At 70.9% G+C, this 113,999-nt stretch carries 98 protein-coding genes and 4 pseudogenes (2 of these 102 cut by a window edge); 43 read left to right on the top strand and 59 right to left on the bottom strand.

The genetic code is table 11. From position 1 onward, the window contains the following. Positions 1-95, bottom strand: the 5' end (the start) of a protein-coding gene (locus tag AC0B9F_RS14570; protein ID WP_472002421.1) for a hypothetical protein. The gene continues 100 nt to the left of window position 1, outside the view; 95 of the gene's 195 nt are visible here — the first part of the coding sequence; it begins with the start codon at positions 93-95; its stop codon lies off the left edge, out of view. Positions 96-251: 156 nt separating this feature from the next. Here AC0B9F_RS14570 and AC0B9F_RS14565 point away from each other — a divergent pair, with 156 nt between their 5' ends. Beyond that, positions 252-2,363: a S9 family peptidase gene (locus tag AC0B9F_RS14565; RefSeq protein WP_472002419.1), complete on the top strand. Its 2,112-nt coding sequence runs from the start codon at positions 252-254 to the stop codon at positions 2,361-2,363. A 130-nt stretch (positions 2,364-2,493) separates the two neighbouring features. On the opposite strand, the gene AC0B9F_RS14560 is transcribed toward AC0B9F_RS14565, so the two are convergent. The 5 genes from AC0B9F_RS14560 to AC0B9F_RS14540 are packed head-to-tail and all read right to left on the bottom strand — an operon-like array spanning position 2,494 to position 8,093. Further along, on the bottom strand, positions 2,494-3,582 hold the full coding sequence (locus AC0B9F_RS14560; protein WP_472002416.1) for an ABC transporter ATP-binding protein: 1,089 nt from the start codon (positions 3,580-3,582) through the stop codon (positions 2,494-2,496). After that, on the bottom strand, positions 3,575-4,549 hold the full coding sequence (locus AC0B9F_RS14555) for an ABC transporter ATP-binding protein (RefSeq protein ID WP_472002414.1): 975 nt from the start codon (positions 4,547-4,549) through the stop codon (positions 3,575-3,577). Before AC0B9F_RS14555 ends, AC0B9F_RS14560 begins: the two co-directional genes overlap by 8 nt. A gap of 6 nt (positions 4,550-4,555) precedes the next feature. Further along, complete coding sequence (locus AC0B9F_RS14550; RefSeq protein WP_472002412.1) at positions 4,556-5,536, bottom strand: ABC transporter permease; 981 nt, start codon at positions 5,534-5,536, stop codon at positions 4,556-4,558. Then, a complete protein-coding gene (locus AC0B9F_RS14545) occupies positions 5,529-6,452 on the bottom strand; it encodes an ABC transporter permease (protein ID WP_472002410.1) in 924 nt (307 codons plus the stop codon). Before AC0B9F_RS14545 ends, AC0B9F_RS14550 begins: the two co-directional genes overlap by 8 nt. Before the next feature lie 6 nt (positions 6,453-6,458). Then, entirely contained in the window at positions 6,459-8,093 is a 1,635-nt protein-coding gene (locus AC0B9F_RS14540; protein ID WP_472002409.1) for a peptide ABC transporter substrate-binding protein, read from the bottom strand. Between the two features lie 475 nt (positions 8,094-8,568). On the opposite strand from AC0B9F_RS14540, the gene AC0B9F_RS14535 reads away from it, so the two are divergent. The 5 genes from AC0B9F_RS14535 to AC0B9F_RS14515 are packed head-to-tail and all read left to right on the top strand — an operon-like array spanning position 8,569 to position 14,342. Then, a complete protein-coding gene (locus AC0B9F_RS14535) occupies positions 8,569-10,419 on the top strand; it encodes an ABC transporter substrate-binding protein (RefSeq protein ID WP_472002407.1) in 1,851 nt (616 codons plus the stop codon). A gap of 2 nt (positions 10,420-10,421) precedes the next feature. After that, positions 10,422-11,456, top strand: a complete 1,035-nt coding sequence (locus AC0B9F_RS14530) for an ABC transporter permease (protein ID WP_472002405.1) — start codon at positions 10,422-10,424, stop codon at positions 11,454-11,456. After that, positions 11,453-12,361 carry an ABC transporter permease gene (locus AC0B9F_RS14525; protein ID WP_472002403.1) on the top strand — a complete coding sequence of 303 codons (909 nt, stop codon included), beginning with the start codon at positions 11,453-11,455 and terminating at the stop codon, positions 12,359-12,361. Before AC0B9F_RS14530 ends, AC0B9F_RS14525 begins: the two co-directional genes overlap by 4 nt. Further along, positions 12,358-13,356: an ABC transporter ATP-binding protein gene (locus AC0B9F_RS14520; RefSeq protein ID WP_472002401.1), complete on the top strand. Its 999-nt coding sequence runs from the start codon at positions 12,358-12,360 to the stop codon at positions 13,354-13,356. The genes AC0B9F_RS14525 and AC0B9F_RS14520 overlap by 4 nt, the downstream gene beginning before the upstream one ends. Further along, positions 13,353-14,342 (top strand): ABC transporter ATP-binding protein, encoded by a 990-nt coding sequence (locus AC0B9F_RS14515; RefSeq protein WP_472002399.1) that lies wholly within the window; start codon positions 13,353-13,355, stop codon positions 14,340-14,342. The genes AC0B9F_RS14520 and AC0B9F_RS14515 overlap by 4 nt, the downstream gene beginning before the upstream one ends. A gap of 122 nt (positions 14,343-14,464) precedes the next feature. Here the strand turns inward: AC0B9F_RS14515 and AC0B9F_RS14510 are convergent, their stop codons facing one another. From AC0B9F_RS14510 to AC0B9F_RS14480, 7 genes are all read right to left on the bottom strand, one after another. Then, positions 14,465-15,610 carry an ABC transporter ATP-binding protein gene (locus tag AC0B9F_RS14510; protein ID WP_472002398.1) on the bottom strand — a complete coding sequence of 382 codons (1,146 nt, stop codon included), beginning with the start codon at positions 15,608-15,610 and terminating at the stop codon, positions 14,465-14,467. Continuing rightward, positions 15,603-16,661 (bottom strand): ABC transporter ATP-binding protein, encoded by a 1,059-nt coding sequence (locus AC0B9F_RS14505; RefSeq protein WP_472002396.1) that lies wholly within the window; start codon positions 16,659-16,661, stop codon positions 15,603-15,605. Before AC0B9F_RS14505 ends, AC0B9F_RS14510 begins: the two co-directional genes overlap by 8 nt. 11 nt (positions 16,662-16,672) lie before the next feature. Further along, a complete protein-coding gene (locus tag AC0B9F_RS14500; RefSeq protein ID WP_472002394.1) occupies positions 16,673-17,608 on the bottom strand; it encodes an ABC transporter permease in 936 nt (311 codons plus the stop codon). Next, complete coding sequence (locus AC0B9F_RS14495; RefSeq protein WP_472002392.1) at positions 17,601-18,533, bottom strand: ABC transporter permease; 933 nt, start codon at positions 18,531-18,533, stop codon at positions 17,601-17,603. The genes AC0B9F_RS14500 and AC0B9F_RS14495 overlap by 8 nt, the downstream gene beginning before the upstream one ends. A gap of 165 nt (positions 18,534-18,698) precedes the next feature. Further along, positions 18,699-20,318, bottom strand: a complete 1,620-nt coding sequence (locus tag AC0B9F_RS14490) for a peptide ABC transporter substrate-binding protein (RefSeq protein ID WP_472002390.1) — start codon at positions 20,316-20,318, stop codon at positions 18,699-18,701. Positions 20,319-20,933: 615 nt separating this feature from the next. Continuing rightward, positions 20,934-22,841, bottom strand: a complete 1,908-nt coding sequence (gene typA / locus AC0B9F_RS14485) for a translational GTPase TypA (protein WP_472002388.1) — start codon at positions 22,839-22,841, stop codon at positions 20,934-20,936. Positions 22,842-24,293: 1,452 nt separating this feature from the next. Continuing rightward, the gene (locus AC0B9F_RS14480; RefSeq protein ID WP_472002386.1) at positions 24,294-26,489 is read right to left on the bottom strand and encodes an ABC transporter family substrate-binding protein; all 2,196 of its coding nucleotides are present in this window, start codon (positions 26,487-26,489) and stop codon (positions 24,294-24,296) included. 302 nt (positions 26,490-26,791) lie between these two features. Here AC0B9F_RS14480 and AC0B9F_RS14475 point away from each other — a divergent pair, with 302 nt between their 5' ends. Genes AC0B9F_RS14475 through AC0B9F_RS14460 form a run of 4 tightly spaced genes read left to right on the top strand, consistent with a single transcriptional unit; the run spans position 26,792 to position 30,651 of the window. After that, the gene (locus AC0B9F_RS14475) at positions 26,792-27,079 is read left to right on the top strand and encodes a hypothetical protein (RefSeq protein WP_472002385.1); all 288 of its coding nucleotides are present in this window, start codon (positions 26,792-26,794) and stop codon (positions 27,077-27,079) included. A gap of 19 nt (positions 27,080-27,098) precedes the next feature. Continuing rightward, positions 27,099-27,923, top strand: coding sequence for a hypothetical protein (locus AC0B9F_RS14470; RefSeq protein WP_472002383.1), 825 nt, complete (start codon positions 27,099-27,101; stop codon positions 27,921-27,923). A 29-nt stretch (positions 27,924-27,952) separates the two neighbouring features. Beyond that, entirely contained in the window at positions 27,953-29,884 is a 1,932-nt protein-coding gene (locus tag AC0B9F_RS14465; protein WP_472002381.1) for a fumarate reductase/succinate dehydrogenase flavoprotein subunit, read from the top strand. Beyond that, a complete protein-coding gene (locus AC0B9F_RS14460) occupies positions 29,881-30,651 on the top strand; it encodes a succinate dehydrogenase/fumarate reductase iron-sulfur subunit (protein ID WP_472002379.1) in 771 nt (256 codons plus the stop codon). The genes AC0B9F_RS14465 and AC0B9F_RS14460 overlap by 4 nt, the downstream gene beginning before the upstream one ends. A 103-nt stretch (positions 30,652-30,754) precedes the next feature. Here the strand turns inward: AC0B9F_RS14460 and AC0B9F_RS14455 are convergent, their stop codons facing one another. Then, positions 30,755-31,846 (bottom strand): hypothetical protein, encoded by a 1,092-nt coding sequence (locus tag AC0B9F_RS14455; protein WP_472002377.1) that lies wholly within the window; start codon positions 31,844-31,846, stop codon positions 30,755-30,757. An 82-nt stretch (positions 31,847-31,928) separates the two neighbouring features. Between AC0B9F_RS14455 and AC0B9F_RS14450 the strand changes: the two genes are divergently transcribed. Continuing rightward, entirely contained in the window at positions 31,929-33,455 is a 1,527-nt protein-coding gene (locus AC0B9F_RS14450) for a hypothetical protein (RefSeq protein WP_472002376.1), read from the top strand. A gap of 2 nt (positions 33,456-33,457) precedes the next feature. On the opposite strand, the gene AC0B9F_RS14445 is transcribed toward AC0B9F_RS14450, so the two are convergent. The 7 genes and pseudogenes from AC0B9F_RS14445 to AC0B9F_RS14415 form a co-directional block, all read right to left on the bottom strand. After that, positions 33,458-36,103, bottom strand: a complete 2,646-nt coding sequence (locus AC0B9F_RS14445) for a SpoIIE family protein phosphatase (protein ID WP_472002374.1) — start codon at positions 36,101-36,103, stop codon at positions 33,458-33,460. Positions 36,104-36,368: 265 nt separating this feature from the next. Beyond that, positions 36,369-36,782: an ATP-binding protein gene (locus AC0B9F_RS14440; RefSeq protein WP_472002372.1), complete on the bottom strand. Its 414-nt coding sequence runs from the start codon at positions 36,780-36,782 to the stop codon at positions 36,369-36,371. A 699-nt stretch (positions 36,783-37,481) separates the two neighbouring features. Further along, complete coding sequence (locus AC0B9F_RS14435; RefSeq protein WP_472002370.1) at positions 37,482-37,892, bottom strand: (deoxy)nucleoside triphosphate pyrophosphohydrolase; 411 nt, start codon at positions 37,890-37,892, stop codon at positions 37,482-37,484. Positions 37,893-38,108: 216 nt separating this feature from the next. Next, positions 38,109-38,309 carry an SPOR domain-containing protein gene (locus AC0B9F_RS14430; RefSeq protein WP_472002368.1) on the bottom strand — a complete coding sequence of 67 codons (201 nt, stop codon included), beginning with the start codon at positions 38,307-38,309 and terminating at the stop codon, positions 38,109-38,111. Positions 38,310-38,678: 369 nt separating this feature from the next. Continuing rightward, positions 38,679-39,431 carry a GntR family transcriptional regulator gene (locus AC0B9F_RS14425; protein WP_472002366.1) on the bottom strand — a complete coding sequence of 251 codons (753 nt, stop codon included), beginning with the start codon at positions 39,429-39,431 and terminating at the stop codon, positions 38,679-38,681. A 183-nt stretch (positions 39,432-39,614) separates the two neighbouring features. Continuing rightward, positions 39,615-40,832 carry a DUF4190 domain-containing protein gene (locus AC0B9F_RS14420; RefSeq protein WP_472002364.1) on the bottom strand — a complete coding sequence of 406 codons (1,218 nt, stop codon included), beginning with the start codon at positions 40,830-40,832 and terminating at the stop codon, positions 39,615-39,617. A 400-nt stretch (positions 40,833-41,232) separates the two neighbouring features. After that, a pseudogene (locus AC0B9F_RS14415) lies at positions 41,233-42,059 on the bottom strand (SDR family NAD(P)-dependent oxidoreductase). 82 nt (positions 42,060-42,141) lie between these two features. Between AC0B9F_RS14415 and AC0B9F_RS14410 the strand changes: the two are divergent. The 5 genes from AC0B9F_RS14410 (at position 42,142) to AC0B9F_RS14390 (ending at position 49,072) form a co-directional block, all read left to right on the top strand. Then, positions 42,142-43,071, top strand: coding sequence for a LysR family transcriptional regulator (locus tag AC0B9F_RS14410; protein WP_472002362.1), 930 nt, complete (start codon positions 42,142-42,144; stop codon positions 43,069-43,071). A 43-nt stretch (positions 43,072-43,114) separates the two neighbouring features. Further along, on the top strand, positions 43,115-43,696 hold the full coding sequence (locus AC0B9F_RS14405) for a Uma2 family endonuclease (protein ID WP_472002360.1): 582 nt from the start codon (positions 43,115-43,117) through the stop codon (positions 43,694-43,696). Positions 43,697-43,961: 265 nt separating this feature from the next. After that, positions 43,962-44,342, top strand: a complete 381-nt coding sequence (locus tag AC0B9F_RS14400) for a CPCC family cysteine-rich protein (RefSeq protein WP_472002358.1) — start codon at positions 43,962-43,964, stop codon at positions 44,340-44,342. A gap of 258 nt (positions 44,343-44,600) precedes the next feature. Continuing rightward, positions 44,601-48,143 carry an ATP-binding protein gene (locus AC0B9F_RS14395; RefSeq protein ID WP_472002356.1) on the top strand — a complete coding sequence of 1,181 codons (3,543 nt, stop codon included), beginning with the start codon at positions 44,601-44,603 and terminating at the stop codon, positions 48,141-48,143. Next, the gene (locus tag AC0B9F_RS14390; RefSeq protein ID WP_215164429.1) at positions 48,140-49,072 is read left to right on the top strand and encodes a hypothetical protein; all 933 of its coding nucleotides are present in this window, start codon (positions 48,140-48,142) and stop codon (positions 49,070-49,072) included. Before AC0B9F_RS14395 ends, AC0B9F_RS14390 begins: the two co-directional genes overlap by 4 nt. Positions 49,073-49,116: 44 nt before the next feature. Here AC0B9F_RS14390 and AC0B9F_RS14385 read toward each other — a convergent pair whose 3' ends face one another. Further along, entirely contained in the window at positions 49,117-49,647 is a 531-nt protein-coding gene (locus AC0B9F_RS14385; protein ID WP_472002354.1) for an NUDIX domain-containing protein, read from the bottom strand. Position 49,648: 1 nt separating this feature from the next. Next, a pseudogene (locus AC0B9F_RS14380) lies at positions 49,649-51,003 on the bottom strand (tetratricopeptide repeat protein). A gap of 223 nt (positions 51,004-51,226) precedes the next feature. Here AC0B9F_RS14380 and AC0B9F_RS14375 point away from each other — a divergent pair. From AC0B9F_RS14375 to AC0B9F_RS14360, 4 genes and pseudogenes are all read left to right on the top strand, one after another. Further along, a complete protein-coding gene (locus tag AC0B9F_RS14375) occupies positions 51,227-51,976 on the top strand; it encodes a hypothetical protein (protein WP_472002352.1) in 750 nt (249 codons plus the stop codon). A gap of 78 nt (positions 51,977-52,054) precedes the next feature. Further along, positions 52,055-52,966, top strand: a complete 912-nt coding sequence (locus tag AC0B9F_RS14370) for a phosphotransferase family protein (RefSeq protein WP_472002350.1) — start codon at positions 52,055-52,057, stop codon at positions 52,964-52,966. Between the two features lies 1 nt (position 52,967). Then, complete coding sequence (locus AC0B9F_RS14365; protein WP_472002348.1) at positions 52,968-53,660, top strand: class I SAM-dependent methyltransferase; 693 nt, start codon at positions 52,968-52,970, stop codon at positions 53,658-53,660. 35 nt (positions 53,661-53,695) lie between these two features. Next, positions 53,696-54,232: pseudogene (locus AC0B9F_RS14360) on the top strand (HAD domain-containing protein); the annotation flags it as partial. Between the two features lie 603 nt (positions 54,233-54,835). On the opposite strand, the gene AC0B9F_RS14355 reads toward AC0B9F_RS14360, so the two are convergent. Then, the gene (locus AC0B9F_RS14355) at positions 54,836-55,375 is read right to left on the bottom strand and encodes a hypothetical protein (protein ID WP_472002346.1); all 540 of its coding nucleotides are present in this window, start codon (positions 55,373-55,375) and stop codon (positions 54,836-54,838) included. A 286-nt stretch (positions 55,376-55,661) separates the two neighbouring features. On the opposite strand from AC0B9F_RS14355, the gene AC0B9F_RS14350 reads away from it, so the two are divergent. Next, positions 55,662-56,252 (top strand): hypothetical protein, encoded by a 591-nt coding sequence (locus tag AC0B9F_RS14350; protein WP_472002344.1) that lies wholly within the window; start codon positions 55,662-55,664, stop codon positions 56,250-56,252. An 85-nt stretch (positions 56,253-56,337) separates the two neighbouring features. Then, positions 56,338-56,871 (top strand): SMI1/KNR4 family protein, encoded by a 534-nt coding sequence (locus AC0B9F_RS14345; RefSeq protein WP_472002342.1) that lies wholly within the window; start codon positions 56,338-56,340, stop codon positions 56,869-56,871. A 51-nt stretch (positions 56,872-56,922) separates the two neighbouring features. Here AC0B9F_RS14345 and AC0B9F_RS14340 read toward each other — a convergent pair. Together AC0B9F_RS14340 and ychF are read right to left on the bottom strand one after the other, a co-directional pair. Beyond that, positions 56,923-57,833 (bottom strand): annotated as a pseudogene (locus tag AC0B9F_RS14340) (relaxase/mobilization nuclease domain-containing protein); the annotation flags it as partial. Positions 57,834-57,987: 154 nt separating this feature from the next. Beyond that, the gene (gene ychF / locus AC0B9F_RS14335; RefSeq protein WP_472002341.1) at positions 57,988-59,076 is read right to left on the bottom strand and encodes a redox-regulated ATPase YchF; all 1,089 of its coding nucleotides are present in this window, start codon (positions 59,074-59,076) and stop codon (positions 57,988-57,990) included. Positions 59,077-59,251: 175 nt separating this feature from the next. Between ychF and AC0B9F_RS14330 the strand changes: the two genes are divergently transcribed. Beyond that, complete coding sequence (locus tag AC0B9F_RS14330; RefSeq protein ID WP_472002340.1) at positions 59,252-59,887, top strand: DUF6542 domain-containing protein; 636 nt, start codon at positions 59,252-59,254, stop codon at positions 59,885-59,887. Positions 59,888-59,899: 12 nt separating this feature from the next. Here AC0B9F_RS14330 and ppgK read toward each other — a convergent pair whose 3' ends face one another. Next, complete coding sequence (ppgK, locus tag AC0B9F_RS14325) at positions 59,900-60,646, bottom strand: polyphosphate--glucose phosphotransferase (RefSeq protein WP_472002338.1); 747 nt, start codon at positions 60,644-60,646, stop codon at positions 59,900-59,902. Positions 60,647-60,721: 75 nt separating this feature from the next. After that, the gene (locus tag AC0B9F_RS14320; RefSeq protein WP_472002336.1) at positions 60,722-61,738 is read right to left on the bottom strand and encodes a 4-hydroxy-3-methylbut-2-enyl diphosphate reductase; all 1,017 of its coding nucleotides are present in this window, start codon (positions 61,736-61,738) and stop codon (positions 60,722-60,724) included. A gap of 65 nt (positions 61,739-61,803) precedes the next feature. Between AC0B9F_RS14320 and AC0B9F_RS14315 the strand changes: the two genes are divergently transcribed. The 4 genes from AC0B9F_RS14315 to AC0B9F_RS14300 all read left to right on the top strand — a co-directional run bounded on the left by AC0B9F_RS14315 (position 61,804) and on the right by AC0B9F_RS14300 (position 65,396). Then, positions 61,804-63,168 carry an APC family permease gene (locus AC0B9F_RS14315; RefSeq protein ID WP_472002334.1) on the top strand — a complete coding sequence of 455 codons (1,365 nt, stop codon included), beginning with the start codon at positions 61,804-61,806 and terminating at the stop codon, positions 63,166-63,168. A gap of 60 nt (positions 63,169-63,228) precedes the next feature. Further along, positions 63,229-64,437 (top strand): exodeoxyribonuclease VII large subunit, encoded by a 1,209-nt coding sequence (gene xseA / locus AC0B9F_RS14310; protein ID WP_472002332.1) that lies wholly within the window; start codon positions 63,229-63,231, stop codon positions 64,435-64,437. 9 nt (positions 64,438-64,446) lie between these two features. Continuing rightward, on the top strand, positions 64,447-64,668 hold the full coding sequence (locus AC0B9F_RS14305) for an exodeoxyribonuclease VII small subunit (RefSeq protein ID WP_472002330.1): 222 nt from the start codon (positions 64,447-64,449) through the stop codon (positions 64,666-64,668). Positions 64,669-64,805: 137 nt separating this feature from the next. Then, positions 64,806-65,396, top strand: coding sequence for a malonic semialdehyde reductase (locus AC0B9F_RS14300; protein ID WP_472002328.1), 591 nt, complete (start codon positions 64,806-64,808; stop codon positions 65,394-65,396). A 98-nt stretch (positions 65,397-65,494) separates the two neighbouring features. Here the strand turns inward: AC0B9F_RS14300 and AC0B9F_RS14295 are convergent, their stop codons facing one another. Further along, a complete protein-coding gene (locus tag AC0B9F_RS14295) occupies positions 65,495-66,025 on the bottom strand; it encodes a DUF4245 domain-containing protein (RefSeq protein WP_472002326.1) in 531 nt (176 codons plus the stop codon). 128 nt (positions 66,026-66,153) lie between these two features. On the opposite strand from AC0B9F_RS14295, the gene glpX reads away from it, so the two are divergent. Beyond that, positions 66,154-67,188 carry a class II fructose-bisphosphatase gene (gene glpX, locus AC0B9F_RS14290; protein ID WP_472002324.1) on the top strand — a complete coding sequence of 345 codons (1,035 nt, stop codon included), beginning with the start codon at positions 66,154-66,156 and terminating at the stop codon, positions 67,186-67,188. An 81-nt stretch (positions 67,189-67,269) separates the two neighbouring features. On the opposite strand, the gene AC0B9F_RS14285 is transcribed toward glpX, so the two are convergent. Both AC0B9F_RS14285 and AC0B9F_RS14280 read right to left on the bottom strand, forming a co-directional pair. Further along, the gene (locus tag AC0B9F_RS14285) at positions 67,270-67,647 is read right to left on the bottom strand and encodes a WhiB family transcriptional regulator (RefSeq protein WP_472002323.1); all 378 of its coding nucleotides are present in this window, start codon (positions 67,645-67,647) and stop codon (positions 67,270-67,272) included. Between the two features lie 123 nt (positions 67,648-67,770). Further along, positions 67,771-68,469 (bottom strand): DUF1707 SHOCT-like domain-containing protein, encoded by a 699-nt coding sequence (locus AC0B9F_RS14280; protein WP_472002321.1) that lies wholly within the window; start codon positions 68,467-68,469, stop codon positions 67,771-67,773. Positions 68,470-68,627: 158 nt separating this feature from the next. On the opposite strand from AC0B9F_RS14280, the gene AC0B9F_RS14275 reads away from it, so the two are divergent. From AC0B9F_RS14275 to AC0B9F_RS14260, 4 genes are all read left to right on the top strand, one after another. After that, positions 68,628-70,298, top strand: coding sequence for a fumarate hydratase (locus AC0B9F_RS14275; protein WP_472002319.1), 1,671 nt, complete (start codon positions 68,628-68,630; stop codon positions 70,296-70,298). A gap of 263 nt (positions 70,299-70,561) precedes the next feature. Then, positions 70,562-71,968, top strand: a complete 1,407-nt coding sequence (locus tag AC0B9F_RS14270; protein WP_472002317.1) for a class II fumarate hydratase — start codon at positions 70,562-70,564, stop codon at positions 71,966-71,968. Positions 71,969-72,040: 72 nt separating this feature from the next. Next, complete coding sequence (fomD, locus tag AC0B9F_RS14265; protein ID WP_472002315.1) at positions 72,041-72,739, top strand: cytidylyl-2-hydroxypropylphosphonate hydrolase; 699 nt, start codon at positions 72,041-72,043, stop codon at positions 72,737-72,739. 227 nt (positions 72,740-72,966) lie between these two features. Beyond that, on the top strand, positions 72,967-75,054 hold the full coding sequence (locus tag AC0B9F_RS14260; RefSeq protein WP_472002313.1) for an ATP-binding SpoIIE family protein phosphatase: 2,088 nt from the start codon (positions 72,967-72,969) through the stop codon (positions 75,052-75,054). Between the two features lie 63 nt (positions 75,055-75,117). On the opposite strand, the gene AC0B9F_RS14255 is transcribed toward AC0B9F_RS14260, so the two are convergent. After that, positions 75,118-77,427, bottom strand: a complete 2,310-nt coding sequence (locus tag AC0B9F_RS14255) for a transglycosylase domain-containing protein (RefSeq protein ID WP_472002311.1) — start codon at positions 77,425-77,427, stop codon at positions 75,118-75,120. A 641-nt stretch (positions 77,428-78,068) separates the two neighbouring features. Between AC0B9F_RS14255 and AC0B9F_RS14250 the strand changes: the two genes are divergently transcribed. The 3 genes from AC0B9F_RS14250 to AC0B9F_RS14240 are packed head-to-tail and all read left to right on the top strand — an operon-like array spanning position 78,069 to position 81,609. Then, positions 78,069-78,596 (top strand): PadR family transcriptional regulator, encoded by a 528-nt coding sequence (locus tag AC0B9F_RS14250; RefSeq protein WP_472002309.1) that lies wholly within the window; start codon positions 78,069-78,071, stop codon positions 78,594-78,596. Next, positions 78,593-79,282 carry an ABC transporter ATP-binding protein gene (locus AC0B9F_RS14245; protein ID WP_472002307.1) on the top strand — a complete coding sequence of 230 codons (690 nt, stop codon included), beginning with the start codon at positions 78,593-78,595 and terminating at the stop codon, positions 79,280-79,282. Before AC0B9F_RS14250 ends, AC0B9F_RS14245 begins: the two co-directional genes overlap by 4 nt. Next, entirely contained in the window at positions 79,279-81,609 is a 2,331-nt protein-coding gene (locus AC0B9F_RS14240; RefSeq protein WP_472002305.1) for an ABC transporter permease, read from the top strand. Before AC0B9F_RS14245 ends, AC0B9F_RS14240 begins: the two co-directional genes overlap by 4 nt. A 265-nt stretch (positions 81,610-81,874) precedes the next feature. Here AC0B9F_RS14240 and AC0B9F_RS14235 read toward each other — a convergent pair whose 3' ends face one another. Further along, complete coding sequence (locus tag AC0B9F_RS14235; RefSeq protein WP_472002303.1) at positions 81,875-82,846, bottom strand: LysR substrate-binding domain-containing protein; 972 nt, start codon at positions 82,844-82,846, stop codon at positions 81,875-81,877. Between the two features lie 133 nt (positions 82,847-82,979). Here AC0B9F_RS14235 and AC0B9F_RS14230 point away from each other — a divergent pair, with 133 nt between their 5' ends. Continuing rightward, positions 82,980-83,534: a peroxiredoxin gene (locus AC0B9F_RS14230; protein ID WP_361634445.1), complete on the top strand. Its 555-nt coding sequence runs from the start codon at positions 82,980-82,982 to the stop codon at positions 83,532-83,534. Between the two features lie 3 nt (positions 83,535-83,537). Continuing rightward, positions 83,538-84,071: an alkyl hydroperoxide reductase gene (locus AC0B9F_RS14225; RefSeq protein WP_469810294.1), complete on the top strand. Its 534-nt coding sequence runs from the start codon at positions 83,538-83,540 to the stop codon at positions 84,069-84,071. Positions 84,072-84,213: 142 nt separating this feature from the next. Here the strand turns inward: AC0B9F_RS14225 and AC0B9F_RS14220 are convergent, their stop codons facing one another. The 5 genes from AC0B9F_RS14220 to AC0B9F_RS14200 form a co-directional block, all read right to left on the bottom strand. Next, on the bottom strand, positions 84,214-85,560 hold the full coding sequence (locus AC0B9F_RS14220) for an AI-2E family transporter (protein ID WP_472002301.1): 1,347 nt from the start codon (positions 85,558-85,560) through the stop codon (positions 84,214-84,216). Between the two features lie 142 nt (positions 85,561-85,702). Continuing rightward, the gene (locus tag AC0B9F_RS14215; protein ID WP_472002299.1) at positions 85,703-86,416 is read right to left on the bottom strand and encodes an aggregation-promoting factor C-terminal-like domain-containing protein; all 714 of its coding nucleotides are present in this window, start codon (positions 86,414-86,416) and stop codon (positions 85,703-85,705) included. 391 nt (positions 86,417-86,807) lie between these two features. Next, a complete protein-coding gene (locus AC0B9F_RS14210; protein WP_472002297.1) occupies positions 86,808-88,133 on the bottom strand; it encodes a PhoH family protein in 1,326 nt (441 codons plus the stop codon). A 367-nt stretch (positions 88,134-88,500) separates the two neighbouring features. Continuing rightward, a complete protein-coding gene (locus AC0B9F_RS14205; protein WP_472002295.1) occupies positions 88,501-89,274 on the bottom strand; it encodes an isoprenyl transferase in 774 nt (257 codons plus the stop codon). A 730-nt stretch (positions 89,275-90,004) separates the two neighbouring features. Further along, complete coding sequence (locus AC0B9F_RS14200) at positions 90,005-90,805, bottom strand: methyltransferase domain-containing protein (RefSeq protein ID WP_472002293.1); 801 nt, start codon at positions 90,803-90,805, stop codon at positions 90,005-90,007. Between the two features lie 51 nt (positions 90,806-90,856). Between AC0B9F_RS14200 and AC0B9F_RS14195 the strand changes: the two genes are divergently transcribed. Then, positions 90,857-91,381, top strand: a complete 525-nt coding sequence (locus tag AC0B9F_RS14195; protein WP_472002291.1) for a DinB family protein — start codon at positions 90,857-90,859, stop codon at positions 91,379-91,381. A 380-nt stretch (positions 91,382-91,761) separates the two neighbouring features. Here the strand turns inward: AC0B9F_RS14195 and AC0B9F_RS14190 are convergent, their stop codons facing one another. Together AC0B9F_RS14190 and AC0B9F_RS14185 are read right to left on the bottom strand one after the other, a co-directional pair. After that, the gene (locus AC0B9F_RS14190; protein WP_472002289.1) at positions 91,762-92,637 is read right to left on the bottom strand and encodes an LLM class flavin-dependent oxidoreductase; all 876 of its coding nucleotides are present in this window, start codon (positions 92,635-92,637) and stop codon (positions 91,762-91,764) included. A gap of 62 nt (positions 92,638-92,699) precedes the next feature. After that, a complete protein-coding gene (locus AC0B9F_RS14185) occupies positions 92,700-92,852 on the bottom strand; it encodes a hypothetical protein (protein ID WP_472003004.1) in 153 nt (50 codons plus the stop codon). 187 nt (positions 92,853-93,039) lie between these two features. On the opposite strand from AC0B9F_RS14185, the gene AC0B9F_RS14180 reads away from it, so the two are divergent. Then, a complete protein-coding gene (locus AC0B9F_RS14180) occupies positions 93,040-93,411 on the top strand; it encodes a DUF192 domain-containing protein (protein WP_472002287.1) in 372 nt (123 codons plus the stop codon). On the opposite strand, the gene AC0B9F_RS14175 is transcribed toward AC0B9F_RS14180, so the two are convergent. The 14 genes from AC0B9F_RS14175 to AC0B9F_RS14110 all read right to left on the bottom strand — a co-directional run bounded on the left by AC0B9F_RS14175 (position 93,386) and on the right by AC0B9F_RS14110 (position 104,344). Continuing rightward, a complete protein-coding gene (locus AC0B9F_RS14175; protein WP_472002285.1) occupies positions 93,386-93,994 on the bottom strand; it encodes an OmpA family protein in 609 nt (202 codons plus the stop codon). The genes AC0B9F_RS14180 and AC0B9F_RS14175 overlap by 26 nt on opposite strands. 10 nt (positions 93,995-94,004) lie before the next feature. Next, positions 94,005-94,568, bottom strand: a complete 564-nt coding sequence (locus tag AC0B9F_RS14170; protein ID WP_472002283.1) for a hypothetical protein — start codon at positions 94,566-94,568, stop codon at positions 94,005-94,007. 30 nt (positions 94,569-94,598) lie between these two features. Further along, positions 94,599-95,198, bottom strand: a complete 600-nt coding sequence (locus AC0B9F_RS14165) for a pilus assembly protein TadG-related protein (RefSeq protein ID WP_472002281.1) — start codon at positions 95,196-95,198, stop codon at positions 94,599-94,601. Next, positions 95,198-95,371, bottom strand: a complete 174-nt coding sequence (locus AC0B9F_RS14160; RefSeq protein ID WP_472002279.1) for a Flp family type IVb pilin — start codon at positions 95,369-95,371, stop codon at positions 95,198-95,200. The genes AC0B9F_RS14165 and AC0B9F_RS14160 overlap by 1 nt, the downstream gene beginning before the upstream one ends. An 87-nt stretch (positions 95,372-95,458) precedes the next feature. Next, complete coding sequence (locus AC0B9F_RS14155; RefSeq protein WP_472002277.1) at positions 95,459-96,208, bottom strand: response regulator; 750 nt, start codon at positions 96,206-96,208, stop codon at positions 95,459-95,461. Then, on the bottom strand, positions 96,208-97,392 hold the full coding sequence (locus AC0B9F_RS14150; protein WP_472002956.1) for a sensor histidine kinase: 1,185 nt from the start codon (positions 97,390-97,392) through the stop codon (positions 96,208-96,210). The genes AC0B9F_RS14155 and AC0B9F_RS14150 overlap by 1 nt, the downstream gene beginning before the upstream one ends. 161 nt (positions 97,393-97,553) lie before the next feature. Beyond that, on the bottom strand, positions 97,554-98,441 hold the full coding sequence (locus AC0B9F_RS14145; RefSeq protein WP_472002275.1) for a DUF5936 domain-containing protein: 888 nt from the start codon (positions 98,439-98,441) through the stop codon (positions 97,554-97,556). 11 nt (positions 98,442-98,452) lie between these two features. Continuing rightward, positions 98,453-99,397 (bottom strand): type II secretion system F family protein, encoded by a 945-nt coding sequence (locus AC0B9F_RS14140; RefSeq protein WP_472002273.1) that lies wholly within the window; start codon positions 99,395-99,397, stop codon positions 98,453-98,455. A gap of 6 nt (positions 99,398-99,403) precedes the next feature. Beyond that, the gene (locus tag AC0B9F_RS14135; protein WP_472002271.1) at positions 99,404-100,741 is read right to left on the bottom strand and encodes a CpaF family protein; all 1,338 of its coding nucleotides are present in this window, start codon (positions 100,739-100,741) and stop codon (positions 99,404-99,406) included. Position 100,742: 1 nt separating this feature from the next. Further along, complete coding sequence (locus AC0B9F_RS14130; protein WP_472002269.1) at positions 100,743-101,117, bottom strand: TadE/TadG family type IV pilus assembly protein; 375 nt, start codon at positions 101,115-101,117, stop codon at positions 100,743-100,745. After that, positions 101,114-101,443: a pilus assembly protein gene (locus tag AC0B9F_RS14125; RefSeq protein ID WP_472002953.1), complete on the bottom strand. Its 330-nt coding sequence runs from the start codon at positions 101,441-101,443 to the stop codon at positions 101,114-101,116. Before AC0B9F_RS14125 ends, AC0B9F_RS14130 begins: the two co-directional genes overlap by 4 nt. A gap of 44 nt (positions 101,444-101,487) precedes the next feature. Beyond that, positions 101,488-102,726 (bottom strand): AAA family ATPase, encoded by a 1,239-nt coding sequence (locus AC0B9F_RS14120; protein ID WP_472002267.1) that lies wholly within the window; start codon positions 102,724-102,726, stop codon positions 101,488-101,490. A 9-nt stretch (positions 102,727-102,735) separates the two neighbouring features. After that, positions 102,736-103,440 (bottom strand): Flp pilus assembly protein CpaB, encoded by a 705-nt coding sequence (gene cpaB, locus AC0B9F_RS14115; RefSeq protein ID WP_472002265.1) that lies wholly within the window; start codon positions 103,438-103,440, stop codon positions 102,736-102,738. Between the two features lie 58 nt (positions 103,441-103,498). Further along, positions 103,499-104,344: a hypothetical protein gene (locus tag AC0B9F_RS14110; protein ID WP_472002263.1), complete on the bottom strand. Its 846-nt coding sequence runs from the start codon at positions 104,342-104,344 to the stop codon at positions 103,499-103,501. A 260-nt stretch (positions 104,345-104,604) separates the two neighbouring features. On the opposite strand from AC0B9F_RS14110, the gene AC0B9F_RS14105 reads away from it, so the two are divergent. Further along, on the top strand, positions 104,605-106,311 hold the full coding sequence (locus AC0B9F_RS14105) for a chitinase (protein WP_472002261.1): 1,707 nt from the start codon (positions 104,605-104,607) through the stop codon (positions 106,309-106,311). Between the two features lie 609 nt (positions 106,312-106,920). On the opposite strand, the gene AC0B9F_RS14100 is transcribed toward AC0B9F_RS14105, so the two are convergent. The 3 genes from AC0B9F_RS14100 to AC0B9F_RS14090 all read right to left on the bottom strand — a co-directional run bounded on the left by AC0B9F_RS14100 (position 106,921) and on the right by AC0B9F_RS14090 (position 109,001). Further along, complete coding sequence (locus AC0B9F_RS14100; RefSeq protein ID WP_472002259.1) at positions 106,921-107,244, bottom strand: hypothetical protein; 324 nt, start codon at positions 107,242-107,244, stop codon at positions 106,921-106,923. Between the two features lie 217 nt (positions 107,245-107,461). Next, positions 107,462-107,938 carry a barstar family protein gene (locus tag AC0B9F_RS14095; RefSeq protein WP_472002258.1) on the bottom strand — a complete coding sequence of 159 codons (477 nt, stop codon included), beginning with the start codon at positions 107,936-107,938 and terminating at the stop codon, positions 107,462-107,464. A gap of 391 nt (positions 107,939-108,329) precedes the next feature. Then, the gene (locus AC0B9F_RS14090; protein ID WP_472002257.1) at positions 108,330-109,001 is read right to left on the bottom strand and encodes a DUF4097 family beta strand repeat-containing protein; all 672 of its coding nucleotides are present in this window, start codon (positions 108,999-109,001) and stop codon (positions 108,330-108,332) included. Positions 109,002-109,223: 222 nt separating this feature from the next. Here AC0B9F_RS14090 and AC0B9F_RS14085 point away from each other — a divergent pair, with 222 nt between their 5' ends. The 3 genes from AC0B9F_RS14085 to AC0B9F_RS14075 all read left to right on the top strand — a co-directional run bounded on the left by AC0B9F_RS14085 (position 109,224) and on the right by AC0B9F_RS14075 (position 111,938). After that, complete coding sequence (locus tag AC0B9F_RS14085; protein WP_472002256.1) at positions 109,224-109,949, top strand: GbsR/MarR family transcriptional regulator; 726 nt, start codon at positions 109,224-109,226, stop codon at positions 109,947-109,949. A 131-nt stretch (positions 109,950-110,080) separates the two neighbouring features. Then, on the top strand, positions 110,081-110,587 hold the full coding sequence (locus tag AC0B9F_RS14080) for a SigE family RNA polymerase sigma factor (RefSeq protein WP_472002255.1): 507 nt from the start codon (positions 110,081-110,083) through the stop codon (positions 110,585-110,587). Between the two features lie 73 nt (positions 110,588-110,660). Continuing rightward, positions 110,661-111,938 (top strand): hypothetical protein, encoded by a 1,278-nt coding sequence (locus AC0B9F_RS14075; protein ID WP_472002253.1) that lies wholly within the window; start codon positions 110,661-110,663, stop codon positions 111,936-111,938. A gap of 46 nt (positions 111,939-111,984) precedes the next feature. Here the strand turns inward: AC0B9F_RS14075 and AC0B9F_RS14070 are convergent, their stop codons facing one another. Continuing rightward, a complete protein-coding gene (locus tag AC0B9F_RS14070; protein ID WP_472002251.1) occupies positions 111,985-112,578 on the bottom strand; it encodes a hypothetical protein in 594 nt (197 codons plus the stop codon). A gap of 75 nt (positions 112,579-112,653) precedes the next feature. Continuing rightward, positions 112,654-113,999, bottom strand: partial view of a GntP family permease gene (locus AC0B9F_RS14065; RefSeq protein ID WP_472002249.1) — the 3' portion only. 133 nt of this gene lie beyond the right edge of the window; 1,346 of the gene's 1,479 nt are visible here — the last part of the coding sequence; the start codon falls outside the window, past its right edge; it ends in the stop codon at positions 112,654-112,656.

Raw genomic sequence — 113,999 nt, 5'->3', positions numbered from 1 at the left:
CAGATGACCGCGTGCCCGCCTTTCAGCCCGGACTTCTTGATCAGCAGGAAGACGATGATCGCCAGCAGCACCACCGCCGAAATCGAGAGTGCCACGGCGGTTCACCTCCAAACAGAGCAGGGCACCTTGTAAAGACATGCGTTCGCCGACAGGTTCATACCCACGCAGCGTTAGTGATCATAGCTATACGTACTCGAGCATGGCTCGGCGCACGGGCGCACAAGGGGGCTCATGGCCAATATGGTCGGGGCATGACGAGCGAGCCTGACTCCTTCCCGCGGCGGCATGCCCGCACCCAGCGCTTCACCCTCGGCGCGCCGCGTTCGTTCACCGTGGCGCCCGACGGCTCCCGTGTGGTGTTCCTGCGGTCGTCCTCCGGTACCGACCGGGCGGGCGCGCTGTGGGTCCTCGACCTGGCCGACGGCACCGAGCGGGTGGCGGCCGACCCGTACGCCCTGCTCGGCGGGGCCCTGGAAGACCTGTCGCCCGAGGAGCGGGCGCGCCGCGAGCGCAGCCGGGAGGGTGGCGCCGGCATCGTCGCCTATGCCACCGACGCGCCCGCGGAGCTGGCCTCTTTCGCCTTGTCGGGGCGGCTTTTCACGGCCGAGCTGCGGGCCGGCACAGCGCGTGAACTGCGCGTTCCGGGACCGGTGATCGACCCGCGCCCCTCCCCCGACGGACGCCATGTCGCCTACGTCGCGGACGGCGCCCTGCGGGTGGTCGGCGCGGAGGGCGACGGGGACCGGGCGCTGGCGGAAGCGGAATCCGAGGGGGTGACCTGGGGGCTGGCCGAGTTCGTCGCGGCCGAGGAGATGTCCCGTTCGCGGGGTTTTTGGTGGTCACCGCAGTCGGACCGGCTGCTGGCGGCACGGGTGGACGACACGCCGGTGGGGCGCTGGTGGATCGCCGACCCCGCCCATCCGGAACGTGAGCCACATCATGTCGGCTATCCGGCGGCCGGGACCGCCAACGCCGAGGTGCGGCTGTTCGTGATCGGGCTCGACGGGACGCGCACGGAGGTGTCCTGGGACCGGGCGCGTTACCCGTATCTGGCGCGAGTGCACTGGTCAGCGGCGGGTGCGCCGCTGCTGCTGGTGCAGGCGCGGGACCAGCGCAGCCAGCTGTATCTGGCGGTGGACCCGGACACCGGGGCGACCCGGATGGTGCACGCCGATGAAGATCCGATTTGGCTGGAACTTTTCGCCGGGGTGCCTAGCTGGTCGCCCTCCGGACAGCTGGTCCGCATCGCGGACGAGGGCGGGGCGCGGGTCCTCGCGGTCGGTGAACGGCCGCTGACCGGGGCGCAGTTGCAGGTGCGGGCGGTGCTCGACGTCGCCGACGAGGACGTGCTCGTCTCCGCGTCCGCGGGCGAGGAGGCGGAGGCTCCGGAGACCGGTGAGGTGCACGTCTACCGGGTGAACGAGCTGGGCTGGGAGCGCGTCTCGCAGGAGCCCGGCGTGCACTCGGCGGTGCGCGCCGCGGGGGTGACCGTCCTGGTCTCGGCGACGCTGGACCGTCCCGGCACGCGGGTGCAGGTGCTGCGCGACGGCAAGCCGGTGGCGACCGTCCCCTCCTACGCCGAAGACCCCGGTCTGTCCCCGCGGGTGACGCTCACCGAGGGGGGCGCACGGCGCATCCCGTGCGCCGTGCTCATGCCTGCGGACCACTCCGGTGACACCCCCCTGCCGGTGCTGCTCGACCCGTACGGTGGCCCGCACGGTCAGCGGGTGGCCGCCGCGCACAACGCGCATCTGACCTCGCAGTGGTTCGCCGACCAGGGCTTCGCCGTCGTCGTCGCGGACGGGCGGGGCACGCCGGGCCGCTCGCCGGCCTGGGAGAAGGCGGTCCACCGCGACTTCACGGTGACCCTGGACGACCAGATCGAGGCGCTGCACGACCTCGCGCGGCGCTACCCGCTGGACCTGTCCCGGGTCGCCATCCGCGGCTGGTCCTACGGCGGTTACCTCTCGGCGCTCGCCGTCCTGCGCCGCCCGGACGTCTTCCGCGCCGGCATCGCGGGCGCCCCGGTCACCGACTGGCGGCTGTACGACACGCACTACACCGAGCGCTACCTCGGCGACCCGGGCGCGGACCCCGCGCCGTACGCGCACAGTTCCCTGGTGGACGACGGCGGGCTGGTCTCCCCCGCCGAGCCGCACCGCCCGCTGATGGTGATCCACGGCCTCGCCGACGACAACGTCGTGGTCGCCCACTCGCTGCGTCTGTCCTCGGCCCTGCTGGCCGCCGGCCGCCCGCACGAGGTGCTCCCCCTGTCCGGGGTGACCCACATGACCCCGCAGGAACAGGTCGCGGAGAACCTGCTCCTGCTCCAGGTGGACTTCCTGCGGCGGGCGCTCGCATAGCCGCACAAACATCCGCGAACTCCGTTAACACACCGGCAACTTCGCGGAATCGGCACCGATATACGGACGCGGGAGGCTGATCAGCGTACGGCCGTGCGGGTGCCGTGAGCGGGCCGGGGTGGCAGCGATGTCACCCCGGCCCGTCCTGCTGCGGCGGGCGCCGCTCGCCGGGCACCTCGGGCGGACGGCCGGCGCGGTCCTCGGCGGGGACGACCTGTTTCTCCTCGGCGAAGTGACAGGCCGAGGGGTGGGCGGTCCGGCCGCCGGGCAGGTGGGGCGGGATCGTGAGGAGCGGGACCTCCAGCGCGCAGCGTTCGCGGGCCTTGAAGCAGCGGGTACGGAAGCGGCAGCCGGAGGGGATGTTCGTCGGGGACGGGACGTCACCGGTGAGGATGATGCGCTCGCGGTGCTCGCGGGCCTCAGGGTCGGGGACCGGGACGGCGGAGAGCAGCGCCTGCGTGTAGGGGTGCGTGGGGTGGTCGTAGATCTGCTCGTCCGTGCCGATCTCGACGATGCGGCCCAGGTACATCACGCCGACGCGGTCCGAGATGTGCCGGACGATCGACAGGTCGTGCGCGATGAAGACGTAGGAGAGGTCGAACTCGCTCTGCAGGCTGTCCATCAGGTTGATGACCTGCGCCTGCACCGACACGTCCAGCGCCGAGACCGGCTCGTCGGCGACGATCACCTCCGGGCGCAGTGCGAGACCGCGGGCGATGCCGATGCGCTGGCGCTGGCCGCCGGAGAACTGGTGCGGGTAGCGGTTGATGTACTCCGGGTTCAGCCCGACGACGTCCAGCAGGTCCTGCACCTTGCGGCGCCGGTCGCCCTTGGGCGCGACCTCGGGGTGGATCTCGTACGGCTCGCCGATGATGTCGCCGACCGTCATACGGGGGTTGAGCGAGGTGTACGGGTCCTGGAACACCATCTGGATGTTGCGGCGGACCGCCTTCATCGCCCGCCCGGACAGCTTGGTGACGTCCTCGCCCTTGTAGCGGATCTGCCCGGCCGTGGGCCGTTCCAGGTTGACCAGCATCTTGGCGACCGTGGACTTGCCGCAGCCGGACTCGCCGACGATGCCGAGGGTCTCGCCCCGGCCGAGGGTGAAGTCGACGCCGTCGACGGCCTTCACCGCGCCGACCTGCTTCTTGAACAGGACGCCCTGGGTGAGCGGGTAGTGCTTGACCAGCCCGCTGACCTCGAGGATCGGCTCAGCCATGCAGGCACTCCCTCCAGAAGTGGCAGGCGCTGCCGCGCTCTTCGGACACCTCGTACAGCGGCGGCACGTCCGTGCGGCACACGTCCCGGGCCATCGGGCAGCGCGGGTGGAAGGCGCAGCCGGGCGGGATGTTCATGAGGTTGGGCGGCAGGCCCTTGATGGCGTACAGCTCCTGGCCCTTCTGGTCCAGCCGCGGGATGGAGTCCAGCAGGCCGCGGGTGTACGGGTGGGCCGGCGCCTTGTAGATGTCGTGCACCGGCGCCGACTCCACGATGCGGCCCGCGTACATCACGGCGATCTTGTCGGCGACGTCGGCGACCACGCCGAGGTCGTGGGTGATGAGGATCAGGCCCATGTTGTACTCGCGCTGGAGGTCGGCCAGCAGCTCCATGACCTGGGCCTGGACGGTCACGTCGAGGGCGGTGGTGGGCTCGTCGGCGATGATGAGCGCGGGTTCCAGGGCCAGCGCCATGGCGATCATGATGCGCTGGCGCATACCGCCGGAGAACTGGTGCGGGTACTGGCGCACCCGCTCCCTGGCGGCGGGGATGCGGACGCGTTCCATCAGCTCGACGGCCTTGGCACGGGCGTCCTTGAGGGACATCCCGCGGTGGACGACGAACATCTCGCCGAGCTGGTCGCCGACCGTCATCACCGGGTTGAGGGAGCTGAGGGCGTCCTGGAAGATCATCGCCATCCCGGCGCCGCGGATCTTGCGCCGCTCGTCCTCCTTCAGCTTCAGCAGGTCCTTGCCCTGGAAGAGGATCTCGCCGCCGGTGACCCGGCCCGGGGGCGTGTCGAGGATGCCCATGACGGTCTGCGCGGTGACCGACTTGCCGGACCCGGACTCGCCGAGCACGGCGAGCGTCTCCCCCGCGTCGACGCCGTAGGTGACGCCGTTGACGGCCTTGGCGACCCCGTCCCGCGTCCGGAACTCCACGTGCAGGTCACGCACTTCGAGCAGCACGGCCGCTCACCTCAGCTTCGGATCGAGGGCGTCGCGGACCGCGTCGCCGAGCATGATGAAGGCCAGGACCGTGACGGCCAGGGCGCCGGAGGGCCACAGCAGGGCGTGCGGGGCGTTGCGGATGTAGGGCGCGGCGGCGGAGATGTCGATGCCCCAGGACACGCTGGGCGGTTTCAGGCCGACGCCGAGGAAGGACAGGGTGGCCTCCAGCGCGATGTACGTGCCGAGCGCGATGGTCGCCACGACGATCACCGGGGCGACCGCGTTGGGCGCGATGTGGCGCAGCAGGATGCGGGAACTGGAGGCGCCGAGCGCGCGGGCGGCCTGCACGTAGTCGTTCTGCTTGGAGGTGATGACCGAGCCGCGCGCGATGCGGGAGAGCTGCGGCCAGCCGAGCAGCACGATGAAGCCGACCACCGGCCAGACCGTGTTGCTGGTGACCACGGACAGCAGCACCAGACCGCCGAGGACGACCGGGATCGCGAAGAAGATGTCGGTGATGCGCGACAGGATCGCGTCCCAGAAGCCGCCGAAGTACCCGGCGAGCCCGCCCAGCACGCTGCCGAGCAGGGCGACGCCGAGCGTGGCGCACACGCCGACCGTCACCGACGTACGGGCGCCGTACACGGTGCGCGTGTACACGTCGCAGCCCTGGCCGTCGTAGCCGAAGGGGTGGCCGGCGGAGGAGCCCTGCTGGGCCTTGGAGAGGTCGCACTTGAGGGGGGAGCCGGAGGTGATGGCCGACGGCCACAGGGAGATGAAGACCAGGAAGAGGATGACGACCGCGGAGATCAGGAACACCGGGTTGCGGCGCAGGTCGCGCCAGGCGTCGGACCACAGGGAGCGGGGCTTGGCCTGGGGCCCGGTGCCCTCGGGACCGCCAGGTGTCTTCTCCAGCGTCGTGGCTTCGCTGGCCGCGAGGTCCATCGCGCCGCCCATGCCGGTGCCGGCGATGGCGCCCTCGGGCTGGTACGGCTGCTCAGGCATAGCGGATCCTCGGGTCGAGTACGGCGTACAGCAGGTCGACGACCAGGTTGGCGACCAGGAAGACCAGTACGAGGACGGTCACGAACCCCACGACGGTCTGGGTGTTCTGCCGCAGGATGCCCTGGTAGAGCTGGTAGCCGACGCCGTGGATGTTGAAGATGCGCTCGGTGACGATCGCGCCGCCCATCAGCGCGCCGATGTCGGTGCCGATGAAGGTGACGACGGGGATGAGGGAGTTGCGCAGCAGGTGCCTCACGACGACCCGGCGTCGCGGCAGCCCCTTGGCGATGGCGGTGCGCACGTAGTCCGAGCGGCGGTTCTCCGCGATGGAGGTGCGGGTGAGCCGGGTGACGTAGGCCAGCGACACCGACGCCAGCACCAGGCCGGGCAGGATCAGTTCGTCGAACGGGGCCTCCGGGGACACCGACGGCCGGATCCAGCCCCACTGCACGCCGAGCAGCAGCTGGAGCAGCAGGCCGGTGACGAAGGTGGGCACGGAGATGACCACGAGGGTCGCGAGCAGCACCCCGGTGTCGACGGGCCGGCCGCGGCGCAGGCCGGTGACGACGCCGAGGGTGATGCCGATGACGATCTCGAAGATGATCGCGACGATGGTGAGCCGGATGGTGACCGGGAACGCGGTGCCCATCAGCTCGGTGACCTTCTGGCCGTTGAACGCCGTCCCGAAGTCGCCGGTGAAGACGTTCCCCATGTAGGTCAGGTACTGCTGCCACACCGGCTTGTCGAGCCCGAACTCCTGCTTCAGCTGGGCGGCGGTGGCCGGGTCGCACTGGCGCTCGCCGCACAGCCCCGCGATGGGGTCGCCCATCACGTTCACCATCAGGAAGATCAGCAGCGTCGCCCCGATGAACACCGGGATCATCTGCAGCAGCCGCCGCAGGACATAGCGCCCCATGACCGGTCAGCTCACCTTGATCTCGTTGTACACGGGCACGCTGAACGGGTTCAGCTTCACGCTGGACAGGCGGTCCGACCAGCCGGCGCTGCCGTTCTGGTACCACAGCGGGATCGCGGCCATGTTGTCCCGGACGACCCCCTCGGCCTGCTGGAACAGACCGACGGCCTTGGCGGTGTCGCTCTCCTGGTTGGCCTTGTCGACGAGCCCGTCGAACTGTTTGTTCGACCAGTGGCCGTCGTTGGAGGAGGCGTCGGTGTAGTACAGCGGCTGGAGGAAGTTCTGGATGAGCGGGTAGTCCATCTGCCAGCCGGCGCGGAAGGGGCCGCTCATCTTCTTCTGCGTGATCTGGTTGCGGAAGTCGGCGAAGGTGCCGATGGGGTTGCCGACGCACGCCTTGGTGTTGCCGAGCGCGTTGTTGATGGAGTTGCACACGGCGTCGACCCACTGCTTGTGGGAGCCGGTGTCGGCGTTGTAGCTGATCTTGACCTGGCCGCCGGGGAGGCCGCCGCCCTGCTGGACGTACTTCTTGGCCTCGGCCGGGTTGTAGTCGCAGAACTTCCCGCACAGGCCCGACTTGTAGCCGCCCGCCGCGCCGAGGACGGGTGAGGTCCAGTCGGTGGCGGGGGTGCGGGTCCCCGCGAAGATCGTGTCGGTGATCTGCTTGCGGTTGATGGCCATCGACAGCCCCTGGCGGAGCTTGTCGGAGTTCGGCTTGTTCCACTTCGCGTCGTAGAAGGGGAACGACAGGGTCTGGATGATGCCGGCCGGGGTGTTGAGGTAGCGGTCGCCGAGGTCGCTCTTGACGTTCTTCAGCTGGGCGGCGGGGACGTCGTCGACCAGGTCGAGGTTGCCGGCCATCAGGTCGGTGTAGGCGGTGTTGTTGTCGGTGTAGACCTTCAGGTCCACGCCGCCGTTCTGTGCCTTGTCCGGGCCCGGGTAGCCGTCCCACTTGCGCAGCGACATCTGTGAGCCCTTGGCGTACGACTGGATGGTGTACGGGCCGTTGCCGATCGGCTTCTTGATCCAGCCGGCGTGGTCGGTGAAGAACGCCCTGGGCAGCGGGGCGAAGGCCGGGTAGCCGAGGGTGTCGGGGAAGGTGGAGAACTTCTGGCTGAGCTTGACGGTGAAGGTCTTGTCGTCGACGACCTTCAGACCGGACAGGGTGTCCGCGGTCTGCTTGCCGGTGTCGGGGTGGACCTTGGCGTAGCCGTCGATGTAGCCGAAGAAGTAGGCGTTCTTCTGGTTGTTCTTCAGGCTCGCGCCGTAGTTCCAGGCGTCGACGAAGGACTTGGCGGTGATCTTCTCGCCGTTGGAGAAGGTCCAGCCGGGTTTGATGGTGATCTTGAAGTTCTGGGAGTCGGAGGTCTGGATCGACTGGGCGAGCATGTCCTCGGCCTTGCCGCTGACCGGGTTGTACCGCTTCAGGCCGCGGACGATCATGTCGAGGACCTTGCCGCCCTGCACCTCGTTGGTGTTGGACGGCTCCAGCGGGTTCTGCGGGTCGCCCCAGGAGGCACTGAGGACGCCGCCGCCGTTACCACCGCCACCGCCGCTGCCTCCCCCGCTTCCGCAGGCCGTCGCCGCGAGGACTACCGCGGCCGCGCAGGCGGCCCAGGTGGCGTGCGTGGCTCCGCGCATGGAGTGCCTCCTCGTCCCGGCGCCCCCCGCCGGGCGACGCGGTGCCGCCGGCGCATGGGCGCTGATCGTTACGGCCACTATCCGCTTGAATGCCACATACCTCACATTCACGCCATCCGTCCGGGGCACGGGTCGCCCGTCCGGCGGCACCGCGTACGGCCCGGCGGGGCACGCGGCGGCACGGCGTACGGTCCGGCGGGGCACGCGGCGGCACGGCGTACGGCCCGGCGGGGCACGCGGCGTTGCCCGGGAGTTCTCCCGAATGACCGTCAGGGCTTCACCTGGGGGGCGTCAGTGGACTGGACCAATGGGGCGAGCCGGAGGCGTGCCGGACGCTGTTTTCGCAGGCAGCACGGGGTTTGACGGACCGTTGACGTGCGCAGACAGCCACTGATAGACACAGCCGTCCCCGAGCGAGCGGCCACTTTTGGACACTGCCGTCTCCCCAGCGAGCGACGACGCGAGGTCACGTTCCATGAAGCGAAACGATCAGCACGGACCCGTAAGAGCGCGCCCCACCACCCGCCTCGCCGCCGCGGCCGGCACCGCCGCGCTGGCCCTGACCGCCGCCCTCGCCACCCCGCTCGCCCCCGCGCCCACCCAGGCCGCGGCGGCGGACGGCGGCCCGAAGACGCTCACCGTGGCGGTCGCGCAGAGCGTCGACTCGCTCAGCCCCTTCCTCGCCACCCGCCTGCTGTCCACCAGCATCAACCGGCTGATGTACGAGTACCTCACCGACTACGACCCCGGCGACGCCCACGCGGTCCCGGGCCTGGCCACCGGGTGGGCGCCCTCGGCCGACAAGCTCACCTGGACCTACACCATCCGCTCCGACGCCACCTGGTCCGACGGGCAGAAGGTCACCGCAGAGGACGCGGCCTGGACGTTCACCAGGATGATGACCGACGAGTCCGCCGCGAGCGCCAACGGCAGCTTCGTCACCAACTTCCGCAAGGTGACCGCCCCGAGCCCCACCCAGCTGGTCATCGAGCTGAAGAAACCGCAGGCCACCATGACGGCGCTCGACGTGCCGATCGTGCCCAAGCACATCTGGGAGAAGGTCGGCGACTTCTCCAAGTTCAACAACGACAAGAAGTTCCCCGTCGTCGGCGACGGACCGTACGTGCTCGCCGACTACAAGCCCGACAGCTACGTACGGCTCAAGGCCAACAAGAGGTTCTGGCGCGGCGCGCCCAAGTTCGACGAGCTGGTCTTCCGGTACTACAAGGACGGTGACGCCGCCGTCGCCGCCCTGCAGAAGGGCGAGGTGTCCTTCGTCGGCAACCTCACCCCCGCGCAGGCCGCCGCCCTGAAGAACCAGCAGCACGTCAAGGTCAACGACGCCCCCGGCCGCCGCTTCTACGCCCTCGCCGTCAACCCTGGCGCCCGCGCCAAGGACGGCACCCGCTTCGGTGACGGCAACCCCTCGCTGCTCGACCAGCGGGTGCGGCAGGCGCTGTTCCTCGCCGTCGACCGCGGGACGCTCATCGACAAGGTCTTCCAGGGCCACGCCGTCGAGGGCGCCGGCTACATCCCGCCGCGCTTCTCCACGTACTTCTGGAAGCCTTCGGGCGAGCAGGAAATGGGCTACGACCCGGCGAAGGCAGCGCACCTCCTCGACCAGGCCGGCTACCGCAGGAACGGCTCCGGGCAGCGTGTCGGCAAGGACGGCAAGCCGCTCACCTACCGGCTGCTGTGCCACGCCACCGACCCCAACGACAAGGCCGTCGGCCAGTACCTCAAGGAGTGGTGGGGCAAGCTCGGCATCGGCGTGCGCCTCGACTGCCTGGACAACGTCAGCGACCCCTGGCTCGCCGGCACCTACGACCTCGCCTTCGACGGCTGGTCGGTCAACCCCGACCCGGACTTCGTGCTGTCCATCCACACCTGCGCCGCCCTGCCCGCCGACCCGAAGAAGACCGGCGCGACCGACAACTTCATCTGCGACAAGCAGTTCGACGACCTGTACGCCCGTCAGCTCGCCGAGTACGACCCGGCCAAACGGGCGGACCTGGTCAAGCAGATGGAGTCGCGGCTGTACGACACCGGGTACATGAACGTCATGGCGTACCCCAACGCGATGGAGGCCTACCGCACCGACCAGATCGCCTCGATCGAGACGATGCCGAAGGCCGCGGGCAACATCTACGGCCAGGACGGCTACTGGAGCTGGTGGTCGGCGACGCCCGCAGCCTCCGACGGCTCCTCGGACTCGGGCAGCTCCACCGGCGTCGTCATCGGGATCGTCGCGGGCGTCGTCGTCCTCGCGGGCGCCGCCGGCTTCCTCGCCCTGCGCCGCCGCTCCACCGCCGAGGACCGCGAGTAGCCATGACCGCCACCACCCTCGCCACGGCGGGCGAGCGCACCCGGCGCCGCCCGTCCCCGGTCCCCTACCTGCGCTACGGCGCGGGCAAGCTGGCCGGCGCCGCCGTCTCGCTGCTGGCCGTGCTCGTCACCGGCTTCTTCCTGTTCCGTCTCATCCCCGGCGACCCGGTCCGCACGATGACCGGCGGACGCCCCATCTCCGCCGGGCAACTCGCGGCCTACCGCCGGGAGTTCGGCCTCGACCTGCCGTTGTGGCAGCAGTTCACCGACTACTGCGGCAAGGCCCTCACCGGCGACCTCGGCACCTCGTACCAGTTCCGCGCCCCGGTCCTCGACAAGATCACCGAGGCGCTGCCCAACACCCTGCTGCTCACCGGCACCGGGTTCGTGCTCTACACCCTGCTCGGCGTCTACCTCGGCACCCGCGCGGCCTGGCGGCGCGGCAGCCTCGGCGACCGCTTCCACACCGGGCTGGCGCTCACCCTGTACTCGGTGCCGTCGTTCTGGCTGGGCCTGCTGCTGATCATCGTGCTGTCGGTCGGCATCGGCCCGCTCCCCGGGCTCTTCCCCACCGGCGGCATGGAGTCCGGCGGCAAGGAGGGCTTCGCCTACGTCCTCGACGTCGCCCACCATCTGATCCTGCCGGTGGTCACCCTGGTCGCCGTCGAGTACGGCCAGACGCTGCTCGTGACCCGTTCGGCGCTGCTGGACGAGATGGGCAGCGACTATCTGACGACCGCGCGGGCCAAGGGGCTGCGCGACGACCAGGTGCGGCGCCGGCACGCGGTGCCCAACGCGCTGCTGCCGACCGTCACGCTCGTCTTCGTCAACCTCGGCCGGACCGTCGCCGGGGTGATCCTGGTCGAGACCGTCTTCTCCTGGCCCGGTCTGGGCGGCCTGTTCTACCAGGCGCTCAGCGTGCCCGACCTGCCGCTGGTGCAGGGCCTGTTCCTCTTCTTCGCCGCGGCGGTGATCGTCATGAACACCCTGGCCGACCTGGTCTATCCGCTGCTCGACCCGAGGGTGGGGCGGACATGAGCACTACTGCGACACCCACCGCGGCGGGACTGGCCCGGCAGCGCCGCCGCCGCGCCGCCGTACGGTTCTGGCGGCAGTACACCACCCACCGCGCCGGGCTGCTCGGCCTCGCCGCGCTCGTGCTGCTCGCCCTGCTCGCGCTGAGCGCGCCGCTGACGGTCGGTTCGGACGTGGCGAGCGTGACCGGCGCGCCCGGGCGGCCGCTGCAGGGCCCGAGCGGCGCATTCTGGCTGGGCACCGACCGCTTCGGCCGCGACCTGCTGGGCCTGCTGGTGTGGGGCTCCCGGGTCTCTCTGCTGGTGGGGCTGCTGGCGGCGGTGCTGTCGGTGGCGATCGGCGCGGTCGTGGGCATCACCGCCGGGCACTTCCGGGGCGCGTACGCGACCGTGCTGATGCGGGTCACGGACTGGTTCCTGGTGATGCCGACGCTGGTCCTGGCCATCGCGCTGGCCACCGTGATGTCCCGCTCGCTCGGCACGGTCGTGCTGGCGATCGGCGTCACCACCTGGCCGACGACGGCGCGGCTGGTGCGGGCGCAGACCCTCGCCGTGGAGTCCCGGCCCTACATCGAACGGGCGAAGGCGCTCGGCGGCGGACACTGGCACATCATGACCCGGCACGTGCTGCCCAATGTGATGCCGCTGGTGCTGGCGCAGACGACACTGATGATCTCCTCCTCCATCCTCGCCGAGGCCACCCTCGCCTTCCTCGGGCTGGGCGATCCGACGGTGGTGTCCTGGGGCGGGATGCTCCAGGAGGCGCGGGAGGCGGGCGCGGTCAGCTCCGGCGACTGGTGGTACCTGGTGCCGCCGGGCATCGCGATCGCGGGCGTGGCCCTGGCGTTCACGCTGTGCGGACGGGCGGTCGAGGCCGTCCTCAATCCCAGGCTGGGGGTGGCGCGATGACGCTGCTGGAGGTGCGGGACCTCGCCGTGACGTACCCGGGCGGAGTGGCCGCCGTACGCGGCGTGGACCTGACGCTCCAGGCCGGGCAGAAACTCGGCGTCGCGGGCGAGTCGGGCTGCGGCAAGTCCACGCTGGCGCTGGCGCTGCTGCGGCTGCTCCCGGCGGGCACGCGGATCACCGGCCGGATCGCGCTGGACGGCGAGGACGTGCTCGGCATGCGCTGGGGACGGCTGCGCGCGGTGCGCTGGGCGGGGGCGTCGATCGTGTTCCAGGGCGCGATGCACTCCCTGAACCCCGTGCACCGGGTCGGCGACCAGATCGCCGAGCCCGTCCTGCTGCACGGCCGGGCGACGGCCGCCGCCGCCCGCACGCGGGCCGGGGAGCTGCTGGAGCACGTGGGGCTGCCCGCCGCGCGCGCCTCGGCCTTCCCGCACGAACTGTCCGGCGGGCAGCGGCAGCGCGTGATGATCGCCATGGCGCTGGCCTGCGAGCCCCGGCTGATCGTCGCGGACGAGCCGACGACCGCGCTGGACGTGATGATCCAGGCGCAGATCCTGCGGCTGATCGAGTCACTGGTCACGGACCAGGACCTCGGCCTGATCATGATCAGCCACGACCTCGCCGTACTGGCCGACACCTGCGACCGGCTCGCGGTGATGTACGCCGGGCGGGTGGTCGAGGAAGGCCCCGCGCGGTCGGTGTACGAGGACGCCCGGCACCCGTACGCGCGGGCGCTGTCGGCGGCGTTCCCGCGCATCGGCGACCCGGCGTCCCGGTTCGCCCCGCAGGGCCTGCCCGGCGACCCACCGGACCCCGCCGCCCTCCCCGCCGGCTGCGCCTTCCACGCCCGCTGCCCGGTGGCCCTGCCGGTGTGCGCGGCCGACGACCAGCCCCTGCGGGACGCGGGTACGGACCGCACGGCGGCCTGCGTGCACGTGTCCGGCGTACCGGAATCCACGGGCGGGCCGTCCGAGAACCTGAGGAGCACGCCATGACGACACCCCCGCTGCTCAGCGCCCAGTGCCTGCACGTGGCCTTCCCCGGCCGGCAGGGGGCCGGACCCGCCCGGGCGGTGGACGGCGTGGAACTCGACATCCGCCCCGGCGAGATCGTCGCCCTCGTCGGCGAGTCCGGCTGCGGCAAGTCGACGCTGGCCCGCGCCCTGCTGGGCCTGGTGAAACCGACGGCGGGCCGGATCTCGTACGACGGACGGGACCTGTCCTACTCCTCCCGCGCCCTGCGCGCCCACCGCCGCCAGGTCCAGCTGGTCCTCCAGGACCCCAGCGGCTCGCTCAACCCGCGGCACACCGTCTACGACGCCGTGGCGGAGGGCCTGCGCATCCACGGGCACGCCGGGGACGAGCGCACGGCGGTCGCCGACGCCCTGTCCCGGGCGGGCCTGCGTCCCCCCGAGCGCTTCTTCCTGCGCTACCCGCACGAACTGTCCGGCGGCCAGCGTCAGCGGGTCGTCATCGCGGGCGCGCTGGTGCTGGAACCGAAACTGCTGGTGGCCGACGAACCGGTGGCGTCCCTGGACGCCTCGGTCCGCGGCGAGATCCTGGCCCTGCTGCTGCGCCTGCGCACGGAACTGGGCCTGGCGGCCCTGGTGGTGACCCACGACCTGGGGCTGGCGTGGAACATCGCCGACCGGGTGGCGGTGATGTACCTGGGCCGGATCGTGGAGACGGGAACGGTGGAGGAGGTGCTGACGGCTCCCCGTCACCCGTACACCCAGGCCCTGCTCTCGGTCCTGCCCGAAGCCCCCGGCACCCCGGTGGTCCTGGCCGGCGAACCCCCGGACCCCTCCCGCATCCCCCGGGGCTGCCGCTTCCACGCCAGATGCCCGATGCTGGCAGGCGGAGAGGCGGAACGGGCGGGGGTGGCAGGGGCGTGCCGCACACAGGACCCCGAGGTGCTGCACGCCGGCAGGAAGGCCCAATCGGCCTGCCACTTGTCGCTGACGGAAGTGAAGCCGGCTTAGGGGCGCGGGGAACTGCGCGACCAGCCACGACCAAGCCGCACCCGAAGAACGACCGGCAAAACCAAAGTTCCCGGCACCCCAAAAACAAGGGGCACCGGGAACAACGGCTGAGCCGCCGCAGGCTACGCGTGGACGACGTCCTTCTCCTCCGCGAAGTGACAAGCCGACTCATGAGCCGCCGGAGTGTCCTCGCCCTTGAACCGCTCGGGGATCGCGAGCAGCGGGACCTCCTGCGCGCACTTGTCCTGCGCCTTCCAGCACCGGGTGCGGAAGCGGCACCCCGACGGCGGGTTGGCCGGCGAGGGCACATCACCGGTGAGGATGATCCGCTCGCGGTGCTCGCGGGCGTCCGGGTCGGGGACCGGGACGGCGGAGAGCAGCGCCTGGGTGTAGGGGTGGGTCGGGTGGTCGTAGATCTGCTCGTCCGTGCCGATCTCGGCGATCTTGCCGAGGTACATCACGCCGACGCGGTCCGAGATGTGCCGGACGATCGACAGGTCGTGCGCGATGAAGATGTAGGACAGGTTGAACTCGTCCTGCAGTCGCTCCATCAGGTTGATGACCTGCGCCTGGACGGACACGTCCAGCGCGGAGACCGGCTCGTCGCAGATGATGATCTCGGGGTTGAGGGCCAGGCCGCGGGCGATGCCGATGCGCTGGCGCTGGCCGCCGGAGAACTGGTGCGGGTAGCGGTTGATGTACTCCGGGTTCAGACCGACGACGTCCAGCAGCTCCTGCACCTTGCGGCGCCGGTCGCCCTTCGGGGCCACCTCGGGGTGGATGTCGAAGGGCTCGCCGATGATGTCGCCGACCGTCATACGCGGGTTGAGCGAGGTGTACGGGTCCTGGAACACCATCTGGATGTTGCGGCGGACCGCCTTCAGCGCGCGCCCGGACAGCTTGGTGATGTCCTGGCCCTTGTAGAAGATCTCGCCGGCCGTCACCCGCTCCAGGTTCATCAGGAGCTTGGCGACGGTGGACTTGCCGCAGCCGGACTCGCCCACGATGCCCAGCGTCTCGCCCTGGTACAGGTCGAAGGAGACACCGTCGACGGCCTTGACCGCGCCGATGTGCTTCTTGAACAGGACGCCCTGGGTCAGCGGGAAGTGCTTCTTCAGGTCACGCACCTGGAGGATCGGCTCACCGCGCGACACGGGCGCCTCGATCGCGGCGACCGCCTCCTCCTCGGAGTGGGCGTCGACGAGGTCCACGTCGGAGACGTTCGGCGTGGCGTCGGGCTGCTCGTCGTTCTTGCTGAGCTCAGCCATGGAGCGTCTCCTTCCAGAAGTGGCAGGCCGAGCCGCGGCCCGGCAGGTCCGTGCCGTCCTGCTCGGTGACCGGCACCAGCGCCGGGACCTGCTCGCGGCAGATGTCCTGGGCCTTGGGGCAGCGCGGGTTGAAGGCGCAACCGGTCGGAATCCGCAGCAGGTTGGGCGGCAGACCCTTGATCGCGTACAGCTCCTGGCCCTTCTGGTCCAGGCGCGGGATGGAGTCCAGCAGACCCCGGGTGTAGGGGTGCGCCGGGCGCTTGTACAGCTCGTGGACCGGGGCGCACTCCACGATCCGGCCCGCGTACATCACCGCGATCTTGTCCGCGACGTCCGCGACGACGCCGAGGTCGTGGGTGATGAGGATCAGGCCCATGTTGTACTCGCGCTGGAGCTCCGCGAGCAGGTCCATGACCTGGGCCTGGACGGTCACGTCGAGGGCCGTGGTCGGCTCGTCGGCGATGATCAGGTCCGGCTCCAGCGCCAGCGCCATGGCGATCATGATGCGCTGGCGCATACCGCCGGAGAACTGGTGCGGGTAGTCGTTGACGCGGGCCGCCGCGGCCGGGATCTTGACCTTGTCCATCAGCTCGATGGACTTGGCCTTGGCGTCCTTCTTCGACAGACCCTGGTGGATGCGGAACATCTCACCGAGCTGGTAGCCGACGGTCAGCACCGGGTTCAGCGAGCTGAGCGCGTCCTGGAAGATCATCGCGATGCGCCGGCCGCGGATCTGCCGGCGGTCCTCGCCGGACATCTTCAGCATGTCCTGGCCGCGGAAGAGGATCTCGCCCTGCGGGATCTTCGCCGGCGGCATGTCGAGGATGCCCATGATGGCCTGCGCGGTGACCGACTTGCCGGAGCCGGACTCGCCGAGCACGGCGAGGGTCTCGCCCGCGGAGACGCTGTAGTTGACGCCGTTGACGGCCTTGACCACGCCCTCGCGGGTGTGGAACTCGACGTGCAGGTCCCGCACTTCGAGCAGCGGGCCGCCGTCGGCCCCTTCGCCGCGCGGCGAGGGCACGGAAGTGGTGTCTTCGATGATGGTCACGTACGCCTCCCTCAGCGCGACTTCGGATCGAGGGCGTTGCGGACGGCCTCACCGAGCATGATGAACGCCAGCACCGTGATGCTGAGCATGATCGACGGGTAGAGCATGATGTACTGCGCGACGCGGATCTGGTTGCCGCCGTCGGAGATGTCGTTGCCCCACGAGACGCCGTTCAGGCCCAGGCCCAGGAACGACAGCGTCGCCTCGGCGCCGATGTAGACACCCAGCGAGATGGTGGCGACGACGATCACCGGCGCCACCGCGTTGGGCAGCACGTGGCGGAACAGGATCCGGGTGGTGGACGCGCCGAGCGCCTTGGCCGCCTGGACGTAGTCCGTCGCCTTGACGGTGATCACCGAGCCGCGCATGACACGCGCCGTCTGCGTCCAGCCCAGGAAGGCCAGGGCGGTGATGACGACGGGGATGTTGCGCTCCGTGAAGGAGTTCAGCATCACCATCGCGCCGAGCAGGAACGGGATGCCGAAGAACATGTCCGTGATCCGGGACAGCACGGCGTCCAGCCAGCCGCCGAAGTAGCCGGCGAGCATGCCGACCAGACCGCCGAAGACGGTGACGACGAGCGTGGTGCCCGCGCCGACGAGCAGCGAGGCGCGGGTGCCGTAGATGGCACGGGCGTACACGCTGCGGCCCTGGGCGTCGTAGCCCAGCCAGTCCTCGGCGAAGACCTTGCCGTAGTGCGGGTGCTGGAGGTAGTGGGTCGCCAGGTCCTTGTTGTTCGGGTCGGCGCCCGTGAACAGGCTGGGCCAGGCCGCCATCACCAGCAGCAGCAGGATGAGCACCGCCGAGACGATGAACACCCAGTTGGTGCGCAGGTCCCGCCAGGCGTCGCCCCACAGGCTGCGCGTCTTCTCCGGCTTGCCCGCCGGGGCGCCGCCGGAGGCGACGGCGACGACGGGCTCGTCTGCGGTCTTGGTCAGCTCAGGCATAACGGATCCTCGGGTCCAGAACCGCGTACAGCAGGTCGACGATCAGGCTGGTCACGAGGTACACGAGGACGAGGATGGTGACCAGGCCGACCAGCGTGGTGCCCTCACGGCGGGTGATCGAGTCGGCGATGGTGCCGCCGACGCCGTGGATGTTGAAGATGGACTCGGTCACGACGGCGCCGCCCATCAGGGCACCGAGGTCGGTGCCGAGGAAGGTGACGACCGGGATGAGCGAGTTGCGCATCAGATGCACACCGACGATACGGCGGCGGGGCAGGCCCTTGGCCACGGCGGTGCGGATGTAGTCCGCGCGCAGGTTCTCCGCGATCGAGGTGCGGGTCAGTCTCGCCACATAGGCCAGTGAGGCGCTGGCGAGCACGATGGCCGGCAGCAGCAGCTGACTGAGGTTCGTGTCGTCGTTGACCGCCGGTTCCAGCCAGCCGAGCTGGAAGGCGAACACCGTCTGGAGGATGTAGCCCAGGACGAAGACGGGGACCGAGATCAGCAGCAGCGTCACGACGAGGATGACGGTGTCGGCCGCCTTGCCGGCACGCATGCCGGAGACGACGCCGAGCACGACGCCGAGGATCGCCTCGATGACGAACGCCAGGCCGGACAGGCGCAGCGTCACGGGGAAGGCCTCACCCAGGATTTCGGTGACCGGACGCCCGCTGGCGATCTGGTTGCCGAAGTCGAAGTGCAGGATGATGCCCTTCATGTAGTCCCAGTACTGCAGCAGGACGGGCTTGTCGAGGCCGTACTCGTGCCGCAGCGCCCGAAGGACCGCTGGGCTCGTGCCCTTGTCACCGAAGAGCCCCCGCACGGGATCGCCGGGCAGGGCGTAGACCATCAGGAAAATCAGCAGGGTTGTCCCGATGAAGACCGGGATCATCTGGAGCAGTCGTCGTGCGACATAGCGCCCCATGGTGCCTCCATGTCAGTCACAGCGGCAGGCCCTTTCCACCGCACACGAACGGCTCCCCCGAGCGTTGTCCGTGCGTGTGCGGTGAAAAGGGCCCCCCGGCCTGTTGTCGGCCGACGCCGTGCCGCACCCCGCCGGGTGCGGCACGGCAACGCTGTTCGCCAGCGGTTACTTCGTGACCTGAACGCCGGTCAGGATCGGGTCACCGTCCTGGGCGTACTTGACGCCGGTGACCTTCTCCGAGTAGCCCGCGTTGACCTTGTAGTACCAGAGCGGGATGCTCGGCATGTACTTCGGCAGAACCTTCTCGATCTGCTGGTAGAGAGCCTGCGACTCCTCCAGCGTCTTCGCCGCGTCGGCCTTGGCGATCAGGTCGTCGATTTCCTTGCTCTTGAAACCGCCCTGGTTGCCGTCGGCCTTGGAGTCGAACAGGTCGCGGATGAAGTTCGAGATGAACGGGTAGTCGAGCACCCAGCCGGAGCGGTACAGCGACTTGACCTGCTTGGCGTCACGCGCGTTGGTGTCCGCCTGGAAGTCCGGCTTGGAGTCGCCGGTGCACTGCACGCCCGTGGCCTTGGTGATGGAGCCGCAGACGGCCTCCACCCACTCCTTGTGACCGCCGTCCGCGTTGAACTGGATGGAGATCTTGTTGCCCGGGACGCCGCCGCCGGCCTTGATGAGCTGCTTGGCCTTGGCGGGGTCGAACTTGGTGATGTCGCCCGCGGCGTTCGGCGTGTAGCCGAGGACGCCCTTGGCGACCCAGCCGGTGGCCGGCTCACGGGTGCCCTGGAGGACGGTCTTGGTGATGGTGTCCCGGTCGATCGCCATCGACAGACCCTGCAGGACGCGCGGGTCGATGTTCTTCCACTGCGGGGAGTAGTACGCCACCGCGATGGTCTGGATGGCGGAGTACGCCTGGTCCACGGCACGGTCGCCGAGGTCCGCCTTGTACACCGGCAGGTCACGCGGGGCGACCTGGCGCATCACGTCGAGGTTGCCGGACTTCAGGTCCTGGTAGGCGGTCTCGAGCTTGGCGTAGTTCTTGAAGAGCACCCCGCCGTTCTTGGCGGCGTTCGGGCCCTTGTAGCCGTCGAACTTGGCGACCTCGATCAGCTTCTTGTGGTCCCACTTGACGAACTTGTAGGGGCCGTTGCCGATCGGGTGCTCGCCGGCGGCCTTCGGGTCCTTGTAGAAGGACTCGGGCAGCGGGTCGAAGACCTCGTAGCCGAGCTTGTACACGAAGTACGGGATCGGCTTGGACAGCGTGATGGTGAAGGTGTTGTCGTCGACGACCTTCAGACCGGACATCTCGGTGGCCTTGGCCTTGCCGCTGTCCGGGGCGACGTCGGCGTAGCCCTGGATGTCGGCGAACCACGCGCTGTTGGTCTGCTTGTTGGCCGGATTGGCCGCCCAGTTCCACGCCTTGACGTAGGACGTGGCGGTCACCGGGGTGCCGTCGTGGAAGGTCCAGCCCGGCTTCAGCTTGACCGTGAAGGTCTTGTTGTCCTTGGTGTCGATCGACTGCGCATTGACATTGACGATCTTGCCGCTGCTGTCGTAGTCGACGAGCCCGGAGAACAGCGACTTGATGACGATGCTGCCGTTGGACTCCATGGTGTTGGCCGGCTGCAGAGGGTTCTGCGGCTCGCCCACCTCGACCGAGAACTTGCCGTTCGGGTCGATGGCGGCCTTGCTGTCGCCCTTGCCGCTGCCACCACCACAGGCGGTCGCGCCCAGCGCCACAACCGCGGCTATCGCGACCCACTTGGCGCTCTTCGCACCGCGCATGGGTTCCTCCTTATGAGTCCTTTGGTTCACCGCATAGGGGGGCACGCGTCACACCACCGTCATCGACGGCGCAGATGGTGAGGTGTCCCCCCGCTCGTGAGTCGGCGCCGCAGCTGGCGTGACCCGGGATCCGAGCTCTACGCGCCTAACTATCTGCCATGGGCCACCGGCCGAACCACACCCACAAGGTCTCGGTTCGATCACACCTGCCGTCTACTTCTTCCAAAATCCGGACAAACAGTTTGCAGATAGATCGCAGCGAAACGGACTTGTTACACATCTATCGGTGATCACTGTCCGGATTCCGGACGCACGGGTGGGAAAAAGCACTTGCGGCTACTGTGGCCGCCGTGCAGGGCACTTCGCGCTGCCCGGAAGAGTGTCGGCCGCCACACGAACGGCGAAGGCCCACCGGGGAATTGAGCGCATGACAGGACGCCTCCACCCGCGCAGCAGACTAGTAGAAATCGGCCACCCCGTGCGGCTTAGGGCCCAGGATGCAGGGTTTTCCCTACCCTCTGGCGGATTCCCCCACCACGCACGGTATGGGCACGGCAACGCAGACGAGCCGGGCCCCCGCTGAACGCGGGGACCCGGCTCGTCGCTGTCGGTGTGTCAGCCGTGCTTGGCGCGGCTCGCGGCGCGGGCGCGCTCGCGGGCGTCCAGGTTCACCTTGCGGATGCGGACGGCCTCCGGGGTCACCTCGACGCACTCGTCGTCGCGGCAGAACTCCAGGGACTGCTCCAGCGACAGCTTGCGCGGCGGCACGATCGCCTCGAACGAGTCGGCCGAGGAGGAGCGCATGTTGGTGAGCTTCTTCTCCTTGGTGATGTTGACGTCCATGTCGTCGGAGCGGGAGTTCTCACCGACGATCATGCCCTCGTACACCTCGGTGCCCGGCTCCACGAACAGCACGCCGCGCTCCTGCAGGTTCGTCATCGCGAAGGCGGTGACGGCACCGGCGCGGTCGGCGACCAGCGAGCCGTTGTTGCGGGTCGTCAGGTTGCCGAACCAGGGCTCGAAGCCCTCGTGGATGGAGTGGCCGATTCCCGTGCCGCGGGTCTGGGTCAGGAACTCGGTACGGAAGCCGATGAGACCGCGGGAGGGGACGACGAACTCCATGCGGACCCAGCCGGAGCCGTGGTTGGACATGTTGTCCATCCGGCCCTTGCGGACGCCCATGAGCTGGGTGACGGCGCCCATGTGCTCCTCGGGCACGTCGATCGTCATGCGCTCGACGGGCTCGTACGTCTTGCCGTCGACCTCCTTGGTGACGACCTGCGGCTTGCCGACGGTCAGCTCGTAGCCCTCGCGGCGCATCTGCTCGACCAGGATGGCGAGCGCCAGCTCACCACGGCCCTGGACCTCCCAGGCGTCCGGGCGCTCGGTGTCCAGCACCCGCAGCGAGACGTTACCGATCAGCTCGCGGTCCAGGCGGTCCTTGACCTGGCGGGCGGTGACCTTGCGGTCCTTCACGGCCGCCTTGGCGTCGGCGCCCTTGCCGGTGCCGCCGCGCCCGACCAGCGGCGAGGTGTTCGTGCCGATCGTCATCGAGATCGCCGGCTCGTCGACCGTGATCAGCGGCAGCGCGACCGGGTTCTCCGGGTCGGCCAGGGTCTCGCCGATCATGATGTCCGGGATACCGGCGACCGCACAGATGTCACCCGGGCCGGCCTTCTCGGCGGGCTTGCGGGTGAGCGCCTCGGTCATCATCAGCTCGCTGATGCGGACGTTGCTGATCGAACCGTCACGCTTGATCCAGGCGACCGTCTGGCCCTTGCGCAGCTCGCCCTGCTCGACGCGGAGCAGCGCGATACGGCCGAGGAAGTTGTCGGCGTCGAGGTTGGTGACGTGGGCCTGGAGCGGCGCGTCCTCGTCGTACGCCGGGGCCGGGATGTGCTCCAGGATGGTGGAGAAGAACGGCTCCAGGCTGTCGCTGTCGGCCGGGACCGTGCCGTTGTCCGGCTTGGTCAGCGAGGCGATGCCGTCACGGCCGCAGGCGTAGACGATCGGGAACTCGATCTGCTCCTCGTCCGCGTCCAGGTCCAGGAAGAGGTCGTAGGTCTCGTTGACGACCTCGTCGATCCGGGAGTCCGGGCGGTCCGTCTTGTTGATGCACAGGATGACGGGCAGGCGCTGCTGGAGCGCCTTGCGCAGCACGAAGCGGGTCTGCGGGAGCGGGCCCTCGGAGGCGTCCACCAGCAGCACGACACCGTCGACCATCGACAGACCGCGCTCGACCTCGCCGCCGAAGTCGGCGTGGCCGGGGGTGTCGATGATGTTGATCGTGATCGGGTCCCCGCCGTCCTTCGGGTGGTACTTCACCGCCGTGTTCTTGGCGAGGATCGTGATGCCCTTCTCACGCTCCAGGTCGTTCGAGTCCATCATGCGGTCGTCGACGCCCTCGAGCTGGTGGGCGGCGAAGGCGCCGGCCTGCTTCAGCATGCCGTCGACGATGGTGGTCTTGCCGTGGTCGACGTGGGCGACGATGGCGACATTGCGGATGTCGTGGCGCGTGGCCATATTGCGGCGATCTCCCGGAGTGTGAGGACGGCCCTGCTGCGCGGGCCCTGCCGGGCTGAACATGCCACGGCCTCACCCCATGGTACGGGGCCAGCGCGGAGGAGGCGCCTTGGCCCACATCCGCCCAGCTCAGCGCTCCGCGGGGGGCTGTTTTGGGGGTCGGCTGGGCCGAGGATGCGGTGGGCTCCGCCCGGGTGAGGTGGGCTCCGCCCGGGGTGCGGTGGGCTCCGCCCGGGTGAGGTGGGCTCCGCCCGGGGTGCGGTGGGCTCCGCCCGGGGTGAGGTGGGCTCCGCCCGGGTGCGGTGGGCTCCGCCCGGGTGCGGTGGGCTCCGCCCGGGTGCGGTGGGCTCCGCCCGGGTGCGGTGGGCTCCGCCCAGGTGCGGTGGGCTCCGCCCGGGTGCGGTCGGAATTGGTGCCGTCTCTCTGGGGCTCCGCCCCAGACCCCGCCAGGGGCTCTGCCCCTGGACCCCGGGGGGTTTCCCACCCACCCGCCCGACTCGCTTGGCCAAGAGCGCCCGCCACGGGGCTCCGCCCCGGACCCCGCCGGGGACGGCACCCCCGGAGACGCTGGGAGGCGGAGACAGGCGCGTCCCGGAGTCGCCGGGGGCCGGTGGCAACTCCCCGGCGCCGGAAGTCGCCGGGGAGCGGTGGCAACTCCGTCCGCCCGGAGTCGTCAGAAGGCCGGTGGCAATCCGTCCCCCGGGACTCACCAGGAGACCGGAGGCCACTCCGCCCGCCAGGAGTCGCCACGCGGCCGGAGGCGATCCGCCCGCCGGGAGTCGTCAGGCGACCGGTGGCCACTCCGGCCCCCGGGACTCACCAGGCGGCCGGAAGTGGCTCCCCGGCGGCGCGGGTCCGTGACGGGCGGCGCGGCCCCGGCGGGAGTACCAGGAGGACGACCAGCCTCACCTTGGCGCCAGGCGGACTCGGCGCACAGCTCCACACACCGAGCCAGGCCGGAGGCCGGACCGCCCCGGCGCGCCACGCCACCCGGCGTGGGATCGAGGGCGCAGCCCAGGACGCCTCGGCAGGCACGGCTCCCGGAATCCGGGCGGAGCCCCCGTGCCCGGTGCGCCACGCCACCTGGCGTTGGGATCGGGGGCCGCAGCCCCAGCACGCCTCGGCAGGCACCGCTCCCGGAATCCGGGCGGAGCCCCCGTGCTGGGTGCGCTACGCCACCGGCGTGGGATCGAGGGCGCAGCCCCACGACACCCCGGCAGGCACCGCTCCCGGAATCCAGGGCCGAGCCCCCATACCCGGTGCGCCACGCCACCCGGCGTGGGATCGGGGGCCGTAGCCGCACGACACCCCCGCAGGCACTACTCCCGGAACCCGGGGCGGAGCCCCCAAACCCGGGCGCCACGCCACCCGGCGTGGGATCGGGGACGCAGCCCCCCGACACCCCGGCAGGCACTGCTTCCCGAGTTCAGGGCGCAGCCCCCTGCCGGCCGCCTACGACGACGGGCTCGCCGAAGGCTTTTCGCCCTTTTTCAGGTAGCCCATGTCCTCGTACACCGGCGTCTGGAAGCCGAAGGCTCCCGTGTTGGCGAGGGATTTCCGGGTGGCGACCAGTTGCGGGCGCTGGAAGAGGGGAATCGATCCTGCAGCGGCCCAGATGCGGGAGTCAGCCTTGCGGATCAGGTCCCGTTCCTCGTCCTGGTCCAGCGTCGCGAGCGCCTGGTCGAAGAGCTGGTCGACCTGGTCCGTGCCGACCCGCGTGTAGTTCTGCTCCACGGTCAGCGAGCCGTCGGCGGCCGGCACCGGCTTCGCGTAGATCGGGCGGGCGTCCGTCGCCGGGAAGGCCGAGGCCGGCCAGGAGTACAGGGCGAGGTCGTACTGACCGGCCGCGATGTGGTCCTTGAAGTAGCTCTCGTCCGGCACCTTCGTGATGTCGGTCCGGATACCGACCTTCGCCAGCATCGCGGAGATCCGGTCCGCCACCTGCCGCAGGGTCTGCGAGCCCGCTCCGGAGGGCAGCACGAAGCGGAGCGTGAGCGGCTTGCCGTCCTTCGCCAGCATCTGCGACCCCGTCCCCGCCGGCGCCGCCGTCCCCTTCGGCGCGTACGCCCCCGGCGCCCCGCCCTGCCGCAGCTGCCACTCGGCGAGCGGCCGGCCGTCCTGCGCGAGGTGCCGTCCGCCGTCCTCGCCGTGCCCGGGCTGCCACCCCGCCTTGTCGTCCTGGCCGACGATGTACGTCCCGTCGTCGCCGCCACCGGAGCCGTCCCCGCCGGACGTGCCGTGGCCCTTCTTCTCCTTCTCCTTCTCCGCGCCGGCCGCCTTCTCCCCCTTCTTCTGCTCGTCCACCGGCCCGCCCGGCACCCACCCCGCGTCCGCGAGCAGCGCCTGCGCCTCCGCGGTGTCCTGGCCGCCGAGCGCCCCGCTGCTGTCGGCGTACGCCGGCTGCCCGGACAGCGCCAGATGGCTGCCCACCGGCACCGCCGGCAGCCCCAGCGGCTTCAGCACCAGCTTGGCCAGCTGCTTCCGGTCCAGCGCCCGCGCCACCGCCCGCCGCACCCGCTCGTCCGCCAGCGGCCCCTCGGAGCCGTTGAGCGCGAGCTGCGTGTACGCCGCCTCGAAGGACTTGCGCACCTCGAAGCCGCGCAGCTCCTCCTTCTCCTTCTGTTCCTTGGCGACCGCCTTGGTCAGCTTCTCCCAGGCCCGCAGCTCCTCGTCGCCGGGCTCGGCGTCGGCGCCGTGCTGCGCCGCCCAGGTGCGCAGCGCCTTGACCGCCGTACGGCCGCCGGGTCCCTGGAGCGGGCCGGCCGCGCCCCCGGTACTGCCGGTGACGCGCTGGGCGTCGGACGGGTCGATCTCCGCCATGTCGAGACTGCCGGCGGCGAGCGCCTGCGCCCGCTTGTCGCGCGGCACGGCCTGCAGCACGATCTCGGTCAGCTTGGCCGGGTGCCCCCACCAGCGCGGGTTGCGGGTGAGGACGACGTCCTTGGCCTTGGTGTCGACCGTCTGCACCTTGAACGGCCCGGCGCTGACCTTCAGCTTGCGCCGCGCCCCGTCGTTGAACGCGTCCGGCGTCCCCATGACGTCCTTCGGGTACAGCGGCGAGAACAGCGACTGCCAGTCGGCGTACGGCTTGGCGAAGGTGACCTTGACCTCGAGGTCGTTCGCACCGCGCTCGATCTTCTCGATGCGGTCGTACCCGGCGTTGCGGGCGGTCCAGTAGGCGGCGTCCTTGCCGGACAGGGCGCGCCACTGCGCGGCGAAGTCGGCGGCGCCGATCTCCCGGCCGTCGCTCCACACGGCCTGCTGGTTCAGCTTGTACAGCACGACCTGCTTGGGTTCGGTCTCGACGACTTTCGCGGACTCCAGGTAGTCGGCGTTGCGCTGCGGCCGTCCCTGCGCGTCCAGCCGGTACATCGACGGCAGCACGGCCTGCGCGACCCGCGTGGTGGTGGCGTCGGCGTCGGACTGGAAGGTGTTCAGCGTCTCGGGCACCGCGTCCACGGCCCAGCGCAGCGTGCCGCCGTCGGAGATCTGGGCGCGGGCGGCCCGGGCGATGTCCTGCCCGGCGAGGGGCTTGCCGGCCTTGTCCTCGGAACTGCAGCCGGTGAGCACGGTCACCGCGAGCGCGCCCGCGGTGAGGAAGGCGACCGAGCGCATGACGGCGCGCGGTCCGACGACGTCGTGGGACATCTTGGGAGTACCTCCGGAAAGCCGCGGGCGTTATGATCACGTTTGGCGGTATATGGAGCTGATCACACGTATGCAGATTTGATGGAGCCACTGAAGAGGAAAGGATCCGGCCACAGCCAGCGACACGACGGCGACGGCCCGCAAGGCCACCCGTACGGGCGCAACGCACCCCGCGATGCACCCGTACGCCTCCGCCAATCGGTGCACGTCCCTTCACAGCGCGTGGTGTGACGCGCAACACTCGCAGGCGCATGAGCGTTGCCACCCAGGGCCTGAAAGACCCGCGGAAGTGAGGGCAAGTCATGTCCGTGCACGACGAACTGACGTCAGTCCAGCGCAGCCTCGACGATCTCTACCGGTCGCTGGGACGCCTGGAGAAGCAGCTCGGCAGCGGCAGTCTGGAGATGCGCCGGGCCCGGATGGACGCCGACCATCTGCGCGAGAGCGTCTCGCTGCTGCGCTCGGCGATCACCCCGGTCCAGGCCGCCCGGCCCGAGGTGGTCACCATCAACGACACTCCCTACGACGGGTCCCTGTGGACCGACTCCGACGACGAGGGTCTGGGCGCCCGCGACCGGCACGCCCCCTGACGGGACGGGAGCCGCAGAGGTGGCCACTGGTACGGAACCCCGTCCGAGCAGCAGCGGCGGCGTCCGGTCGACGACCCGCGCCGCCATTGCCGCCGCGCACCTGCGCACCGACCGTTGGTGGCTGGCGCCCGCCGCCACCGCGGCCGGTCTGCTCGCCTTCGTCGTCTACTCGACCTGGCGGGCCTTCGCCAACGCTCACTACTACGCGGCGCCGTACGTCTCGCCGTTCTACTCGCCGTGCCTGGCGGAGAACTGCCGCACGATGCACGCCGGGCCCAACGCCGACCTCTTCGGGAGCTGGTGGGGCATCTCGCCGGCGATCATCATCCTGATCTTCCCGCTGGGCTTCCGGCTGACCTGCTACTACTACCGCAAGGCGTACTACCGCGGTTTCTGGGCCTCCCCGCCGGCCTGCGCGGTGCCCGAGCCGCACGCGAAGTACACCGGCGAGACCCGCTTCCCGCTCATCCTGCAGAACGTCCACCGCTACTTCTTCTACGCGGCGCTGCTCGTCGCGGGCGTGCTGACGTACGACACCGTGCTGTCCTTCCGCGACGCGCACTACCGCTGGGGACACATGGGGCTCGGCACCCTGGTGTTCCTCGCCAACATCGTGCTGATCTGGGCGTACACCCTCTCCTGCCACTCCTGCCGGCACATCGTCGGCGGGAAGCTCAAGCACTTCTCGAAACACCCCGTGCGCTACCGCATGTGGCGGTGGGTCGGCCGGCTCAACGCCCGGCACATGCAGCTCGCCTGGGCGTCCCTGCTGAGCGTGGCCCTCGCCGACTTCTACGTGTACCTCGTGGCGTCCGGGGTCTTCGACGATCCGCGCTTCTTCTAGTGACTCGTGACTCAAGTGAGGACTGACCGATGTCCGTGGTCGACCGGCAGGAGTGGGACGTCGTCGTGGTCGGGGCCGGCGGCGCCGGACTGCGGGCCGCGATCGAGGCGCGCGAGCGGGGCGCCCGTACGGCGGTGATCTGCAAGTCGCTGTTCGGCAAGGCGCACACCGTGATGGCCGAGGGCGGCATCGCGGCGGCGATGGCCAACGCCAACGAGCACGACAGCTGGCAGGTCCACTTCCGCGACACGATGCGCGGCGGCAAGTTCCTCAACCAGTGGCGGATGGCCGAGCTGCACGCCAAGGAGGCCCCGGACCGGGTCTGGGAGCTGGAGACCTGGGGCGCGCTGTTCGACCGGACGAAGGACGGCCGGATCTCCCAGCGCAACTTCGGCGGCCACGAGTACCCGCGCCTGGCGCACGTCGGCGACCGCACCGGCCTGGAGCTGATCCGCACCCTCCAGCAGAAGATCGTGGCGCTCCAGCAGGCCGACCACCGCGAGAGCGGCGACTACGAGTCGGGCCTGAAGGTGTTCCAGGAGTGCACGGTCACCAGGGTCCTCAAGGACGGGGACCGGGTCAGCGGGGTCTTCGGCTACGACCGCGAGAGCGGGCGCTTCTTCATGCTTCAGGCGCCCGCCGTCGTGATCGCCACCGGCGGCATCGGCAAGTCGTTCAAGGTCACGTCGAACTCGTGGGAGTACACCGGCGACGGGCACGCCCTCGCCCTGCTCGCCGGCGCGCCGCTGCTGAACATGGAGTTCGTGCAGTTCCACCCGACCGGGATGATCTGGCCGCCGTCGGTGAAGGGCCTCCTCGTCACCGAGTCGGTGCGCGGCGACGGCGGGGTCCTGCGCAACGCCGAGGGCAAGCGGTTCATGTTCGACTACATCCCCGACGTCTTCAAGGAGAAGTACGCCGAGACGGAGGAGGAGGCCGACCGCTGGTACGACGACCCGGACCACAACCGGCGTCCTCCCGAGCTGCTGCCCCGCGACGAGGTGGCCCGCGCGATCAACTCCGAGGTGAAGGCGGGCCGGGGCTCCCCGCACGGCGGGGTCTTCCTGGACGTGTCGACGCGGATGCCGGCCGAGGTCGTCAAGCGCCGGCTGCCGTCGATGTACCACCAGTTCAAGGAGCTGGCCGACGTCGACATCACCGCGGAGGCGATGGAGGTCGGGCCGACCTGCCACTACGTGATGGGCGGCATCGCCGTCGACTCCGACACGGCCGCCGCGCGCGGGGTGCCCGGGCTGTACGCGGCCGGTGAGGTCGCCGGCGGCATGCACGGCTCGAACCGGCTCGGCGGCAACTCGCTGTCCGACCTGCTGGTGTTCGGCCGCCGTGCGGGCCTGCACGCCGCCGAGTACGCGGCGGCGCTGGCGTACGAGCGGCCGCCGGTCGACGACGCCCAGGTCAACCTGGCGGCGGCGGAGGCGCTGCGGCCGTTCTCGGCGGAGACGGAGGGCGAGGCGGGGCCGCCGGAGAACCCGTACACCCTCCACCAGGAACTCCAGCAGACCATGAACGACCTGGTCGGCATCATCCGCCGCGAGGGCGAGATGGAGCAGGCGCTGCACAAGCTCGGTGAGCTGCGGGCGCGCGCCCGGCGGGCCGGGGTGGAGGGCCACCGGCAGTTCAACCCGGGCTGGCACCTCGCCCTGGACCTGCGGAACATGCTGCTGGTCAGCGAGTGCGTGGCCCGGGCGGCGCTGGAGCGCACCGAGTCGCGCGGCGGCCACACCCGGGAGGACTTCCCGTCGATGGACCGCACCTGGCGCCGGGTGAACCTGCTGTGCCGGCTCACCGACCCCACCGGCGCCCTCGCGGCGTCGGACCCCGCCCGCGGCCAGATCACCCTGGCCCGTGAGGCCACCGACCCCGTCCGCCCCGACCTGCTCGCGCTGTTCGAGAAGGAGGAGCTGGTCAAGTACCTCGCCGAAGAGGAGCTGTACGAATGAGCGGCTACCCGGCACGGTTCAAGGTGTGGCGGGGGGACGCGGACGGCGGCGGTCTGGAGGACTTCACCGTCGAGGTCAACGAGGGCGAGGTCGTCCTCGACATCATCCACCGGCTCCAGGCGACGCAGGCGCCCGACCTCGCGGTGCGCTGGAACTGCAAGGCCGGCAAGTGCGGTTCGTGCTCGGCGGAGATCAACGGCCGCCCCCGGCTGATGTGCATGACCCGTATGTCGGTGTTCGGCCAGGAGGAGACGGTCACCGTCACGCCCCTGCGCGCCTTCCCCGTCATCCGGGACCTGGTGACGGACGTCGGCTTCAACTACGCCAAGGCCCGCGAGGTCCCGGCGTTCGTCCCGCCGCCCGGCCTCGGCCCCGGCGAGTACCGGATGATGCAGGAGGACGTGGACCGCTCGCAGGAGTTCCGCAAGTGCATCGAGTGCTTCCTGTGCCAGGACACCTGCCATGTCGTGCGCGACCACGAGGAGAACAAGACGGCGTTCGCCGGCCCGCGCTTCCTGATGCGCATCGCCGAACTCGACATGCACCCCCTGGACGCGGCCGCCGAGTCCGGCCTGGACCGCAAACGCTCAGCCCAGGACGACCACGGCCTCGGCTACTGCAACATCACCAAGTGCTGCACGGAGGTCTGCCCCGAGGGCATCAAGATCACGGACAACGCCCTGATCCCGCTGAAGGAGCGGGCGGTCGACCGCAAGTACGACCCGCTGGTGTGGCTGGGCTCGAAGATCAGGAGGCGGTCTTCGTAGCGGGTCCAGCGCAGCTACGGCCGGGGCGCTGGGCGCGGTGCTGGAGCAGGCCGCCGACGACGACCTGCGCGAGCGCGGTCACCGCCAGAACGTACCCCTTCGTTCAGTTGTTCCAGCCGTCACGGTACGCCTCCCAGTCAGCCTCCGTCGCCGCGAAGTCCACGTAGAGAGCGACGCCGAACGCGGCGCGGTCCGCGTCCGTGCGGGACAGGCCCAGCCGGACGCCGCGTACGGCCGCGGGGACCGTCTCCGCGGCGCCGCGGTGGCCGAAGCGGTTCTCGTGGTAGAAGGGCAGGCCCATCAGCAGGTCGGTGGAGGGCGGGGTGACCTCCAGGGCGAGCGAGGTCTGCTGGGCGACGTAACCGCCGTAGGTGCTCTGCCACTGCTGCATCGTGTCGTACGACATGACGGCGATCTGGTCGACGCGGCGCGCGACCTGGCCGAAGAACTCCTGGGACCACCACTTGGGGTGCCCGGTGACCGTGCCGAAGACGGAGTGCAGGCCCGGCAGCGGGTCGATCTGGTGGGCGGCGACGGAGAGCAGCGCCCCGCGGGCTGCCGTCTCGCGGTGCAGGGCGTCGAGGAGGCCGAGGTAGTGGCGGTCGCCGGAGTGCAGCGGCTCCAGGTCGAAGTGGGCGCCGTCGAACCCGGCGTCGAGGATCGCGCGGGTGGAGCCGGCGATCACCGCCCGCGTCGCGGCCCGCTCCAGGCGCAGCCCGTCCGGCCCCTCCGTGGCCAGCACGTCGCCGAGCCACGCCTGCACCCGCACCCCGGGCAGTTCCCGGTGCACCGCCGCGACCAGCCACCGCGCCCTCGGGTACGCCGACGCGGGCAGCGTGCCGTCGTGCTCCAGCGGACCGGCGTGCACATACAGGTCGCGGACACCGGTGCCGGAGAGCCGGTGGGCGAGGGCGGCGACGTCGGCGTCCTTCTTGCGGCCGTCGACCCAGGCGTGCCCGAGCCACAGGGCGTCCCGGTTCCGGGTGCGGGTGCCATCGGCGGGATCGCCGGTGTAGTTCACCCGCAGGGCGACCTGGGTGGCGAGCACCGGCAGCAGCAGGACCAGCACGACGGCGAGGGCGATACGGAGGGCCAGGCGCCACCGCCGTCGCGGGGAGCGGGGTGCGGGCGGCTCCGGCTCGCCGCCGGCCTCCGGTATGGCCCCGGGTTCCTCCGTACGCCCCGCGCGTTCCATCCCCGTACCCCTCCCTCGTCCGTCCGCCCCACCGGACGCGCCCGGCTCGCGACCCCGTATACCGGGCCATACGCTCCGAAACGTGACGTCAACCTCTCCACGGGGCCGACCGCGGCACGCCACGGCGCACATATCCGTGCGGGTGGCGCATGCGCTGCTGGGCGGCACCACGGGAGTGGTGTGGCTGCTGTTGCCGGGGATGACGACGGCGACCGAGCCGCCGGTTGCGATCAGCCGCCCGGCACCGGCCGCGAGCACGGCGGCGGCGCGGCCGCACGAGGACGAGACGTCCGCCACGGATCTCGTCCTGCCGGTGGCCGCCGTAGGGGCGGCCGCACTGCTCGCCGGCTATGTCTACGTCCGCAGTACCCGGCGCTCCCGTACCCGCACGACGCCCGCGACCGCCCGCCCCGCGCCCTCCGGGGTCCTCCCGCCGCACCCCTACACACCGGCCCCCGGCGAAGTCGACCGGCAGACACGGGCGGCGCTGGTGGAGGCCGACGACTGCGTGCGCACCAGCCGCGAGGAGCTGGACTTCGTGCGGGAGCTGTACGACGAGCCACGCGTCGAGCCGTTCGCCCGGGCTCTGCGCGAGGCGGAGGGCGAGCTGGCGGCGGCGTTCGCGTTGCGCCGGCGGGACGACGAGGGCCTGCCGCAGGAGGATGCGGCGGCGCGGCGGCACACGCTCGCCGGGATCGTCGGCCGGTGCGCGGAGGCGGGGCGCGTCCTGGACGCGACCGCGGCCGCCTTCGACGACCTGCGCGCGGTGGACGCCGAGGGGTGGAACGCGCTCGCGGTGGCGGAGGCCCGCTTCCGGGCGCTGGCCGCCCGCACGGGGCAGGCCGAGGCCACGCTCGCCGGCCTGCACGGCAGGTTCGCGCCGGGTGCGCTCGACCCGGTCACCGGATACGTCGAGCTGGCCAAGGACCGCCTGGTGACGGCCACCACCCGGCTCAACGAGGCCCGGCAGTGCGCCGACCGGGGCGAGAGCGCCCGGGCGGCGGCCCGGCTGCGGTCCGGCGAGGGGGCCGTGGCGCGGGCGGAGGTCTTCGTCACCGCCGTCGACCGGCTGGCACGGGAGCTGACGGCGGCCCAGGAGATGCTCCCGGCGGCCCTGACCGGCGCGGAGGCCGAACTGGCGGCGGCCCGGCAGACCGCCCCGGCGGATGTGCCGCCCGGTGAGCTGCACTCCCGTATCGCGCACGCGGACGCCGTGCTGGCCTCCGTACGCCTGGAGCTGACCGGTGGCCGGCCGTACGACCCGCTGGCGGAGCTGCGGCGGATCGTGCGGGCGCTGGCGCCGGTGGCCACCGGGCGGGCGGGCGTGCTGCCGGCCGCCGCGCGGCTGACGGCGGAGAGCGCGGTGGCCGCGGCGGACGGTTTCGTCGCCACGCACCGGGACGTGGTGGGCGCCGAGGCGCGCACCCTCCTGGCTGCGGCGGCACGGGCCCTCGCCTCGGACACGCTGACCGGCCTGGTGGCCGCCGGCACCCTCGCCACGGCGTCCCGCGACCACGCCGAACAGGACGTCCGCACACACGGCCCGCCACGGGAGCCGGAACCCCTGGCCTACGGCGGACCCGCGACGCGACACCGGCGCGAGACCTGACCTCAGAACAGGCTCAGCAGGGCCTCCGCCGGGTCCACCGGGCCGGACTCGCCGTCCGGGAGGGCCAGTTCGAACCAGACCGTCTTGCCGCGCGGTGTGCGGCGCGAGCCCCAGGACGCGGAGAGCAGGCCGACGAGTTGCAGGCCGCGGCCGCCCTCGTCGGTGTCGCGGGCGCGGCGGCGGCGCGGCTGGACCAGGCCGGAGTCCCACACCTCGCAGACCAGGGTGCGGTCCAGCAGCAGCCGGAGCCGGATCTCGCCCTCGCCGTATCTCAGCGCGTTGGTGACCAGCTCGCTGACCAGCAGCTCGGTGGTGTCGACCAGCGGCTCCAGGTCCCAGCTCAGCAGCTGGGAGCGCGCGTACTCGCGGGCCCGGCCCACGCTGCGCGGCTCGCGTGGCAGCGTCCAGTCGCCGACGGACCCGGCGGGCAGCCCCTGGACGCGGGCCATCAGCAGGGCGATGTCGTCCTCGCCGTGATGAGTGTCGAGGGTGCTGAGGACCTGGTCGCAGACGTCCTCCAGGGGCAGCGCCGGATCGGTCAGCGCGCCGACGAAAGCCTGCAGCCCCTCGTCCAGGGGGTGGTCGCGGGACTCGACGAGCCCGTCCGTGTACAGGGCGAGCAGCGCGCCCTCCGGCAGTTCGACCTCGACCTCCTCGAACGGCTCCCCGCCGACGCCGAGCGGCATCCCGGGCGGCACGTCGAGCATCAGCGCCGGCTCGCCGGGCTCGACCAGCACCGGCGGCAGATGGCCCGCGTTGGCGAAGGTGCAGCGGCGCGTGACCGAGTCGTAGACGGCGTACACACAGGTCGCGAGGTACACCTCGGACAGGTCCGCCTCGCGCGGGCGCCGGGCGGCCCGGGTGGCCTGCTGGACGCCGCCGGGGGTGCCGAGGCCGCGGGCGATCTCGTCCAGCGCGGAGAGGACTTCCGCGGGTTCGAGGTCGAGCAGGGCCAGCGTGCGCACGGCCGTGCGGAGTTCGCCCATGGCGACGGCGGCGCGCAGCCCGCGTCCCATGACGTCCCCGACCACCAGCGCCGTGCGGTGGCCGGGCAGTTCGATGACGTCGAACCAGTCGCCGCCGACCTCGCTGGGCCGCCCGGTGGAGACGTTGCCGGGCAGGTAGCGGCAGGCGATGTCCAGGCCGGAGGCCACCGGGTCGCCGGGCGGCAGCAGGGACCGTTGCAGTATCAACGCCCGCTCGTGCTCACGCCGGTACAGGCGGGCGTTGTCGATGCAGACCGCCGCCCGTGCCGCCAGCTCCACGGCGAGATCCCGGTCCCGGTCCCCGAACGGCTCGCTGCCCTTGGTCCGCGCGAACAGCGCCAGTCCCACGACGGTGTCGTGGGCGACCATCGGCACGGCGAGCATGGACTGCACCAGGCCGCCCTCCTCGCCCGGCACGCGCTGCGGGCGGGCGGTGCGCAGGGCTTCGGCACAGGGCGAGTTGAACGGGTAGTGGTGGACCGCGCCGACCTCGACGCTCTCCTCGGAGCCGCCCCGGAACGGGGTGTCGGCGACGGCGCTGGCGTAGGCGACGCGGCGCATCTCCGCGCTGCCGTCGGCGAGCCCGGGCGGGGTCTCGTCGCCGGCCAGCAGGCCCTGGTAGAGGTCGACGGTGGCGAGGTCGCAGAAGCCGGGGACGACGACGTCGAGGAGTTCGCGGGCGGTGGTCTCCAGGTCCAGGGAGTTGCCGATGCGGGCGCCCGCCTCGTTGAGGAGGGCGAGGTTGCGCCGCGCGGCGGCGGCCTCGCGGGCGGCGGCGCGGCGGGCGGTGATGTCGGTGCCGAGCCAGGCGACGCCGATGGGCCGGCCCGAACCGCTGTGCACGCGGTAGAGGTTGACGGACCAGTGGCGGCGCTCGTCGGAGCCGGGCGCGTTCCCGGTGACGTGCATGTCCGTGATGGAGTCGCCCGTTTGCAGCACCCGGCGCAGCGTCGCGGTGACCCGGTCCGCCTCCGGCCGGGGCAGATAGTCGTGCACCCCCTTGCCGCGGTGGTCGTCGGGGGTGCCGCCGAAGATGGACGCGAACCTCTGATTGGCGCGGCGCACCTTCAGGTCGGTGTCGATGAGCAGAAAGCCGAACGGGGATTGGCCGAATATGGCCTGCGAGGCGGCGAGGTCGGTCTCGATGCTGCGCAGGGTGCGCACGTCCACGACGATGCAGACGGCGGCCTTCTCCCCCTCCTTGGTGCGCGTCGGCATGACATACACCTCGGCGAGCCCGTCCACGCCACGTCCGCCGTCCCCGGTGGCGGGCGGGGCGTCGGCGTCGTCCTCGGCGCGGGGCGCGCGGAAGGGGACGACGCCGGTCCACTCGCGGCCGTCGAGGATCTCGGCCATCTTGCGCTGGCTCCGGTCGCGCAGGTCGGGATCGACGAACGCCTCGATGGGGTCCATGCCGACGGCGCGCTCGGCGGGGATGCCGAAGATCTGCTCGGCGCGCAGGCTCCACTGGTCGACGAGGCCGTCGGCGCCGATGGAGAAGGACGCGACCTTGATGTAGTCGTAGATCGAGCCGGGCGGGCTGCTCTGCCACAGTGTGTCACCGGTCCGCTGCGGATCGGAGGCGAGCGCGCCCGCGGCTGTCGTCCTCGCGCCGTCCGACGGGTCCTCGGACTCCGTGGCCTTCGCTGGTATCTCGCTCACGCGAACCGTCCCCTCCAGCTCACCGCGCCCGGCATCGGTCACCGGCAGCGGCTGCCCGCAGTATCCAGCACTACGGGGCCGCACGACACGGTGTTCACGATCACAGCACGGACCGGGTCCTTTTTGGTCCGTCCTGCGACAACACTTCCAGTCTTCTAACCGGGCGGCAGGTGCTCGAACCCCGCAGTCCGGCATTGGTCGCGACCAGTACGGCCGCGGCGTCGGCGCCGGACGGTCACCGACGGGTCGTACGACCGCCGGGCGTTCACCCGGGGTGGGCGAGTTCGAACCACACGGTCTTGCCGCCCTCGCCGGGCCGGGTGCCCCAGCGGCGGGATGCCGATGCGACCAGTTGCAGCCCGCGGCCGCTCTCGTCGTCGGGGTCCGGGGTGCGCTCGCGGGGCGGGTCGGGCAGCGGATCGGAGACCTCCGCCCGCACCGCGTCCTGGCCGTCGCGCCCGGTGAGCCGCACCAGGCGGACGCCGATCGGGCCGGTGGCGTGCCGGAGGGCGTTGGTGACGAGTTCGCTGACCAGCAGTGCGGCGGTGTCGCCGAGGCTGTCCAGCTCCCAGGTGTGCAGCCGTGCCCGCACCACGGAGCGGGCGGCGCGCACGGCGCCCGGCTCAGCGGGGAACGTCCACTCGGCGCAGTCGCCTTCGGTGTCGATCACGCCGATCACTTCCCAGGCCAGCGGTCTCCCACCCTGTCCGGTTTCGTGGGGTTAATGGGCACATACCCGATATTCGGCGCCGGGTACCGCCCGCGCGGGCGCACTGTGGCACAAACGGCGTAAGAGGCGCTCGGGGGGCGCGGGTGGGGGGGTGTGGGGCGGGGCGCCGGGGGGTGGGACGCCGGGGCGCCGGGGGGTGAGCCGCCGGGGCGCCGGGGGGTGAGCCGCCTGGGCGCGCGCGGCGTGCGGGCGGGGGGCCGGGGGGCCGCCGGGGTGCGGGCGGGCGGGCCGGCAGGGGCGCCGAGGGGAGGGCCGCCGGGGTGCGGGCGGCCGTGCCAGCAGGGGCGCCGAGGGGAGGGCCGCCGGGGCGCCGCGGGCGCGGGCGGGCCTGCCGGCAGGGACGCCGGGGGGCCGCGGGCTCGGACGGGCCTGCCGGCAGGGACGCCGGGGGGCCGCCGAGGCGCAAGCGGGGGGTGCGGTGGGGGCCGCCGGGGCGCGGGCGGGCGGGCAGGGTGCGGGCGGAGGGACGCCCGGGCGCGGGCGGGCCCGGCAGGGGCGCCGGGGGGGGCGGGCCGCCGGGCGCGGGCGGGCGTGCCGGCAAGGGCACCGGGGGGCGGGCCGCCGGGGCGCGGGCGGGCGGGCAGGGTGCGGGCGGGGGTGCGCCGGCCGGCTTTCCCTTCCCGGCCGGGGGCTGGGCCGTGCGAGGTGTCAGCGCACCCCTGAGTCCAGGGCCGGCAGCGTGGCCCGTACCGCCGGGACGTCCTGGTCCAGCCAGTCGACGTCCCAGATCTCGCCCGGGCCGAGCCAGCGCAGCGCGTCGTGGTCCTCCAGCGGGTGCGGCGCCGGTGAGCCGGGCAGCAGGCGGGCGGTCCACACCCGCAGCACGTACGGCTCCCTCAGCGGCCACTCCCCCGGCACCCGCCCGACGGTCTCCGCGTCGACGCCCAGTTCCTCGCGCAGCTCACGCACCAGCGCCGCCTCGGGCGCTTCGCCCCGTTCCACCTTGCCGCCGGGCAGCTCCCAGCGGCCGGCCAGCTCCGGGGGCGCGCTGCGGCGCGCGGCGAGCAGCCGGCCGCCGCCGAGCAGGGCCGCGCCGACGACCACGATCCGTTCCGTCATGCGCCGGAGCCTATGCCAGGGCGCCCGGGGCCAGTTGCGGGCGCTGTGCGCGCCGGAGTCGGTTCCGGATGCCGTCCGCGCTGGTCAGTTCCGGATGCCGTCCGCGCCGGAGTCGGTTCCGGATGCCGTCCGCACCGGTCAGTTGCGGATGCCGTCCGCGCCGGTCAGTTGCGGATGCCGTCCGCACCGGTCAGTTGCGGATGCCGTCCGCGCCGGTCAGTTGCGGGTGCCGTCCGCGCTGTGAGTGTGCTGGCCGATCCGCTCGACCCAGTAGAGCTGCTTGTGGCCGCTGGCGTCGAGGCTGTCGGCGACCCGCTGGGCCTCCGCCCGGGTGGCGTACCTGCCCACGCGGTAGCGATTGCCGTTGTCGTCCTGCCGTACGACGAGCCAGGTCAAGGAGATCGTGCTCTCGTTCATCGCGCCCCACCGCTCCTTCCCACCCCGGCTCGTCCGCGCCCCGTCCGCGGCGCGAACCGGGCCCCGCCCGATAAGGAAACCGCAATCCGCATATGCCCGAGCCTACGCCCAACCTTTACGCAGCGAACACGGCTTTTCACGAAGAGGTAGGCAACCGGCCAGTACGGAAGGGGCGCACGAGGACGAATGCGCCCTGCGCGCAGCACGACGCGCCCGCTCGGCGCGCTTCCGGACGTACCGGAGCGCACCGGGGGCGACCTGCGAGAACGACCGAAAACGCTACGGCGCGCGCCGACGGCGGCAGCGGGGCTCGGCCCGGGCATACCGGGCCCCGGCGGGGCAGCCGGGGCGCATCCGCAAGGGTGTGCGCTACCTCACCGGCAGGTGGTACGCGACCCGGTAGCGGTCGGCCGGGATGACGACGTCGGCGGTCTCCACCGGGCGGCCGGAGGCGTAGTAGGTGCGCTGGACGACCAGGACGACATGGCCGGGCACTCCGCCGAGCGCCTGCAACTCCTCGGCGAGGCCGGGGCGGGCGCCGACCTCCTCGGTGACGTTGTCGACGACGACATCGATGGCACGCATCCGCTCCACCACGCCCATCCCGCCCAGCGGCCCCTCCTCGGGCAGCATCACGGGCGTACGGCCGGTGACGGCGAGCGGCTCCCAGGAGGTGGACAGCATCATCGGCTCGCCGGACTCCCGGAAGAGGTAGCGCGTGCGCATCACGCGGTCCCCGGGCTCGATGCCGAGCCGCGCGGCCACCGCCCGGCTCGCCTCCGCCTGTTCGCTGCTGGACTCCCAGGTGCCTCGCGCCTCGGCGTCCGTCTGCTCCTGCCGGAACGGGGTCGCGCCCCGTTCGGGACGGAATCCCGAGCGGGCGATACGACGCGGCACCGGCCGCTCCCGCACATACGTCCCGGAGCCGGAGCGGCCCTCGACCAGCCCCTCGGCCATCAGGACCTTGCGGGCCTCCAGCGCGACGGTGTCGGAGACGCCGTACTCCTCGCGGATGCGGGCCTGGGAGGGCAGCCGGGTGTGCGGTGGCAGCTGGCCGTCGACGATCTTCTGGCGGAGATCACCCGCGACGCGCAGGTACGCCGGCTGCTCACCGAATGTCACTGGCCGCTCCCATCAGCTTGTACAGACAGCAACAGCGTGGCAACCGTGGGTTGGACCGTGCAAGCAAAGGCCAGAGAATCACTCGAAGTGATGAACCGGGGGGGTGGGGAGGCTTCCGGCGGGGCACCGCTCCCGGCCTCACCCAGGCGTCACGCAGGCACTTTCTCCCCGCTGCGGCCGCGCTCACACATTGATCCCGCCACCACCGCCCGAGCCGCCGAGGTCGCCGGAGTCACCCGTCCCGCCCGAGCCGCCGTACGCGCCCGACGGCGGTGTGGTGGCGAGCTTCAGGACCTTGCGGACGGCCACCGCCGGGCCTCCGTCGATCGCCTTGAACCCCGCGGCGTAGTGCACGTCGAAGGTGTCCGGGTCCTTGGCGCTCGCGGCCTTCGCCCACTCCCCCTGAGCCGTCCGCAGCTCCCCGGCGTAGGCGGCGACCTGCCGCCGCGTGCCGGTCCCCCAGGCGTACGACTCGAGTTGGGAGATCTGCGCGGTCAGCGCGCTCTCCATCTCGCCGGCCCAGGCCCGGTTGCCCGCGAGGTCGTCCTCGGCCACGTCCTCGGGCTCGTCGGCCAGCGCCCTGTCGACCTCCTGGGCGGCCGTCAGGAAGGCGACCTGGTCCGCGTTCAGCGTGGTCGCGTCGGCGCGCAGCGAGCCGGTGAGCGTGCCCCGCTCGTCCGTGTTGCCGAAGACGCAGGCCACCTCGCGGTCACCGAGGGCCCAACTGTCCTTGCTGGGGCTGAAGTAGTAGACGTCGACGTCGTCCGGCCACGCCCAGCTGTCCATGGCGTACGCCTCCGCGAGCGGAAAACAGCGGCTCTCCGCCGCGGCGTCGACGGCGCGCTCGCCCGGGTAGCCGGAGCCGGCCGGGAGGTTGAACGTGCCGAACACCTCGCCGTCGTGCCGGCCCGCGCAGGGCACTTCGTCGACGTCGGAGGTGGCGCCGCCCAGCGCGCCGGGCTCGTCGAAGCACTGGCCCTTGTCCAGCGAGAAGGTCGCGCTGTCGCGGGCGCCGTCCTTCATGCCCTGCCAGAAGTCGGCGACGCCGCCGGTGGCGAGGACCAGCACCCACAGGGCGAGCCCGATCGTCGACAGGACCGCGCCACCGATCGCCAGGCCCTTGCCCCGCTCACCCCGCTTGCGGATCTGCACCAGCGCGACGACGCCCAGCACCAGACCGACCGCGGGCAGGAAACACAGCGCGCCGAGCACGAGGGCGGCGATGGCCACGCCGTTGACCGGAGCGGGCCGGTTGAACGGGACGTAGCCCTGCCCCCAGGGCTGATACGGCGGCAGATAGCCGCCCGGCGCCGGGTACGGCCCCTGCGGCGGGGGCGCCTGGTACGGCCCCGGCGTGGTCGGAGGCTGCTGGGGGCCGGGGGGCGGGGGCGGTATGGACACGGGTGCCGTGCTCCTGCTTCGGGCGGGCGAGCGGGTGTGACTCGGATAGTCGCATGCGTCGGGGGCGGGGGGTGGCCGGGGGTGCCTGCGGCGCCGGTCCGGCTTTTGTCTGCGGGTTTGTGGGTGGTTGCTCGCGCCCACGCGGCGGTGCCGCATATCGACACAGCCCCGCGCCCCTTGAGTGCCTGCGGCGGCCCGTTACGGTTGCGTCGTGGCGTGCCCAGCGCCTTCGGTTCGTTGTGGGTCGGGGTCGGGGTGGGGGGTGTCCGTCCTCGGTCCGGCCGCCCGTTTCCGACGCGGGCGCACTGTGCCGGTGCCGGCCGCTGCGGGCGGACACCCCCCACCCCGTCCCCTTCCCGCCGCGCGCGACTGCGGGCCGTCGTGGCCTTTCGACGGCGGGTTACGCGTCGAACGCCGTCGCCCGGGCCCGCTTCTCCCAGGCGGCGACGTCGGCGCGTACCTGGTCGAGATGGCCGAGGACCGCGTTGACGCCGTCCTCGCCGAGCGGCAGGCGCAGCGGGGTCTCCTCGGCGTTCAGCGCGTCCAGGATCAGCGCGGCGGCCTTGGCCGGGTCGCCCGGCTGCGTGCCGTCGCCGCCCTCGACGAGCCCGCGCGTCGCGCTCACCTTCGGGTAGAGCCCGCTGTCGGCGCTGACGCCCGCACGGCCCTGCCCGAACAGCGCGGTGCGGAAGGCGCCCGGCTCCACGATCAGCACCTTGATGCCGAACTCCCGCACCTCGTCGACGAGTCCCTCCGACAGCCCCTCCAGCGCGAACTTCGTCCCGCTGTACGCCGAGAAACCGGCGAAGGACATCTGCCCGCCCATGCTGCTCATCTGCACGATCGCGCCCGAGCGCCGTTCACGCATGTGCGGCAGCACCGCGCGGGTGAGGGCCGCCGGACCGAAGACGTGCACCTCGAACAGCGCGCGCAGCTCCGCCTCGCCGGTCTCCTCGAAGGCGCCGACATGGGTACGGCCCGCGTTGTTCACGAGTACGTCGATCCGCCCGTGCCGGGCGATGACGTCCCGCACGGCCGCCGCGGCGGCCGAGGTGTCGGTGACGTCCAGGCGCAGTCCACCTGGTCGGGATGCGCGGCGACGAGGTCGTCCAGCACCTCGGGCCGCCGCACGGCTCCCACGACCACGGCCCCGGCGGCGACGGCCGCCTCGGTGATCGCCCGCCCGAATCCGCTGCTCGCCCCGGTCACCAGCCACACCTTGTTCATGACCCGCTCCTCGCTCTCGTGCTGACGGGAACCAGCCTGCCGGTGCGGGGACTTGTGCGTCCAAGACCTCCGGTGATAACCGATGGGCATGACCATGGACGTCCATGTGCGGGACCTGCGGTACTTCCTCGCCGTCGCCGAGGAGCTGCACTTCACGCGTGCGGCCGAGCGCCTGTACGTGTCGCAGCCCGCGCTGAGCAAGCAGATCCGGGCGCTGGAGCGGCAGGTGGGCGTGGAGCTCCTGCACCGCGACCATCACCGGGTGTCCCTGACGCCGGCGGGCGAGGCCCTGCTGCCGTACGCCCGGGAGGTCCTGGCCGCCTGGGAGGAGGGCTCCGCCGCGCTGGAGGCGGTCAGGGCCGCACAGCGCAGCACACTGGTGGTGGGCATGAGCACCAGTCCGGGCCGCGGGGGCCTGCTCCCGGCGATCCGCTCCCGCTTCACGGCGGCCCACCCGGGGGTGACGCTGCGGCTGCGGCAGGTCGGCTGGGACGACCCGACGGCGGGCCTAGCGGACGGCACGGCGGACGTCGCCTTCGCCTGGCTGCCGCTGCCCGACGAGAGCCGCTACGGCTGGACGGTGCTCGCGGAAGAACCACGCCTGGTCGCCCTCCCGGACACCCATCCGCTCGCGGGCCGCCCCGAGATCGACTTCGCGGAACTGGCGGACGAGCCGTTCCTCGCCCTGCCGCCGAGCGCGGGCGTCCTGCGCGACCACTGGCTCGCCGTCCCCGAACGCGCCGGCCGCCCGCCCCGGATCGGCGCGGAGATCGCCGGCACGGAGGAGACCTACGAGGCCCTGGTCGCGGGCCTCGGCATCTGCCTGGTCGCGGCGGGCAACGCCCCGCTGATCACCCTGGGCGGCGTGACCACCCGCCCGGTGCGGGGACTGTCCCCCAGCCGGTACGTCCTGGCATGGCGACGCCGGGACGCGGACCGGCCACTGATCCGCGCGTACGCACAGGCGGCGCGGGAAGCGACGCGGGCGGGGAGCACCGCGCTCGCTCGTTGACGATCTCGTGGCCCGGACCTCGCCGAGTCGCTACGGTTCAGCCATGACCGCACTGCCCGACTGGATGCGCCCGCCGCGCGAGGAAGGCTGGTTCGCGGAGGACCTGGACCGCCTCCCCGAGGCACCCCGCCACACCGAGCTGATCGACGGAACCCTCGTCTTCATGATGTGGCCCCAGCGATGGTGGCACGGCCACCTCGTCACCATGCTCACTGTCGCCCTCATGGAGCAGGCGCCCAGCGATGTCAGGGTCGGCCGCGAGATGACCATAAGGCTCGACGAGCGAAACCGGCCGGAGCCCGATCTGCTCTTGACGACGGCCGCCTACGACGGCGACCGCACCTGGTTCACCCCTGATGAGGTGCGCCTCGTCATCGAGGTCGTCTCCCCGGAGTCCGCGCACCGGGACCGCACGGTCAAGCTCCGCAAGTACGCGGAGGCCGGCATCCCGCACTACTGGTGCATCGAGGACGAGGACGGCACCCCCGTCGTCCACGTCTACGAACTCGACGAACCGACCGGCGTCTACGCGCCCGCCGGCATTTTCCGCGGCAGCCTGAAGCGGCCTGTGCCGTTCGAGATCAGCCTGGATCTCGACAAGCTCACGCCGTCGGGGAGCAAGTAGGAGTCACGGGAAAACAGAAGGGGCCGGACTCCGGAGAGTCCGGCCCCTTCTGCCGCGCTCACACGTTGAACCGGAATGTCTGCGGACCGATCCTGACCTGCGGCGGAGTCCCATCCAGGGCTCTGACCTGGGATTTCCCGGTTGGCACGCGTTGGCTCCCGACGGCCGTTTACGGGTGTCCTGCGGACTGGCTGCGGACTGGCCGGGGGTGCCGTGACAGAGAAATCCATGGCACACGGGCGGGGCCTATTAGGAGACTGCGCAGGTGAGCGACTCCTACCCCTGCCCGTGTTGTGGGCACCGCGTGCTGGGCGTGGTGCCCGGCTCATACGAGATCTGCCCCGTCTGCTTCTGGGAGGACGACGGGATCCAGTTCCGCTGGCCGACCATGGCCGGCGGGGCCAACAAGGTCTCCCTGTTCGAGGCCCAGCGCAACTACCAGGACTTCGGCGCCTGCGACCAGCACGTCCGGCGGTACGTCCGTCCTCCGGCCGAGGACGAGCCGCTCGACCCCGCCTGGCGCCCCATCGACGCGACGCGCGACTCCTTCGAGGAATGGGGCGTCGGGGACCGGGCTCCGTGGCCCGACGACCACTCGGTGCTCTGCTGGTGGCTCCCCACCTTCTGGCGCCGGGACCACCCCTGACCACCCGCATCGAGAGACTCGTCCAGCAGCTCGACGACTCGACCGGCCCGTCATACGACGCCCGCGCGGAACTGATCGCCACCGGCTCCGACGCCATCCCCGCCCTCGTCGACGGACTGTCCGCACTCGACGGCTTCGCGCAGCTGACCGCCATCGAGGTCTTCGACTCTGCCCCTCAACTTTCCTACTCTAAGGCAGAATTACCGCTGCACGCTGCGACTGCGTCCAGCAGCACACCTGCACAGTCTTGGAGACGTCATGCACGTGGGAAATCAGGCTCTGCTCGAACGCTTGGACCGTGGGCCGTGTTTCCTGCTGCTCGGCCAACGCTACCTGTCGATCGAGACCGGCTCCGACCCCCTGGCTGGTCCACTGGCCAGGGCTCTGGGGGTCAATGAGCCTCAGCAGAGTGTTTACCGGGCGGTGCTCGGTCTCGCCCCAGGTCAGCGTCAGGCTGCGGCCAAGGCGCTGACCGAGGCCGGGCGTGCGCTGGTGCTACCGCCCCCTGTGCGGACCACTCTGGAGTTCCCTTGGAATGGGGTACTCTCCTCGGCCGTGGACCCGGCGTGGCGAGCGGGCCTGCAGCGTGAGTGGCGAACCATTCAGCAGATCGTCCCACAGCGCGATCGGACCCGGGTCTCGCGCAATGCCTTCGACGTCCAGGCGCTCATGCTCTTCGGCGGAGTGGACCAGCCCGCCGACGACCAGCCTCCCGCGACCAGACCCGAGCTGACCCGCCGCCGGGCGATCGCGGCCGAGGCGCTCGGCCGTGTGGTGTCCGACGCTCTCACCCCCAGAGGGCTTCTGGTGATCGAGGGCTGGGGTCTCGACGACTGGCTCACCCCCGAAACGCTGTACGCACAGATCTGCGACGCCGTGCCGGGCCAGGTGCACCTGTTCTCGGCCACCGACGAAATCCTCGGGGACGACCACATCCAGGAGGCCATCGATCTTCAGGTTCTCGTCCCACACCGGGAATCCTTCGCGTCGGTCGTGGTCGAGGCCCGCAGTACGGGCCGACTGAGCGAGGAACGTCCGGCGACGGCACTCACCCGGGCCCTGCGCGTAGGTGACCGGCTCCTGACGATGGACCGGAGCCGGTGGCAGCGCATCCTGCCGCACGCCCGTCCCATGGACGTCGACCTACTCGACGATCCGCCCGCCGAATCGTCCGAGCGCCGATATCAGAAGTTTCGGGAGTTCCTCGGCACGAGCGACGGCTCACCGGCGTGGTGGGCCCATGCCCGGGGGTTGTCGTTCGAGCGGTCCTTCGAGCAGGCTCTTTCGGACCTCGTGGAGCAGTCCGCTGGCGCCCGCGAGCAGAGGGGCCCGCTCATGGTCGTCGGGCAGTCCGGCACGGGCAAGAGCGTCGCGCTGGCCCGGCTGGCCTTCCAGACGGCACGCAGCGGACGACGCGTCGTACTGCACATCCCCAGGCGCTCGACCCGACCTGAGTACGAGGCACTCGACGACTTCTGTCTCTGGGCCGAGGAACAGACGGGCGGTAACACGCTGATCGTCTGGGACGGCATGATCGAGCCGCAGGAGTATCGAAGGCTCTTCGACTATCTGCGCAGCCGCGGTCGGAAGGTCGTCGTCGTGGGCAGCTGCTACTGGGACGCGGACCTCTTCGCCGGCCCCCACAAGCGCAGACAGCGGCCCTCTGGGAAGTCCTCGCCAGCCAACTCCCGTTACGTACCCGGGCGGGACTTCATCAAGGCTCCCGCGACACTCGCTGGCAAGGAGCTGCAGCGCTTCCTGCGCTACCTGGGAGATTTTGACGTCCGGCTCAAGCCCGGCGACGAGCAGGCCGTATCGCGCGACGGGTCGTTCCTCGCGGCGCTGTACCGGCTGTTGCCCGAGGTGCACGGCTCGCTGTCCAGCGGGCTGGCCCTGGAGCTGCGCCGGTCGGAACATCTGCTCAACACGGCCGCGCGCACGCGTATGGACTTCCGGGCGAACAGCGCCATGGCGGACGCACTCGAAAGAGCCGGACTGCTGCACGGTCTGGAGGTGGTTCTGGACCACAACGGCGACACCCTGGCCTCCGCGGAGAACGACCCATACGAACGGCTACTGGGCCTAGTTTTGCTGATTCACAGTCACGGCCTGCGCATACCTCTTGAGTTGGCCCTGCGGACCATCGGCCGGGACGGTGTACGCAACCTCCCCGACCTGCTCAGCGGCATAGACATCATCCGCTGGGACGAGGACGAAGTGGGCAACTACACCCTCGGCGGCCGCAACCAGCTGGAGGCCCGGCTGCTGACGCAGGCAAGGGGCTCGGGAAAGGGGCGAGAGGCATCCCAGATCGCCGAGGTCCTCGAACTCGTACGCCCCGACGCACGGGCACGGGGCGGCGGCCCCGAGATCGACTTCGCCCTTGAACTACTGACCCGCATCGGACCGCAGGGCGACCGCGACCAGCGCCTCTACGGGGCGCACTACCTCGAATTCGCCGACTCCATCGCGGAACTGTGCATGCGCGTGGCCGACCCGGTGGTCCACGCCAGACTCACACACAAGGAAGTCAATCTGCGCCGGGAGTGGGCGGTCCGGGACCAGCGCCGAGAGGGTACCGACCCCGACATGCGCATGGCCGCTCTGGAGGCGGCTCAGGAAGCCGTCGACGAGGTTCTCCGCTCGGCGGAGGACGTGGGCCTGAGACCGCAGATCAGACTCAACCTCTACGTCGAGCAGGCCAGTGTGCGAGGCTCGCAGCTGTACGAACTTCTACACTCGAACTCGGACGGCCAGCTGCCCTCTTCCCCGCCCTCCGAGGCGTACATCACCGACAAACTACAGGTCGTTCAGCGAAGCGTGCAGTCCGCGCTGTCCTGTGAGGGGACCAACTACTACCCGGTCGACGTCCTGTGCTGGGTGTGCCTGAACACGCTCAAGGCCGGCGTCCTGTCCGACGAAGCCTCCGCCACCCTGCTCGGAAACTGCCTGTCGATGCTGACTGCGATCGACCCGGACACGCTCGACCCACGCCAGGCGGCCCGCTATCACAGCAAGTTCGAGGAGATCGCGACCCTGGCCGGGGACACGGTGCTGGCCGAACAGCAGCTCAAGAAGCTCGAAGCGTACGACGAGCCACTGGCCGCCTTTTTCTACGCCCTCAAGGTGAGCGGCTTCCTACAGAAGAACCCCCAGCAGGAGAGTGCCCGGCGGGCGCTGGAGCATCTCCGCGAGCGGCCGGACCGGCTCCAGGACGAGAGGTGCATCCGTCTCGCGGTTGATCTGCAGTGGTTCGCGCGGACGGGCGAGCGGTTCATGTCTGGTGAGCGTCAGACGCTGCCTCTGGACAGCGCGGCCTGGCAGGAATGCCTCGATCTCACCGAACTGGCGACGATGCACGACGTGGTGAACTCACTACGCGTAATGTTCATGCGGGCGCTGGCCTTGTTCCACATGGGCAGGGTCGAACACGCACTGGACGCCTTCCGGGAGTTGGACCGCCTGTCCTTCGAACAGCGCGACCGCAGGCGGGTCATCAACGTCTACGTGGCGAGTTCCGAGGACGGCATGCCCAGAGTGTTCCGCGCCCGGGTGCTACGGGTGGACTCGGACTCCCGGAGCGGTCGCTGCTGGGTCGAGGACTACCAGCGGGAGTTTCCCTTCGACCCGGTCAACTTCGGTGCGGACCAGGCGATCGTCGGCCGAACGTTCGACGCCTACGTGGTGTTCAACATGCGTGGCCCCTGGCTTGAGCCCCCACGGGAGCCCGGAGAACGGCGCGGCCCTACGCTTCTCGGTCCCGCCGGGGAGAGTCACCACGAGACGAGGGGGGTCCAGTGACGACGCCACCTGCCGTTGCGCCGGAGGCCGCCTGGAACCGGATGACCCGGTTGCACATGGATCTGGACCGGCTGACCCGCCGTCTCCTCGAACGGCAAGCAGGCATGGACGTCAGCCTCCCGCCGCCGGACTTCTCTCATCCACAGACTGCGTTCTTCGCCACAACCGTCTGGACGAGTGCGTGGTACAAGGAAGCATGGTCGGTGAGCCACGGCTGGCTGGAATCCCAGGCGAAGGCTCTGGGGCACACGGTGCCCGACGCGAAGTTTGTCCATGTGCTGGGGCGGCTGCGTACCTTCCTCGTCCACCACGTCGACCGAAGTCGACCCAAGGACGAGAAGACGGAGAAGACCTGCGTCGAGTGGTTCGAGGCAGCGTGCGGATCGGCAGTACCGCACGCTGCCGACGAGTGGCACGAGTGTCTGGCACGATTGCTCGCTCAGAATGAGGCGCACACTCAGTTCGTCTTCGACACCGCCAAGTCGGTGGAACGGAGCGCCGATCGGGACACTCTTGTCGACCAGTGGCGCTCGGTTCTCGAGCGACGGGACTATCCGAGATACCAGCGCAGCCTCCAGGAGGCTGCCGGCGATCTGGGGCTTGAACGGCTCGACGACCGGCAGCTCAATGTCATCCACGACCAGTACCGCGCCCGCTGGGAGAAGGCGATCTCCCAGCTGCCGCACGAAGCTGATTTCACGAGTGCCATGCGGCTCATGGCCGAGTGGGCCCTGCTCGCCGACACTGGTAGGTCACTTGCCGTGGGCGCGGCCGATGTAATACGCACGCTCGGTCTGCCACCGGGGGTGAAGGTGGCTCAGGCACTGCGGCTCGCTCAGTTGCTCCATGAGATCCACCCGGACGACACCACCGACGAGCTGCTGCGCCGCCTGTCGTGGCACTGGAAGGGGTTGTTCACTCCAATGTGAGCCTCTCCAAGCAAGCCGCCCATCGTCTGTGCCGGGATTAGGGCTCAGACCCATCCGCTAAGAGAAACGGGGTATCCGCCAGACAAGTACTGACGGAGAGCGCTGGCTGTGGTGTCCACGAAGGCATCGGGGATTGCGCCAGCGCCGACCCACCGGACCTGGGAGTGCTTGCGGGGTTCGCGATTTTCGGGTTCGCCGGTCCATTCGTGGGCGGCGAAGACGACGGTGAGGAAGCCGTTGGGGGCTTCGACGCCCCAGGCGCCGTGGATGATGTGGGCGACCTTGAGGGACTCGGCCTTCACCGTGAGGCCGGTCTCCTCGTAGAGCTCGCGGACCGCGGTTTCGGTGATCGGCTCGCCCGGTTCGCTCTTGCCGACGGGGAGGTCCCACATGCCCTGGGCAAACTTGGCGTTCTCGCTGCGCTGGAGGAGGACGACTCGGTTGGTGGCCTTGTCGTGGACGATGACGGCCGCGACCAGCAGGGTCATCGATTCGAACGCCGGCCTTAGAGCCTTCGGCTGATCGTCTGTCTGCTGGGCCACGGTATTCCCTTCGTCGGGCGGGTTGTTGGGCATGTTAGGCGAGGGCTTCACGGGCGCGGCGGGCGAGATCGGCGGCGCCGGGAACGCGGCGGCGCTGGTAGACCGCGAGGGTGGAGCGGATCGAGGTGATCGCCTTGCGGGTGCGGTCGGAGGTCATGCCCTCCATGAGGACCAGGGCCTGGGTCCAGGCTGCGACGGCCTCGTCAGCGCGGGTCTGGGCGGCGAGGCTGTCGCCGAGGTCGGCGTGGGTGAGGGCGTGGACGCGCTTGTACTTCTCCGGGTCCCAGCGGGTGAGGGCGTCTCGGTGCTGCTGTTCGGTGCCGATGTGGTCGGCGAGGTCTGTCAGAGTGCGGGCAGTGTGGCTGGCCACAGTGCCGGCGGCGGGGCCTCTTACGCGGGAGTAGCTGGGCTGGGGGCCGTCGTCCCGTAGGAGGGCGTTCTCGGCTGCGAGCAGGGCGCCGGCTGCCGACGGGTTCTCGTTGGTGGCGGCGTAGGCGCGGGCATGGGTGATGTGGAGGAGGGCCTCGGTCTGGCCGTCGACGTGGCCGAGGCCGCGTCGCAGGGCGCCTTCGACCAGGTCGACGCAGTGGTGGGGCTGTTTGAGGCTCAGGGCCTGGTGGGCGAGGGCGCGCATCATCCAGGCGGCGTGGCCGTAGGGGTCGGCTTCGCAGGCGAGCTTGTAGCCGACCTGGTAATAGCGCTGGGCGGCGCCTTCCTGGCCGAGGTCATGGTGCTTCCAGCCTGCGAGGTAGGCGAGTTCGGCGACGGCGCCGAAGGCGGCCCGGCGTAAAGCTTCGCTGGGGAAGCGTCCGCGCAGCATGGGGCGGCTGTGTCGGCGAGATATGCGGTGACGGTGGTCAGGCCGTGCCCGCCGCCGAGGCGCTCGTCGGCCGCACTGAAGGCCGCGGTGATCTGGCGTACGACGTCCACGTCCTCCGCCCCGACTAGGGACGTGCCGGTGCGGGCGCGGAGCATGCGGGTGGTTGCTTCGTGGTCGTATCCAAGCGGCATGGCGACGCCAGCCGTGGTGAAGGCCGCGATGGCGAGGAAGCGGCGGCGCTCGACGTCGGCCCGGCCCAGGTCGGTAGCCGCGAGGACGGGGTCGGATTCCGTCGGCGCTTCGTCATCACCGGCCTGGAGGCCGATCTCGGTCTGGGTGACCGTGCGCCCCGCTCGGCGGGACAGCGCCTCGGCCAGGTACTGACCTACCCGGCCGGACGGGGCACGGGTGCCGTTCACCCAGTGCGAGATGGCCGACTTGTTGGTCTGGAGGATCTCGCCGTTCTCGGCGGCGATGCGCCGCACGTCTCGGGCGAGGGCCTCGTAGGTGCAGCCGACCGCGTCGATGACGTCGCGCAGACGGGAGTTGGGGTCTCTCTGCGCCGCCACGATCGCCTCCGCCCTGGAGCTGTAAACCGCGTATACCGCTTCAACTGCCTTCCACCGTACCCACTGAGCGTGACCACGGGTTCACTTATCAGCAGCCGCCCGCAACGGCGCGACCGTGATCCAGGCTCCCCCTTGGTCCGGGCGGCACCCCGAAGTTCCGTACGCCCACACCGGGCTCGGGCATTCCTGTGCCCGAACCCGGCCGATCAGAGACGGAGACACGGTGACAACCACCGACACCACGGCCATCACGGTCGAGCTGCCAGAGGCGTTCGACCCGCGCTGGAGCCGCCTGCCCGGCATCCAGGTCGACGGCCGGCGCATCACGATCGACCCGGCCGAGTACTTCTTCCGCTTCGAGTCGAGCACGTGGCTCGTCGCCGACTGGGAGCTGGTCAAGTCCCAGCTCCTGGACGTGGACGAGACGACCGAGAGCGCGGTCGAGCAGCTCGCGCTCGACTTCATCAAGAACCACGGTGAGTCCACCTCCGACGCAGCCCGCGTCCTGGCCACCGCGGACGAGGTGTACGAGTACCTCTTCCGCGAGGAGCTCCTGGCCGGCCTCGGCCTGCCGCCGATCACCGCCGACCACCTGCGGATGCTCCGCGAGGCCGCCACGCTCATGGCGCTCAACAAGGTCGAGCTGGACGGGCACATCTCCAACGTCGGCCCGTGCTGGTTCTTCCCCGCCGCCACCTCCGTCGTCTTCGACCTGGACGACGAGACGGGCGGGATGCTCGACGAGGTCTACCACGGCGGCTGGTTCAACGAGCACCGCCGGATCGAGTCCATCAAGGCCCACGCGGCGCTCGGCGGCCGGCTCGTGCACGGCTGCCAGTCCGTGCCGGACCAGTCCGGCGGCGTGGTCGCGCCCTACGGTGCCTCGATGGCGAACTTCCGCGACGACCTCGCCGCGTTCAAGGCGGGCTGGATCGAGCAGGTCTACGCCCACCGCGTGAACCCCGCCGCGTAACCCACCCGATCAGGCTCCGGGGCGGGCCGGCATCCCTCGCCCGCCCCGGACGCCACCACCCCAACCCGGAGCCCTCCCGTGACCACAAACCCCAGCGCCGAACTCCTCGACAACCTGCTCACCGCGACCGGCCAGACCACCGCCGTACGAGAGGAGGTACGCGTGTGGTCCATGTCCGGCGTCGAGCGCGTGACCTTCCCCGACGGTGCCACCGCCATCTTCAAATACGGCAAGAAGCCCTTCGACAGCGAGGACCAGGCCCTCCGCCTGGCCCACACCCTCGGCGTACCCGTCCCCCAGGTCCACGCCTCCGCCGTCCTGGACGGCTGGCTCGGCATGCTCGTGGAGGATCTCGGACCGTCCGTCCGCGAGGCCGACGACCTCGACGGTGTCTCCGCGGCCGTGGTCCTGCACGGCACCCGTACAGCCCCGCCCTTGCCCGTCCTCGACCAGGACCGGCTGCGGACGCTGCCGGCCCGGGCGCTGGAACACCTCGAACGGCTACGCAAGGCAGACCGGTGGCAGGACGCCGACGACGTCGAGGACGCGCTCGACCGGATCGCCCACGCCGCCGAAGCCCGCTCGACCGGAGCGACGCTGGAACCGTTCGGCTGGGTGCACTCCGAGTTCCACCCCACCAGCCTCCACATCGGCGAGCACGGCTGGCGGCTGCTCGACTTCGCCCGCGCCTTCACCGGCCCCGGCCTGCTCGACCTCGCCAGCTGGCACGGCACCATCGAGCCCCCGCACCCCGTGCGCCTGCGCGTCTTCCTGGAGCAGTACGTCACCGCCGGCGGCACCCCCGACGCCCTCGCCCCGCGCGGCGGGCTCACCGCCGAGAACTGGGCCGTGGGCTGGCACCGCATGTGGGCCGTCGAGTGGTTCATGGAGCAGGCCGTCCGCTGGATCAACGACCCGGCCACCGACCCCGCCTACATCAAGGCCGCCCGCCGCCACCTCACCGACGTCCTCCACCTCCTGGAGATCTGACGTGCTCGCCCAGGCATCCCCCTGGCACGCCTACGCCCTCCAACGCACCGCCGCCAGACTCGCCGAACCCCTCTCCGCACCCGCCCGGATGGAGTGGACGACGAGACCCGGCCAAGGGCCCAGTGCCGACGCCCTCGGACCCGAACTGCGCGGCAAGCGACTCCTGGAACTCGGCTGCGGCCCCGGCCACAACGCCGCCCACCTCGCCACCCGCCACGGCGCCCACGTCACCGGCGTCGACCTGGTCGGCCTCCAGGTACGCCGCGCCCGCTCCCACTACGGACGGCTGAACAACCTCACCTTCGTCGCCGGCCACGCCCTGCACTACCTGCATGCCTCCGACGAGCAGTTCGACGCCATCTACTCCGTCTTCGGCGCTGTCGGCCTCGTCGCTCCCGAGCTCCTGCTCCCGGCCATCACCCAATGCCTCACGCCCGGCCGGGTGCTCGCCTTCTCCATCCCCCACCCGCAGCGTGGCGGCCGAAGCCCCTCCGGCGACGACCGGCCCCGCCGCGACTACGTCACCCTCCCCGACCGCACCCGGCTCCCCATCGCCCGCTGGGAGTTCTCCACCGACCGCTGGGAGAAGCACCTCAGCCAGGCGGGCTTCTGGCTCACCTCGGCCCAGGAGTTCCACGATCCCCGCATGGGCCACTGGCCCACCACGCTGCTGATCCGCGCCCGCAAGCTCTGACCAGCCATTCGCCCCGGCTTCCCTTGGAGGAACCGATGCGCTCGCCCTACCTGCTCCTCGACATCGACGGCGTCCTCATACCCTTTCCCGACGCGGACGGCTCGACCCCAGCAACCCACGCCCGCCACGACCTCGTTCCCACCGGCCGGAGCGCCGACAACCCGGTCACCGTCTGGCTCAACCCCGCCCACGGCCGCCTGCTCATGAACGTGATCCGTACCGGCCTGGTCACCCCCGTCTGGTGCACCAGCTGGCGGCAGGACGCCACCACCCTCATCGGGCCCCTTCTCGACCTCCCGGCGCTGCCGTACGTCGACCTGCCGCGTCCCCAGATCACTACCAGCCACCCCAATGGCTACCTGTGGAAGCGCGACCACGTCGATGCCTGGCTCGGCGACGCCCCCGCCGTCTGGATCGACGACGACTTCACTGGCCTCGACCATGCCTGGGCCGCAGAGCGCACTGCCAAGGGAGCGCCGACTCTCCTCGTTCAGCCCGACCCACATCACGGGCTGCAGCCCAGGCACCTGACCGAGCTCACGACGTGGGTCTCGCAGTTACCCGCAGCCCGCCGCCTGACCACTCGTACGGGGGACACTGGCCTCGGAGCGAGGAGAGTTCATGACGCACAGGGGCCGACCTCGAGTTCATCTGCCCACAGGGGGCTGGCCTGGGAAGAGCGGCGATCTGCGGCACAGCTGTCGCCACGGAAGAAGTTGCCGAAGAAACAACAGGCCGTCCTCAAGCAGTTGGATGCGAGCCTCCTCGGCCTGAAGGGTGCCCTGAGGCACCGACAGCTCGACTTGGCTCGCCAGCTGAGAAGCACAGCTTGGGACCAGGTTGACCTTCTGTCTACACATCTGACGCGTGATCAGCGCCGGGAGCTCTTCCAGGCGATGCTCGCGATACACGCGCGTGGAAGGTCAACGCCGCTCCTGAAAGGACTGTGCGGCAGCGCCCCGCCCGAGGAGCCCGGGGTGGGGCGTCGAGGGGCTGGAGCACCACTCCAGCGTGCCGGGGCGTATCTGCTCTCGTGATCAGCTATCGAAGCTGACGGCGACTTCGTGGGTCATTGCCTCGCCGGGTCCGGCCTTCATCGTGTCGACGAGCCGTTTGGGCTACCTGCCGCGTCCGCCCAGATGGGAGCGATTGATAGGTCCGCCGGGTGGTAGCGCCTACGCGAGGGCGGCGACAGCGGTCTTGTAGTCGGCGGCCTGAGTCGGGGTGAGGTAGTGGCTGACGCGGATGAGTACGGTGCCGCGGACAAAGTCGTACTCGGCGAGCATGGGCATGCCCTTGGTGACGTTCTGGATGTAGTCGGCACGGGCCTGGGCGTCGGCCGCGGTCGTGAAGACCTCGATCGCTCCGCCGAGCCCGACGCTGCCGGGCTCCGCGTCGGCGACATCGTCGACCTTGATGCGGGAGTCGGTGAACGTGACCTTGCTGGTGTACTGGTTGGGGCGGCCGAGGAGATGGTTCGGGTCGTTGTCCTCGGTGACAACGCCCGAGAGCTTGGCGGACGCGACCTTGTCGGAAAGGACCTTGAAGGCGTCGCTGGCGGTGAGCTCCTTCGCTGCCGGCTTGGTCGGGACGCCAGCGGTTGCAGCGGGGGTGTTCTTCGGCTGGCCATTCTTCTGATCACTCCCCGACCCGCATGCCGTCATGGCCGCGAAGGCGATGACGAGGGCGGCAGCAGACAGGGCGGCCTTACGCATGATGGCTCCGAAGTGTGGCGGGCTTGGGTGTGTTGATCAGGTCGCAGAACTATTGCACTGCGATGTCACAGTGCGTGCGGATAGTGGAAGATCGGCTGGTGTCAGTCCCCGGCCGGGTAGGTGACGGTGGACGCCACCGGAGGAGCACATGGACTTGTCCGCCGGTGACTATCGGTAACTTCGGATGTTCAAACGTGCCGAATAGGGCCGTGGACCGGGAGAACCGCTTCTGGGCAGAGGCTGGCCCGAGCATGCTCTCCCGCGACCACTGGGTAGCGTCCCTCGGGTGAATCTTCACCTCATCAACGATGTGCCCGACGGCCTGTCCCGACGAGCGCGGTCCTTTGTCGCTGCGCATGGCGTCAAGGTCGACGCTCGCCCCGTCGAGGGGCACAGGCAGTCGTGGCTTGAGCGGGACATCCCAGCCGCGGTGATCGATCGAATGACGGCCTACCAAGAGCGGTGGGGCGGTCTGCTTTTGCCACCCGCACCGCAGTACGACGGAGGCCCCAAGTACCTCGATCCGGACTCGCCCGAAGCAGACTCCGCAGGGTGGTGGTTCGAAGCTGGAATGCAGCGGACCGCGGTCCCCTACTCATTCATGATCAGTCCGTCTGGTGAGTTCGGTATCCAGGGAGAAAGGTGGGCACCCCTCCACGCGACCATGGAGGGCTGGGTGGAATCGCTCGCTTTGGCTCGCCACGCATCCATGTGGGCAAGGCAGGTCACCACGCTCGTCGGCGATGACGTCGATGGCATCGAGCTGGACGGCTATGCGCCGGTGCGCGAGGTGATGGTCCCCAGGGGCCGCATCGCAGTGATCTACTCCGGCCTTGATGAGTGGGGACTGCGAGGAGGCGTGGACGACAATGGCTGACCTTGTCGTTTGACCTCGTCTCGGCTGGAGGTCGATGGGGGGCAGGCGGTGCTGCCAAGCCCAAACCGATCGCTACTGTCTTCGCATGACCATGAACGGAGCTCGCCAGTTCCCCGCCGCGCTTGCCGCTGCCATGGCGGTCCGGCTTGGGTGCATGGGCGAGGACGGTGTCGATTTCGAACCCTACGAGTCCTTTCTCTCAGCCGATGAGACAACCGAGTGGTTCCGCGCGTGGACAGGCAACGGCGAGCTGAACGGCGACAGCTTCCGCGTATTCGGCCAGGATGGCACCGGTGGGAACGCGGCGTTCTGGCTGGTTCGTCCAGGTCGGGAACTGGTGGAGCAGCCCGTTGTCTTTCTGGGGTCCGAAGGAGAGACAGGCGTTGTCGCTCGCGACCTGGGTGCCCTCTTGTGGCTGCTAGCTGACGGCTTCGGCCCGTGGGAAGCAGCCACCTCATACGAGCCCGAGCCGGATTGGGCTCCCCAGGCCAATTGCGACCTGACGGCTATCGCGGAGCAATTCGCTCCGGACCGCCGCGCGTCGGCAGCGACGATCATCGTGCAGGCCACACGAGAGTTTCCTGACTTCGACGACACCATCATGAGGCTCTGCCGTTGAGCCGGACCCGATGCCCTGCCATGAGGCGTGGCGGGGCATCGGGCCGTGGCGTCAGCGGTGTCGACTGCGCTCTTCGGTCCTCGTAGCCACTGGTGAGACCGGAGGGTGTGTCGTGGCAGATCTGGCCGATGTGCCGCTGATAGCGCTTCGACTGCGAGCGGCTTGCGCCCGCCGGTTCTGCTGAGCAGTGATGCGCCAGTTGAGGACCTCGGGGCGCTCCGCGCCGTCGAGTTCCCGCTGGGCGCCCACCTCCGCCAGGAGACGTCGGGGATTGTGGCCGGCGGTCTCGGCTTGGGCGAGGGTTGCGGTCAGGGCGGTCCAAGCGGGGTCGGCGATGATCCGGTCGACGTGGTCGGGGAGGGCCGCGCGAACGTCCTGCTCGTAGCGGTGGGCGGTTGCATCTCGCGGGGCGCGGCGTGCCAAGTCGGTCAAGACGGGTGGGGCGGCCTGCTGGTAGCCCGCCTGGAGGTGGCGGGACGCTTCCTCGGCCGCGGCGGCCTGCTGTTCGTGGCCGCGTTGCTCGTGCCACTTGGCGGCGGCGCGGGCCAGGTGCACGGTGGCGAAGAGCAGGGCGATCGCGAGTCCGCCCGGCTCGCCGGGGGCGTAGGCGAGTTTCTTGGCGGCGGCCTGGCGCAGAGCGGTGGCAGCCTGGGGGTCGGCGAGGGTGGCGGAGCGGCGGGCGCGGTTGAACGGCGTCGCCGCCGCTCGTAGTTCCGCCCGATGTGGGCCGGTCGTGGCGCTGGCGATGTTGTACAGGGCGTCACCGAAGGCGGCCAGGTGACCCTGGGCGACGGCATCGTCATCGGAGTCGAGGACGGTGTGCACCATGCGTATGGCGGTAGTGGTGTGGCGCCATGGGTCGGCGGGGTCCGCCCCATACCGCGGTCGGCCACCTCCTGGTCGGGGAGGCGTTCGCGTAGGCGGTTGATGGATCCAGCCGCGTTGGCGTCGCCAGGCGCGGCGGACCAGTCCGCCGATGCCCAGCCACAGGTCGACGAAGCGGCGTAGCCGCTCCCCCGCGCGCTGACCGAAGTCAGCACGCTGCGGACTCTGTGCGGACCGCAAAGGCCGCCCAACCCGTTCCGTCGCAGGTCAGACGGCCTTTCGCCGAACGTATTAGACGTTGAACCGGAACTCCACCACGTCCCCGTCCTGCATCACGTAGTCCTTGCCCTCCATGCGGGCCTTGCCCTTCGCGCGGGCCTCGGCGACCGAGCCGGTCTCGACCAGGTCCTCGAAGGAGATGACCTCGGCCTTGATGAAGCCCTTCTGGAAGTCGGTGTGGATCACACCGGCCGCCTCGGGGGCCGTGGCGCCCTTCTTGATCGTCCAGGCGCGGGACTCCTTGGGGCCGGCCGTCAGATAGGTCTGCAGGCCGAGGGTGTTGAAGCCGACGTGGGCCAGCGTGGCGAGGCCCGGCTCGTGCTGGCCGACGGACTCCAGCAGCTCCAGCGCCTCCTCCTCGTCCAGCTCGGCGAGGTCCGCCTCCAGCTTGGCGTTGAGGAAGATCGCCTCGGCGGGGGCGACCAGGGCGCGCTGCTCGTTCTTGAAGTCCTCGTCGACCAGCTCGTCCTCGTCGACATTGAAGACGTAGAGGAAGGGCTTCGTGGTCAGCAGGTGCAGGTCGTGGAGGAGCTCCGCGCGCTCGGTGCCCTGGACGATGCCCTGGGAGAACAGCGTGTCGCCCTTCTCCAGGATCTCCTTGGCCTCCTCGACGGCCTTGACCTTGGGAGCGATGTCCTTCTTGATCCGCGATTCCTTCTGCAGGCGCGGGAGGACCTTCTCGATCGTCTGGAGGTCGGCGAGGATCAGCTCGGTGTTGATCGTCTCGATGTCGTCCTTCGGCGAGACCTTGCCGTCGACGTGGACGACGTTCTCGTCCTTGAAGGCACGGATGACCTGGCAGATCGCGTCGGACTCGCGGATGTTCGCGAGGAACTTGTTGCCCAGGCCCTCGCCCTCGGACGCGCCGCGCACGATGCCGGCGATGTCGACGAAGTCGACCGTGGCGGGCAGGACCCGGTCGGAGGAGAAGATCTCGGCCAGTTTCGCAAGCCGGGGGTCGGGCACGCCGACCACGCCGACGTTCGGCTCGATCGTGGCGAACGGGTAGTTGGCCGCCAGCACGTCGTTCTTGGTCAGGGCGTTGAACAGGGTCGACTTGCCGACATTGGGCAGACCGACGATTCCGATCGTGAGCGACACGTTGCGACTTCCCGTTACGTGAGGGTGGAGGGCGGCGGGTCCCCAGCGGGGCCGATCCACCAGTCTACGGGGTGAGCGCGCCGGTGCCTGAGGCCGTCTCGAACGGATGGCCGGGGTCCGCCGAACGGCGTGCCCGGGGTGTGAGCGGGCGAGCGAACCGACCTAAGTTGGTCCAATGGAGCAGCACAGGACGCGCCCCGCCCAGTCCGCACCACGCCGCCGCACACCGGCGCCGTCACCGTCGCCGCTGCCGCCGCAGGCGCGGCGCGGGAGGCCCGGCCCGGAGGGGGGACGCCCGTCGCGGCCGGCTGCGGGGGCGGCGCGCCGGGCGGACGGCGGCGGTGACGCCGGGGCCGCTCAGCGCCGCGCGGTCACCGTGCGGCGGCCCGCTCCGCCGCTCGCCCGGCCGGTGCGCGGACTGCCCAACCCCCGGCTGACCGGGCTCGGCAGCGGGCTGTTCTGCGGGGCGGTGATGATCGTGTTCGGTCTGGCGCTGCGGGTGCTGTTCGGGACGTCGCCGACGGTGTACGGCGTGCTCTTCCTGCCGGTGTGCGTGCTCACCACGGTGTGGGTGCGCAAGGGGGATCTGCTGACCGCCCCCGTCGTGCTGCCGATCGCGTTCGCCGCGGGGCTGGTGCCCCTGGCCGACAGCGGCGACGGGCTCGGCGCACGGCTGATGAACCTGGTCACGGCCCTGGCCACCGAGGCGGGCTGGCTGTACGCCGGCACACTGATCGCCGGCGTCATCGCCGTCGCCCGCCGCCTCGCCCTGGCCCATCACCGACGGCGGCAGGCCACGGGGCGCGGATAGACGGGCTGGGCTCTAGCTGCGGGCCGCCGCGCGCATGGCCGCGCCCACGATGCCCGCGTTGTTCTGCAGCTGGGCGGGGACGATGTCGGCTCTGATGCCGTCGAGCAGGTGCAGGAACTTGTGGGACTTGCGGCTGACGCCGCCTCCGATGATGAACAGCTCCGGCGAGAAGAGCATCTCCACGTGCGCGAGGTACTTCCGCACCCGGTGCGCCCACTGCTCCCACGTCAGGTCGTGATCGTCCTTGGCCTTGCTGGAGGCGCGCTTCTCCGCGTCGTGGCCGTTCAGCTCGAGGTGGCCCAGTTCGGTGTTGGCCACCAGGGCGCCGTCGGTGAAGACCGCGCTGCCGATGCCGGTGCCGAAGGTCAGCAGGATCACCGTGCCCCGGCGGTCCTTTCCGGCGCCGAAGCGCATCTCGGCGACGCCCGCCGCGTCCGCGTCGTTGACCACGGTCACCGGCAGCCCGCCGAGCCGTTCGGAGAACAGGGCGCGCGCGTCGGTGTCGATCCAGCCCGGGTCGACGTTGGCCGCCGTACGCACCATGGCCCCGCCCGTCACCACGCCCGGGAAGGTGAGGCCGACCGGGCCGCTCCAGCCGAAGTGGCCGACGACCTCCTTCACGCCGTCGGCCACGCCGTCCGGTGTCGCCGGGTGCGGGGTCAGGACCTTGAAGCGCTCCTGTGCGAGGTCGCCCCTGTCCAGGTCGACAGGGGCGCCCTTGATCCCGGATCCGCCGATGTCCACGCCGAAGATCTGCATGGCTCCACGTTACGACGGACCACTGACGGTCACGCCAGGAACGGACCGGACGTCACGCCAGGAACGGCCCGGACGTCACGCCTGCGACGGACCGGATCCGCCGCGCTCGGCGACCAGGGCGGCCGCCTCCTCGCGCAGGTCGCGGCGCAGCTCCTTGGGCAGGGAGAAGGTGATGGACTCCTCGGCCGCCTTGACGATCTCCACGTCCTCGAAGCCGCGCTCGGCGAGCCAGGCCAGCACCTGCTCGACCAGCACCTCGGGGACGGAGGCGCCGGAGGTGACGCCGACCGTGCTCACGCCCTCCAGCCAGGCCTCGTCGATCTCGTCGGCGAAGTCCACCAGGTACGCGGCGCGGGCGCCGGCCAGCTTGGCGACCTCGACCAGGCGCTTGGAGTTGGAGGAGTTGCGGGAGCCGACGACGATGACGAGGTCGGCCTCGGCGCCCATCTGCTTCACGGCCTGCTGGCGGTTCTGCGTGGCGTAGCAGATGTCGTCGCTGGGCGGGGAGACGAGGCCGGGGAACTTCGTCTTCAGCGCGTCGACGGTCTCCATGGTCTCGTCCACGGACAGCGTGGTCTGGGACAGCCAGACGACCTTCGACGGGTCGCGGACCTCGACCTTGTCGACGTCACCGGGGCCGTCGACGAGCTGGATGTGGTCGGGCGCCTCGCCGGAGGTGCCGATGACCTCCTCGTGGCCCTCGTGGCCGATCAGCAGGATGTCGTAGTCCTCGTCCGCGAACCGGACGGCTTCCTTGTGGACCTTGGTGACCAGCGGGCAGGTGGCGTCGATGGTGGCGAGCCGGCCCTGGCGGGCCTCGTCGTGCACGGTCGGGGCCACGCCGTGCGCCGAGAACATCACGATGTTGCCCGGCGGCACCTCCTCCGTGCGCTCGACGAAGACGGCGCCCTTCTTCTCCAGGGTCTGCACGACGTACTTGTTGTGCACGATCTCGTGCCGGACGTACACCGGGGCCCCGTACTGCTCCAGGGCCTTCTCGACGGCGATCACGGCGCGGTCCACGCCCGCGCAGTAGCCCCGGGGGGCGGCGAGCAGGACACGGCGGCCAGGCGAAGCAGTCATGCGTCCCATCGTAAGGGTGCGTTCGGCGGCACAGAGATCGCGTCGTGCGGGGCGCCGGGGGAAAACTGGTTTCCATGTCCGACACGGAGACGACGGCATCCCCGGCCGGCGCGCACGACCGGCTGCACCGCAGCCTCGGTTTCCGCGACCTGGTGGTCTACGGGCTGCTCTTCATCGCGCCCATGGCGCCCGTCGGCGTGTTCGGCACGCTGGACGCGAAGTCGCACGGCGCGGTGGCACTGGTGTACGTGGTGGCGACGGTCGCCATGGCGTTCACCGCCTTCTCCTACGCGCAGATGGTGCGGGTGGTCCCCCTGGCGGGCTCGGTGTTCGCGTACGCGCGCGTGGGGCTCGGTGAGGGCGCCGGGTTCGTGGCCGGCTGGATGGCGATGCTGGACTACGTGCTCATCCCGGCGGTGGCCTATCTGTTCTCCGGGATCGCGATGAACTCCCTCGTCCCCGAGGTGTCCCGCTGGGTGTGGACGGCGCTCGCGGTGGTCGTCACGACCCTGCTGAACCTGTGGGGGGTGCGCACGGCGGCCCTGGTGGGTTTCCTCGTGCTGGCGATGGAGATCGTGGTGCTGCTGGTGTTCATGGTGGCGGCGGTCGTGGTCCTCGCGCGGGACGGCGCCCAGCGGGACGTGCTGTCGCCGCTGTCCGGGGACGGCTCACAGGGCGCGTTCGCGCTGTCGGCGGTCGTCGGGGCGGTGTCCGTGGCGGTGCTGTCGTATCTGGGTTTCGACGCGATCGCCACGTTCGCGGAGGAGACCACCGGGGGGTCGGCGAAGGTGGCGCGGGCGCTGCTGTTCTGCCTGGCGCTGGCCGGTGTGCTCTTCGTCGCGCAGACCTATCTGGTCGCTCTGCTGGAGCCCATGACGTCCGCGCAGCTGGCCGCCGACCCGGCCAAGCAGGGCTCGGCGTTCTACGACGCGGTGGACTCCTCCGTCGGCGGCTGGCTGCACGACCTGGTGGCCGGGAGCAAGGCCATCGGGGCGGCGTTCGCGGCGCTGGCCGGGCAGGCGGCGGCCGGGCGGCTGCTGTTCGCGATGGCCCGGGAGCGGCGGCTGCCGAGGGCGCTGTCGCGCACGGACGGCGGGGTGCCGCGGGTGGCGTTGCTGTGCGCGGCGGTGATCACGCTGGTCGCGGCGGGGTGGGCGGCGCGGCGTGACGACGGGCTGGACAAGCTGGTGTCGGTGGTCGACATCGGCGCGCTGACGGCGTTCACGCTGCTGCACGCGAGCGTGGTGGGTTACTTCGGGCGCCGCCGGGGTGAGCTGAGCTGGTGGCGGCATGTGCTGGTGCCGGTGGTGGGCGCTGCGATCACGGTCGCGGTGATCGTGGAGGCGTCGGGCGCGGCGCAGGTGGTGGGCGCGGTGTGGCTGCTGATCGGCTTGCTGGTGCTGGTGGGGCAGCGGGGCCGGGCAACGGCTTCGCGGTAGCGCGGCGGCGTCCGCGTCCGCTCGGCCCCGGTGTCGTACCCGACCGTTACTCTCGACCGCATGGCTGTCTCCTCGTCCCCCGAAACCCCGCTCCCCGTCGGTGAGGTGTCCCGGCTGATCGGCGGCTGGATCGACCGCCTCGGCGCGGTGTGGGTCGAGGGGCAGATCACGCAGCTGTCGCGCCGCCCGGGCGCCGGCGTCGTGTTCCTGACGCTGCGCGACCCGTCGTACGACATCTCGGTGAGCGTGACCTGCTACCGGCAGGTCTTCGACAGCGTCGCGGACGTCGTCGGCGAGGGCGCACGGGTCGTCGTCCTGGCCAAGCCCGAGTGGTACGCCCCGCGGGGGCAGCTGTCCCTGCGGGCCGCCGAGATACGGCCCGTGGGCGTCGGGGAGCTGCTCGCGCGGCTGGAGCAGCTGAAGAAGGCGCTGGCGGCCGAGGGGCTGTTCGCGCCGGAGCGCAAGAAGCCGCTGCCGTTCCTGCCGCAGCTGATCGGGCTGGTGTGCGGCCGGGCGTCGGCCGCGGAGCGGGACGTGCTGGAGAACGCCCGGCACCGCTGGCCGCATGTGCGCTTCGAGGTGCGCAATGTCCCGGTGCAGGGTGTGCACGCGGTGCCGCAGGTCGTGCAGGCCGTGAAGGAGCTGGACGCGCTCGACGAGGTCGACGTGATCATCGTGGCGCGCGGTGGCGGCAGCGTGGAGGACCTGTTGCCGTTCTCCGACGAGCAGCTGGTGCGCGCGGTCGCGGCGTGCCGTACGCCGGTGGTGTCGGCGATCGGGCACGAGCCGGACAATCCGCTGCTGGACCATGTCGCCGACCTGCGTGCCTCCACCCCGACGGACGCGGCGAAGAAGGTCGTGCCGGACGTCGGCGAGGAGCTGGAGCGGGTGCGGATGCTGCAGGGGCGGGCCCGGCGGTGCGTGCGGGCGTTCGTCGAGCGGGAGGAGCGCGGGCTCGCGCACGCGCTGGCCCGGCCGGTGATACAGGATCCGCACCGGGTGGTGGACGAGCGCGCCGACCAGGTGGAGTCCCTGGTGGAGCGGTCGCGGCGGTGTCTCGGGCATCTGCTGGACCGCGCGGACTCCGAGCTGACGCACACTCACGCGCGCGTGGTGGCGCTGTCCCCGGCGGCGACGCTGCAGCGCGGGTACGCGGTGCTGCAGAAGGCCGACGGGCACGTGGTCCGCGATCCCGCCGAGGTGGTGGCCGAGGAGCCGCTGCGGGCGCGGGTGGCCGAGGGTGAGTTCACTGTCCGAGTCGACGTTTAGGTTGGGTGGATGACCAGCAAGGTGGATGAGGCGCTCGGGTACGAGCAGGCACGGGACGAGCTGATCGACGTCGTACGGCGGCTGGAGGCCGGTGGGACGACGCTGGAGGAGTCCCTCGCCCTGTGGGAGCGCGGGGAGGAGCTGGCGAAGGTGTGCCGGCGCTGGCTGGAGGGTGCCCGGGCGCGGCTGGACGCGGCGCTGGCGGAGGAGGAAGAGGAAGTCGAGGAGTAGCGGGCGGCGGGTGTGACAGCGTGGTGTGAAAGCACTCACACACCCAGTTGTTGAAACTTGAACCTTCTCTGGCGTACCGTCGAATCCGTCAGACGGTCCGGCCTGCCGGACGGACGCACACCAGAGAAAGTTCACACATGTCTCTCGTTCTTGACCCCGCCGCGCAGGACCTGCTCTTCCGCGAGGCCCGCACCGCGAACACCTTCACCGACGAGCCGGTCTCGGACGAGCAGGTGCAGGCGATCTACGACCTGGTCAAGTACGGCCCGACCGCCTTCAACCAGACCCCGCTGCGCATCACCCTGGTGCGCTCCCCCGAGGCCCGCGAGCGTCTGGTGCAGCACATGGCCGAGGGCAACCAGCCCAAGACCGCCTCCGCCCCGCTCGTCGCGATCCTCGCCGCGGACAACGAGTTCCACGAGGAACTGCCGGCCCTCTTCCCGGCCTTCCCGCAGGCCAGGGACGTCTTCTTCGCCGAGCGCCCGGTCCGTGAGAACTCCGCGCTGCTCAACGCCGCCCTCCAGGCCGCGTACTTCATCGTCGGCGTGCGCGCCGCCGGTCTGGCCGCGGGCCCGATGACCGGCTTCGACGCCGAGGGCGTGCGCAAGGAGTTCCTGGACGACGACCACACCCCGCTGATGGTCGTCAACATCGGCAGGCCGGGCGAGAACGCCTCCTACCCGCGCTCCCCGCGCCTGGCGTACGACGAGGTCGTCACCACCGTCTGACCCGGCGACGCCGGCGAGGCGCCCTGCGCGCCCGAGCCGCCCGTTCCCTCACAGGAGGCCCCCGGCACCGCCGGGGGCCTCCCGCGCGTGCCGGGTGTTCAGGCCAGCTTCAGGGCCTTGACCATCTCGGTCAGCTGCGTGAAGGAACCGGTGCCCGCGACCACGGTCGTCGAGCCGCCGGTGGTGTCCTGCAGCACCAGCGCGTCGTAACGGCCGCCGGTGTAGCGGGTCCAGGTGCGGCCGGCGATCTGCTCGGTGACCTTCGTGGCCTTCGCGCCCTGGCTCGCCTCGTCGATGAACGCCGAGCGCTTCTGCGTCGACTGCTCGATCGCCACGTACTGGCCGTCGGGGGCGTTGAAGCCCAGATGCCAGGCGTCGGACTGGTCGCCCCGGAAGCGGACCGAGGTCGCCTTCCAGGTGTCCGGCAGGCCCTGCGGCGCGGCCACCGGGTACGACGCCGCGCGGCGCGCCGTGGCCAGCTCGACGCTGTAGTCGACCCGCTTCAGATCGGGAGCGTGATCGTCATGCGGGATGGCGAAGAGGTAGACGACCAACGCCGCGATCCCGATCACGGCCAGGGAGAGGATCATGTCCCGGGCCGTCTTCTGCTTGCCGTTCGAACCTGCCACGCCCCCTATCGTCGCAGGTGCCCGGCCCGCTCATCCGTGGGGTCCCCTGCTCATTTTGTCGGACTGACGATAGAGTCGTCGTCGAACACCCTCATCCGGCCGTCGTCGTATCAGAAAGGTGCGCTCCGATGACCGAGCATCATCACTTGCCGTCCGAGCTGGACGTCCCGTCCGAGGCCCCCGACCGCAACCTCGCCCTGGAACTCGTCCGGGTGACCGAAGCCGCGGCGATGGCCGCCGGCCGCTGGGTCGGGCGCGGCGACAAGAACGGCGCCGACGGCGCCGCCGTGCGCGCCATGCGCACCCTCGTCTCCACCGTGTCGATGAACGGCGTGGTCGTCATCGGCGAGGGCGAGAAGGACGAGGCGCCGATGCTCTTCAACGGCGAGCGCGTCGGCGACGGCACCGGGCCCGAGGTCGACATCGCCGTCGACCCGATCGACGGCACCACGCTGACAGCGAAGGGCATGCCCAACGCCATCGCGGTGCTGGCCGCCGCCGAGCGCGGCGCCCTCTTCGACCCGTCCGCCGTCTTCTACATGGACAAGCTGGTCACCGGCCCGGAGGCCGCCGACTTCGTCGACATCGACGCGCCGGTCGCGGTCAACATCCGCCGCATCGCCAAGGCCAAGCGGTCCGCGCCCGAGGACGTCACCGTCGTCATCCTCGACCGGCCGCGTCACCAGGGCCTGATCAAGGAGGTCCGGGAGGCCGGCGCGCGCATCAAGCTGATCTCCGACGGCGACGTGGCGGGGTCCATCTACGCGCTGCGCGAGGGCACCGGCGTCGACCTGCTGCTCGGCATCGGCGGTACGCCGGAGGGCATCATCTCGGCCTGTGCCGTCAAGTGCCTGGGCGGCACGATCCAGGGCAAGCTGTGGCCCAAGGACGACGAGGAGCGGCAGCGGGCGATCGACGCCGGGCACGACCTGGACCGGGTCCTCACCACCGACGACCTGGTGTCCGGCGAGAACGTGTTCTTCGTCGCGACCGGCATCACCGACGGTGAGCTGCTGCGGGGTGTGCGGTACCGGTCGGACACCGCGCTCACCGAGTCGATCGTGATGCGGTCGAAGTCGGGCACGGTACGGAAGATCGACTCCGAGCACCGGCTGCGGAAGCTGCGGGCGTACAGCGCGATCGACTTCGACCGGGCCAAGTAGGTCCCGGCGCCGGCCCTGTCCCCCGGCACTCGAGAGGCGCCCCCGGTGCGGAGGGGGCGCCTCTTGGCGTGTCCGGCGGGCTCAGCCCGCCGCCGCTATGCGGCCCGTCGTCGTCGCCGTCTTCTTCAGCTCCACCTCGCGGCGGCGGCGCCGGGCCAGCACCACACGGCGTTCCGCTGCCGTCAGGCCGCCCCAGACGCCGTACGGCTCGGGCTGGAGCAGGGCGTGCTCGCGGCACTCGACCATCACCGGACAGCGGGCGCAGACCTGTTTGGCGGCTTCCTCCCGGGAAAGCCGGGCCGCGGTGGGTTCCTTGGACGGCGCGAAGAACAAGCCGGCCTCGTCACGCCGGCACACCGCCTCGGTGTGCCATGGGGCGTCTTGGTCCCTGTCTCGCGCCGGCCCCCGCTGGGCCGGAACAACAGCTACCTGCAGGGACGAATGCGGCGGTTGCAGCACGGTCTTCTCCTGACGACGGCTTCGCGAGCGAGAGACGATGCAGCAAGCCCTACCCGCTGTACGCGCGCCTATGCACTGAGTTCCGGGCCGCGCGGTATGTGACGCCCGCGGGATCGCCGTCCGTCAGCGGTCCAGGTGCCTGCGCAGACCCCGGTCGACCTTGCGCTGGACCTTGTCGAGGATGTCCGCGACGAGCTTGCCGCGCTTGGGCCGCGCCTCGATGTTGCCGAGCACGGCCCAGCCGTCGACGTAGACGACCGGGGCGTCGGCCTCGATGGAGTCGACGGTGTCCACCTCGAAGCTGCCCAGCACGCCGCCGCCGGTGCCGCGCAGCGAGACGTTCTCCGGGACGCGCACCTCGACGCTGCCGAAGACCGAGATCGCCTTGATCACGACCTGCTGGTACTCGAACAGCGCCTCGCTCAGGTCGATCTCGACGCTGCCGAAGATCGCGTACGCGTGGATGCGGCGGCCCGCGCGCCAGCGGCCCCGGCGGACGGAGCTGCTGAACACGGCGACCAGGTTCTCGTCGGGGTCGGCCGGTACCGCACCCGGGACGGGCCGCTGCGGGGCGGTGCCGACGGCCGCCGCCGGGCGGTGACCGGCGGGCAGGTCGCGGACGTAGACCTCCAGCTCGTCGGCCGTCTTCGCGGCGAGCACGCCCTCGACGCGCTCGGCGTGCTCCTCGGCGGTCAGCCGGCCCTCGGCGAGGGCCTCGCCGAGGATGTCGGCGATGCGGTCACGGTCGGCGTCGGAGGCGCGCAGCTGGGCGGCCGGGGCGGCGCTCTGCGCTTGAGGGTCCACCTGCTTGTGAAGGTCCACGGCAGCAGCATAGCCAGACACGATAGATCGCGATACCCCCCTGCCGGGTGACGAAGTGAGCCTCACCTCACAGACTCCGTGTCAGCGGCAGGTCCTACGCTGGTGGGGCCCGCCAGCGTCGGCGGGCCGCCGTCCGTCAGAGTGAGGAATGGGCTGAGATGCCTGAGTTCGCGTACACCGATCTGCTCCCCCAGGGCGAGGACACCACCCCCTACCGGCTGGTGACCTCCGAGGGCGTCTCCACGGTCGAGGGGCCCGACGGGCGGACGTTCCTCAAGGTCGAGCCGGAGGCGCTGCGCAAGCTGGCCGAGGAGGCCGTCCACGACATCCAGCACTACCTGCGCCCGGCCCACCTGGCTCAGCTGCGCCGCATCATCGACGACCCCGAGGCGTCGGGCAACGACAAGTTCGTCGCGCTGGACCTGCTGAAGAACGCGAACATCGCGGCCGCGGGCGTGCTGCCGATGTGCCAGGACACGGGCACGGCGATCGTGATGGGCAAGCGCGGGCAGAACGTGCTGACGGCCGGCGAGGACGACAAGCACCTGTCCCACGGCATCTACGACGCCTACACCAAGCTCAACCTGCGGTACTCGCAGATGGCTCCGCTCACCATGTGGGAGGAGAAGAACACCGGCTCCAACCTGCCCGCCCAGATCGAGCTGTACGCGACGGACGGCGGCGCCTACAAGTTCCTGTTCATGGCCAAGGGCGGCGGCAGCGCCAACAAGTCCTTCCTGTACCAGGAGACGAAGGCCGTCCTGAACGAGTCCTCCATGATGAAGTTCCTGGAGGAGAAGATCCGTTCGCTCGGTACGGCCGCCTGCCCGCCGTACCACCTGGCGATCGTCGTCGGCGGCACCAGCGCCGAGTACGCGCTGAAGACCGCCAAGTACGCCTCCGCGCACTACCTGGACGAGATCCCGGCGGAGGGCTCCGAGCTCGGCCACGGCTTCCGGGACAAGGAGCTGGAGGAGAAGGTCTTCGAGCTGACCCAGAAGATCGGCATCGGCGCGCAGTTCGGCGGCAAGTACTTCTGCCACGACGTGCGCGTGGTGCGCCTGCCGCGGCACGGCGCGTCCTGCCCGGTCGCCATCGCCGTGTCCTGCTCGGCGGACCGCCAGGCCGTCGCGAAGATCACCGCCGAGGGCGTCTTCCTGGAGCAGCTGGAGACCGACCCGGCGCGCTTCCTGCCGGACACCACGGACGAGCACCTCGACGAGGCCGGTGACGTGGTGAAGATCGACCTCAACCAGCCGATGGACACGATCCTCGCCGAGCTGACCAAGTACCCGGTGAAGACCCGTCTGTCGCTGACCGGCCCGCTGGTCGTGGCCCGTGACATCGCGCACGCCAAGATCAAGGAGCGGCTGGACGCGGGCGAGGAGATGCCGCAGTACCTGAAGGACCACCCCGTGTACTACGCGGGCCCGGCGAAGACGCCCGAGGGGTACGCCTCCGGTTCGTTCGGCCCGACGACCGCCGGGCGCATGGACTCCTACGTGGAGCAGTTCCAGGCGGCGGGCGGCTCGAAGGTGATGCTCGCCAAGGGCAACCGCAGCAAGCAGGTCACCGACGCGTGCGACGCCCACGGCGGCTTCTACCTCGGCTCCATCGGCGGCCCGGCCGCGCGTCTCGCCCAGGACTGCATCAAGAAGGTCGAGGTCCTGGAGTACGAGGAGCTCGGCATGGAGGCGGTGTGGAAGATCGAGGTCGAGGACTTCCCGGCGTTCATCGTCGTGGACGACAAGGGCAACGACTTCTTCCAGGACCCGGCCCCGCAGCCGACGTTCACGTCGATCCCGGTGCGCGGTCCGGGTCTCGCGTGACACGCCCCTGACGCAGGTCGCGGCGGCCCCCACCCGGCAACGGGCGGGGGCCGTTCGTATGCGCGGGGCCGGGCCCGCACGGCCGCTGCGGTCCGGTACTGCACGGCCGGGGAAACCGTCGTCCGCGCGGCGGCGGCACGTCGGCGTGCGACCGGCGGTCGGCCGACCTACGGTGACCAGGTGTTCGCCGACCTCGGGAACGCCGTACACGAGCGGGGAATAGGCGTCCCGCGCCCCGTGCTGATCTTCGTGGAGGTACGACGATGACGACGACCGGAAGCAGCGGCACCGACTACCGCATCGAGCACGACTCCATGGGCGAGGTCCGCGTCCCCGCGCACGCCCGGTGGCGGGCGCAGACGCAGCGGGCCGTGGAGAACTTCCCCATCTCCGGGCAGCGCATCGAGCGCGCCCACATCGAGGCGCTGGCCAGGATCAAGGGCGCCGCGGCGAAGGTGAACGCGCGGCTCGGGGTGCTGGACAAGGACGTCGCGGAGGCGGTGCAGGAGGCGGCGCAGGAGGTCGCCGAGGGGAAGTGGGACGACCATTTCCCGGTGGACGTCTTCCAGACCGGCTCCGGCACCTCGTCCAACATGAACGCCAACGAGGTCATCGCCACCCTCGCGAGCGAACGGCTCGGCCGGGACGTCCACCCCAACGACCATGTGAACGCGTCCCAGTCGTCCAACGACGTCTTCCCGTCGTCGATCCACATCGCCGCCACCGCCGCCGTCACCCGCGACCTGATCCCTGCCCTCGACCATCTCGCCGCCGCCCTGAGCCGCAAGGCGGAGGAGTTCGCGGACGTGGTGAAGTCCGGCCGTACGCACCTGATGGACGCCACGCCCGTCACCCTGGGCCAGGAGTTCGGCGGGTACGCGGCCCAAGTGCGGTACGGCATCGAGCGGCTGACCGCCTCGCTGCCCCGCCTCGCCGAACTCCCCCTCGGCGGCACGGCCGTGGGCACCGGCATCAACACCCCGCCCGGCTTCTCCGCCGCCGTCATCGAGGAGGTCGCCCGCGCCACCGGGCTGCCGCTGACCGAGGCCCGCGACCACTTCGAGGCACAGGGCGCGCGGGACGGCATCGTCGAGACCAGCGGGCAGCTGCGGACCATCGCGGTCGGCCTGACGAAGATCGCCAACGATCTGCGCTGGATGTCCTCCGGCCCGCGCACCGGCCTCGCCGAGATCTCCCTGCCCGACCTGCAGCCCGGCTCGTCGATCATGCCGGGGAAGGTCAACCCGGTCATCCCCGAGGCCGTCCTGATGGTCGCCGCGCAGGTGATCGGCAACGACGCCACCGTCGCCACCGCGGGCGCCGCCGGCAACTTCGAACTCAACGTGATGCTGCCGGTCATCGCCAAGAACGTCCTCGAATCGATCCGGCTGCTCGCAGCCGTCTCCCGGCTGCTCGCCGACCGCACGGTGGACGGGATCGTCGCGCACCGCGAACGCGCCCGGGAGTACGCCGAGTCCTCGCCGTCGGTGGTGACCCCGCTGAACAAGTACATCGGGTACGAGGAGGCCGCGAAGGTCGCCAAGAAGGCGCTGGCGGAACGCAAGACGATCCGGCAGGTGGTCCTCGAGAGCGGTTACGTCGAGCGCGGCGACCTCACCGAGCAGCAGCTCGACGAGGCGCTGGACGTCCTGCGGATGACACGGCCGTAACAACTGGGGCCCCTCCGGCGAACCATGACGCGAACCGCAGCATCGGATGGCCATGACACCTAATATCTGTGCATGGCAGACGGTGATGTGATGAGACGCGTGGACAGGGACGGCGGTGCTGCGGCGGGCTTCTGGGCGCCCGGGACACAGGTCCTGTGGCGCTATCGGGCCAACGGCGGCGAGGGCTTCCACATCGCCCGGCCCGTCACCGTCGTCCGCGACGACGAGGAGGTGCTCGCCGCCTGGATGGCGCCGGGCACCGAGTGCGTCAAGCCCGTCCTCGCCGACGGCACACCCGTGCACCGGGAGCCGCTCGCGACCCGCTACACCAAGCCGCGCACGCTGCAGCGCGACCGGTGGTTCGGCACCGGGGTGCTGAAGCTGGCCCGGCCGGGCGAGCCGTGGTCGGTGTGGCTGTTCTGGGATCCGGGCTGGCGGTTCAAGAACTTCTACGTCAACCTGGAGGACCCGCTGGCCCGTTGGGCGGGCGGGGTGGACTCCACCGACCACTTCCTGGACATCGAGGTGGGCCCGGACGGCGGTTGGCAGTGGCGCGACGAGGACGAGTTCGCGCAGGCCCAGCGGGACGGGCTGATGGGCGCCGAACTCGCCGAGCGGGTCCGGGCGGCCGGCCGGGACGCGGTCGAGGCGATCCGCGCCTGGGGGCCGCCGTTCTCGGACGGCTGGCAGCACTGGCGGCCCGATCCGTCGTGGCCGGTGCCGCGGCTGCCGGACGACTGGGATCGTACGCCCGCGCATGTGTCCTCATGAGACCCTTGATGCGCCCCCGGGCAGGAAACGTAGGATCGTCCTCCGCAAGGGCGCGCAGAGGCAACCAACGGTGCGCGTACCGAGTCTGATCCGACGTCACCGAGGGGCGGGCAGGACGTGAGCGAGGGGAACCAGGGCGCCGCCGGAATTCCGTTCCTGGGGCACGTATTGCGGGTATCGGCATGTCGGCGGGCGGAACTGCGTGCCCGGCGCGCAGCCCCGGACGGATGGATGCGACACGCGTGACGGAGCACCCCACCTACGAACGCCCCCAGCAGGGCGTCGCCCCCGCGGATCCCCGCGGGGCGCTCCTGCGTACCCCGACGTCGGCGCGTGCGCCCGGCGCGGGGGCCTTACCGCTGCCAAGCGCCCAGGCCCGCGCCGGGGACACCCCGGGCACGGCCACACCGAGCGGGACGGGCCCGGCCGGCTCCGGCCCCGAGCACGCGCAGCCCGCGGCGGCCACCGAGCCGGACACGCTGCGCCCACGACCGGTACCGGAGGCCGTACCCGTGCAACCGGGCGAGCAGGGCGTCACCGGCGGCCAGGAGCGGCGCACCGGGCAGGGCCCCGCGCCGGGCCGGCCCACACCGATGCGCCGCGACGGCGACCGGCTGCGGTTCGTCGGCGCGGCGACCCGGCGCATCGCCCGCGGCCTGGACCTGGACGAGATCGTGATGGGGCTGTGCCGGGCCACCGTGCCCACGTTCAGCGACGCCATCCTGGTCTATCTGCGCGATCCGCTGCCCGTCGGCGACGAACGGCCCACGGGGCCCGTCGTGCTGCGGCTGCGCCGCACCGACCGGATCCCGGAGGACCGGGACACCGACGGCGGTTTCGCGCCACTTCCGCAGTCCCAGCAGCCCGAGCCGTGGGAGCTCGCCGACCTGGCGTCCGTGACGGCCGAACTGTGCGAGGTGCGACCCGGCGGCGCGCTCGCCGAAGTGCTGCGCGGGGTGCGCCCGGTGTTCGCCGACGCGCCCGCCGCGCGCGCCGCGCTGCCCGAGCTCCTCGGCGCCGGCGGCGACCTCGTCATCCCCAGCGGGCAGCGGGCGATCCTCGCGCCGCTGCGTGGGCGGCGGCGGGTGATCGGCGCGGCCGTGTTCCTGCGCCGCCCCGACCGCATCGCGTTCGAGGCCGACGACCTGCTGGTGGCGGCCCAGCTCGCCACGCACAGCGCGCTCGGCATCGACAAGGCGGTGCTGTACGGCCGTGAGGCGTACATCGCCGACGAGCTGCAGCGCACCATGCTCCCGGAGACGCTGCCCCGCCCCACGGGCGTCCGGCTGGCGTCCCGCTACCTGCCCGCCGCGGAGACCGCACGCGTGGGCGGCGACTGGTACGACGCGATCCCGCTGCCCGGCAGCCGGGTCGCCCTCGTCGTCGGCGACGTCATGGGCCACTCCATGACCAGCGCGGCGATCATGGGCCAGCTGCGCACCACCGCGCAGACCCTGGCAGGGCTCGACCTGCCGCCGCAGGAGGTGCTGCACCACCTCGACGAACAGGCGCAGCGCCTGGGCACCGACCGCATGGCGACCTGCCTGTACGCCGTCTACGACCCGGTCTCGCACCGCATCACCATCGCCAACGCCGGCCATCCGCCGCCCGTGCTGCTGCACCTGGGCGGCCGGGCCGAGGTGCTGCGGGTGCCCGCGGGCGCCCCGATCGGCGTCGGCGGCGTGGACTTCGAGGCCGTCGAGCTGGACGCGCCCGCCGGGGCGACACTGCTGCTGTACACCGACGGCCTGGTGGAGTCCCGGCTGCGGGACGTGTGGACCGGCATAGAGCAGCTGCGCGAGAAGCTCGCTGCGACCGCGCAGCTCACCGGCCCCGACCATCCGCCGCCGCTGGAAGCCCTGTGCGACGAGGTGCTGGACATGCTCGGCCCGGGCGACCGGGACGACGACATCGCGCTGCTCGCCGCCCGCTTCGACGGGATCGCGCCGAGCGACGTGGCGTACTGGTTCCTGGAGCCGGAGGACGCCGCGCCCGGCAAGGCCCGCCGGCTGGCCCGCCGCCAGCTGGAGCGCTGGGGCCTGGAGGAGCACATCGACGCGGTGCAGCTCCTGGTCAGCGAGGTCGTCACCAACGCCGTGCGGTACGCCTCCCGCCCCGTCACGCTGCGGCTGCTGCGCACCGAGGTGCTGCGCTGCGAGGTCGGCGACGACGTGCCGCAACTGCCCCGGCTGCGGCAGGCGCGCGCCACGGACGAGGGCGGGCGCGGACTGTACCTGGTGAACCGGATGGCCCGCCGCTGGGGCGCGACCCGGCTGAGCACGGGCAAGGTGGTGTGGTTCGAGCTGAACCGCTGAGCGCGTCGCGTCCGTACGGCGAAGAAGGGCGCCCGGTGCAGACCGGGCGCCCTTCTCTTCGTGTCACGGACGGCTGTTGCCGCCGCCGTTGCCGGTGCCGTTACCGCCGAAGATCGGGTTGTCCGGCGGGCCGCTCGTGCTCCCGGACGGCGTCTCGGACGGCGGCTGGGTCGTCGGCGTCTGCGAGGGCTTCACGGTCGTCGGGGTCTCGGACGGCTCCTCGGTCGTCGGCGTCTGCGACGGCTCCTCGGTCGTGGGCGTCTGCGAGGGCTCCTGGGTCGTCGGCGTCGAGGACGGGGTCGGGGTGAACGACGGCTCGACCGCGGCGCCCTGGTCGGTGTCCAGGTCGAACTCGCTGACGTCCGTCTGCACGCCGAACATGTAGTCCGCCCAGATCAGCGCCGGGAACTTACCGCCGTTGATGCGGGGGAGACCGGCGGCGCCGTGCATGGAGACGTGCTTGCCGTTCTGCGCCACGGACTCGCCGAACAGGCCCACCGACGTGACCAGGTCGGGCGTGTAACCGGTGAACCAGGCCGACTTGTTGTCGTCGGAGGTACCGGTCTTGCCCGCCACCTTCTGCCCGTTGCGCAGCGGGTTGTCCCGCACCGACGTGCGGGCCGTGCCGTCGTCGATCACACCGGTGAGGACCGAGGTAACCGTGTCGGCGGCCTTGCGGCTGATGACCTGGTCACCGATCGGGTCGGGCAGGTTCACCGTGTGGGCGTTGGACTCGGCCTTCTTCAGCAGCGCCGGGGTGACCTTCTTGCCGTGGTTGTCGAGGGTGGCGTACACGCCGGCCATCTGCAGCGGGCTCGCGCCCATCGAACCGAGCGTCTGCGCGGGCACGGCCTGCAGGTCCGTGGTGTCCATGCCGAGCTTGCCGGCGACCTCCATCACCTTCGGCATGCCGACGTCGACACCCATCTGCGCGAACACGGAGTTCACGGACTGGTTCATCGCGTTCTGCACGGTGATCGGCCCGTAGTCCTGGTCGTCCTCGTTCTCCGGGGCGAAGCCGACCGGGGTGCCGTGGTCCACGACGGGGCGCTTGCTGGTGCCGTCGTAGATCGTGTCGGCACCGATCGCCTGACCCTTCTGGGTCGTCGCGGCCTCGTCGATCGCGGCGGCCAGGATGACCGGCTTGAAGGTGGAGGCGGGCTGGTAGTCGGTGCGGGTGGCGTTGTTCGTGTAGTGCTTGTAGTAGTCCACACCGCCGTACATCGCCACGACCGCGCCCGTCTTGGGGTCGACCGAGACCCCGCCGGCCTGGACGTCCCCGTCGACCTTGCGGGTCTTCGGCTTGAGCTTGCTGGTCAGCTGGTCCTTGACGGAGTTCTCCAGCGCCGCCTGCTTCTTCTTGTTGATGTTGAGCGTGAGGGTCCAGCCGCCGCGGCCGACGAGGTCCTCGGCCTCCTTCATGTTCGCGGCGGTGCCCTGCGCGACCAGGCGCTTCTCCAGCTCCTTGTTGGCGGCCGCCACCAGGTAGCCCTTCTGGCCGCTGAGGCCGGGCGAGGGCTTGGGATCCTTGGGGACCGGGAACTTCATGGCCTGGCGCTGGGAGGCGTCCAGCCAGTACTCCTGGACCATGTTGTCCAGCACGTAGTTCCAGCGCTGCGTCACCAGCTTCTTGCCGGTGTCGGTGGCGGCGGCCCAGTCGTACTGGCTCGGCGCCTGGAGCAGCGCGGCGAGGTAGGCGCCCTGTTCGACGGTGAGCTGGTCGGCGTCGACGCCGTAGTAGGCCTGCGCGGCGGCCTGGATGCCGTAGGCGTTGCGGCCGTAGTAGCTGGTGTTGATGTACCCGGCCAGGATGTAGTCCTTGGACTTCTCGCGGTCCAGCTTCAGCGAGATGACCATTTCCTTCAGCTTGCGGCTGACGGTCTGTTCCTGGGTCAGGTAGTAGTTCTTGACGTACTGCTGGGTGATCGTCGAGCCGCCCTGGGCGCCCTTGCCGGAGAGCGTGTTCAGGATGCCGCGCGCGGTGCCCTTCACGTCGACGCCGGAGTCCTTGAAGAAGGTCTTGTTCTCGGCGGCGACGAAGGTGAGCTGCACCTTCTTCGGGACGTGCGCGAGGTCCACGACCTCGCGGTTGACGTCGCCGTCGCGGGTCATGATCGAGCCGTCGCTGTACTTGTAGACGTTGCTCTGCTTCTTGGCGTCGGCGTTCCCCTCGGGGATGTCGATCATCATGTAGAGCACGACGAAGGCGCCGATGCCGAGCAGGAAGAGACCGAGGATCGTGCCGAGGATCTTCTTCCAGGTGAACAGCCGGCGTATACCGCTCTTGCCGCCCGTCCGCGACGAACGGCGGCGGCTGGGCGCCGCGCGGCGGCCCGCGCGCTGCCGCGCTCGTCTCTCTTCCGCTCGTCCCATGGGGTGCTTCCTCGCTCCGCTCGTTCCAGGGGCTCAGGTCAGCTCAGAAAGCTAACATCGCCGGTTATGACAAAGGGCGTCCGATCCGGTCTTTTACGGACGTGACAATGAGCACCCCTGCCGTGGGAACCGACGTCTGGGGGTGGTTGAGGGTTGCTCTGGTGGGGGAAAGTGGCGCCTCTTGGATGTGTATGGGGTAGCTCACATTGAGCCTGCGGCGCTGGGTTGTGTTTCGGGTGCGGCTTTCGTTGTGGCTGGTCGCGCAGTTCCCCGCGCCCCTTTGGTGCCTGCGGCGGCCCGTTGCTGTTGCGTCGTGGCGTGCGTCGCGCCTAGCGGCGGTTTGTAAGTCGGGGCCGGGGTGGGGGGTGTCCGTCCTCGGTCCGGCCGCCCGTTTCCGACGAGGGCGCCGTTGCCCGGTGCCGGACGCTGCGGGCGGACACCCCCCACCCCGTCCCCTTCCCGCCGTCGGCGGGTGCGGCGACGTCGTGGCGGGCGTCTCGGTCCGCTCGGGTGCGGGTGGGTTCGCTCGGCCTGTTCCTGAACCGTGACAATGTGCTTCGACCTGGGCTGATGTACGCGCCGCTATGGGGAGTGCACTGCGTGTATACACGGGGCGTATACACGGTGTGTAGAGTCGTCGTATGTCCATCGGTCACACCCTTCTGGGGCTCCTGGAGTCCGGTCCGCGTCATGGATACGACCTCAAGCGGGCCTTCGACGAGAAGTTCGGTCACGACCGGCCGCTGCACTACGGCCAGGTCTACTCGACGATGTCCCGCCTTCTGAAGAACGGCCTCGTCGAGGTCGACGGCATCGAGGCCGGCGGCGGCCCCGAGCGCAAGCGGTATGCGATCACCGAGGCCGGTATCACCGACGTGGAGCGGTGGCTGGCGACGCCGGAGAAGCCCGAGCCGTATCTGCAGTCGACGCTGTACACGAAGGTCGTCCTCGCGCTGCTCACCCACCGCGACGCCGCCGACGTCCTCGACACGCAGCGCTCCGAGCACCTGCGCAGCATGCGCATCCTGACGGAGCGGAAGCGCAAGGGTGATCTGGCGGATCAGTTGATCTGCGACCACGCCCTGTTCCACCTGGAGGCCGACCTGCGCTGGCTGGAGCTGACCGCCGCCCGTCTGGACAAGCTGCGTCAGGCGGTGGTGGCCCAGTGAACGCCCCCGCCGGTTCCCTGCTCACCGCCGATGAGCTGCGCAAGGTCTACGGGCCGACCGTCGCCCTGGACGGCGCCTCGTTCTCCATCCACCCCGGTGAGGTCGTCGCCGTCATGGGCCCCTCCGGGTCCGGCAAGTCGACGTTGCTGCACTGTCTGGCCGGGATCGTCCCGCCCGACTCCGGCACGATCACGTACGCCGGGCGCGAGCTGTCGGCGATGAGCGACGCCGAGCGCAGTGCGCTGCGCAGGAGCGAGTTCGGGTTCGTTTTCCAGTTCGGGCAGCTCGTCCCCGAGCTGACCTGCGTCGAGAACGTCGCGCTGCCGCTGCGGCTGAACGGCACCTCCCGCAAGGAGGCCGAGCGGGCCGCGCTCGGGTGGATGGAACGGCTCGAGGTCGACGACCTGAAGAAGAAGCGGCCCGGTGAGGTGTCCGGCGGGCAGGGCCAGCGCGTCGCCGTCGCCCGTGCACTGGTCACCGACCCGCGTGTCGTGTTCGCCGACGAACCCACCGGCGCCCTGGACTCCCTCAACGGCGAGCGCGTGATGGAGTTGCTGACGGAAGCGGCCCGTTCGGCCAACGCCGCCGTCGTCCTCGTCACGCACGAGGCGCGGGTGGCCGCCTACTCCGACCGCGAGGTCGTCGTACGGGACGGGAAGTCGCGGGACATGGAGCGCGCCGTATGAGCGTGCGGCAGTGGTCCAGGGATCTGGGCATGGGCATGCGGTTCGCCTACAGCGGCGGGCGCGAGGGATGGATCCGGGCCGTACTGACGGCCGTCGGCGTCGGACTGGGCGTGGCACTGCTGCTGCTCACCACCGCGATCCCGAGCGCGCTGGCCGTACGGCACGAGCGCAGCCAGGCGCGTGCCAGCCTCTACACCGGCGAAGGGGTGCAGAAGTCGGACCGCACCCTCGTCGTCGCCGACGCCGGGACGTCGTTCCGGGACAAGGACGTGCTGGGGCGCGCGCTGCAGCCCGAGGGCGCGCACGCACCGCTGCCGCCCGGAGTGGACGCGTTCCCGGCCAAGGGCGAGATGGTGGTCTCCCCGGCGCTGAAGAAGCTGCTCGAGTCCGACGACGGACGGCTGCTGCGGGAGCGGCTGCCGGAGCGGATCGTCGGGACCGTCGGCGAGAGCGGGCTGCTGGGGCCGGCGGAACTCCTCTTCTACCGCGGCGCGGACGGGCTCGCGTCCCGGGTCGACGGCGGCCAGGTGACCCGCCTCGAACACTTCGGCAACCCCGGCGCCTCCCCCGAGCGGATGGACCCCGTCCTGCTGCTCCTGGTCCTCGTCATCTTCCTCATCCTGCTGATGCCGGTCGCCGTGTTCATCGCCGCGGCCGTGCGGTTCGGCGGTGACCAGCGCGACCGGCGGCTGGCCGCGCTGCGGCTGGTCGGCTCCGACAGCGGTATGACGCGGCGTATCGCGGCCGGTGAGGCGCTCGGCGGCGCCCTGCTCGGGCTGGTCCTCGGCAGCGGCTTCTTCGTCCTCGGCCGGCAACTGGCCGGGGCCCTGGACGTGCTGGACATCAGTGTCTTCCCCAGCTCCCTCAACCCCTCCCCGCTGCTCGCCGTCCTGGTCGCCGTGGCGGTGCCCGCGGCCGCGGTGCTCGTCACGCTGTTCGCGCTGCGCGGGGTCGTCATCGAGCCGCTGGGCGTGGTCCGCACGGCGAAGCCCGCGCGGCGCCGGCTGTGGTGGCGGCTGCTGCTGCCGCTGGCCGGCCTCGCGATGCTCTACCCGATGGTCGGCCAGGGCCGCGACAACGGGAACTTCAATCAGTACCTGGTCTCGGGCGGCGTACTGCTGCTCCTGATCGGCGTGACCGCGCTGCTGCCGTGGGTGGTGGAGACGGTCGTGTCGCGGCTCGGCGCCGGCGGCCTGTCCTGGCAACTGGCCGCCCGTCGACTGCAGTTGAACAGCGGCAGCGCGGCTCGGATGGTCAACGGGATCGCCGTGGCGGTGGCCGGCGCGATCGCCCTGCAGATGCTGTTCGCGGGCGTCGAGGGCGACTACACCCGCTCCTCCGGCAAGGATGTGACGCGCGCTCAGATGCAGGTGACCCTGCCGACCGGCGACGCGCTCGCTGACGCGGAAAGGAAGTTCCGGCGCACCGAAGGGGTGCGCCAGGTGACCGCGCTGTCCCAGGTCTCCGTCGGCGACGGCCGCAAGGATCCCGGCCTGGGCAGCGAGCTGATGGTCGGCGACTGCGCGGCCCTGCGGGAGCTGGCCGAGCTGCCTTCCTGCCGCGACGGCGACGTCTTCGCCCTGCGCGGCGGCGAGTACGAGGACGGGCAGACGGCGAAGCTCGCCCACCCGGGCCGCACGCTCTACATCGACCCGTCCTCCGCCGGCACCCACGGCCGGGAGGTCCCCTGGCACGTCCCGGCGGCCCTGCGGCAGGCCGACTCGATCGAGGACCCGAACGGCATCAAACGCTCCGGCTTCCTCCTCACGCCGAGCGCCCTGCCCGGACGGGCTGTGCCTGCGATGACCGGGCAGCTCTTCCTCGGCTTCGACCACTCGGTGCCGGACGCCGTGGAGCACGCCCGCAACACCGCGGTCCGGATCGACCCCATGGCCGACGCGATGCTGTGGTCGGCGACCCTGCAGTCCCCGAAGTTCGCCGCCATCCGTACCGGCCTCTTCGTCGGCGCGACCTGCGTACTGGCCCTGATCGGGGCGAGCCTGCTGGTCTCCCAGCTGGAGCAGCTGCGCGAGCGCCGCACACTGCTCTCCTCACTGGTCGCCTTCGGCACCCGGCGCCGCACCCTCAGCCTGTCGGTCCTGTGGCAGACGGCGATCCCGATCGCCCTCGGCCTTCTGCTGGCCGCGGCGGTGGGCATGACTCTGGGCGCGGTCCTGCTCCGCATGACGGCCACCCCGATCCACCTGGACTGGCCGAGCGTCCTGTCGATGACAGGCGTGGGCGCGGCGATCGTCCTCGCGGTGACCCTGCTCAGCCTCCCGCCGCTGCTGAAACTGATGCGCCCGGACGGCCTGCGCACGGAGTAGCCGGCCGCGTACGGCGGGAAGGGGACGGGGTGGGGGGTGTCCGCCCGCAGCGTCCGGCACCGGGCAACAGCACAGGCCCGGAAACGGGCGGCCGGACCGAGGACGGACACCCCCCACCCCGGCCCCGACCCACAACGAACCGCAGGCGCTACACCAGCCACCCACCGGAGGGCAACGGGCCGCCGCAGGCATATAAGGGGCGCGGGGAACTGCGCGAGCAACCACAACGCACCCGCACCCGAAAGACAACAGAGCCCGGCAGACGCTACCCCTCGCCAAGAACAACCCGCACCGGCAACGACCGCAGAGCCTCCCGCAACGCCCCCGCCAACTCCCCGTACTCCGCAGAGCGCGCCGCCCCCGTGCGCATCGCCAGCGCGACACGACGCGTAGGCGCCGGCGCCGCAAAGTACCCGGTGAGCAGCTGACTGCTCCGCGCGGTCTCCAGTTTCAGCGCCGTCCGCGGCAGCAGCGTGCACCCCAGGCCCCCGGCGACCAGCTGCACCAGCGTGGACAGTCCGGCCGCCGTCGTCGTCACCGGCGCGTCCTCGCGCCCCGCCTCGCGGCAGATGTCGAGCGCCTGGTCCCGCAGACAGTGGCCCTCGTCCAGCAGCAGCAGGTTCAGCTCCTTCAGCGCCTCCCGGGGAATCCCCTCCCGCCCGCCGAGCCCGTGGTCGAGGGGCGTGACGAGCACGAAGTCCTCGTCGAACAGCGGGAGTTCCACCACCCCGGGCACCCCGAGCGGCACGGCGAGCAGCAGCAGGTCCAGGCGGCCGGAGTTGAGGCCCTCCACGAGGGAAGCGGTCTGCTCCTCGTGGACCTGGAGGTCCAGGTCGGGATACTTCTCGTGCACCAGCCGCAGCACGGTCGGCAGCAGATACGGCGCGACCGTCGGGATCACCCCGAGCCGCAGCACCCCGGTGAACGGCGCCCGCACCGCCTCGGCCTCCTCCAGCAGCGCCCCGACCTCGTCGAGTACGGCCTTGGCGCGCACCGCGAGACGTTCACCGGCCGGCGACAGCAGCACCTTGCGCGTCGTACGCTCGAGCAGGGTGACACCGAGTGTCTCCTCCAGTGCCGAGACGGCGCCCGAGAGGGCGGGCTGGCTCATGCCGATCGCCGCGGCGGCGTCCCGGAAGTGCAGATGCTCCGCGACGGCGGCGAACGCCCGCAGCTGCGCCAGGCTGGGCTGTTTCCGTTTGCCGCCGGCGCCGCCGGTCACGCTCGCAACGCTCACTGATAGCTCCCTCCGATCAACTCGACCGAGTGTAGCTATTTCCGCAATCAATGCACGGTGTGCCAACATCAAGAGCGTCCAACCCATGGGAAACACCCCCAAAAAGGGTCTTTCTTCGCTGCAAGGAGAGCGTGTGCTCACTGTCGGTGACAAGTTCCCCGAGTTCGAACTGACCGCCTGCGTCTCGCTGGAGAAGGGCAAGGAGTTCGACACGATCAACCACAAGACCTACGAGGGCAAGTGGAAGGTCGTCTTTGCGTGGCCCAAGGACTTCACCTTCGTGTGCCCGACTGAGATCGCCGCGTTCGGCAAGCTGAACGACGAGTTCGCCGACCGCGACGCGCAGATCCTCGGCTTCTCCGGTGACTCCGAGTTCGTCCACCACGCCTGGCGCAAGGACCACCCGGACCTGACGGACCTGCCGTTCCCGATGATGGCGGACTCCAAGCACGAGCTGATGCGCGACCTCGGCATCGAGGGCGAGGACGGCTTCGCCCAGCGCGCCGTGTTCGTCGTCGACCCGAACAACGAGATCCAGTTCACCATGGTGACCGCGGGCTCGGTCGGCCGGAACCCGAAGGAGGTCCTGCGGGTCCTGGACGCCCTGCAGACCGACGAGCTGTGCCCGTGCAACTGGAGCAAGGGCGACGAGACCCTGGACCCGGTCGCGCTGCTGGCTGGTGAGTGAGGCATGTCCCTCGACTCCCTGAAGTCCCGCGTTCCGGACTACGCCAAGGACCTGAAGCTCAACCTGGGCTCGGTCATCGGCAACTCCGACCTGCCCGCGCAGCAGCTGTGGGGCACGGTGCTGGCGACCGCGATCGCCTCGCGCTCCCCCATCGTGCTGCGTGAGCTGGAGCCGGAGGCGAAGGCCAACCTGACGCCGGAGGCGTACCAGGCCGCGAAGGCGGCCGCCGCCGTCATGGCGATGAACAACGTCTTCTACCGCACCCGCCACCTGCTGTCGGACCACGAGTACGGCAACCTGCGCGCGGGCCTGCGGATGAACGTCATCGGCAACCCCGGCGTCGACAAGACCGACTTCGAGCTGTGGTCCTTCGCGGTCTCCGCGATCAACGGCTGCGGCATGTGCCTGGACTCGCACGAGCAGGTCCTGCGCAAGGCCGGCGTCGAGCGCGAGGTCGTCCAGGAAGCCTTCAAGATCGCCTCGGTCGTGCAGGCCGTCGGCGTGACCCTGGAGGCGGAGGCGGTCCTGGCCGAGTAGGGCCCGGACAGCACCTGTTGCGAGGCCCCGTCCACCTTCGGGTGGGCGGGGCCTTCGACTTCGTTCGGCGTGCGGTGTTTGGCGTTCGTCGTGCGGCGTGCGTCCTGCGGTGTTCGGCGGCGTGCGGCGTTCGTCGTGCCGCTCAGGCCGACGGCGTCTCCCCCGCGGGTTCCTGCGTGGCGACCGGCTCGGCGGCAGCCGCCTTCGCCGCCGCCACGTCCGACGCCGTCGCTCCGCGCGGCCGCGGCGTGTGCCGCATCGCCGCCTCGTGCGAGTACGCCCTGAGATAGCCCGCGACCGTGTTGGTCACCGCCACGAGCGGCACCGCCACCACCGCGCCGCCGATCCCGGCGATCATGCCGCCGGCCGCCACCGACAGCACCACCGCCAGCGGATGCACCCGCACGGCCCGGCCGAGGATGAACGGCTGCAGGATGTGCCCCTCGATCTGCTGCACGGCGAGCACGACGACCAGCGTCATCACGGCCGTGAACACGCCCTGCGTCACGAGCGCCACCACGACCGCGAGCGCGCCCGAGACGACCGCGCCGACGAGCGGGATGAAGGCGAACAGGAAGATGAACACCGCGAGCGGCACGGCCATCGGCACATCGAGGAAGTAGATGCCGAGGCCGATGAAGATCGCGTCGATGAGGGCGACGATCACCGTGCCGCGCACATACGCGGTGAGCGTGCGCCAGGCGCGCGGGCCGGCGCCGGCGACGCCCGGGCGGGCGGCGGCCGGGACCAGCTTCAGGGTCCACTCCCAGATGCGGCGGCCGTCGTAGAGCAGGAACAGCGTGGAGAAGACGGTCAGCAGGATGCCGGTGAGGGCCTCCACCACGACCTGTACGCCCTCCAGGCCGGCCGAGGTGATCTGGTCGGTGTTGGCGCCGATCGCCTCGCGCAGGTTCTTGGCGATCTGGTTGATCTGTTTGTCGGTGACGTGGAACGGGCTGTGCAGCAGCCACTTGCGCAGCTCGTCGATGCCGTCCTGGATCTGGCTGGAGAGGTTGTCGATGTTCTCCATGACCTGCCAGCTGACGAACCAGCCGATCAGTCCCATGACGATGAAGCCGAGGATCGCCGTCATCGCCGTGGCGAGGCCGCGCGGCACGCCCATGCGGGTCAGCCGCGCCACCGTCGGCTGGAGCAGCGCGGTGATGAGCAGCGCGGCGACGAAGGCGAGGATGACGAGCTGGACGGCGCTGATGACCCGCATCAGCACCCAGAGCGTGCCCGCCAGCACCAGCAGCCGCCAGCCGGCCTCGGCCGCGACGCGTACGCCCCAGGGGACGGCCTGCGCCGGGTCGGGGCGGGCGGGGACCGTGGGCGCGTAGTCGGGGGGCGGTGGTACCTGCTCGGGCGGCGCGGCGCCTTCGTGTTCGGCGTCTTCCCGCTCGAACTCGGCGCGGCGCTCGTCGAGCCGCTCACTTATCCCGGTCAGTCCGGCGCCGAGCCGACCGAGCCACCCTGGCACTCGCGACATGATCCGTCCTCTTCCCCCGTCTCTCCTCACCACTCCCCCCTGGAGCCGTCGCGTACGACCGTACAGGGCGAAAGCCCCTCCCCCTAGGACGGGGAGGGGCTGCGCGAAGTCGAGCGAAAGGCTGGTGGTGAGCCGGGCGGGCCTAGTACCAGTGGTTGGCCTGCCAGAACGACCAGGCGTCGCACGGGCTGCCGTACCGGCTGTTCATGTAGTTCAGGCCCCACTTGATCTGGGTGGCCGGATTGGTCTGCCAGTCGGCGCCGACGGACGACATCTTGGAGCCGGGCAGGGCCTGGAAGAGACCGTAGGCACCGGAGGAGGCGTTGACGGCCTGGTAGTTCCAGCTCGACTCGTGGTCCACGATGTTGCTGAAGCACTGGAACTGGCCGCCGCCGACCAACTGACGCGCCATCGCCTGGATCTGCGAGACGGAGTACGAGCTCTGGACGGCGAAGGTGGTGGCGTCCCGGACGGCGCTGCGGCTGGCGGCCTTCTTGGCCTCCTCGCGCTCCTTGGCTTCCTTGGCCGCCTTCTCGGCGGCTTCCTTCTTCGCGATCGCGGTCTCGGCGGCCGCCTTGCGGGCCGTCTCCTCGGCGGTCTTCTTGGCGCTCGCGTCCGCGGCGATGGCCTGTGCGTCGGCCTGCTGCGCGAGGGACGCGGTCTGCACCTGGGCCTGCTGACCCGCGGGTATGTCCGCGAGGAGCGTGACCTCGGATGCCGTCGCCTCGGCGTCGTTCGGCTGCGCGGTGCTGCCCGAGGCAACTCCGACGACGCTTCCGACAGCGGTGACCGCGGTGGCGGAGGCCACTGCGAATCCCCGGACCGAAATCCGGCTCACACGGTTTCCTTCCAGCATCGCCCGCTTCGGTGACCCTGGCGGACGCAATCGTGCCCCTGAACACTGGCCTCCCCAACTGCGGGGTCACGGGAGGCGCGGGCCCGGTGGGCAACTCCCTGCTCGGGAGCGCCGCGTGGTGCGCGGGCGGCATACGACGGCTGCTATGGAGTTGGTGTTCCTGCTGTGGTGCCGTACGGCTGGGGGTACACGTGTGTCGTATGCGGGGCCTGACAGGAGTGAGACTCTGCCGTAACCCGGCGCCGCACCGCAATTCTGAGCTGCGTGTGAAAGCTCACATCCCGTTTGAGCCCGGGGATTTCATCGAACGCCCACATACGGCGACGCCGCCCCGCTAGGCTCTTCGCCTTTGCGGGACGGCGCCGGTGGACGGCGATTGCCTGCCGGACGGTCAGATACCGGTGTCTTCGAGCATTTCGGTCACAAGCGCCGCGATCTGGGACCTCTCGGACCGGTTCAGCGTGACGTGCGCGAAGAGCGGATGCCCCTTCAGTTTCTCCACGACGGCGACCACTCCGTCGTAGCGCCCGACCCGCAGATTGTCCCGCTGTGCCACGTCATGGGTCAGAACCACCCGGGAATTCGCCCCGATCCGGGACAACACGGTCAGCAGGACGTTCCGTTCGAGCGACTGGGCCTCGTCGACGATGACGAACGCGTCGTGCAGCGAGCGGCCGCGGATGTGGGTGAGCGGCAGGACCTCCAGCATCCCGCGCGCGGTGACCTCCTCGATGACCTCGCGGGAGGTGACCGCCGAGAGCGTGTCGAAGACGGCCTGCGCCCACGGGCTCATCTTCTCCGCCTCGGAGCCGGGCAGATAGCCCAGTTCCTGGCCGCCGACCGCGTACAGCGGGCGGAAGACCATCACCTTCTGGTGCTGGCGGCGCTCCAGGACCGCTTCCAGGCCGGCGCACAGCGCGAGCGCCGACTTGCCCGTGCCGGCCCGGCCGCCCATCGACACGATCCCGACGTCCGGGTCGAGCAGCAGGTCCAGCGCGATGCGCTGCTCGGCGCTGCGGCCCTTGATGCCGAACGCCTCCCGGTCGCCGCGCACCAGGCGCACGTTGCCCTCCGGGGTGACGCGGCCCAGTGCCTTGCCGCGCTCGGAGTGGACGGTCAGCCCCGTGTGCACGGGCAGGTCGGCCGCCTGCGGGACGTACAGGTGCCCTTCCTCGAAGAGGATGTCCACCTGTTCGGCCGGCAGGGTGAGTTCGCTCATCCCGGTCCAGCCGGAGTTCTCCGTGATGGCCAGTTCGGCCCGGTACTCCTCGGCGAGCAGGCCCACCGAGGACGCCTTGATCCTCAGCGGGAGGTCCTTCGAGACGACGGTGACGTCGAACCCCTCGGCCTGCAGGTTGCGTGCGACCGCCAGGATGCGGGAGTCGTTGTCCCCCAGGCGGTAGCCGGAGGGCAGCACGCTGGGGTCCGAGTGGTTGAGCTCGACCCGTACCGTCCCGCCGAGGTCCCCGGTGGGAATGGGGGCGTCGAGGCGGCCGTGCCGTACCCGGAGGTCGTCGAGCAGACGCAGTGCCTGCCGGGCGAAGTAACCGAGTTCGGGATGGTGCCGCTTCGCCTCCAGCTCCGTGACCACGACGATGGGGAGCACGACCTCGTGCTCGTCGAAGCGGCTCAGGGCGTTCGGGTCGGCCAGCAGGACGCTGGTGTCGAGAACATAAGTGCGCCGGTCTGCCTTGGGGCGCTTTGTGCTGGTCACCACGGAAGGACGTACCCCCTCGGATGAGGTCGGGGAGCGACGAAGTGGATGCCGGGCCGGGAGGGTGGGGCCATTGCGGCCGGTGGCCGGCCCGCGCGTGCGGCGGGCCGGGAACCGGCCCTCCGCGGCTGCTTCCGTGCCGTCACCGCACGGTGGGGCTGGTGCAAAGGGCCTCCCGGGCGGACGGCCCCGTGCCGTCCGCTGAGATACGACGCCCGTGGTTCGGGTGTCGACCTGCTTGCCTTATGCCCTCGAAAATGCGCCGCCATGCCACAGGGCAGGGCGGCGCAGCGGTGAACTCCGTGTTACTTCCGCGCGGGACGGGGTACACGGGGACTTCTCCCCGGGGGGTCGGCGGCGTGTCGCCGCGTCAGCCGCCGTAACGGCGGTGGCGGGCGGCGTAGTCGCGCAGGGCGCGCAGGAAGTCGACCTTGCGGAAGGCCGGCCAGAAGACCTCGCAGAAGTAGTACTCCGAGTGCGCGGTCTGCCACAGCATGAAACCGGACAGCCGCTGCTCGCCGCTGGTGCGGATGACGAGGTCGGGGTCGGGCTGGGCGCTGGTGTACAGATGACGGCCGATCATGTCGACGTCGACCTGCTCGGCGAGGTCGTCCATCGCCACGCCCCGCTCGTGGGCGTCGAACAGCATGGACCGGACGGCGTCGGCGATCTCCTGGCGGCCGCCGTAGCCGATGGCGACGTTGACCACTATCCCGTCGACGTGCGCGGTGGCCTCCTCGGCCTCCTTCAGGGTGCGCTGCATGCCGGCCGGGAGGATGTCCGGGGTGCCGACGTGGTGCACGCGCCAGCGGCCGTCGCCGGCGAGGGTGCGCACGACGCCCTCGATGATGCCGAGCAGCGGGCGCAGCTCGTCCTCCGGACGGGTGAGGTTGTCCGTGGACAGCAGCCAGAGGGTGACCACCTCGACGTCGGTCTCGCTGCACCAGCCGAGGAACTCCTCGATCTTGTGCGCTCCGGCCTGGTGGCCCTGCGCGGTGGTGGAGCCCGCGGCCTTCGCCCAGCGCCGGTTGCCGTCCATGATGACGCCGATGTGCTTGGGCACCTGAGCGTGGTCCAGGTGGCCTTCCACCCGCCGCGCGTACAGCTTGACGAGCAGGCCGCGCAGCTTGTCGCGCAGGTTCACGTGATTGTCAGCCCCTCCGGTGCGGATCGGACATGCGCGCCGGGCTCGGCCGGGCGCGACACCTGTCCGTATGGCGGTCCCCGATGGCGAAGCCTACCCCCGCCGACGCGGCGGACCGCCAACGGGTGTCAGGCGTACGGCGGCTGCGGCGGCGCGGCGGGTGAGGGGTGGCCGTAAGGGCCGGGGGGTTGTGCGGGGTGGCCGTGGGGTCCGCCGGGTGAACCGAGTGAACCGGGCGGCCGGGCCGTGGGGGCCGGGCGGTGTCGGATGGTCATTCGACGTGGGCCGGACTCCAGCCGGGGCGGGAGACGGCGGAACCAGCCGGGGGCGGGAGACGGCGGAAAACAAAAAACGGGCCGGTCCGTGGGGGGGATACGGACCGGCCCGAGGGGGGGTTTCCACCATAACCCTTCGTGAGGGCAGGTGTGTGCATCGGCGTGCCACAACTACTCTCCGAATGCACCCGGCGACAGCCCGCTGAGGGAAGAAGGCGTGGTGGGCGGGGGTTTTCGGGGCCCTGGGGAACATCTCTGCGGCCGTCCCTCCGATGGGCGACCCCGGCGTGTCCGCGCCCTTGACGGCGCCGGTACCGCGCAGCCCCCTCCACCGCGCGGTACCGCCCGCGCAGCTTTGCTGACGCGAATCGCCTTGGTCTGAACCTATGCGAGGCAGTCGGGTGAAGGCGAGCCGATCGCGATAACGATGTGGAAACCGTGTGAGTGAAGTGACCTCAGTGACGTGGCTGACGGGGCTTGCGGGCCTCGAAGAGGTGCCGGCTGCTGTGCGCGACGAAGGGCCCCTCGGCCCGGATCCGCTCGTGCAGGTCCCGCAGCCGCGGCTCGTACGCCTCCACGGTGAAGCCGGGGACCATCCACACCACCTTGCGCAGGAAGTGCACGACGGCCCCGATGTCGTGGAACTCCATCCGCAGCCGCTCGGCGCGCAGGTCCACGACCTCCAGCCCGGCCGCCTCCGCGTCGGCGCGCTCCCGCTCCGGGTCCCGGGCGCTGCGCGTCTCCTGGGGCTGCGGTCCGAGGAAGTACTCGACGAGTTCGAAGACGCTGCTCGGACCGACGTGCTGGGCGAAGTACGTGCCGCCGGGCTCCAGCACGCGCGTGATCTCCGGCCACTGCGGCCGCACCGGATGCCGGCTGACGACGAGGTCGAAGGCCGCGTCGGCGAACGGCAGCGGCGCGTCCTCCGGCGAGGCGACGACCGCGACGCCGCGCGGGCGCAGCAGCGCGGTGGCCTTGGCGACGTTCGGCGGCCAGCCCTCGGTGGCGACGACGAGAGCGGGGGCGCCGGCCGCGCGGCCGAGGGCGAAGTCGAGCACCTCCCCTCCCCCGGTCTGCAGATCGAGGACGGCGGCGGCCGAGCCGAGCCGTTCGGCCATCGACGTGGCGTACCCCCAGGACGGCCGCTCCTCCGTGGCCCGCCCCTCGAACCAGGAGAAGTCCCAGCCCTCGGTGGGCGCGGCGTCGCCCTCGGCGACGAGGTCCTCGAAGGTGCGGCGGTGGGGCTGAGCGGTCATGGGGGTGATGATCGCAGGGCGTTGTCAGTGGCCGCTGTTAATTTCGACGGCATGGCAGACGAGGCGAGTGACGCGAGCGCGGGAATGCCCTACGCGGGCGGCGAGAAGGAGACACTCCGGGCGAGCCTGGACCGGCACCGGGACGCGGTGCTGTGGAAACTGCGGGGGCTGGACGAGGAGCGGCTGCGCCGCCCCATGACACCGTCCGGCACCAACCTGCTCGGCTTGGTCAAGCACCTGGCCTCGGTGGAGTACGGCTGGTTCGTCGACACGTTCGGCCGCGAGGTGGAGCCCCTGTGGTTCGACCCGTACTCGGACGAGGACATGAGCGCGTCCGACGACGAGACGGCGGAACAGATCGTCGCCTTCTACGGCCGCGCCCGCACCGCCGCCGACCGCACCATCGCCGAGCTCGCGCTGGACGCGGTGGGCCGCCCGTCGTGGCACAAGGACCGCGAGGTGTCCCTGCGCTGGGTGCTGGTCCACATGATCGAGGAGACGGCACGGCACGCGGGCCACATGGACATCGTGCGCGAACTGATCGACGGCGCGACGGGCGACCACCCGACGGGCTGACGAACGACAAGCCGCCGACCGGCGGGTGGCGTACCGGCGAGGCGGCTGGCCGACGAGGTGGCCGACCGGCGGGACGACCGGCTGGGTGAGGGGCGACGAGCCGGCGGCGTAGGCGACCGGTCGGCGGGGCGACCGGCGGGGTGACGGACGACCGGCCATCGGCGTACGGCGGCCGGTCGGCGGGGTGACGACGAGCCGGCGACCGGCCGGCGGGGTGGCCGGCTGGTGACGGTCGACGAGCCGGCGGCGACCGGCCGCCGGCGTACCGGCGAGGCGGCTGGCCGACGAGGTGGCCAACCGGCGGCGCGACCGGCTGGGTGACGGGCGACCAGCCGGCGGCGTACCGGCGAGGTGGGGGTCGACGAAGTGGCCGGCCGGCGTCACGTCAGGAGCGGTCGCACCTGCTCGGCGGCGAACCGGACGAACCCCTCCGGGTCGGGCTCGTCCGCCGTCGGCTGCAGTACGACGGTGTCGGCGCCGGCCGCGGCGTACTCCTGGACGGCCTTGGCTACGGTCTCCGCGTCTCCGGCGACCCCGACGCCGGGCACGTCGGCGAGGCCCTCGGCGGCCAGGTCGGCGCGTAGCCGGGCCGGGGCGTCGGGCCCGGTGGCGGCGAGGAGATAGACGACGACGCGGTGCGGATCGCCGAGCCGCCCGGCCGCCGCGCGCCCCTCGTCGACCAGGCTCCGCGCCCGCCGCACGGCGTCGGGCGAGTTGTTCATCGTCAGCAGCGTGCCGTCGGCGGCCTCGCCGGACAGCCGCAGGGAGCGCGGCCCGGTGACTCCGGCGAGCACGGGCAGCGGCGCCGGCGGCGGCCAGTCGAGCGCGACGTCGTCGAGGCGGACGTAGCGCCCCTCGGTGTTGAGCCGCTCACCGGCCAGCAGGGCCCGCAGGGCGAGCAGATACTCGCGCAGCAGTGTCAGGGGCGACTCGGCACGCGCCCCGACCTGCCCCATCCACTCCTGCACGCCGTGTCCGACGGTGAGGATCGCGCGGCCGGGGAACATCCGCTCCAGCGTGGCGGCCTCCATGGCCGTGACGGCGACGTTGCGCAGCGGGACGGGCAGCAGCCCGATCCCGACCCGCAGCCGCTCGGTCCAGGCCAGCGCGGCGGCGGCCGTGGACACCCCGCCCTCCAGGAAGCAGTCCTCCCACAACCACAACTCCTCCAGCCCGGCCGCATCGGCGACCTGAGCAACGGCACGCAGCCGCTCGGGCGGAAGCTGAGGACGGAAGACGACGCCGAGTGCAGTCATGAAAGGTTCCTATCGTGGCGCGGATGGGCGCACAACTGCTTTACGGACGGTCGTCTTCGTCGTCAGCGGTTGACGGCCTGGATCTCCTGCACCCTCACGTCCGTGGCGCCCAAGGTGCCGTCGGGCAGGTCGTCGCCGGCGCCACCTGTTCCGGCCCAGTGGATCTTCCAGGTGACGGTGGCTTTCGGGGGGTAGGAGCCGTTGCCAACTCTCACAAGGCGTCCCGCGGGGTAACGTTCACATCACGGACCACGTTCGGGGCCGCGAGCCGACTCGGCTGGGGAACAGGGGCCATCTGAAGCTGAGTTGGACGTCCCCATGGGGTGCGCAACGTGAGGGTGACCGGTCCGCCCGGCCGATCGTCTGCACCGGCGGGAGCACTGAATGTCAGGAGGAGGCGCGGTGAGTCGAGCCTGGCGTGATGGGCGAGGCGTCCTTGTGGTGGGCGAAGGACCTGAGGCCGTGACCGTTCCGTTGGAGATCGCCGCCTCCTACCGCGCCCGGACGCGGGGCCTGTTGGGGCGCGACTCCCTCGACGGGGCCATGCTGCTCTCCCCCGCGAACAGCGTCCACACCTTCCGGATGCGGATGCCCATCGACGTCGCCTACCTCGACCGGCGGCTGCGCGTCGTCGCGGTGTGCACCATGCGGCCGGGGCGGCTGGGCAGGCCCCGGCCGTGGGCGCGGCACGTGCTGGAGGCGGAGGCGGGCGCGATGGCCCGGTGGGGGCTGCGGGTGGGCGTGCGGGTCAGCTTTCCGAGCGAGGGAAACTGACCTCGACGCGGCGGTTCTTGCGGCGGCCCTCCTCCGTGGCGTTCGACGCGATCGGGTAGTCCTCGCCGTATCCCCGGACCTCGAAGGTGACGCCCGGGTCGTTCAGGTCGTCGTCCAGGGCGTCCTGTACGGCGTTGGCGCGCTGGCGGGACAGGACGTCGCCGTGGGCGGCGGAGCCGAGGTTGTCGGTGAAGCCGAAGACGCGGATCCGGGTGGCGTTCTGCTTCTTGATCTCCCCGGCGATGGCCGCGATGCGCGCCCGCGCGTCCGGGCCCAGTTTGGCGCTGTCCTTGCCGAACAGGACCTCGGCCTGGAGGGCGAACTTCACGTCCGCGTTGGTGTCCTCACGGCGTTCGTCTCCCGACTGGTCCTCGACGACGGACTTGATGTCCAGCACCTTCGGCGCGGCCAGGGTGGCCCCTTCGGGGAGCTTGAGGTCGGGGTCGTTCGGGTCCACCTTCACGGGGGCGGTGGCGGTGGCCTCGGTGCCGGGGGGAACGCTGGGGGCGTCGTCGGCGTAGGCCGTCGTGGTGGAGAGGAGGAGGACGGCGGCGGTGAGGGTCAGGGCTCGGGGGAGGGTCATTCGGGGCGCCTCATCCGGAGATCTGGATCGCGCCACTGGCGAACATCGGCAGTTGGAAGGTCACTTCTGTGGTGTCGGCCGGCGGAGCAGGGAACTGGATGAAGAAGGAGAGTGACTCCCCGGGCTTGAGCGAGGAGAAGCCGGTGGTGGTCAGCGGCCGTCCGTCCGTGTCACGCAGCACGTAGTAGCGCTTCTTTTCCTTGCTGTCCACCAGTGTTGCGCCGCCGAGGGACATGCCGTGCCGCACGATCTCCGTCTCGTCGCCTCGCACGCCGGCGGGGACGGTCACCCGCTGGGCTCCGTCGTTCTTCAAGTCACCGTTCACCGTGACAAAGCCGCCCGCGTCCCGCTGAGCCGAGGCGATTTGGAGCAACAGGCCGTTCGGGCCCTTCATCTCAGCCATGGGAGCGTCCGACTGGCCCTCCTGAGCGGTCGGCTTCGAGTCGCCGTTGCCGGAAGCAGGCGCCGACGTCTTGGGCTTCGAGTCGTGGTTGCCTCCCCCGCCACAGGCGGTCACACCGACTGCCAGCCCGACCGCCACAGCCAGTGCGGTCATCCCCCTGCGCATGCTCATCGCCCCGCTTCCTTCCCCACTCGTCGTTCGCTACTCGTTCGACACCAAATGGACGTCGAAGAGGTCCTGCGGTTCTGGGAGGCCCGCCGGATCGTCAGGGTCGATGTCCCAGTCACGGTCCTTGCAGGTGAGACGTGGAAGGGCCTCCTTCACGCTGCTCTTTTGTGCAGCCACGAACGGGCAGAGCGGCTCGACCACAGCCCTTGCGGAAGCCGTCACGCGCTGGTTCTCGGTGCCGGGGACGATGGATTCGCCGACCGACTTGTTGGTCGTGACCGCGACTTCGTAGCTCAGTGGCCCTGCTGGCCTGCACAAACCCACGGTTGCGTCGTTCTGCGCGGCGAGCTCGTACGCGCGTGCGCAGGAATCGCTGGTAGCGACGTCTCCGTCGAGGACTGCCGACCACGTGGTCGGGTCGCGCAGCTTCTCCGTCCAGAGCGCCACGAGCTGGTCCCTGGTGTCCTGAGCCGCTGCGAGCGCAGCCGCATCCGCCGCCGTCTGGGCGTCGTTCCTCTTGGCTGCGGCCTGGCCGACCGCAAGGTAGGCGAACGCAAGCAGAAGCAGGCCCCCTATCGCCGTGATGTAGATAGGGAAGGCCTGCCCTGCGTCGCCGCACGCACGGCGTGACATCAGCCGCCGATGACCTCGTTGATCTTGTCCGTGATGGCGGTGTAGATGGTGTTGCCGATGTCCGTGCCCGTGATCGCCAACACGATGGCGACCACGACCGCGATGATGCCCAGATACTCCACCGCCGTCTGGCCCCTGTCGTCGCGGGCGATGCGGGCGATCCAGTTGCTCATGGTGCTCCCCTCTGTCGGCATCGGGAGCGTAGGGGCGGGCGGGGGTGTCGGCCGAGGGTCCGTGGGCCCAAATGCGGGCCCAGGCGTTCACCGGTGCTCCCGGGGTGCCGTGCCCAGCCACTTGGCCGTCGCCTCCGCGCGGCTGGTGCTGTGGAGCTTGGCGAAGATGCGGTTGATGTGGTTCTTGACCGTCTTCTCGCTGATGAAGCAGGCCGCCGCGATCTGCTGGTTCGTCAGGCCCGTGGCGATGAGGTCCATGATCTCCGCTTCCCGCGCGCTGAGTTGGGCACCCAACGGCATCGACTGTCCCATATGTTGTTGCAGTTGTGAAGAGGAGGTCGGGTGGATGCCGCGATTCTGCGTCACATCGGGCGCATTGCCGTGTGCAGTCGCACTTCCGTGGCCGCCCCGCAGGTGGCCCAGCAACGCCTCCGTCACCGTCGGAGACACATGCGGGCGTCCCCGGCTCGCGTCCCGTACGGCCGTCAGAAGCTGGTCCACCGTGAACTCGCCGTGCACCAGGTACCCCGCCGCGCCCCTGCGCAGCGCCTCCAGCGTGGTCTCCGGTTCGCCGCTGTAGGTGAGCATGAGGACCGGCGCGAGCGGGGTCAGGTGTGGGAGGGCCGTCAGGCCGTCGACGCCGGGCATGTGGACGTCCAGGAGGATCACGTCGGGGTCGTGCCGGTGTGCCGCCTCCTGGGCCGTGCGGCCGTCGGACGCCTCCGCCACGACCGTGATGTCCTCGTGGCCGGACAGCAGTGCCGTCAGGCCCGCGCGTACGACCGGGTTGTCGTCGGCGATCAGGACGCGCAGGGCGGCTGTCCCGGGGGGCGGCATCAGGCTTCTCCGGCAGTGGGGCGCAGGGGGATCTCCACGCCGATGCGGGTGCCCCGCGCCCGGTCGCCGTGCCCGATGTCGAGGCGGGCGCCGATGGAGGTGGCGCGTTCGGCCATGCCCAGGAGGCCGAAATGGCCCGCGTTGCGCAGGTGTTCGAGAGCTGTGCCTTCGGGGAGGCCGGGTCCGTCGTCGCTGACCGTGATGCGGAGGCGGTCCTCGCGCAGATCCGTGCGGACCTCGATCCGGCCGGGACTCGCGTGGCGGTGGGCGTTCTCCAGGGCCTCGTCGCAGATCTTCAGGAGGTGGTGCGTGGTCGTGGACGGAAGAGTCAGCGGCAGGGGCGGCGGGGTGCCGCAGTGTTCCACCGGGATGCCCGTGCGGCTCGTGAAGTCGCGCGTCCGCAAGGTCAGTTCGGTGAGGAGGTCGGCGTTCGTGGTCTCGCCTCGGCGCAGGTCCGTCAGCAGGGCGCGGGCCTCCGTGGCGGCCCGGCGGGCGGAGCGGGCGATCAGTTCCGCCTGGTGTGCGATCACCACCGGGTCCGTGCGCGGCCGGCTCGCCGAGGCCGCGAGGCCGTCCGCCGCCAGCGCGACGCCGTGCAGGGTCTTGGCCACCGAGTCGTGCATCTCGAGGGCCAGACGGGCCCGTTCGGCATCCGTCGCCTCGCGCGCGGCGAGCCGGGACCGGGCCTGGGTGAGCGCCTGCGTCGCGGCGCCGAAGCGCAGGAGGAGGTTGCGCAGGGTGGAGCCGAGGGCGCCGGTCACCACGCACAGGCCGGGCAGGAGGAGCGCTTCGGCGGGGTTGGTGTGCAGGTCGTGGGCCGTCGCGTGGACCAGGAGCAGGATCAGCGACTGGAGGCTGGCGAAGCAGGCCGCTCCGCGCCAGCTGTAGACGATGCCGGCGAGCAGGGGGGTGCAGACGCTGACGTAGGCCAGCGTGGTGTCGGGGCCGGCCGAGATCAGCAGCAGCGAGCCGAAGAGGGTGTCGACGGCGAGGAGGGTGGGGTGGCGCAGGAGGAGGGGGCCGAAGCGTTCCCAGTCGCGGAAGAGGGCGTAGGAGGCCATGAACGTGACGACGACGGCTGCGCCGACCAGACGGGTGCCCCAGCCGGGGGCGGCGTTGAGGAGAGCGGCGGGGGCGGCGAGGGCGATCATGGCCAGGCGGAAGCCGAAGACCTGGCGGCACATCGCTTGCAGGGCGTTGCGTTCGGGGGCGGGTGCCAGTGGCCCCGCTGGGGGCTTCTCCACGTCGGCGGCTTCCCGGCCGTGCCGAGCGACTCTCGCGCCGTGCCGAGCGACTCTCGCGCCGTGCGCCCTCGCCTGTTCTGTCAGTGTCATCTTCCCTCCCCCTACTCCCCGGTGATCGACCCGAAGTCCGTGCCCGAGCCCAGCAGCAGGCCCGCGCCCAGGAGCAGCATCGTGGCCGGGACCATGAACGTCGTGATCATGAGCGTGGCGCGCGGGACCGCCCGTGCCGCCTTGCGCCGGGCGTTCTGCGCGTCCGTGCGGCGCATGTCCTTGGCGATGGAGACCAGCGTGTCGACGATCGGCGCGCCCAGTTCCTCGCCCTGCTGCAGGGCCGTGACGAACATGGCGACCTGCTCGGAGTCGTTGCGGCGGCGCAGCTCCGCGAAGGCCTCGCGGCGGCTCATGCCGAGGTCCATCTGGCGCAGGGTGATGCGGATCTCGTCGGCCCAGGGGCCCTCGTAGCGGGACGCCACCCGGTCCAGGGCCTGGCGGAAGCCGAGTCCCGCGCTGACGACGACGGCGAGGACGTCGAGGAAGTCCGGCAGCGTGCGCTCGATGACGTCCTTGCGGACGCGGATCGCCGCCCAGATGCCGACCTCCGTCCAGAAGGCTCCGAAGGCCAGCAGGAGGAGGGCGATCAGGTACTGGCCGCGCAGGAGGAAGACCAGGAAGCCGACGGCGCCGAGAAAGCCGTAGACCGCTCTGCGGGCCGCGTAGCGGTCGAGGGTGAGTCCGCCGGGGTTGCCGGCCAGGTCGATCTTGCGGCGGTAGCGCGCGACGAGCCGGGGGCCCATCAGGCGCAGTACGGCGGGGGCGTACCGCATGCCCATGCGGTCGATGAGGGAGTCGACCGCGCCGGTGCGGGTCGAGCCGACCTCCAGGGCGAGGGCGAGGTCGCCGGGGAGTTTCGCCTCCGCCCGGTACATGCGGATCCCGGTGAAGACGCCCGCCACGCTCAGCGCCGTCAGCAGCGCGAGTCCGAGTGCCATGCCGTGCCTCCTCAGACGTCGATGCGGGACATGCGGCGGATGAGGACGAAGCCGATCGCGTACAGCACGAACGCGATGATCACGCAGGCCTGGCCGACGGGCGAGCCCGTCATGCGGTCCAGGGCGCCGTCCTTGACGCCGTTCATCAGGAAGAGTGAGCCGATGCCCATGACCGGGACGGCGTACGACGTCATGTTGACCTGGGAGAGCTGGGTGCGGATCTCCCGTCGGGTCTCCTTGCGTTCCTCCAGCGTCTCGGTGAGGTTGCGCAGGGCGCCGACGACCTGGCCGCCCGCCCGGTTCGACAGGACGAGGGTGGTGACGAGGACGACCAGTTCGCGGGACGGGAGGCGGTCCGCCAGTTCGCCCAGGGCGTCGTCCAGCGGCACTCCCACCGCCAGCTGGTCGGCCACCTTGGCCAGTTCCTCGCCGGCCGGGGCCTCCAGTTCCTCCGCCGCCATGCCGATCGCGGTGCGCAGGGCGAGGCCGGCCTGGGTGGCGTTGGCCAGGATGCGGGCGAGTTCGGGGAGTTGGTTGATGAACTTCTCGATGCGTTTCTGGCGTTGCCAGGTGAGGAACTGCAGGGCCGCCCAGACGCCGAGCAGTCCGGCGATGGGGCCGAAGAACGGCGCCAGGGTGGCCTGGCCGAGCAGCCACAGGCCGGCCACGGTCGCCAGCATCGCCGCGGTGAACTCGCCCGGGGTGATGTCCAGGCCCGTGGCGGCCAGCCGCAGTTCCAGCTTCCGGCCGGCTTTCGTGCGGCGCAGGCGGCGGTCCAGGTCCTGGAAGCGGCGGGTGCGGCCGGTGACGGGGAGCCGGCCGGTGTGGGTCAGGCGGTCGACGAGGGCGGCTCGCTGGGCGCGGCCGCGGGCGTAGAGGTGGACGCCCAGGACGGCCAGGACGCAGGTCAGCAGGGCGGTGCCGATGGTGAGGGTGATCAGGGTGTGCAGGTCCATGGCGTCCTACCTCGCCTCTCGGGTGGCCAGTTGGTCGGCGCTGTGGGCGACGCCGTAGGCCTGGGGGATGGGCTGGCCGGCCATGTAGAGGCGGTCGGCGGTGCGGCGCGGCAGCGGGAAGAACTGGAAGGTGCCGTACACGCGGCCGTCCCCGGTCATCGGCTGGGCCTGGAAGCGGGCGGCGGTGGCCAGGCGGTACGGCTCGCCGCCGTGGCTGTCGAGCAGGGCGATCTCGGTGATGCGGCGGGCGCCGTCGGGGAAGCGGGTGAGCTGGACGATGACGTCGACGGCGCTGTTGATCTGGTCGTGCAGGGCCACGAAGGGGATCTCCACGTCGGACATGGACGCGAGGGTCTGCAGCCGGGTGAGGGCGTCCTCGGCGCTGTTGGCGTGCACGGTCGCCAGGGAGCCGTCGTGGCCGGTGGACATGGCCTGGAGCATGTCGAGGGACTCGCCGCCGCGGACCTCGCCGACGACGATCCGGTCGGGCCGCATGCGCAGCGAGTTGCGGACCAGGTCGCGGATGGTGATACGGCCCTTGCCCTCGACGTTGGGCGGGCGGGATTCCAGGCGGATCACATGGGACTGCTGGAGCTGGAGTTCGGCGGAGTCCTCGATGGTGATGATGCGTTCGCCCTCGGGGATGAGTCCGGACAGGGCGTTGAGCAGGGTCGTCTTCCCGGTGCCGGTGGCGCCGGAGACGATGATGTTGAAGCGGGCCTGCACCAGGCCGGCCAGCAGGAACACCATGTGCTCGTCGAGGGAGTCGAAGCCGACCAGCTCGTGCAGGGTGAAGGAGCGCGGGAAGCGGCGGATGGTGAGGGTGGGGCCGGTCAGGGAAAGCGGCGGGATGATGACGTTGACGCGTTCGCCGGAGGGGAGGCGGGCGTCGACCATCGGGTTCGACTCGTCGACACGGCGGTTGACCGTGGAGACGATCCGTTCGATGGTCTGCATCAGCTGGTCGGCGCTGGCGAAGCGGAGCGGGAGCTGCTCGACGCGGCCGGCGCGTTCGACGAAGATCGCGTCGGGGCCGTTGACCATGATCTCGGTGATGGAGGCGTCTTCGAGGAGGGGTTCGAGGATGCCGAGGCCGAGCGCCTCGTCGACCACGCGGCGGATCAGCTGGGAGCGTTCGACCGTGGACAGGACCGGTCCCTCGCGGCTGATGATGTGGCCGAGGACGCGTTCGAGGCGGGCCCGGCGGTCGGCGGCGGCCAGCGCGCCCATCTCCGCGAGGTCGATCTCCTCCAGCAGCTTGGCGCGGTAGGAGGCGACCAGGTGGCCGTCCTCACCGCGGCCGCGGTGCTCCTCGGGGGAGCTGACGCGTGCCCGCAGGCTCATCTCAAGTGCTCCTCGGTCGGTGGTCGAGCGGCATGGTCGCGGTGCGGCGGGCTTCCCCGAAGTCCCAGCCGGGGACGAGGGAGGGGATGTGGACGGCGGCGGTGACCTGCACCGCCTCGCCCAGATCTGCCCTGCTGCACGCGGTGCCGTCGGCGAGTGAGCCGCTGACCGCGCTGACGCACGCCGCCTGGTAGTCGTCGTCCAGCGAGGCACTGCGCGCCCCCGCCCGCGCCGCCGTACCGGCCTGCTGGGCGGTGTAGGCGACCAGGCCGAGTTGGATCCCGGCGAGCGCGACGAGCAGCAGGACCGGCAGGAAGCCGAGGTACTCGATCGCCACCTGGCCGCGGTCGCGGGCGCCGCCGGCGTACCGCGTCATTCCTTCGCCTCCTCCACCGCGCCCGCCGTGCCGTGGACGCGCAGCGGGAAGCCGATCACACCGGGGAAGAGGATGGGGACCTCCAGGGAGACGTGGGCCTTCACATAGCCGTCCGCCGTCACGCAGCCGATGTCCGCGGCGCCGCGCCACGGGCCCGACAGCTTGTCCGTGCCCGCCCGGCGGCAGGCCGCGTCGCGGGCTCCCGGCTCGGCCGCCGTTGCCGCGCGGACCGCCTCGTCGGCGGCGTTCCCCGCGAGGGTGTAGGTGTAGCCGACCAGCACGCACTGCCACAGCACGACCAGCGTGGTGATGATCAGCGGGGTCATGCCGAGGAACTCGACGGTGACCTGTCCCGCGTCCTTCCAGCGCTTCACCCGCCCTCCTTCCGCCGGCGCAGCACCAGCGCGCCGCGCCCGCCCGCCCGGTGGCCGCCCTCGGCGGTCCGGGCGAGCCCGAGTTCCCCGGCGAGGGTCCACAGGGCCTGCTTCACGGCCGACTTGCTCTCCAGCTCGTGCAGCCGCCCGGCGTCGACGACGGCCTGGAGTTCCTTGAAGTGGGCGGGGACGGCCGTGGCCGCGAGGGCGGTGCCGGTGATCTTCTGGATGAGGGCGGGCTGGATCTCCGTGGCGCGTGTGTGCCGGTTGACGACGACGGTGGTCTCCTCGGCCTTGCGGATCTGGAGCCGGTCCCACAGGCGTACGGCCCGTTTGGCGCCGCGGACGGAGACCACGTCCGGGGTGGTGACCAGCAGGGCCGTGTCGGCCATTTCCACGGCCGTCGCGCCGGCGCCGGACAGCTGGGCGCCGCAGTCGACGACGACGACGTCGTAGCGGGCGCGCAGGGCGCTGACGATGTGGCGGGCGGCGCGGTCGGTGACGTCCTCGCCGCGTTCGCCCTCGGCCGGGGCGAGCAGCAGGGCCAGACCGGTCTCGTGGTTGAAGACGGCGTCGGCGAGGACCCGCGGGGTGATGTCGGTGATGCCGGCGAGGTCGACGACCGAGCGGCGGAACTGCACGTCGAGGTAGGAGGCGATGTCGCCGGTCTGCAGGTCGAGGTCGACGAGGGCGGTGGCGCGCCCGGCGGCCTGCGCGGCGAGGGCGAGGTGGACGGCGGTGACGGTGGTGCCGACGCCGCCCTTGGCGCCGCTGACGGTGACGACGGTGCCGCCGGAGCCGGTGAAGACGTCGCCGCCGTGCCCGAGGTGGCGCCGGACGCCCACCGACCACTGGGCGACGGCCTGGACACGGCTGGCGAGTTCCTCGTACGACAGCGGCAGCGCGAGCAGGCCGCGGGCGCCCGCGTCCATGGCGGCGGAGAAGAGGACGGGGCTGGCGTCGGTGGTGACGAGGATGACGCCGACCGACGGGAAACGCAGGGCGACCTCGCGGATCAGCTCCAGGGCGGGGACGGGCCCGATGCGTTCGTGGACGACGACGACTTCGGGCAGTTCGTCGACGGACTCGGCGGCGAGGCGGGCGAGGGAGTCGACGAGCTGGGTGGAGTCGACGACCGGGGCGGCCGGTTCGGCGTCGGGCAGCTGGCTGAGCAGCGTCGTCAGGGACCGGACGGCGTCGGTGTCGCCGACCGCGGGGAGGATCCTCGTGGGCATGCGGGCTCCTCACTTGTCCTTGGCGAGTTCGTACGTCCGGGCCTGCGGGGGCACGTCCGCGTCGCCGCCGGGTGCCACCAGGGCGAGCCGCACCCGCTTGGCGAACGACTCGGCGTAGGTGATGCGCTGGGCGTCGAGCGCGGAGAGCGCGAAGGTGATGGGGACGGCCTCGGTGGTGCGGGTGCGTTGGTCGGCGTCGGGTTCGAGGGCGGTCAGCTTGCCGACGTTGAGGACCTTGGCGCCGGTGACGATGACCCGGGACTGGTCCGGGTCGCCCTGCTTCTGTCCCTCGAAGGTGGCGTAGACGTTGACGGACGCACCGGGGGTGATCTGGCCGGCGACGCCCGTGGCCGCGTCGATCATGATGGCGACCTCCTGCTGGCCGGGCCGCAGGGCCGGCTGGTCGACGATCATGTCGCGCTGCAGCAGGGAGCCCGCCCGCAGGGTGGTGACGGCGATCTTGCCGCGCAGGGCGGACAGGTCGGTGACGGCGGTGTGCGACAGCCACCGCTCGGGCATCCTCACCTGTTTGAACTGAGCGGGGCTGAGCGCGGTGTAGGGCGCCACATCGCTCTTGACCTCGTACGCGGTGACCTCGGGCCCGACCTTGGACTTCACGTCGTCGACGACGGACAGCACGCCTGCGAACGCGCCGAGCGCGCACAGGACCGACAGGAGCAGGAGGATGACGCCGCGGCGCTGACGGGAGTTCATGGACCGTGCAACCTCATCGGATGGTGGGCGAGGGGGGTGGCGGGGCGGTCGCTCGGGCTCAGCCCGCGGGAACCGGGAGGTCGTGGGCGGGCGGTGGGGCGGCGGAGCAGAAGACGCAGCGGTCGCCGATGACGCGGATGCCGCACCAGTGGCAGGTGCTCTGCCGTACGGAGGTGACGAGCTGGTACAGCACCGGCAGGTCGGACAGGTAGGAGCAGAACTCGACGAGCTTGCCGGTGCCCCACCAGGCGGCGGACTCGGCGGGCAGCGGCGCCTCGTGCAGGCCCTGGACGTTCCAGGCGGGGGCGAGGGTGCCGGCGACCCAGTCGGAGGTGAGCTGCCCCTTGGCGTGCACCAGCCGGGTCGCGAACTCCGGGCCCTTGAGGGCGGCCGCGGGCCCCAGCCGGACCAGCTGCGGCTCGGGGTGGGCGAGGACGGCGAACTGACTGCCCGGCAGCCAGGAGCGGGCGTGCGCCTTGAGGTCGACGGGGACGCGGTCGAGGCGGGCGACGGAGCCGAGCAGGGCGCCGGCGTGGAGGTAGTGGGTGAGCAGGCGGCCGGCCGAGGCGAGGACGCCGGGAGAGAGGTCGCAGGAGGCGAGCTGACGGAGCTGGCGGGCGAGGACGGCGACGGCGAGGGGCGGCAGGCCGGGCCGGAAGAGCGCGATCCGGTCGCTCTCCAGCAGGGACCTCGCGGTGCGCAGCCGCTGTTCGACGCCGGGCGGGACACCGGGCGCGTACACGACGACGACATGTCCGTACTGTTCGACGAGGGCGTGCAGGCTCAGCACCGCCTGCTCCAGCGGCTGCCGGTCGAGGTCCGGCAGGACGGCGGCGGGCAGGGTCCGCTCGTCCTGCGCCGGCAGGGCCAGTTCGGCACTGGTCACGGCGACGGCAGTTGGCACGTGCAGCTCCCCCCTCACGTCCCCGTTCCCACCGGCCGGTCCCACCGGTCACGTGAGCGCACCGGCGTGACTTCACTGCGTGACTACGTGAGCACTGTAACCACGCGTCTGTGACCGGAGAACAGCGTTTGTGGAGCCGAGAAGGAACTGTCATCGCGCAAGTCGCGCCAAAGTGGGACAGGTTGCGCGTTCGGCCCCTTGCTTCACGGATTTGGTCTGGACCTCTTGACAGTCATATTGGTCTGGACCAACTTATGCGCATGTCCCCACACAACCGATCGGCCCGGCTCTGGTCCGGTGCCGTCACCGCCGCCCTCGCCCTCACCCTCGCCGGTGCGGGCCAGGCGTCCGCAGCCGACGTCAACAACGTCAAGAACGCCGGATTCGAGGCCGGGCTCGGCAACTGGACCTGTTCCGCGAACAGCGGGACGACCGTCTCCTCGCCCGTGCACGGCGGCACGTCCGCCCTGAAGGCCACGCCCGCCGGGCAGGACAACGCCCGGTGCACCCAGACCGTCGCCGTGAGGCCCAACTCGACGTACAGCCTGAGCGCGTGGGTCCAGGGCGGGTACGCCTACCTGGGCGTGACGGGCACGGGCACGACCGACGTCTCGACGTGGACGCCGGACTCGCCGACGTGGAAGCAGCTGACGACGACGTTCACCACGGGCTCGTCGACGACCTCGGTGACGCTGTATCTGAACGGCTGGTACGGCCAGGCGGCGTACTACGCCGACGACGTGCAGGTGTACGGCCCCGACGGCGGCGGAGGCGGCGACCCGGCCCCGACCGTCCCCGCCGCACCCGCGGGCCTGACCGCCTCCGCCACGACGTCCTCCTCCGTCTCCCTCTCCTGGAACGCGGTGCCGGGCGCGACGGGATACACCGTCTACCGCGACGGCGCGAAGGCCGCGTCCGTGAGCGGCACGTCGGCCACGGTCTCCGGGCTCGCGGCATCCACGTCGTACTCCTTCCAGGTCACGGCGTCCAACGCGGCCGGTGAGTCGGCGAAGTCGGCGGCGGTGTCGGCGACGACGGCCGGCACGGGTGGCGGCGGCGGAGGTGGCGGTGGCGGCACGGGGCTGCCGAAGCACGCGGTGACGGGCTACTGGCAGAACTTCAACAACGGCGCGACCGTGCAGAAGCTGGCGGACGTGCCCGCGGCCTACGACATCATCGCCGTCGCCTTCGCGGACGCGACGACCACGCCGGGCGCCGTGAGCTTCACGCTGGACTCCGCGGGCCTGGGCGGCTACACCGTGGACCAGTTCAAGGCGGACATCCGCGCCAAGCAGGCGGCCGGCAAGAAGGTCGTCGTCTCGGTGGGCGGCCAGAACGGCACGGTGTCGATCAGCGACTCCGCGTCCGCGACGAACTTCGCGAACTCGGTCTACGCACTGATGCAGACGTACGGCTTCGACGGCGTCGACATCGACCTGGAGAACGGGCTCAACCCTACCTACATGACGCAGGCGCTGCGCTCCCTGTCGGCCAAGGCGGGCCCGTCGCTGATCCTCACGATGGCCCCCCAGACCATCGACATGCAGTCGACATCCGCCGGCTACTTCCAGACGGCGCTGAACGTGAAGGACATCCTCACGGTCGTCAACATGCAGTACTACAACAGCGGTTCGATGCTGGGCTGCGACGGCAAGGTCTACAGCCAGGGCACGGTCGACTTCCTCACGGCCCTGGCCTGCATCCAGCTGGAGGGCGGCCTCGCCCCGTCCCAGGTGGGCCTGGGCCTGCCGGCGTCCACGCGCGCGGCGGGCAGCGGCTACGTCTCCCCGACGGTCGTGAACAACGCCCTGGACTGCCTGACGAAACTGACCAACTGCGGCACCTTCAAGCCGTCGAGGACATACCCCGACCTGCGGGGCGCGATGACCTGGTCGACGAACTGGGATGCGGCCGCGGGGAACGGGTGGTCGTCGTCGGTGGGGGCGCATGTGCATGCGATGCCGTGAGGCGTGACTCGCCCCTCGGGGGCGCCCCCTGCCGGATACCCCTGGTCCGAGTGGAGTGCGCCCCCTGCTCAGCCCCCGATGCCGATACTGCGCTGAGCCTGCCGTCACCTGGCGTCTTCGCGGACCAGGCGCTCCACGGTTTCCGCTCCTGCCGCGAAGACCGCCCACCAGCGGCTCCTCGCAGGGACATGAGCCTGGCCCTTGGCGTCGATCCACAGGGCCAGGCCACCTTGCCCCCCGTGAGAGCCCACCACGACCAGGCCCCGCAACACGGGATCAAAACAGCCGCCGTACGGCGCGCAGAATCAAGCTCACTCGCCTGTCGTCTGGCACTGGACCAACCTGCTTCCAGGCCTCAACCGCTCGGGCTCCGTTCCTCGGACTGTCACCTTGCCGGAATGAACGGTATCCAATTGGTCCACTTCTCTTCCGTACCACTCAATCCTCGCCAGCGTGACCTTCTGCAACTGATCCTTGTTTTCCGCCTGGGGGGACATCACAGCAAAAGTCATGCCGAGTACTGCCGTTCCTTCGATGCACCGAACGACACACACGGCCGAGTTCGGCTCAGCCGAAGGAAGGACGTCCAAAACGCTCAATACTGAATTCTCAGGCACGCCTGTGCGCCTCCTCGACGAATCTGGCGATCTGCTCCGGTGAGAGCTTGGGCACATCGTACTCAAGCAGCGGATCGATATCGCCGTTGTTGATCTTTCGTGGTACGTGAATCCCCATCTCCGACAATATTTCTCTCGCTGTTGATGAGGGAACCTGCATCGACGCCCGGGACGAGAGCTCGCCCGGGCTGAGTTCAACCGGCCACTCCGCTTCCCGCGCGATGTACCCCTCGTGCACGGCAACCCCTTCGAGCGCACTGCGGGGGTAGATCTCGACGACCGCGTCCCTGAACCTCTCCGCCTGCGTGGCGAACACGGTTGCCACCCCCGGATCCGACGAGGTGGGCGTGATGCCCCACCTTTGTACACCGGGACTTCCCTCGAACCCCCTGGTCGTCCCTCGGAAGAGATGCTCGGGGCAAGGAGAGAGTCCGAAGGGATCGCTCCACGTGTGCGGGTTGAAAACATACGCCGACGGGTTGGGCCCCCGTGTGGGGTGTCACCTCTCTGGCGGCCCTCCAATCCGGTGTGCGTCATAGAGAGCGTTCGGCTTGAGAGATTTCCGCCCTGATGTCATCGCAGGATTCAGCGGCACAGAGGAAGACGACTCGGAAGATGGATTTCTTCCGGCCAGGCAGTCCAGGCTTGGCCGCCCACGATTCCGCAGCTCTCACGAGAACACGCAGGAAATCAGAGCGCTCACTCGGGTTGTCTGCCAATACGTGATCAACGTCGTCCACCATCAGCAGGTAGCGCGTTGCTGGAATCCAGTTCAGATCGGACAAGCAATCATACAGCGCGTTCCAGTTCCATCCGAAGTAATCAGGCAGACGGAGATTCTCGTAGAATTGCGCAAAAACAGCGTCAGAGTCGGCCATCTCTCGCCCCTGCATGCGCGCAGCGTAGATCGACCCGCTCGATGGCAGAGCTTGCACGGCCACAACAAGCGAATCACTCGGACTGACGATCAACCAGGGGGGCGAGTCAGTCCACCAGGGCAGGTCGCTCATCGCCCGACCTCCATGACGATGTACGTCTGATAATGCGTCGGAGTGCAGTAGGCGGACCCATCGGAACCCGTGATGATGTGCTCTCCATCAGGCTTCGGATTCTGCGCCGACTGCACTGTGCCCCTTTCGTGTAGCGAATCGGTTTCCCGGCCCCGTCAAACTCGGGGAGCTCGTGGCTGCCGTTCCTTCTGAATGTCCTGCAGCCTCGAGGTGTCACCAAGGGTCGCCTGATTGGACAACGACTTCAGTGGGTGCCCCGGCGAGATCGGTGACGATACCGAAGAACCATGAGTCGCCCTCGTGTTGGGGTGCGTCGGCAGCTGCGATGGGTTCGGTCTGGACGATGGGCCGGTAGCGCTGGGCTCGCCGGGGCGCGGGCGGGATCGTTCGTTTACAGGCCGCGTGCGGTGATGTTGCCGTAGGAGGTGGTCGCTCGGATGGTGAGGTCGGCCTCGGCGCCGTCGGTGTTGTTCAGGGTGTTGGTGATGCGGCCGTAGCCGGTGCCGGCGTCCAGGGTGGCGGAGGCACCGCGGGCCGCGTCGACCGTGATGTCGCCGGACTCCGTGCGCAGGGTGAGCGCGCCGCGCACGGCCTCGGCGATACGGATGTCACCCTTCTGGACGCCGATCTCCGCCGGGCCGGTCAGTCGGCCGACCGAGACGTCGCCGGCCGCGACGGTGAGGCGTACGCTCGCGGCCTCGTCGAGCTTCACCGGGCCCTGCGCGCCCTCGAAGACGACGTCGCCGAGCCGTCCGACGCCCCGCAGCTCGGCGGCGGCGGCCTTCGCTTCGACACGGGAACCTGCCGGGAGCTGGACCGTCACCTCCACACTGCCGGACGGCCCGAGGAGCCGGTTCTGCGCCACGGACGCCGCGATCCGCAAGACCCCGTCGCCGTACTCGACGGTGGTCCCCTCCGCCGCCTTCACGTCGCGGCTCTTCGCGGCGTTCGCGGGCAGGACCTCGACCACGGTGTCGGCCCGGTCGGCGGCGATGAACTGGATGCGTCCGGCGGGGATGTCGAGGACGACCGAGACCGGGGCGGGGGTGTCGAACTTCTGCATGGTGCTCTCCTTCGCTTCGTTATTTCCGATGAGGGAAACGCTACGTTGCGTTCACGAGCAAGGCAATGACCTTCTTGCGATCTCAGAGCATTCACGCAGGTCATTGTGCGTAATTCGTTGCAACGGCGCTCGGAGCAATGCAACGCGACCCACAGCATTCGTTGCAATGGCCTTGCCGTGAACGCTACGCTGAGGTCTCCACGGAGTACCAAGGAGGCCGTCGTGCCGGGAGGCAGACTCACGCAGCAGGAGCGTCAGCAGATCGCGCTGGGGCTGGCCGACGGCCTCGCCTACGCGGAGATCGCCCGGCGTCTCGACCGTCCGACCTCGACGGTCACGCGCGAGGTGATGCGCAACGGCGGGCCCACCGCCTACCGCGCCGACCTCGCCCACCGTGCCACCGAGCAGCGCGCGCACCGGCGCAGGCAGGCCGCGCCCCGCGCACCTCAGATGCCGTCGCGTACGCCGCCGCACGGCCGCGATGCCGAAGCCGTGCGGGCGTACGAGGAGATGTTCACGACCCTCCTCATGCACCAAGGGCTGCCCAAGATGATGGCCCGGGTGCTGACCTGCCTCTACACCACCGACGCCGGCAGCCTCACCGCCTCCGAACTCGCCCGGCGTCTCGAGGTCAGCCCGGGGTCCGTGTCGAAGGCGGTCGCGTTCCTCGAGAGCCAGGGGCTCGTTCGCCGGGAGCGCCAGGAGGGCCGCCGCGAGCGCTACGTCGTCGACGACGACGTCTGGTACCAGTCGATGATGGCCAGCGCCCGCGGCACCGCCCAGCTCGCCGAGACCGCGCGCGAGGGCGTCGGCGTCCTCGGCGCGGGCACACCGGCGGCCATCCGTCTCGAGAACATCGCCCGTTTCGTCGACTTCGTCTCCGAGGCCATCGCCCGCGCCGCGGAACAGGCCCGCGAGGTCCTCTACACGAAACCCGACAGTGAGTGAAACATTTCCGCTCCCCAGCGCATCGATGGAGTGGAGGCACCGCACGGCTGAGTGGCGGTACCGCACGGCGAGATGGCGGCACCGCACGGCGCACGCCTCGCCCCGAGTGACGCCAGGACCAGGGAGAGCAGATGAGACAGGCCCGGGCTGAGGAGTACGCGGAGTTCGCGGCGGTGCGGGCCGGCCATCTGTACCGGTCGGCCTGTCTGTTCACCGCCGGGGACACGCACCTCGCCGAGGACCTGGTGCAGGAGACGCTCGGACGGATCTACGTCCGCTGGGGACGCGTCTCCCGCGCCGACAACCCGGCGGCCTACGCCCAGACCGTGCTCACCCGGGCCTTCCTCGCCCACCAGCGGCGGCGCAGCAGCGGGGAGCGGGTGACCGCCGCGCTGCCGGAGACGCCGTACACCGCGGGCGACACGCCGTTGCGGCTGACCCTGCTCGACGCGCTCGCGCGGCTGCCCGCCAAGGACCGGGCCGTCGTCGTCCTGCGGTACTGGGAGGACCGGTCCGTCCAGGAGACCGCCGCCGTACTCAACGCCAGTTCGGCGTCCGTGCGGACCCGGTGCGTACGGGCCCTGGCCCGGTTGCGGGAGCTGCTCGGCGAGGACATCGGCGCGTACGCCCGGCCCTGAGCCTCCTCCGGCTGCCCCCCTCCGACTCGATCTTCATCCCTCACCTCTACCTCGCGGAAACGGTGGTTCTGCCATGCCCCTCGACCAGCACAGCGATCCGCACAGCGATCCCTTCGAGGACCAGCTCTCCGCCGCCCTGCACCAGACCGGCGGCACCTTCGAGACCGACCGGAACGCCCTCACCGCGGGCGGCGCGCGGAGGGGCCGGCGACTGCGGTTGCGGCGCCGGGCGGCCGTCTTCGGCGGCGTGGCCGGCGTCGCGCTCGCCGGGGTGGGCGGGGCGCTCCTCCTGCCGTGGGGCCAGGGGGGTTCCACCGCGGCCCCGGGGCTGTCCAGCGTCGCGAGCAAGCCGCGACCACAGCCGCAGCCGTCCAAGAGCGCGGCGGCCACGGGCGTCACCCAGCAGCAGATGATCCAGACCCTCGAACGGCTCCTGCCTCAGGGCACGTTCACCAAGGTGAAGGGCCGCGGGTCCAAGGGCAGGGCCACGGTGTTCCCCTTCGCCTCCGTCGTCTACGACGACGGCAAGGGGGCCGCCGCCCTGTCCGTCAGCCTCAACCAGGTGGAGCCGGGCGGGCTGGACGCGCGGCAGGCGCTCCAGTGCCCGGACAAGGTCTACATCCCGTACGACTCCTGCGTGACGAACCATCTCGCGGACGGCTCGGTGATCAGGATCCTTCAGGGGTACGAGTATCCCGACCGGCGTGTGGACACCAAGAACTGGACCGCCGACCTGGTCACGCCGACCGGTCAGCACGTCGCCGTGATGGAGTGGAACGCCCCCGCCGAGAAGGACGCGGCGATCAGCCGGGACGAACCTCCGCTGGATTCCGCCGCGTTGACCCGGCTCGCGTCGGCCAGGGACTGGCGGACCCTCGTCGACGCCCTCCCGCGCGATCCCCGCCGCCCCTCGCCCGACCCCACGGACCCCGGCGCCGACCTGCACGCCCGCACCAAGCTGCTGGCCCTGCTGCCCAAGCAGCTCAAGGTCGTCGACAAGAGCGGTGACGACAGCGACTTCGCCTACGCCGTCGTCGACGACGGCAAGGGCAGGAGCCTGGTGCAGGTCAACGTGCAGCCGGACATGAGTGACGTACGCGGTGACCTCTTCGACTCGGGGGACGAGACGCTGCCCGACGGCACCCGGGTCGCCGTGCACCAGGGGCCCGGGGAGAAGGGCGTCAAGGGCGTCGTCATGTGGACCGTCGACACCATGCGCAAGGACGGTTTCCGGGTCGTCATCAGCGCTTTCAACTCCGGTTCGCAGCACGACGCCGCCACCCGTGCCACCCCGGCGCTGACCATCGAGCAGCTCCGGGAGATCGCTCTCAGCCCGCGCTGGCGCAGCTGACCCCGCAGGGGGTTCGGAAGAACTCCGACCAGGGCTGGTCCAGGGCCTAGTCCTCGCCGTCCGCTTCGGCCTCCGGCTTCACTTCGGCCTCCGGCTGCGCTTCGGCCTCCGGCTCCGCTTCGGCTTCCGCGCCCTCTTCGAAGTACGCGTCGAGGACCGCGTCCAGTTCCGCCTCCCATGTGGCGAAGTCGGCGCGGGACTTGGCCTCGATCTCGATCGGGTACCAGCGGCGCTCGGGCGTGTGCACGGTGACCGTGAACCGCTTCCCGAAGCGGGCCGTCTCCGTCTCCACCGCGCCGATCTCGTCCCACCGGAACTCGCACGCCTGGTCGTCGAGGGACAGCCGTACGCCCTGGCGGTCGGCGACGATCCGCGCGCGGCGGTCGGCGGCCTCGAAGACCGGGCCGTCGGCCGGTTCGGCCCCTTCGGCCGTCTCCTCGGCGGTCGCCGGTTCGGCGGCCTCCTCGGCCGGCGCCGTTTCGGCCTCCTCGTCGGCCGGTGCGCCCTTCTTGGGCCCGGCTTCCGCCGCTTCCCCCGGCTTGGGCGCGGTGATCCCGGGGACGAAGGCGGGGTCGAACCCGGCGCCCGTCACGGGTTCGGCCTTCAGGGGCTGGATGCTCTCACCTATGCGCTGCTCCACAGCGGAGCAGTATGGTCGACGATCCTGTGTCGCACACAGCCAGCCCCTGCATCGTTATACGAATACAAACCAGCGTCATACGAAGACGCTGACGGCCGCGGCCACCGCGAACCCGGCCAGCGACAGCACCGATTCGAGTACCGTCCACGACTTCAGCGTGTCCCGCTCGCTGATGCCGAAGTACTTCGCGACCATCCAGAAGCCGCCGTCGTTGACGTGCGAGGCGAAGATGGAGCCGGCCGAGATCGCCATGATGACGAGGGCGACGAAGGCCTCGCTGTGGTGCCCGGCGGACAGCAGCGGGGCGACGATGCCCGCCGTCGTCACGATCGCGACCGTCGCGGAGCCCTGGGCGACCCGCAGGACGAGCGAGATCAGGTACGACAGGACGATCACCGGCAGGCCCACGCCGTGGAAGGTGTCCGACAGCGCCTGGGCGACCCCGCCGGCCTTCAGCACGGCGCCGAACACACCGCCCGCGCCGACGACGAGCAGGATGTTGCCGACCGGCTTCAGCGAGGCCGTCGAGACGGTCTCCAGGGACTTGCGGGACCAGCCGCGGCGCACGCCGAGCAGGTAGTACGCGAGGAGCAGGGCGATGGTGAGCGCGACGAAGGGGTGGCCGAAGAACTCGATCACCGAGCGGCCGGTGGAGGGGGCGAGGGCGATCGAGGAGAACGTGGCGGCGAGGATCAGCGCCAGCGGCGTGCCGATGATGCCGAGGACCGTACCGAGCGGGACCGGCGCCTCGCGCGGCTCGACGCCCTGCGTGCGCTGTTCGGCGAGCACGACCGCCTTGGCCTCCTGGGCCGCCTCCAGCATGTCCTGCGGGACGGGGACGAAGAGGCGGTGGCCGATCCAGGCGGCGTACGCCCAGGCGGCGAGGACCGCCGGGAGGCCGCAGACGACGCCCATGAGGATGATCCAGCCGAGGTCGACGTGCAGCAGACCGGCCGCGGCCACCGGGCCGGGGTGCGGCGGCAGGAAGGCGTGGGTCATCGACAGGCCGGCGAGCAGGGGCAGGCAGTACAGCAGGATCGACTTGCCGGACCGTTTGGCGGCGGCGTAGACGATCGGCGCCAGGACGAAGATGCCGACGTCGAAGAAGACCGGGATGCCGAAGATCAGGCCGGTCAGGCCCATGGCGAGCGGGGCGCGGCGTTCGCCGAACAGGCCCAGCAGGCGCGAGGCGAGGACTTCGGCGCCGCCGCTGACCTCGAGGACGGCGCCCAGCATGGTGCCCAGGCCGATGATGATCGCGACGTGGCCGAGGATGCCGCCCATGCCGGACTCGATGGTGGAGACGGCGTCGGAGCGCTGGACCGTGCCGAAGAGTTCCGTGACGGACAGGCCGGCGAGCAGGCCGACGGCTATGGAGACGGCGAGGAGGGCGACGAACGGCTGGAGCCTGACCTTGATGA

Source organism: Streptomyces sp. NPDC097129 (assembly GCF_055668065.1).
Note: the sequence above shows the minus strand (reverse complement) of the source record. Positions and strands in the feature narration are given on the sequence as shown.

What these genes read in the sequence shown, in the direction of transcription:
- AC0B9F_RS14565 (WP_472002419.1), top strand. Translation starts at nt 252, where the DNA reads ATGACGAGCGAGCCTGACTCCTTCCCGCGGCGGCATGCCCGCACCCAG.
- AC0B9F_RS14560 (WP_472002416.1), bottom strand. Translation starts at nt 3,582, where the DNA reads ATGGCTGAGCCGATCCTCGAGGTCAGCGGGCTGGTCAAGCACTACCCG.
- AC0B9F_RS14550 (WP_472002412.1), bottom strand. Translation starts at nt 5,536, where the DNA reads ATGCCTGAGCAGCCGTACCAGCCCGAGGGCGCCATCGCCGGCACCGGC.
- AC0B9F_RS14545 (WP_472002410.1), bottom strand. Translation starts at nt 6,452, where the DNA reads ATGGGGCGCTATGTCCTGCGGCGGCTGCTGCAGATGATCCCGGTGTTC.
- AC0B9F_RS14540 (WP_472002409.1), bottom strand. Translation starts at nt 8,093, where the DNA reads ATGCGCGGAGCCACGCACGCCACCTGGGCCGCCTGCGCGGCCGCGGTA.
- AC0B9F_RS14535 (WP_472002407.1), top strand. Translation starts at nt 8,569, where the DNA reads ATGAAGCGAAACGATCAGCACGGACCCGTAAGAGCGCGCCCCACCACC.
- AC0B9F_RS14530 (WP_472002405.1), top strand. Translation starts at nt 10,422, where the DNA reads ATGACCGCCACCACCCTCGCCACGGCGGGCGAGCGCACCCGGCGCCGC.
- AC0B9F_RS14525 (WP_472002403.1), top strand. Translation starts at nt 11,453, where the DNA reads ATGAGCACTACTGCGACACCCACCGCGGCGGGACTGGCCCGGCAGCGC.
- AC0B9F_RS14520 (WP_472002401.1), top strand. Translation starts at nt 12,358, where the DNA reads ATGACGCTGCTGGAGGTGCGGGACCTCGCCGTGACGTACCCGGGCGGA.
- AC0B9F_RS14515 (WP_472002399.1), top strand. Translation starts at nt 13,353, where the DNA reads ATGACGACACCCCCGCTGCTCAGCGCCCAGTGCCTGCACGTGGCCTTC.
- AC0B9F_RS14510 (WP_472002398.1), bottom strand. Translation starts at nt 15,610, where the DNA reads ATGGCTGAGCTCAGCAAGAACGACGAGCAGCCCGACGCCACGCCGAAC.
- AC0B9F_RS14500 (WP_472002394.1), bottom strand. Translation starts at nt 17,608, where the DNA reads ATGCCTGAGCTGACCAAGACCGCAGACGAGCCCGTCGTCGCCGTCGCC.
- AC0B9F_RS14495 (WP_472002392.1), bottom strand. Translation starts at nt 18,533, where the DNA reads ATGGGGCGCTATGTCGCACGACGACTGCTCCAGATGATCCCGGTCTTC.
- AC0B9F_RS14490 (WP_472002390.1), bottom strand. Translation starts at nt 20,318, where the DNA reads ATGCGCGGTGCGAAGAGCGCCAAGTGGGTCGCGATAGCCGCGGTTGTG.
- typA (WP_472002388.1), bottom strand. Translation starts at nt 22,841, where the DNA reads ATGGCCACGCGCCACGACATCCGCAATGTCGCCATCGTCGCCCACGTC.
- AC0B9F_RS14480 (WP_472002386.1), bottom strand. Translation starts at nt 26,489, where the DNA reads ATGTCCCACGACGTCGTCGGACCGCGCGCCGTCATGCGCTCGGTCGCC.
- AC0B9F_RS14475 (WP_472002385.1), top strand. Translation starts at nt 26,792, where the DNA reads ATGTCCGTGCACGACGAACTGACGTCAGTCCAGCGCAGCCTCGACGAT.
- AC0B9F_RS14465 (WP_472002381.1), top strand. Translation starts at nt 27,953, where the DNA reads ATGTCCGTGGTCGACCGGCAGGAGTGGGACGTCGTCGTGGTCGGGGCC.
- AC0B9F_RS14460 (WP_472002379.1), top strand. Translation starts at nt 29,881, where the DNA reads ATGAGCGGCTACCCGGCACGGTTCAAGGTGTGGCGGGGGGACGCGGAC.
- AC0B9F_RS14455 (WP_472002377.1), bottom strand. Translation starts at nt 31,846, where the DNA reads ATGGAACGCGCGGGGCGTACGGAGGAACCCGGGGCCATACCGGAGGCC.
- AC0B9F_RS14435 (WP_472002370.1), bottom strand. Translation starts at nt 37,892, where the DNA reads ATGACGGAACGGATCGTGGTCGTCGGCGCGGCCCTGCTCGGCGGCGGC.
- AC0B9F_RS14430 (WP_472002368.1), bottom strand. Translation starts at nt 38,309, where the DNA reads ATGAACGAGAGCACGATCTCCTTGACCTGGCTCGTCGTACGGCAGGAC.
- AC0B9F_RS14410 (WP_472002362.1), top strand. Translation starts at nt 42,142, where the DNA reads ATGGGCATGACCATGGACGTCCATGTGCGGGACCTGCGGTACTTCCTC.
- AC0B9F_RS14405 (WP_472002360.1), top strand. Translation starts at nt 43,115, where the DNA reads ATGACCGCACTGCCCGACTGGATGCGCCCGCCGCGCGAGGAAGGCTGG.
- AC0B9F_RS14395 (WP_472002356.1), top strand. Translation starts at nt 44,601, where the DNA reads ATGCACGTGGGAAATCAGGCTCTGCTCGAACGCTTGGACCGTGGGCCG.
- AC0B9F_RS14385 (WP_472002354.1), bottom strand. Translation starts at nt 49,647, where the DNA reads ATGCCCAACAACCCGCCCGACGAAGGGAATACCGTGGCCCAGCAGACA.
- AC0B9F_RS14355 (WP_472002346.1), bottom strand. Translation starts at nt 55,375, where the DNA reads ATGCGTAAGGCCGCCCTGTCTGCTGCCGCCCTCGTCATCGCCTTCGCG.
- AC0B9F_RS14345 (WP_472002342.1), top strand. Translation starts at nt 56,338, where the DNA reads ATGACCATGAACGGAGCTCGCCAGTTCCCCGCCGCGCTTGCCGCTGCC.
- AC0B9F_RS14330 (WP_472002340.1), top strand. Translation starts at nt 59,252, where the DNA reads ATGGAGCAGCACAGGACGCGCCCCGCCCAGTCCGCACCACGCCGCCGC.
- ppgK (WP_472002338.1), bottom strand. Translation starts at nt 60,646, where the DNA reads ATGCAGATCTTCGGCGTGGACATCGGCGGATCCGGGATCAAGGGCGCC.
- AC0B9F_RS14320 (WP_472002336.1), bottom strand. Translation starts at nt 61,738, where the DNA reads ATGGGACGCATGACTGCTTCGCCTGGCCGCCGTGTCCTGCTCGCCGCC.
- AC0B9F_RS14315 (WP_472002334.1), top strand. Translation starts at nt 61,804, where the DNA reads ATGTCCGACACGGAGACGACGGCATCCCCGGCCGGCGCGCACGACCGG.
- xseA (WP_472002332.1), top strand. Translation starts at nt 63,229, where the DNA reads ATGGCTGTCTCCTCGTCCCCCGAAACCCCGCTCCCCGTCGGTGAGGTG.
- AC0B9F_RS14305 (WP_472002330.1), top strand. Translation starts at nt 64,447, where the DNA reads ATGACCAGCAAGGTGGATGAGGCGCTCGGGTACGAGCAGGCACGGGAC.
- AC0B9F_RS14300 (WP_472002328.1), top strand. Translation starts at nt 64,806, where the DNA reads ATGTCTCTCGTTCTTGACCCCGCCGCGCAGGACCTGCTCTTCCGCGAG.
- glpX (WP_472002324.1), top strand. Translation starts at nt 66,154, where the DNA reads ATGACCGAGCATCATCACTTGCCGTCCGAGCTGGACGTCCCGTCCGAG.
- AC0B9F_RS14275 (WP_472002319.1), top strand. Translation starts at nt 68,628, where the DNA reads ATGCCTGAGTTCGCGTACACCGATCTGCTCCCCCAGGGCGAGGACACC.
- AC0B9F_RS14270 (WP_472002317.1), top strand. Translation starts at nt 70,562, where the DNA reads ATGACGACGACCGGAAGCAGCGGCACCGACTACCGCATCGAGCACGAC.
- fomD (WP_472002315.1), top strand. Translation starts at nt 72,041, where the DNA reads ATGGCAGACGGTGATGTGATGAGACGCGTGGACAGGGACGGCGGTGCT.
- AC0B9F_RS14260 (WP_472002313.1), top strand. Translation starts at nt 72,967, where the DNA reads ATGGATGCGACACGCGTGACGGAGCACCCCACCTACGAACGCCCCCAG.
- AC0B9F_RS14255 (WP_472002311.1), bottom strand. Translation starts at nt 77,427, where the DNA reads ATGGGACGAGCGGAAGAGAGACGAGCGCGGCAGCGCGCGGGCCGCCGC.
- AC0B9F_RS14250 (WP_472002309.1), top strand. Translation starts at nt 78,069, where the DNA reads ATGTCCATCGGTCACACCCTTCTGGGGCTCCTGGAGTCCGGTCCGCGT.
- AC0B9F_RS14240 (WP_472002305.1), top strand. Translation starts at nt 79,279, where the DNA reads ATGAGCGTGCGGCAGTGGTCCAGGGATCTGGGCATGGGCATGCGGTTC.
- AC0B9F_RS14225 (WP_469810294.1), top strand. Translation starts at nt 83,538, where the DNA reads ATGTCCCTCGACTCCCTGAAGTCCCGCGTTCCGGACTACGCCAAGGAC.
- AC0B9F_RS14220 (WP_472002301.1), bottom strand. Translation starts at nt 85,560, where the DNA reads ATGTCGCGAGTGCCAGGGTGGCTCGGTCGGCTCGGCGCCGGACTGACC.
- AC0B9F_RS14215 (WP_472002299.1), bottom strand. Translation starts at nt 86,416, where the DNA reads ATGCTGGAAGGAAACCGTGTGAGCCGGATTTCGGTCCGGGGATTCGCA.
- AC0B9F_RS14200 (WP_472002293.1), bottom strand. Translation starts at nt 90,805, where the DNA reads ATGACCGCTCAGCCCCACCGCCGCACCTTCGAGGACCTCGTCGCCGAG.
- AC0B9F_RS14195 (WP_472002291.1), top strand. Translation starts at nt 90,857, where the DNA reads ATGGCAGACGAGGCGAGTGACGCGAGCGCGGGAATGCCCTACGCGGGC.
- AC0B9F_RS14190 (WP_472002289.1), bottom strand. Translation starts at nt 92,637, where the DNA reads ATGACTGCACTCGGCGTCGTCTTCCGTCCTCAGCTTCCGCCCGAGCGG.
- AC0B9F_RS14175 (WP_472002285.1), bottom strand. Translation starts at nt 93,994, where the DNA reads ATGACCCTCCCCCGAGCCCTGACCCTCACCGCCGCCGTCCTCCTCCTC.
- AC0B9F_RS14170 (WP_472002283.1), bottom strand. Translation starts at nt 94,568, where the DNA reads ATGAGCATGCGCAGGGGGATGACCGCACTGGCTGTGGCGGTCGGGCTG.
- AC0B9F_RS14165 (WP_472002281.1), bottom strand. Translation starts at nt 95,198, where the DNA reads ATGTCACGCCGTGCGTGCGGCGACGCAGGGCAGGCCTTCCCTATCTAC.
- AC0B9F_RS14160 (WP_472002279.1), bottom strand. Translation starts at nt 95,371, where the DNA reads ATGAGCAACTGGATCGCCCGCATCGCCCGCGACGACAGGGGCCAGACG.
- AC0B9F_RS14155 (WP_472002277.1), bottom strand. Translation starts at nt 96,208, where the DNA reads ATGCCGCCCCCCGGGACAGCCGCCCTGCGCGTCCTGATCGCCGACGAC.
- AC0B9F_RS14150 (WP_472002956.1), bottom strand. Translation starts at nt 97,392, where the DNA reads ATGTGCCGCCAGGTCTTCGGCTTCCGCCTGGCCATGATCGCCCTCGCC.
- AC0B9F_RS14145 (WP_472002275.1), bottom strand. Translation starts at nt 98,441, where the DNA reads ATGGCACTCGGACTCGCGCTGCTGACGGCGCTGAGCGTGGCGGGCGTC.
- AC0B9F_RS14140 (WP_472002273.1), bottom strand. Translation starts at nt 99,397, where the DNA reads ATGGACCTGCACACCCTGATCACCCTCACCATCGGCACCGCCCTGCTG.
- AC0B9F_RS14135 (WP_472002271.1), bottom strand. Translation starts at nt 100,741, where the DNA reads ATGAGCCTGCGGGCACGCGTCAGCTCCCCCGAGGAGCACCGCGGCCGC.
- AC0B9F_RS14130 (WP_472002269.1), bottom strand. Translation starts at nt 101,117, where the DNA reads ATGACGCGGTACGCCGGCGGCGCCCGCGACCGCGGCCAGGTGGCGATC.
- AC0B9F_RS14125 (WP_472002953.1), bottom strand. Translation starts at nt 101,443, where the DNA reads ATGACCCCGCTGATCATCACCACGCTGGTCGTGCTGTGGCAGTGCGTG.
- AC0B9F_RS14120 (WP_472002267.1), bottom strand. Translation starts at nt 102,726, where the DNA reads ATGCCCACGAGGATCCTCCCCGCGGTCGGCGACACCGACGCCGTCCGG.
- cpaB (WP_472002265.1), bottom strand. Translation starts at nt 103,440, where the DNA reads ATGAACTCCCGTCAGCGCCGCGGCGTCATCCTCCTGCTCCTGTCGGTC.
- AC0B9F_RS14105 (WP_472002261.1), top strand. Translation starts at nt 104,605, where the DNA reads ATGTCCCCACACAACCGATCGGCCCGGCTCTGGTCCGGTGCCGTCACC.
- AC0B9F_RS14095 (WP_472002258.1), bottom strand. Translation starts at nt 107,938, where the DNA reads ATGAGCGACCTGCCCTGGTGGACTGACTCGCCCCCCTGGTTGATCGTC.
- AC0B9F_RS14090 (WP_472002257.1), bottom strand. Translation starts at nt 109,001, where the DNA reads ATGCAGAAGTTCGACACCCCCGCCCCGGTCTCGGTCGTCCTCGACATC.
- AC0B9F_RS14080 (WP_472002255.1), top strand. Translation starts at nt 110,081, where the DNA reads ATGAGACAGGCCCGGGCTGAGGAGTACGCGGAGTTCGCGGCGGTGCGG.
- AC0B9F_RS14075 (WP_472002253.1), top strand. Translation starts at nt 110,661, where the DNA reads ATGCCCCTCGACCAGCACAGCGATCCGCACAGCGATCCCTTCGAGGAC.